Here is a 115343-nt window from a genome sequence, read left to right as displayed (position 1 = left end):
ACCCGCTCTGGCCTTCGACATGGGTTCTGTCGAGAATCAACGCATTGTTCGCAGGCAAATTACCGGCGGCAAACAGATTGACACCATGGAGCCCGCCAACGATCCTGCTGTCGCTGGCAAGGACCTTGCCGCCGAAACTCTGGACACCGATGCCATCAGGGTTTGTAGCCGTGACTGTGGTACCGGATTCCAGGCTCAATTGCGATTGCGCGCTGAGGCTTGTGCCAAACTGACCACCGATGATCTCGCTGTCGCTGACCCGTGCAGTGGAGCCGCCGAGGGCGGTCGCTATCAGACGCAGCCCCGTACGATCGCTGACGATTCGACTTTTATTGGTGATGGTTGCAGCACTGTTGGACAACTCGACGCCGTTGCTTGTACCCGAGGCAGTTGCCTTCGTGTCGTTGAGCACCAGTTTGGAACCCGCCTGCGCCCGAATCTCGTCCGTGGTGGCGCCATTGGCTGTCAGACTGGAGCCGTCACGCACCAGCCAACTGTCAACCGTCGTCGTGTCATCAATCGTCTTTGAGCTGCCGTTTTCGATCGTCGACAGTGCCAGCGCACCCGGACTGATCAACAGCATCGGCGCCAGAGTGGCAAGTTTGAGCGTCCGGGCGAGCAGTGAAACTGAGAATGAGTGGCTGACGTGCATAGTGTCGCTCCTGAGTCTGTCGGCTATAGGTAGAAACACCACCTATTGGCACCTCACAGATCGTGTTTCTGAAAGGCTGGCGATCCTAATCAACTTCCTACGACAGATATGTAGGACTAATCCTAACGAGCACAGAAACTCTCCCAGATAACTGTATGACCCAGTTCATAGACCTTGCTTGAATCAAAAGTCGGCACGGACAGCAAACATCCGTGTCGACCCTGAAAATGTAACTAAGGCATAATCGGACACTGGTCACTCGGACTATGAAACGCGGTGCGTGTGACTAATGCTTCGGAGGGGACATTCTCCGTACCGTCATTGAAGAAATACTGAATCTTGGCGCGTCCCCTGCGATCGGGATTTTCGTCATAAAGCGGTTGGATATAGGTGCTGTAAGGCTCGACCAGAAAATCGAAGCCCGTCAGGGGCGCATCAGCGCTACCCAATACAAATTCCTTTTCGAACTTCACACCGGGAATTGGATCGTCAGGTTGGGTAAGGTCGCTGCCTTTCATGGGAATGAACTCGAAGCTGATGGTTTCTCCACTCTCTATCAACCCTGTCAGATCGGGTATCCGGACCTTCAGCGCCCCATCAGACTCCAGCGCCGAACAGCCCGGATAACCTGTTGGATTGGGGATTTTCGGGAAGCTGGCGGGTGGCAGCTCAACCGCTATCGCATTGACGTTAACCTCGGTGGTTGCCGAATGCTGATCGTTTTCCACGCCTGGACGATGGACCTGATAATGCACAGGCACCGTTTGACCGTTGCCCCCCATTTTGATGTTATCCCAGGGAATTACGACTTCGTGATCGTCGCCTGGGGTATGGCTTGCAGCGTCAAAGATGACTTGAGCACTGTCGACAATCTGCCCATTCCAGAAAAAATCGACGACATCGCCATCCTTTGCCTTGTCATACCAAGTGAAAATGAATTTAGCGTTTTCGTCTTTGTCGGCCCTTGTCAGCTCATTTGTTCGGGTGTCATCGTGGTTCTTGACTTCCCCCTCCCCCAAGTCTGGATGGACGGGATCCGGCCAATCAATGGGAGGCCAGGGGTTCCACGGAATGGGCACCTCGAAGTTGACCGGAAAGCTTTTGGTTTCAGGGCCAAAGGGACGCCCCTTGCGCAAGATTTGATAACTGACTGCCGTCGATTTGATGCCGGTGGTGGTTTCTCCATATTCTCTGAGCAAGAGCTCGGCAGGCAACACCGGAACCTCCATAGTGGGCATATTGAGAAAGTCGAGATCTGGTTGCACGTCAGTAGCACCCCATGTCACCCGAACCTTGTCGCCGGCCTTCCAGTTATCGTACTTATCGAGCCATACACTTACGCCGGCCCGAACATGCTCATTCACCAGCGGTCCGGGATCGGCTTGTGGAACTTTCGGCGGATGTAAATTAGCGGGAAGTGGCCCGAAGGTCAGGCCGACGGTTTTGTGGACCGACACTGCACTGGGGTTTTGTGCCTTATCAATCAACACATAAAGAAACACACATTCCGCATCGCCGAAATTACGGATTTTGACGGCAGAAATCTGCACCTGCGTATCGGTAATACCTGGGGAAGGAACATCGTTTAAGAACACTAACGTGGCGTCTGTTGGATCTTCCGGAATCGCTGCAGCATCCACTAGATAAATCGCGATTTTATCGCTGCTTACCCAATCCAAATAACCAGGAATCGTAACGCTCAAGTTACCACCGACAGGAAGATTGACATCATCCAGGTAATCAGCGGCGAGTTTCAATGCGTCGGGCGGAAGGTGCTTGCGGGGTGGCAGTCGATCACAAATGACCTGAGTCACCGATGATTCGGTCTCGAAGTCCGTGTAATCGGTGATGATGTACTTCAGCCTGCACGTCGCATCGTCCGGCAGATGATTGGCGTTGATAAGCATGGGGTAAGGAAATGATTCCGGAAAAGGTCCTCCACCGGCCGGGACCGTGAACACGTGTTCCGCCACCTCGTCCCAACGTCCTGATCCATTGTCAAGATAAAGTGTGACTCTGTCGCTGGCCCCCGGTGGGGGCCGATTTGGCCACGCAGGGATACGCGGCGTCAGCCCGTTGTTCTCCACAAGTCTGGGCCCATGGAGAAGACCGCTCGCTTTGTCGGCATAGTCCTCATCCTTGATTTCTATCACCATATCGGCAAGCTTCGCGCGATACTCCGAACGCATTTTCAGGTATGCGCTATTCGCTTCTTGTGGCGTTTGTATGTCCTGTTTGATCGACATGCTCTAACCCTCCTGTCACGTCATTTGAGCCATAGGCGAGGCTACGGCCACTCCGTCGGTCGACAGCAAGGGCACTGCGGGCAAGTCCAATAAATTTTTGCGCGCAGCTGGCCTGACTGACCTTGCGCGCATTAAGCACTCATCAAGCAAAACGCGATACTGTCAAAGTTGATAGGTAGCCCCACATTTTTTTGCCGTTGGAGGGGTGAAAACCTCAGGCCCGCCGCTCTTCGAGCAAGTCCGTCGCACACAGCGCAATGCGCCGGCACGCATCCGCCAGCTTCGGCCGGTCCACCACCAGACCGATGCGAATATGCCCCGCCGCACTCGGCCCGAACGCTTCACCGGCCAGCACCGAAACGCCATAATCTTCCAGCAACCGCTCGGCGAAATGCTGGGCGCTCAGTCCGGTCTGGCGCACATCGACCATCACGAACATCCCGCCATCGGGGCGAATCGCCCGCAGGCCGGGGCAATGTTTCAGACTGGCGCACACCAGGTCGCGGCGCTGACGATATTCCTCGCGCATCAGCGCCACTTCCGGCAAGTCCTTATCGAGCGCCACTTGCGCGGCTTTCTGGACGAAATCCGGAATCCCGAACAGCATGCACAACGTCAGGTGCATCACGTGTTCGGCCAACGGTTTCGGACCGATCATCCAGCCCACCCGCCAGCCGCTCATGGCATGGGATTTGGACAAACTGTTGAGGGTCGCGGTGCGCTCGGCCATGCCCGGCAGGCTGGCCGGGCTGATGTGCTCGCCCTCATACAACAGATCGCTGTAGACCTCGTCGCTGATCAGCCAGAGGTCATGCCGAACGCACAGCGCCGCCAACGCCTGCCAGCTATTCAATGACAGGCTGGCACCGGAGGGATTGTTCGGGCTGTTGAGCAAAATGACGCGGGTTTTTGCGGTAATCAGCGCCGCGACATCCGCCGGTTCAACCCGAAAGCCATTCTCCGGACGCACCGCCACCGGCACCACGCTGGCGCCACAGGCACCGAACACGCCTTCATAGGTCACGTACATCGGTTCGGCGACGATCACTTCGTCGCCCGGATCGAGCAGGCATTGCGCAACCGAGTACACCGCGCACTGCGCGCCGGGCAGCACGATCACATGGTCGGCGTCCACCTCCTGACCGCTGCGCCGCTGATGACGGCTGGCGATGCTGCTGCGCAATGTGCGGGTGCCGCGTACATCCGAGTAATGGGTGTCGCCGGCCAGCAGGCTATCGATGGCGGCGTGAATGATCGGCAGCGGCGTGTCGAAATCCGGATCGCCGATCGACAGCAACAGCACGTCGACGCCCTGCTCGCGCAATTCCAGCGCTCGATCGTGAATCTTCCAGGCTGCCGCTCCGTCACCGGCGATTCGTTGGGTCAAGGCTGAGTAGCGCATGTACTTCTCCTAACGCGCGAGTTCCAGTTTCAACCCTATCTCAAATCACGAAACGCGCCACCATCGCGTTCAAATCAACCGCCAATCTCGACAGTTCGTGGGTGGCGGTGCTGGTCTGGTTGGCACCGGCGGCGGACTGGGTGGCCAGGTCGCGGATGTTCACCAGGTTGCGGTCGACTTCACGGGACACTTGAGCCTGTTCTTCCGAGGCGCTGGCGATTACCAGATTACGTTCGTTGATCAGTAGGATCGATTGGGTGATCTGCTCCAGGGCGATACCGGCAGCACGGGCCATTTCCAGGGTGCTTTGGGTGCGCTGATTGCTCTGTTGCATCGACGACACCGCTTCACCGGTGCCGTTCTGAATGCCAGCGACCATTTTCTCGATTTCCTGAGTCGATTGCGCGGTGCGATGCGCCAGCGCCCGGACTTCGTCCGCCACCACCGCAAAGCCACGTCCGGCCTCCCCGGCACGGGCCGCTTCGATCGCGGCGTTGAGGGCTAGCAGATTGGTCTGCTCGGCAATGGCGCGGATCACGTCCAGCACTTTGCCGATATCGCGGCCCTGAGCGGCCAGGCCCTCGATCATCAACGCGGTGTTTTGCACGTCGTGGGTCATGGTCTGGATCGCGTCGACGGTTTCCACCACCCGGTCACGCCCTTCGCGGGCGGCTTGGGTCGACTGGTTCGAGGCTTCGGACGTCGACACCGCGTTGCGCGCCACTTCTTCCACGGCGGCAGTCATTTCGTTGACGGCGGTGGCGGCCTGTTCGATTTCGTTGTTTTGCTGTTGCAAGCCGCGGGATGCTTCTTGGGTCACGGTGCTGAGTTCTTCCGTGGCCGCGCCCAGTTGCGTCGCGGAGCCGGCGATCTGTTCGATGGTTTTGCGCAGGTTGGCCTGCATGGCGGACAAGGCGCCGAGCAAACGGGCCGGTTCATCGTTGCCGTCGACTTCGATGACCCTGCTAAGATTGCCGCCGGCAATGGTTTCGGCCGCGAGTACCGCACGGTTCAGCGGCGTGAGGATGCTGCGGGTCAGCAGCCAGGCCAGCAGCACGGTCAGCAGCGAAGCGATCACCGCCACCGTCACGATGCCGATATAGGCTTCGCTGTAATGCTCGCCCGCTTTGGCCGACGCGGCTTTGGCGTCGGCGGCGTTGAGCGCCACCAGTTTGTTCAGTTGCTCGCCCATCTGATCCGTGCCTTCCTTGATCCGTGTGTTGATCAGGGTGCGCATCTCATCGAGTTTGTTCTGTCGCGACAGCTCCAGCATCTGGCTCTGGGCCTGCATGTAGTTGTCGAGGGTTGTCACGAAAGTTTTGTACAGCGCGGCTTCTTCAGGGCCGGCCGGCAAGGCGGCATAACCGGCTTGGGCGCTGCGTACCTTGTCGACGAGGACGCCAATGCGGGTCTGCGCTTCCTGTAGCGCCGCCGGGTCACGGTTGACCAGGACGCGGAACGAGAGAATCCGCAGCCGCAGGACGTTTTCCGTCACGTTGCCGAGAAACCCGATGCTGGGTAACTGCGTTGCTTCCATGTCAACCGAGGCTTGGCGGATGATCGTCATGCGGTTCACGGCAAACACACCCAGCACGATCACCAGCAAGGCAATGAAGGCGAAACCCAGGAAAGCTCGAGGCGCGATGTTCAGATTACGCAGTGACATAGGATGATCTCGGTAATTGAGGCGGCGAGCATCCTTGCGGTGATCACTGTCAAGCGCGGCGATGGCGCGCACCTTTCAGCTTGGCGCCACTGTTGTAATGGGTTTGTGTGCGCCTATACGTTGTATCGGCCGGGGTTGAGGTTTTTTGCAGGGGTTGGGGAAATATTTTTTCAGATCAACCCGTAGGAGCGGGCTTGCCCGCGAAAGCGGTGGCACGGTCAACATTGATGGTGCCTGACCCACCGCTTTCGCGGGCAAGCCCGCTCCTACAGGGTCAGGCCTTGCGGGCCGCCATCCGCCACACTCGCGCGATATCACGGGCGCGCTCGCACAACAAACGCGGCGCTTCGGCGCAGGCCTGCTCCAATGTCATCGGTCCGCTGGCCAAGGCAAAAGCCGCATCGATGCCGTGCTCATACAGCGCCTGATAGCCCTCGCCCAAGGTGCCAGCGATGACGATGACCGGCACGCCGTGCTGGCGTGCAATGCGCGCCACGCCAAACGGGGTTTTGCCACGTAACGTCTGCGCATCGAAACGACCTTCGCCAGTGATCACCAGATCGGCTCCCTTGAGCGCCTCGGCCAGTCCCACCAGTTCGGCGACCACGTCCACCCCGGCCAGGAACTGCGCGCCGAAAAACGCCTTGGCCGCGAACCCCAACCCCCCCGCCGCCCCGCTGCCCGGTTCGTCGCGCACGTCTTTGTCCAGTGCTTGCGCGCAGTGTTCGGCAAAGTGCCGGAGGGCGTGATCCAGTTGCTGCACTTGCTCGGGCGACGCCCCTTTCTGCGGGCCGAAAATCGCAGACGCGCCATGAGGGCCGCACAGCGGGTTATTGACGTCGGCGGCGATGTCGAAGCGCACTTCGGCCAGACGCGGATCGATACTGCCCAGATCGAGACGGGACAGTTGCGTAAGGGCCAGACCGCCCGGAGCCAGGGGTTGGTCCTGAGCATCCAGCAACTTCACACCCAAGGCCTGCATCGCCCCCGCACCGCCGTCGTTGGTGGCGCTGCCGCCAATCGCCAGGATCACCCGTTGCGCACCGGCATCGAGCGCGGCGCGGATCAATTCACCGGTGCCGAAGGTGCTGCTGATGCACGCATCGCGCAGGTTCGGCGGGACCAATTGCAGGCCACTGGCCTCGGCCATCTCGATGATTGCAGTGTGGCTCTGTGGCAACCAGCCCCACGCGGCATCGACCGTGGCGCCCAACGGCCCGCGAACGCGGGTACGGCGCAATTCGCCGTCGCATGCGGCCAGAATCGACTCGACCGTGCCTTCCCCGCCGTCAGCCATCGGGCACTTGAGCAAGTGTGCGTCCGGCCAGACTTCGGCCAGTCCGAGCGCGATGGCATCCGCCACGCCTTGGGCGCTGAGGCTGTCCTTGAACGAGTCGGGGGCGATGACGATTTTCATGCGAATTCTCCGTTTGTTATGGAGACCATGCTGCCAGCAGGCTCAAGCAATAACGCCGGTCCGCTGCACAAGCGGCACTGACGATTATTGTTCATTTCCACAAAACCCAGGATTGATAGCGATTGGGATGGCCTCTTCGCGGGCAAGCCTCGCTCCTACAGTGGGTGCGGCGCTCTTGTGGGAGCGAGGCTTGCCCGCGAAGGCGTCCTTACAATCACCACCTCTCTAATCGGTTTGCGGCAGAAGCTGAACACCCAGATACAGCGCCAACATCCCATCCAACCGCAACGGATCAACCCCACTCAACTCGGCAATCCGTTCCATGCGATAACGCAAACTGTTGCGATGAATCCCCAACGACTCGGCGCACGCCTGACTCTGGCCATCGTGTTCGCACCAACTACGCAGGGTCGCCAGCAGCTGGCCGTTGCCATCCTTGGCGATGACTTTGCGCAACGGCCGCAGCAGTTCATCCAGCGCATCATCGTTGCGGTGCCGCCAGAGCATCACCGGCAGCCGATAACGGTTCAGCGTCAGCAAACGCGAATGCGGCAACACATCACGCCCGTAGGCCAGCAAATCACCGACCCGGCGATAGCAGCGGCGCAGCCCCGACAATCCATCGGCCTGCCCGCCCACGGCAATGCGCAAAATATTCCAGCCGAGTCCATCGAGTTTCTCCAGCAGCCGCTCGTTTTCGATCGCAGGCGTCGCCGGTCGGCACCACAGCAACGAAGACTTGGCCGAGCTCACGCACCAACTGTCCGGATAACGCGACATCAACCAGGCGCTGAGCGCTTCGACGGTCTGGCCCGGGCCGTGTTCCATGCCCAACTCGAACAGATACGGCACCCGCGTCAATTGCGGTTTCAGTCCCAGTTGCTGCGCTTCATCCAGTAACCGCGGCGAATCCCCCGCCTCGCTGAGCAGCAGCGCCAGCAGATCATCGCAACGCTGGCGCCGCCATTGCTGCTCGGCCTGTTGATTGCGCTGGCCCACCAGCATCTCGGCGGTCATGCGCACCAGCTCGGCGTAGGTGCGCAATTGTTCAGGCTCACCGGTGATGCCCAACACCCCAATCAAACGCTGATCGAGCAACAGCGGCAGATTAATGCCCGGTTGCACGCCTTTGAGGTGAATCGCGGTTTGCGCGTCGATCTCGACCACGCGCCCGTTGGCCAGCACCAACTGCGCGCCTTCGTGGCGGGTGTTGATGCGCTCCGGTTCGCCGCTGCCGAGAATCAACCCCTGGCTGTCCATGACATTGACGTTGTACGGCAGGATGGCCATCGCCCGGTCGACGATGTCCTGGGCCAGGTCGTGATCGAGTTCGAACATAGCGCGGTTCCTTGAAAACGTGATGGAACGGGTTGTTCACCCGCACAGGCCTTGGTCGCAAACCCTGTGCTCAGGCACAAAGACAACCACCCAAGGGGTGGCCGAGACTCACTGGGCGATCAACGTTACCCTTGCGTCGCAAAAAAATCATAATAAAGAGAGAGCCCGCCATGTCACAGAGCGCCACAGCTACCCTGGCCACCGCTGACGACAAAAACGCCGTCTACAAACGCATTACTCTGCGTTTGATCCCCTTCATTTTCATCTGCTACCTGTTCAACTACCTCGACCGGGTGAACGTCGGGTTTGCCAAACTGCAGATGCTCGACGCATTGAAATTCAGCGAAACCGTGTACGGCCTCGGTGCCGGGATTTTCTTCATCGGCTACGTCTTGTGTGGCGTACCGAGCAACCTGGCCCTGACCCAATTCGGCCCGCGACGCTGGATCGCGCTGATGATGATCACCTGGGGCACGCTGTCGACCTGCCTGTTGTTCGTCACCACGCCGACCGAGTTCTACACATTGCGGCTGTTTACCGGTGCCGCCGAAGCAGGATTCTTTCCTGGTGTGGTTCTTTACCTCTCGCAGTGGTTCCCGACGTTTCGCCGTGGCCGCATCATGGCGCTGTTCATGTCGGCGATCCCGGTGTCCGGATTGCTCGGCAGCCCGTTTTCTGGCTGGATTCTCACTCACTTTGCCGCAGGCCAGGGCGGTCTCGCCGGCTGGCAATGGATGTTTCTGCTGCAAGGGATTCCGACCGTTATTCTTGGTGCCCTCGCCTACTTTTTGCTCAGCGACAATTACGCTAACGCGAAGTGGCTGACCCCTTACGAGCGTTCGGTACTTGAGGCCGATCACGCAGAAGACCTGGCCAGCAAACCTAGAACCACCACCGACTCCCTGCGGGCAGTGTTCAAGAACCCGGCGATCTGGGCCTTCGACCTGATTTATTTCTGCATTCAGAGCGGTGTCTACGCGATCAACTTCTGGCTGCCGTCGATCATCAAGAACCTGGGTTTCAGCGACAACCTGGTGATTGGTTGGCTCAGTGCGATTCCGTACCTGCTGGCGGCGGTGTTCATGTTGATGGTCGGTCGCTCGGCGGACCTGCGCAAAGAACGCCGCTGGCATTTGGTGGTGCCGATGCTGATGGGTGCGGCAGGTCTGTTGATCGCGGTGAACTTCGCCGCCAACCCGGCCATTGCCATCCTCGGCCTGACCATCGCCACCATGGGCGCCCTCATCGGCCTGCCGATGTTCTGGCCGGTGCCGACCGCCATGCTCAGCGCTGGCGCGGCCGCCGGCGGACTGGCGTTGATCAACTCCATGGGGCAGATGGCGGGTTTCCTTAGCCCGTACCTGGTGGGTTGGGTCAAGGACAGCACTGGATCGACCGATGCGGCGCTGTATCTGCTGGCGGGTGTGATTGTTTGTGGGAGTTTGCTGGCGTTGCGCATGACGCGGACGTTGCGGGTTTAACAGGGCTAGATGGATCGTACTGATCGTTCCCACGCTCTGCGTGGGAATGCCTCAAGGGACGCTCCGCGTTCCAGCTCTCGAAAGGGACGCGGAGCGTCCCGGGCTGCATTCCCACGCAGAGCGTGGGAACGATCACAGATAAACATTTTGCTGGGTTTGCGAGCAGGTTCTTTGGGTGGCTTGAGGTAATGATCGAGGGCGCGCTCCAACAGGAGTATTGAACTGATATTCAGATTGCTCCCGACTGCCGTTCTGGTATTTGATTAGGGCTTTCTGACCGGTAAAAGGATTTCGTCATGAGCTATCGCACGCTGGGTCATTCGGGTTTACAGGTGTCGACCCTTACATTGGGCACCATGATGTTCGGCGAACAGACCAGCACCGAAGATTCCCTGCGCATCATCGACAAGGCCTGGGATCAGGGCATCAACTTCATCGACACCGCGGACGTGTACACCAACGGCCGTTCCGAAGAGATCGTCGGCGAAGCGATTGCCGGCAACCGTCACGAATGGGTACTCGCCACCAAAGTCGGTTTCGGCCCGGTGGACGGTGTGCCGAACCGCAGCGGCCTGAGCCGCAAGCACCTGTTCAACGGGATCGAAGCCAGCCTGACGCGGTTGGGTACCGATTATCTGGACATCTATTACCTGCACCGCGAAGACCACAGCACGCCACTGGAAGTCACGGTATCGGCCATTGGCGATTTGATCCGCCAAGGCAAGATCCGCTATTGGGGCCTGTCGAACTACCGTGGCTGGCGCATCGCCGAAGTGATTCGTGTGGCCGACAAACTCGGTGTCGACAGGCCGATCATCAGCCAGCCGCTCTACAACATCGTGAACCGTCAGGCGGAAACCGAGCAGATCACTGCCGCGCAGAACTATGGCTTGGGCGTGGTGCCTTACAGTCCGCTGGCGCGTGGCGTGCTCAGCGGCAAGTACGCCCCGGACGTGACACCGGACGCCAACAGCCGCGCAGGCCGTCAGGACAAACGCATTCTGGAAACCGAATGGCGGGTTGAATCGCTGCGCATTGCCCAGCAGATTCAGCAATACACTCAGGACCGTGGCGTAGGCATCGTCGAGTTCGCGATTGCCTGGGTGCTGAACAATGGCGCTGTGACTTCGGCCATCGTCGGGCCGCGCACCGAAGAGCAGTGGGATGCGTATACCAAGGCGCAGACGGTGAAGATCACGGCGGAGGATGAAGCTTTTATCGATTCGCTGGTGACACCGGGGCATGCGTCGACACCGGGGTTCAATGATGTGAGCCATTTTGTACCGGGACGTAAACCGCGTACGGCTTGAGATCAATCGCGGGCAAGCCCAATACCAGTCAGTTAAGCGAAATTCCTGTAGGAGCGAGCTTGCTCGCGAAGACGGCAGTACAGTCAACATTGATGTCGCCACATATACCGCTTTCGCGAGCAAGCTCGCTCCTACAGAGTTCCTTGTCTTAATTGACTGGCATTGGGGCAAGCCCGCTTCCCCAGGTTTTGTGCCGTTCTGCCGACTGTTCTTTGGCCCAAATCTTGTGGGCTGGCTTGCCTGCGATAGCGATCCAACATTCACCACAATGTTGGAGATATTGATCACACGGCCAATATCCAGCACAAAAACCACGTATCCTGCGCGGTCCGTTTGACCATCAAACCGTGAGGGCAGTTTGTCTAAAGGTATCGCTCTATCGGTCACAGCCTCGGTGCTGTTTGCCGTCATGTATTACTACACCTCGTTGCTCTCACCCTTGAGCGGCGTGGAGATTTTCGGTTGGCGGATGCTGCTGACCGCGCCATGCATGACTGTGTTCATGGTGGTGTCCAGTGAGTGGAAGCGCGTGGCCGAGATTGTTCGGCGGCTGGCTGGCAAGCCGAAGCTGATTGTCGGGCTGATTGGCTCGGCAGTGCTGCTTGGCCTGCAACTCTGGTTGTTCATGTGGGCACCGCTCAACGGTTATAGCCTCGACGTGTCGCTGGGGTATTTCCTGCTGCCGCTGTCCATGGTCCTGACCGGACGAATCGTCTATGGCGAGCGTCTTTCCTACCTGCAAAAAATGGCCGTGTTCTTCGCCAGCCTCGGCGTGCTCAACGAGTTGTATCAGGTCGGCGGTTTTTCCTGGGCGACCTTGCTGGTGGTGGTCGGCTATCCGATCTATTTCATCCTGCGCAAGCGTCTGGCCACGGACAACCTTGGCGGGCTCTGGCTGGACATGGCGTTGATGCTGCCGGTGGCGTTCTGGTTCGTGCAGGGCGGTGAGCAGGGTTTTGGCCTCTTCGATCAGTACCCGGCATTGTCCTGGCTGATTCCGCTGCTCGGCGTGATCAGCGCTTCGGCGCTGGTGGTGTACATCATTGCCAGTCGTTTGTTGCCGTTCAGCCTGTTCGGGTTGTTGAGTTACGTCGAACCGGTACTGTTGCTCGGCGTTGCGCTGCTGTTGGGGGAAAGCATCAAGGCCGGCGAATGGCTAACCTATATTCCGATCTGGTTGGCGGTACTGGTGTTGGTGTTTGAAGGGTTCAAGCATCTGGTCCGGCAACGACGCCGGCCGATGTAATGGCCTATGTAATGGCCTATGTAATGGCCTATGTAATGGCCAAATGGCCTATGTAATGTAGGAGCGAGGCTTGCCCGCGAAGCTTTTAGCGCCTTCAAAGTCCCCTTCGCGGGCAAGCCTCGCTCCTACAATGGTTTTGCGTGATCCGAAATGGTTTTGCGTGATCCGAAAATGGTTTTGCATAATCCAAAAATGGTTTTGCGTGATCCAAAAAAAAGCCCGGTCAACATTGCTGCTGACCGGGCTTTTTTCACGCCTGAAACGGGTTAATCAGTGGAGAGCACACCACGACGAACCTGATCACGCTCGATGGATTCGAACAGCGCCTTGAAGTTGCCTTCGCCGAAACCATCGTCGCCTTTACGCTGGATGAATTCGAAGAACACCGGGCCCATCAGGGTTTCCGAGAAGATCTGCAACAGCAGACGCTTGTCACCCGCTTCGGACGAGCCGTCCAGCAAAATGCCCCGCGCTTGCAATTCGTTGACCGGCTCGCCGTGGTTCGGCAAACGGCCTTCGAGCATTTCGTAGTAAGTGTCCGGCGGCGGCGTCATGAAGCGCATGCCGATGCTTTTCAAGTGATCCCAGGTCTTGATCAGGTCATCGCTGAGGAAGGCCACGTGCTGGATGCCCTCGCCGTTGAACTGCATCAGGAACTCTTCGATCTGCCCGGCGCCCTTGGACGACTCTTCGTTCAGCGGGATGCGGATCATGCCGTCCGGCGCGGTCATGGCCTTGGAAGTCAGGCCGGTATATTCGCCCTTGATGTCGAAATAGCGGATTTCACGGAAGTTGAACAACTTCTCGTAGAAGTTGGCCCAGTAAGCCATGCGACCGCGATACACGTTGTGGGTCAGGTGATCGATGATCTTCAGGCCAGCCCCGACCGGGTTGCGATCAACGCCTTCGATGAACACGAAGTCGATGTCGTAGATCGAACTGCCTTCGCCAAAACGGTCGATCAGGTACAGCGGCGCGCCGCCGATGCCTTTGATCGCCGGCAGGTGCAGTTCCATCGGACCGGTTTCGATGTGGATCGGTTGAGCGCCGAGTTCCAGGGCACGCTTGTAGGCCTTTTGCGAATCCTTGACGCGGAACGCCATGCCGCATACCGACGGACCGTGCTCGGCCGCAAAGTACGACGCCACGCTGTTGGGTTCGTTGTTGAGGATCAGGTTGATTGCGCCCTGACGATACAGGTGCACGTCTTTGGAGCGATGGGTCGCGACCTTGGTGAAGCCCATGATCTTGAAGATCGGCTCGAGGGTGTTAGGGGTCGGCGATGCGAATTCGATGAACTCAAAGCCCATCAGGCCCATTGGGTTTTCGTATAAATCTGCCATTTTGGCGCCTCATCATTTCTTATCAATTAACGAATGTTAGTTGCTAGCAATGCTGAGACCGGCGGGTGGCGCGCAGGAGATGCCCCGCACGCTGCGGGCGAGGAAGTCACCGTAGATCAATTGAAACCCAAATATCTTCATTGTCGACCCAAGGCTCTTGCGGGCGAGGCTTCTGCTGCCAGAAGACGATTATTCTTATATGCGTAACCGGATTCTACACAGCGTAAATCAGTTGTCCATCCTTCTTATAAAATCCCCCTTTTCGCAGCCTGTGCAAGCGGTTTGTTGCACAGAAAAATCCCCAGCAGGATCAGCCCACCGCCCAGACACATCACCAGCGTCAATTGCTCGCCCAGCAACAACGCGCCAAACAGAACGGCGGTCAGCGGGTTCAGGGCGATGAACACACCCGAACGCGTCGCACCGATTTTGCGGATACCGTCGTAATAACCAATATAGGCCAATGCCGACCCCAGCACGCCCAGGTACATCAGACTCAACCATTGTTGCGTACCGAGTTCGGCGAGCGCCGCAACACTCAGCTCACCCCGCACGGCACTGGTCACCCAGAGCATCAGCGTGCCCAACAAAATCGAGTACGTCACCGTCTGCACTGGCCCCAGCGTCTGATTCAGGCCTTTGGAAAACAGCGAATAAATGCCCCAGCCGAGCACGCAACCGAAGATCAACAGATCGCCGATCCAGGCATCAGTACCACCGGCCAGCAATTGCGGATTGCGACTGACGATCACCATACCGGCGCCGGCAATGCAGATAGCGATACCGGCCACTTTCGCCCCACTCAGTCGCTCCTTGAACAGCAGCCACGATGCCAGGCCGATCACCGCCGGATTAAGCGCCACGATCAACGACGCCCGTGACGCGTTGATGTAATGCAGCCCGTAAAAGAAGCACAGGTTGTAGAAGAAAATCCCAAAAAAACCCAGCAGCGTCAGTTGCAGCCATTGCCGGGGGCTGGGACGCACCAAAGGCACCCGCGCCAGCAATAGAAACAGCAACAACGCCACACTCGCCAGCAAGAACCGCAGGCTCGCGGCCAATAACGGACTGAGGCTGTCGGCCAGAAATCGCCCGGCAACGAACGTTCCGCCCCAGATCATGGTGACCGCTGCCAGTTTCAGATAGACCGGTACATCTGAGGAATTCGCCAGGGTTTGTTCACACGCAGTCATAAGTCTCCACCATCAGAAATCGGGCACATGGCGTATCATTCGACTAATGCCCGATCATCGTAAAATGAGTAAACACTCATGACCCTGACTCAACTCGAGATTTTCTCGCTGGTAGCCGAACTGCGCGGCTTCACGGCGGCAGCCCATCGTCTGGAGATTTCCCAATCCGCGGTGTCTCACGCGCTCAAGTCGCTGGAACAGGAATTGGGCGTCGAACTGCTGCGCCGGCATCAGTCCCAGGTCGAGCTGAGTGACATCGGCCAGCAACTCTTACTGCGCGCGCGGGCGATGCTCGGGCTGGCCAACACGTTGCGCCAGGAAGCGGCCGATGCTCGCGGGATGAAACTTGGCACCCTGCGCATCGGCTCATTCGGCCCGACTTCATCGATCAAACTGCTGCCGAGGATCCTGCCGCATTACCGCGCCGCACACCCGGGCATCGAGGTTCATATCGACGAAGGTCCGGATCGCCAGGTAATCCAGTGGCTGGAAGAACGACGTATCGATATCGGCTTTGTGGTGTTGCCCCAGGAACGTTTCGACACTTTCAGGCTGATCGAAGACCAGATGGTCGCACTGCTGCCTGCCGATCATGCGCTGGCCGGTCGCGACAATTTGAGTTTGAGCGATTTGTGCCACGACCCTTTTGTGCTGACCGAAGCCGGGTCTTCGGAACTGGTGTCGCGCTTATTCAATGCGGCGCGATTGACGCCGAACATTCGTTATCGTTGCTCGCAGTTGCTCAGCACTTTGGACACCGTCGGTCGTGGTGATGCACTGACCGTTGTCGCCGAAAGCTCATTGCCTGACGACAACGACAACCGCTACGTGAAAAAACCGCTGGCACCATCGGTCAGCCGCCAGGTGGGTCTGGCAGTGCTCGATCAGCGTCAGTCATCACCTGCGACACTGGCCTTTATCAAACTGGCTTCGAGCCTGAATGATCATTGAACAGCACAAGTGCTGTCGACCAACTATCATGGCTGAACTCTTCTGGGAAGCGTGTCGCCTTGCCAGCCTTTAAGTGCCCTCTTTTATCGCGATGGATTTGCGAATGCCACTGAACGTCAAGAGTCGCCGCAAGCGTGGCACCCGGATCGCTGTGACTGTTCTGAGCGGGCTGCTTCCAATGTTGCTGGGGTTCGCCATTCTCTATCTGCAGGCTGAACGTGCGCTCAAGCAAAGTACTGAACTGACTGCCGAAGAAGCCATTCGCCAATTCGAACTGATGCTCGACAACACAGCCCAAGCGGCGCAGCAACTATTGCCGCTGGCTGGCCAAAACTGCAATGACGTTAAACTGGCCCTGCGCGAACAAGTCACCCGCCGTCCGTTCGTGCGCTCGACCAATCTTGTATGGGACAACAACCTCTATTGCAGTTCGTTGTTCGGCGACTATCAGGAAAAGATCAATCCCGGCGACTACACCCAAGGCACGCTATGGCTCATGAACGGTAATCCGGTCACGCCCAATACCGCGTTGTTGGTGTATCGGCTTAGCGAAGGAAACCAGGGCGCATTGACCACGCTGGACGGTTATCACCTGAGTAACGTGTTGCGCTTGATGGGTCACAAGACATTACTGTTGCTGCGAATTGGCCCAAATTGGCTGTCCGCCGATGGCAAAGTCCACGACGACGCCCTGCCCGTCTTGCCAGTGGCGCAAAACACACTGACGTCTGCGCGTTATGCCTTTATGGTGGCCGCCGGTTTCCCCGAAGGAGAGACCTGGCGTTACATGCGCAGTGAGTACCCGCCGCTGTTCAGTCTATTGATGTTTTTCGGTGTGGTGTCAGGCTCGATCGGGCATGTCCTGCAGAAGCGCTCGACATCGCCCAGCCGTGAAATGCAGCGTGCGCTGGAGGCAGGAGAGTTCATTCCTTACTTTCAGCCCGTGGTGCATGGCGACAATAAGCAGTGGTCCGGCGCCGAAGTATTGATGCGCTGGAAACATCCCAAGGAAGGCCTGGTACGCCCGGACCTGTTTATCCCGTTTGCCGAACATTCCGGTCTGATCGTGCCGATGACTCGTTCCTTGATGCGACAGACCTCCGCATTACTGGCACCCTTGTCGGCATCGTTCAAAGAGCCGTTTCACATAGGCATCAACATCACCGCCACTCATTGCCGGGATCTGGAGCTGGTTGAAGACTGCCGTGAATTCCTCAGCGCTTTCGCACCTGGCAGCATCAACCTGGTGCTGGAGCTGACCGAACGCGAACTCATCGAGCCTACAGCCATCACCCTGCAACTGTTCGAGCAACTTCACGGCTTGGGCGTGATGATCGCGATCGATGACTTCGGTACCGGTCACTCAAGCCTGGGTTATTTGCGTCAGTTCAATGTGGACTTCCTGAAAATCGACCAGAGTTTTGTGGCCATGATCGGCGTCGATGCCCTCTCCCGGCACATTCTGGACAGCATCATCGAGCTCTCGGGCAAACTGGATCTGGGTATCGTCGCCGAAGGCGTGGAAACCGTAGAACAAAGTGACTATCTGACGGCCCACGGCGTGAACTTTCTGCAAGGTTTTCTGTTTGGCCGGCCGATGCCCGGTGCAGAATTCATTAGAGCATTAAGTGATCATTAACTAACCGCTTCAAGCATCGACGCTATGACGGTGCGCACCAAATTGAATCAAAAGTCTACTCTTGTTACATGAAGAAAAAGTCAGGATTTACTCTGGGTCAATTAACTACTACAATTTTTCATGCCTGTGCAGAACTGGGCAGGTGAGTCATTATCACCGAGTCGCTTCAAGGCTCTTGGCTTATAGCTTTGTTTGCGGTTGGTATCAGCCAAACACACTATTGGAGTAAAGATATTGTCCAGACTCGCTGAATTCCGTGCAGCTGAAAAGGCCCTTCAAGAACAGCTCAAGCAATTGGAATCGCTGAAGAACGATGCCGGCCTCAAAAAAGAAATCGAATTCGAAGAAAAGCTCCAGGGGCTGATGAAAACCTATGGCAAGAGCTTGCGCGACATCATCGCCATCCTCAATCCGACCCCGGCAAAATCCGGTCTGCAGCACGCAGCAGCGCCTAAAACCCGCCGCGCTCGCGTGGTCAAGGTTTATCAGAACCCGCACACCGGTGAACTGATTGAAACCAAGGGCGGCAACCACCGCGGCCTGAAAGCCTGGAAGGAACAATACGGAGCCGCCACCGTTGATTCCTGGCTGCGTAGCTAAGCACTCACGGTCATAAAAAAGCCCTGCCAATGCAGGGCTTTTTTATGGACAGTATCTAAATGCAACGAGGGTCGTCGTTCAACTCGTTACATGTTGATCAACTTTAGGCTTAATCCCTTTGGCTATTTAAAAAATGCCGAACACGTAAAGCTTCGCGGGCAAGTCGGATCGCCGCACCGCTCGCGCCTACAGGGATCGCCACAAACCATAAACTAAAGTTTCAAGCTGTTTCGAGCAGCCTCTATGTCATCCTGACTTGCCTTATAAACCTCTGCCTGCCCCGCATAGGAAAGAACATAGGCCTTATCGGCATCCACTGCAGCGACCAATGTTTGAGACAGCACATGTCGACCGTTCTGTGTAATCGTGCAGGTAGTTTCCAGCGCCGATAGCCGGCTCAAGGTAGTCGGGTGAATTTTACTGCAAACGCTCTGATACCCACCCTGAAAAAAGTCCTTCTGCACCGACTTGCGCATTTCCAGCAACACACCTTCCAGATTCACCTGGTGACCGCTTTCCACTTGAGTCATGGTCAATTCCATCACCATCACCGGTGTACCATCCTGGGCGTTTTTTACTGCGCGTTGCCGGGAAACCTGAGGCTTGGCCTCGTCTTGCGGGATGGCCTCGACGGTCCATCCGTTTGGCCAGGTGATGACCGGAGGCTCTGCATAAGCGCAAGTAACACCTGAAAGCAGACACATCAAGACGAACATCAATTGACAGGATCGGATCATTGCAATGAATACTCACAGATTGAGCGGCAAAGTCTGAGCCTCACCCGGCTGTCAGGCAAGCCCGCGGTTTTGGTTTGGCGATGCCAGAGCCGTTGCGTATCATTGTGAGCATTCTTAGCTTGTTTTCCGGAGGGCCCATGAGCCTGCACGAACTCAACACCTTCCCCGGTGTGACCGCCCAACCCGACACCGCCACCCAGAAGTTCGTCTTCAACCACACCATGTTACGGGTCAAGGACATCACTCAGTCGCTGGACTTCTACACCCGCGTTCTGGGTTTTTCGCTGGTGGAAAAGCGCGATTTCCCGGAAGCCGAGTTCAGCCTGTATTTCCTGGCGCTGGTCGATAAAAACCAAATCCCGGCCGATGCCGCTGCTCGCACCGAGTGGATGAAATCGATCCCCGGCATTCTCGAACTGACCCACAACCACGGCACCGAGAACGCCGCGGATTTCGCCTATCATAATGGCAACACAGACCCACGCGGTTTCGGCCATATCTGCATTTCGGTGCCGGATATTCGCGCCGCGTGCGAGCGCTTCGAAGCGCTGGGCTGCGATTTCCAGAAACGCCTGAACGACGGTCGCATGAAGAGCCTGGCCTTCATCAAGGACCCGGATGGTTACTGGGTCGAGATCATTCAGCCGGCACCGATGTAAGCCCCACCGCAGAACTGATCGTTCCCACGCTCTGCGTGGGAATGCAGCCCGGGACGCTCCGCGTCCCATCAAGAGCCGAACGCGGAGCGTCCGTTGAGGCATTCCCACGCAGAGCGTGGGAACGATCAGTGCAGGACACAAAAAACCCATGATCGCTCATGGGGTTTTGTATTTTCAGCGTCAGCGTTTATGCAGGCGCCGAGGTGCGGATCAGGTGATCGAATGCGCTCAGGGAAGCCTTGGCGCCCTCGCCTACCGCAATCACGATCTGCTTGTACGGCACGGTAGTCACGTCACCGGCTGCAAACACGCCGGGCATCGACGTTTCACCGCGAGCATCGACGATGATCTCGCCGCGCGGCGACAGCTCGATGGTGCCTTTGAGCCAATCGGTGTTAGGCAACAGACCGATCTGCACGAAGATCCCTTCCAGCTCGACCGTGCGCAACACGTCCGACTGGCGATCCTTATAGCGCAGGCCATTGACCTTTTGGCCGTCGCCAGTCACTTCAGTGGTTTGCGCACTGGTGATCACGGTGACGTTCGGCAGGCTGTGCAACTTGCGCTGCAACACCGCATCGGCGCGCAGTTGTACGTCGAACTCCAGCAAGGTTACGTGGGACACGATACCGGCCAGGTCGATGGCCGCTTCGACGCCGGAGTTACCGCCACCAATCACCGCCACACGTTTGCCTTTGAACAGCGGACCGTCACAGTGCGGGCAATACGCCACGCCCTTGTTGCGGTATTGCTGCTCACCCGGAACGTTCATTTCACGCCACCGGGCACCGGTCGCCAAAATCACGGTCCTGGCTTTCAAGGAGGCGCCGCTGGCGAAGTGGATTTCGTGCAGTTCGCCATTTTTGCCCGGCACCAGCTTGTCGGCGCGTTGCAGGTTCATGATGTCCACGTCGTACTGCTTGACGTGTTCTTCCAGCGCCACGGCCAGTTTCGGCCCTTCGGTTTCCTGCACCGAGATGAAGTTCTCGATGGCCATGGTGTCGAGCACCTGACCACCAAAACGTTCCGCCGCCACACCGGTGCGAATGCCTTTACGAGCAGCGTAGATCGCCGCCGAAGCACCGGCCGGGCCACCACCTACGACCAATACATCGAAGGCTTCTTTGGCGCTGATTTTCTCGGCCTGACGCTCGATGCCACTGGTATCGATCTTGGCGAGGATCTCTTCCAGGCCCATGCGGCCCTGGCCGAAGTTGACGCCGTTCAGGTAAATGCTTGGCACGGCCATGATCTGACGCTCGTCGACTTCAGCCTGAAACAGCGCGCCGTCAATGGCGACGTGACGGATGCTCGGGTTCAGCACAGCCATCAGGTTCAGCGCCTGGACCACGTCCGGGCAGTTCTGGCAGGACAGCGAGAAGTACGTCTCGAAGTTGAACTCGCCTTTGAGCGAGCGGATTTGTTCGATCACTTCGATACTGGCTTTCGAGGGGTGGCCGCCCACTTGCAGCAGGGCCAGCACCAACGAAGTGAATTCATGGCCCATCGGGATACCGGCGAAACGCAGGCTGATATCGGCCCCTGGGCGGTTGATCGAGAACGATGGTTTGCGTGCATCATCACCGTTGTCGAGCAACGTAATCTGGGTGGAAAGACTGGCAACGTCTTTGAGTAATACGAGCATTTCCTGGGATTTCGCACCGTCGTCGAGGGAGGCAACGATCTCGATCGGCTGGGTGACCCGTTCCAGGTACGATTTCAACTGGGCTTTAAGATTGGCGTCCAACATACGGGCGATTTCCATGTATTTGATAAAAAGAAGTCGAAAAAAAACGCCCGAGCGAATCCCGCCCGGGCGTTTTTTAAGGGCGGTGCAGCTTACTTAGGAGGCGCGGAGTTCCGCCCTGATGAAGCGCGTCACAGACTTAGATCTTGCCGACCAGGTCCAGGGACGGAGCCAGAGTAGCCTCGCCTTCTTTCCACTTGGCTGGGCACACCTGGCCTGGGTGAGCAGCAACGTATTGAGCCGCCTTGATTTTGCGCAGCAGCTCGGAAGCGTCACGACCTACACCGCCATCGTTGAGTTCAACGATTTTAATCTGGCCTTCCGGGTTGATCACGAAGGTGCCACGGTCAGCCAGACCTGCTTCTTCGATCAGCACGTCGAAGTTGCGGGAGATGACATGAGTCGGATCGCCGATCATGGTGTACTGGATTTTGCCAATGGCTGGCGAAGTGTTGTGCCAGGCAGCATGGGCAAAGTGGGTATCGGTGGAAACGCTGTAGATCTCGACGCCCAATTTCTGAAACTCGGCGTAGTTGTCAGCCAGGTCTTCCAGTTCGGTCGGGCAGACGAAGGTGAAGTCGGCTGGGTAGAAGAATACGACAGACCACTTGCCTTTCAGGTCAGCGTCCGACACTTTTACGAAGTCGCCATTTTTAAAGGCGTCAGCTTTGAACGGTTTAACTTGGCTGTTGATGATAGGCATCGATGACTCTCCGTCAGGGGTTAAGAAGTTGATGGAGTGAATCCTACCCACCCGATTGCCGGTTGGCTCATTGGCAAATCTGATGCTGCTGATTGGTTTTCGCTATTAGCCGACAGTATTAATAGAAGAAAACGTGATCTACAGCGCCAATGGTTTTTCAGCGATTCGAGTCATCCCGATAAATGGGCTGGCTTCGACATAGCGCATGGCGGACTTCATATCCTTCCAGCCCACGTAACTCATCAACGACTTCAAATCCCATCCACTCTGATGGGCCCAGGTGGCAAAGCCACGACGTAAGGAGTGACTGGTGTAGTGCTCGGCCGGAATACCGGCGCGCTCCAGGGCCTGGCGCAACAACGGGATCACGCTGTTGGCGTGCAAGCCCTCCTCGCTCAAATGGCCCCAGCGGTCGATACCCCGGAACACTGGCCCGCGGACCAACGCCGCTTCTGTGATCCATTGGATATAGGCGTGAACCGGACACAAGCGCTGCAAGGCTGGCGTCTGATACGTTTGGCCGAGGTTCTCTCGATCGCTTTTGCTGCGTGGCAAATAGAGGGTTATGCCTGAGCCGGCGTGGGCCTGCACATGTTCAATCTGCACACGGCACAACTCATCGCTACGGAAACCGCGCCAGAAGCCCAGCAGGATCAACGCCATGTCGCGCCTGGCCCGCAGCAATCCCGGTTGATCGCCCTGCGTCTTGGCGGTTTGCGCTTCCTGCTCCAGCCAGGCAACGACTTGCTCCAGATGCTGAAGCTGCAGCGGCTCGGCCTGTTTTTCCTGGGCCGGGTGCAGCGCACGAATGCCCTTGAACACTTTGCGCACTACGGGCGCCTTGGTGGGATCGGCGAAACCCTGACTGTTGTGCCACTGCGCCAACGCGGACAAGCGCAACTTCAAGGTGTTGATCGACAGCACGCCCGCATGAGCCACGAGATAGCGCGCCACGCTATCGCCGGTCGCCGGCAAGAACCCGCCCCAACTGACTTCGAAATGCTCGATGGCCGCGCGATAGCTGCGACGGGTGTTATCGCGCGTGGCGGCTTGCAGGTAGCGATCCAGTTCAGTCATGGGCTCATTTCTCGAAAACGTACCGCTTTGGCGGACGAAACCCGGATTACAGCCCATCACGCGGGGTAATACCAGTATATCCCGCATGATTAAACATAGAATTTTAACTTTATTCGCATCATGGTACAGTGCATAAACTGGTGGTACGTACCACAGTATCAAATCGTAGGAGAACACATGGCACGTGGCGGCGTAAACAAGGCACTGGTGCAGGCGGCACGCTTGGCAATCCTCGCCCGGGGAGAACACCCGAGCATCGACGCAGTGCGGATCGAGATGGGCAATACCGGTTCAAAAACCACAATCCATCGCTATATGAAGGAGCTCGATGACGGCACCGAACCCGAGCAAGCACCTTCCGAACCGATTGATGATGAGCTAACTAGCTTGGTATCACGCCTGGCGCAACGCCTGAAAGAACAGGCGCAAGAGCCCATCGACCAGGCACGCGCACAGTTCGAGCAACAACGAAAAGACTTGGAAACCCAGCTGCACGAAGCTCGCGAGGCCAATACCGAATTGCAGCAGCAATACGAAATTCAAAGCCTGGCGCTGACCCAGGAATCGGCAGAACTGCACGACACCCGCTCCACGCTGCAAACCGAGCAAACACGCAACGCTGGACTGAACCAGGCGCTGGCAGATTTCGAATTACGCTTGCAGGACAAGGACGAGCAGATCCGCTCACTGGAAGAAAAGCACCTGCACGCCCGCGAAGCGCTGGAACACTACCGCAACGCCGTCAAAGACCAACGCGAGCAGGAACAGCGCCGCCACGAAGGTCAGGTGCAACAGATTCAGATGGAGTTGCGTCAGGCGCAGCAAAGCGCACTGGTTCGCCAGGATGAAATCACCCAACTGCATCGCGACAACGAGCGCTTACTGACAGAAAACCGTGGAACGCTGCGGGAGTTGAGCACGCTGCAAGAGCAACTCAAGCACACCAACAGCCGACAGGATCAGCTGCTGGAACAGATCAACCGTATCGACAGCGAACGCACCCTCCTCCAGGAACGCTTGCGCATTGCCTTATTGGAAAGCCAGTCGCTCAAGCAGACCATCGACGAGCAATCGCATACCAACAAAACACTGGAAGTAGAACTGATCAAGCTGCAGGCGAGGCTGGATGAAAGCGTGCGCCTGGCCGCTGTCGTTGCGACAGTGCCAGACGCATCAATGCCAGACGCATCAGCGCCGCAAAAGGACGATTAACCCGCAACCGGCGTACGCATGGTGACGAACTCTTCGGCGGCCGTCGGATGCACGCCGATGGTTTCGTCGAAATCGCGCTTGGTCGCGCCCGCCTTCAAGGCAATCGCCAATCCTTGCACGATCTCGCCGGCTTCCGGGCCGACCATGTGGCAGCCCAAGACCTTGTCGGTCTTGGCGTCCACCACCAGCTTCATCAAGGTGCGTTCCTGGCATTCGGTCAGGGTCAACTTCATCGGCCGGAAACGGCTTTCGAAGATCACCACATCGTGCCCGGCCTCTCGCGCCTCTTCTTCGGTCAGGCCGACAGTGCCGATATTCGGCAAGCTGAACACCGCGGTCGGGATCATCTTGTAATCCACCGGGCGATATTGCTCGGGCTTGAACAAACGCCGCGCCACGGCCATGCCTTCGGCCAGCGCGACCGGCGTGAGCTGTACCCGACCGATTACATCGCCAAGGGCCAGGATCGATGGCTCTGCGGTTTGATACTGCCCATCGACCTCGACAAAACCTTTCTTGTCGAGTTTGACGCCGGTGTTTTCCAGCCCCAGGTTGTCGAGCATCGGCCGCCGACCAGTGGCGTAGAACACGCAGTCCGCCTCCAGCACACGACCATCCTTGAGCGTGGCTTTCAGGCTGCCATCGGCTTGCTTATCGATGCGCTCGATGTCGGCATTGAACTGCAGGTCCATGCCGCGCTTGGTCAACTCTTCCTGCAAATGTTTGCGCACCGCACCGTCGAAGCCACGCAGGAACAGATCACCGCGATACAACAGCGTGGTCTCGGCACCCAACCCGTGGAAGATCCCGGCAAACTCCACCGCAATGTAACCACCACCGACCACCAGAACGCGCTTCGGCAACTCTTTAAGGAAGAACGCCTGGTTGGAACTGATCGCGTGCTCGTGCCCCGGAATCTCCGGGATCTGCGGCCAGCCACCGGTAGCAATCAGAATGTTTTTGGCGGTATAGCGTTCGCCATCGAACTCGACGGTATGCGGATCGACGATTTTCGCGTGGCCTTCATGCAAGGTCACGCCGCTATTGACCAGCAGATTGCGGTAAATGCCGTTCAGGCGATTGATCTCGCGATCCTTGTTGGCAATCAGCGTCGCCCAGTCGAACTTCGCCTCACCCGGGGTCCAGCCAAAACCTTGCGACTGCTCGAAGTCTTCAGCGAAGTGCGCGCCGTAGACCAGCAATTTTTTCGGCACACAGCCGACGTTCACACACGTACCGCCCAGATAACGGCTCTCAGCCACGGCGACTTTCGCGCCGAAACCGGCCGCAAACCGCGCAGCGCGCACACCGCCGGAACCGGCACCAATCACATATAGGTCAAAATCGTAGGCCATTTCTTTCTCCTTGGCAGGTGACCAGCATACCTGCGGGCGGCCGCTGAGCAAGCATTGCGCTGAAATGCTCGGGTCGTACGATGCGCGACCCCACCTTCGTTTTCGATCAACGCCCCTCTGCAGATTGCGTATTCGGCGTCCGCAGAGTGCGCCAAGCAATCAGAATCGCCATAAGTGCCAGGCCGAACGTCACCCACGAAACCAATCCGATTCCACCTTCGAATGCCCTTCCCGCTTGCGTCATCAATTCTCTCGCTTGATCACCCGACAAATCTGCCGCCACATGATGGGCGCCAGACAGCGTCTCACTCGCCAGCATCATCTGCACTTCGCTCAGAAACCCCGGAAGCTGCAATGCACCGCGATAGTAGGCGGTGACAAGACCGCCAAGCACTGTTGTCCCCAAAACTACGCCCACTTCATAGGCCGTTTCGCTAATGGCCGACGCAGCGCCCGCCTTTGCCGGTGGTGCGGCTGACAAAATCACTTCATTGGACACCGTCGCGATCGCGCCCACGCCAATGTTCAGCAAGGCAAAAGCCACCACTAGAACGGTCAGGCTACTGCCCATGCTGGCGACCAGCAAAAACGCCGCTCCAGCAAACGCCATCAAAATCGGTATCAGCATATGCACCTGTAACCGCTGTGCAACAGGCACGACCGCCATCCCCACTACAATCGCCATGATCTGACCCGGGACCAACGCGAGGCTAGCACTCAAGGGCGACATCTGAAGAACGATCTGCAGGAACTGAGTGGTAAAGAATACGAAGCCGACGAGAAACGCGAGGCTCATCAAATTGATTGCGACAGAGCCGCTAAAGGTGCCACTGCGGAACAGACTCAGCTCCATCAGCGGCACTGGCAGTCGTAACTGTCGACGCACAAACATCCGGCCCGCAACTGCGCCCACTGCAAATGTTGTCAGCGCCATCCAGTCGATACCACTACTGGCGCTGTGTTTGATGCCATAAACAATGGCACCAAGGGCTACCATCGATTGCAGGATGCTTATCGGATCCAACGGTCCTGAAGCATCTCGCTCGGATTCGGGCAACAACAGTGGCCCCAATACCAGCAGTGGCACCAACACGGGCACCGCCAACAGGAAAATCGATCCCCAACTGAAGAATTCCAGCAATACCCCACCCACCAAAGGACCGAGTGCCGAGCCGACCGTCAACGTCGTTGCCCAAATCGCGACTGCTAGCCTGCGTTCTTCTCGATCCTCGAATACCGAGCGTATCAACGCCAACGTTGAGGGCATCAGCATCGCACCGAAAACGCCCATACAAGCTCGCCCGGCAATCAGTTGCGTGGCGGTATCGGAATACGCGGTTAGCACCGACACAATGGCAAAACCCAAGGACCCGGCCAGCAACAACTTACGATGACCGATTCGATCTCCGAGACTACCCATCGACACCAGCAATCCCGCCAAGACCAGCGAATAAGCATCGATCATCCACAACTGCTGGCTAGCGCTCGGACGCAGGGCCTCGGCGATTTTTGGTAGCGCGAATCCAAGCACCGTATTATCAACTGTCACCAGCAACACAGGCAGCATCAGCACGCTTAGGCCTAACCAACGTTTTGATCTCGCTCCGCGGTGTGTCGCCTCACTTATTAATGCCATGGGTAAAACTCCTTACTGCACACAAAAAAATTCACGGGACATTTTTCAATGCTGCCGTGAATGTATTTGAAGTTCGCTGTAGGTCGTTTCTGAACTCGTCGTAATCCTGATCTGTACGATCAATCTCACCGACTCGATAGACATTTAAATATTGATCGGAAGAAAAGCCTTTTTTCCTCTCGTCCACACAAAAGCAAACGCCCCGAACAAGTCGGGGCGTTTGCTTGGGCCTTCACCAGTGTGTTTTCACACAGTCTGAAGGTGGCTTTTCAGTACTAGCAGCTCAGGCGCTATCAGTAAGCCTTGCCAGTCTTGTAGAAGTTCTCGAAGCAGAAGTTGGTCGCTTCAATGTAGCCTTCGGCGCCACCGCAGTCGAAACGCTTGCCTTTGAACTTGTAGGCCATGACGCAGCCGTTTTGTGCCTGCTTCATCAGGGCGTCGGTGATCTGGATTTCGCCGCCCTTGCCTGGTTCGGTCTGTTCGATCAGGTCGAAGATGTCCGGGGTCAGGATGTAACGGCCGATGATCGCCAGGTTCGACGGTGCATCTTCAGGCTTTGGCTTCTCGACCATGCTGTGAACGCGATAGATGTCGTCGCGAATCATCTCGCCGGCAATCACGCCGTACTTGTTGGTTTCTTGCGGGTCGACTTCCTGGATGGCCACGATCGAGCAGCGGAACTGCTTGTACAGCTTGACCATCTGCGTCAGTACGCCGTCGCCTTCGAGGTTAACGCACAAGTCGTCCGCCAGTACCACGGCGAAGGGTTCGTCACCGATCAACGGGCGGCCGGTCAGAATCGCGTGGCCCAGGCCTTTCATTTCGGTCTGGCGAGTGTAGGAGAACGAGCACTCGTCGAGCAGTTTACGGATGCCGACCAGGTATTTTTCCTTGTCGGTGCCCTTGATCTGGTTTTCCAGCTCGTAGCTGATGTCGAAGTGGTCTTCCAGGGCGCGCTTGCCACGACCGGTGACGATCGAGATTTCGGTCAACCCGGCGTCCAGTGCTTCTTCGACGCCGTACTGGATCAGTGGCTTGTTTACCACCGGCAGCATTTCTTTGGGCATGGCTTTAGTCGCTGGCAGGAAGCGAGTACCGTAACCGGCTGCTGGGAACAAGCATTTCTTGATCATATAAGTCCTTGAAAGGGCTGTGTGTACGAGTTTCGGCGCAGTCTAATCAGGCGGCGTGCACCTTACAATGCCCCGCACTGGCTAACCGATGCCATCATAGAGAAATAAACCGGCGGATAGTTCAATCGCCTTCCGGTTTGACGGATCAAACGGTCCCACTCTACGCCATGAGCGCCGTTTGCGTGCATTTGACGTATCATGGCCGCCTTGATCCCGCCAACGAGGCAGTTATATGTCGGCAGCACAAAACGCAAACGGTTATTCGGTCAGCCAAGACAAGAACGGTCAGTGGTGGATAGTCAATTACCACGGTGAACAGGTCGCCGGCCCATTGCCCAGCAAGGCGATGGCGGTGGAAGTGGCTGCGGTGTTCCAGGACGACCGCTCTGCCCCGGCCGCACCCCGCGAAGCAGCGCCAGCTCGGAGCCCCCGCCGCAAGAAATGACCAGGACCGGCCCCGGTAAATGCCGTTCGAGCATTGAACAGGGGCTCGGTGATGGGTTTATCTGTACCGAAATGGCCATTCGCTATACCCTCGCGCCAGCCCTTCCCTTCCCGATGACTGATTCCATGAAAACGATACTGGCGCTGTTTGCAGTTCTGGCCTTGGCGGGCTGTGCCTCGGCTGAAAAAACCTATCTGGACAATGGTGAACAGGGGCTGACCATCGATTGCTCCGGCGAGGCCAATTCCTGGGCCACCTGCTACGAAAAAGCCGATGCCTCTTGCGCCGGCACCGGCTATCGGATTGTCGGTACCGACGGCACACCGTCGCCCCAGGAAAGCGACAAGACTCTGGGCGTCGACGTCGGCAACTACAAAAATCGCAGCGTGGTGGTGGTTTGCAAGTAGGGCTCCCCCCTAGAAACGTGAGCTACGCAAAACCTATGGGAGCGAGGCTTGCCCGCGAAGAATACACCGCGGTTTTTCAGGTATTACGCGTCATCGTTCTTCGCGGGCAAGCCACGCTCCTACACCCTACATATGGATTTCGGCGAATTTGATCCCGAGCCCGCGCACGGTCTCGATCAAATCGTCGAGGCGGCTGAAGGACTCGACTTCATCGTTGTCATCCACCAGGAAAAAACTGCGCCCGGCGCTTTTTTTGAAAAACACGATCCACTCCCCCGGATTCGCCGGGTTCTGAATCACGTGGGTGGCAGAGATATGACCCTCTGCATGGCGCTCCCGCACCTGCTCTCGCTTCATGCTCGACTCCAGAAATGACAATGCCGTCAAAGCGCGACTTTGACGGCATCGATGCTGAGGGGCGGTAGTTTATCAGCCTGATATGCACGCGGTGGCGGCGTCGCGTACATCCCATGGGCGCAAGGGCATGTTGGAGATGCGTTCATGCAGCTTGATGCTGCTGCCACCGGAGCGGTCGTCGATGTCAAACACCGCTGCTGGCCCCGATGAGAGCTTCTGCGGCACGATAACCCGCACGCCTTCCTTGTGTGGTTCGATCTGCAGGGCTTGCCGGCTGTCGGCCAGCTTTTCGACCAGACACTGCGCGTATTCATGGGGCTTCTTGCCTGAAATCACGCTCATGGTGGGCAGTGACTCATTGATGTCCGAGACATTTGCACATCCACCCACTGTCAATACCAACGGCACGACCAGAACCCCCCACTTCATACAAAACCTCCGATAAAGACCCTCCGACAGCACAAATACTGTTTTTCTCCGAGACTCACTGCTTTTATCGCTCATAGAATTCCGAATAACTGTTTTTAATTGTCAAAGCGGACCCCGACAGCCGGATAATAACCTGTTCGGGCTGATAAACTGCGCCAATCGCCCATGCTATCGTTTTGATTTTGTAGAAAAAGCCCTTCTGGAGGCGCCTCATGAAATTTATCCACCAGCGCGAGCACCTCAACGAAGACGACATCGTCGTCATCCAGTGCTCGCAAATGTGCAACATCCGCTTGATGAACGACGCCAACTTCCGCAGCTTCAAGAATGGCGGCCGTCATACTTACCACGGCGGCGCATTCGACACCTTCCCGGCTCGGATCACTGCGCCGAGCACCGGTTTCTGGAACATCACCATCGACACGGTCAACCGCCGGCCGATCAGCGTGACCCGCAAACCGACCCTGACGCATTCGATCAAGATCATTCGCCGTTCCAGCTCGAAGCTGAGCTGATCGACGACCTCACACCAAGACAGGCAGATATGACCGTGGCCCAGACGACCAAGTACGTCATCAAATACAAACTCAACGGCGAGCGTCGCTTCGAATTCGCTCAGCTTGAAAACGGCACTGAAGAAGAAGCCAAAGCTGCACTGGACGTCATTCATGGGCAGACTGAAGACGTCATCAGCGAGATCAGCGTCAGCAAAGCGCTGTAATGCGATCTGGAGCGACAACATGGACGTCAGCTCCCCTTTTGAATTCGACCGCAAGCGCCGGAGTGTCCACTCCCCAAACGCTCACTAAACTGGCCGCCTCGACCTTTTGGTCAAGGAGTCAGAACCCTTGTTTACCGACCCAATTCGCAACGACTCCCTCGACTGGGCCCGGCTTGAGCAGCAACTCGACCAGGATGGCTGCGCAGTTATCAGCTCGCTTTTAAGCCCTGAGATCTGCGATGAAATCAGTGCCCTGTACGAGCGGCCCGAACCCTTTCGCTCGAAAGTGGTGATGGCTCGCCACGGTTTTGGCCGTGGCGAGTACAAATACTTCAGATACCCGTTACCGGATCCGGTGGCTCTGTTGCGTAGCGCGCTTTACCCTCGACTGGTTCCCATTGCCAATCGCTGGTACGAATCCATGGGCCTGCCGACCCGTTTCCCCGAATCGCACGAAGCGTTTTTGCAACGCTGTCATGCCGCCGGTCAGGAACGCCCGACACCTTTGTTGCTGCAATACGGCCCGCAGGATTACAACTGTTTGCACCAGGATCTGTACGGCGAACACGTCTTTGCGCTGCAAGTGGCGATTCTGCTGTCAGAACCGGGTGAAGATTTTACCGGCGGTGAGTTTGTGCTGACCGAACAACGTCCCCGGATGCAGTCGCGCCCGCAAGTCATCGGTCTGAAGAAAGGCGACGCGTTGATTTTTGCTGTGAATCAGCGCCCGGTAAAAGGCGTTCGCGGCTATTACCGAGTGACCATGCGTCACGGCGTGAGTCGCCTGCACAGTGGAAAACGGCATACCCTTGGAATCATCTTTCACGATGCGCTATGACCCCATGAGCCCGATCACCCTCGATATGTTTGCCGATGCCGAACCCGAGCAGCAACCCACACGCGAGCAAATCGGCGAACAATCCTGCGTTCTCAGAGGCTTCGCGCTGCGTTGGCTCGACCGGTTGCTGCCGACGCTGGAGGCGGTTCTGGCTGCAGCCCCTTTTCGGCAGATGGTCACACCCGGCGGCTTTACCATGTCGGTGGCGCTGAGCAGTTGCGGCACCTGGGGCTGGACCACCGACCGTAGCGGCTACAAATACACTCGCAACGATCCGCAGACCGGCCTGCCCTGGCCTGAAATGCCCGACGTGTTTTTCCAACTCGCACAAGCGGCGGCGCAAGAGGCAGGGTTTATCGATTTCGTGCCTGATTCCTGTCTGATCAACCGCTATATTCCCGGTGCCAGAATGTCGTTGCATCAGGACAAAAACGAAGGTTCCTACACCGCCCCCATCGTGTCGGTGTCCTTGGGGTTGCCGGCGACGTTTCTATTTGGTGGCTTCGAACGCAGCGCCAAAAGTCAGCGGGTGCCGTTGTTGCATGGCGATATCGTGGTCTGGGGCGGCGTGGATCGTTTGCGTTATCACGGCATATTGCCGATCAAGGAGGGTTTTCACTCTCAGCTGGGCGAACAACGGATCAACTTCACCTTTCGTACTGCTGGATGAAGCCGTCGAATTCGACCGCAAGACCCGGAGTGTGGCGCCCCTGCCGGGTAGTTAATCTGCATGAAACGGGTCAACGGACATGAAGCCATGACAACTCATTCGAAAAACATCGCCACCGAAAACGATCCTCGCTGGGCCGCTGTGGTCGCGCGCGATCCCCGCGCCGACGGGCAGTTTGTATATGCGGTGAAAACCACCGGCATCTACTGCCGTCCCAGCAGTCTGGCGCGCTTGCCGAAACCGCAGAATGTCGAGTTTTTCGACACGGCCGAGCAAGCTCAGATAGCTGGTTATCGCCCCAGTAAACGGGCCGCGAAAGATCAAAGCGCCGTCGCCGCAAAACACGCCACGACCGTAGCCGCTGCGTGTCGTCACATCGAATCCGCCGAGACCTTGCCGGCGCTGAATGAACTGGCGGATGCGGCCGGCCTGAGCAGCTTCCACTTCCATCGCGTATTCAAAGCCGTCACCGGCCTCACGCCCAAGGGCTACGCGACAGCCCATCGCTCGCGCAAGGTTCGCGAACGCCTGGCGGACGGCAGCACGGTCACTGACGCGGTGTATGACGCCGGCTTCAACTCCAACAGCCGTTTTTATGAGGCGGCGGATCAACTGCTGGGCATGAAGCCCGGCGACTACCGCGCGGCCGGGCAGAATAACGACATTCGTTTTGCCGTTGGCCAGTGTTCACTCGGGGCGATTCTGGTGGCGCAGAGTGAACGCGGCGTCTGCGCGATCCTGCTGGGGGACGACCCGCATCAATTGGTCTGTGATCTGCAGGACAAGTTTCGGCGCGCCAATCTGATTGGCGCCGATCATGAGTTCGAACAGTTGATCGCCAAAGTGGTGGGTTTTATCGAAGCCCCGGCCCTCGGCCTGGACTTGCCGCTGGATGTACGCGGCACGGCGTTTCAGGAGCGGGTGTGGCAAGCGCTGCGGGAGATTCCCGTCGGCAGCACCGCCAGTTATGCCGATATCGCCCAGCGCATCGGCGCACCGAAAGCCATGCGCGCCGTGGCCCAGGCCTGTGGCGCGAACAGCCTCGCGGTGGCGATCCCTTGCCACCGTGTGGTGCGCAGCGACGGCAATCTGTCGGGCTATCGCTGGGGCGTGGAGCGCAAGCGTCAGTTGCTGGAACGCGAGACCCGCTAATCAGCGATTCACATCCACCACCACCCGACCGCGCAACTGGCCGGCGAGCAGGCGCGACGCGGCATCGATGGCTTCACTCAAACCGATTTCGTGACTGATCAGCGGCAGCAAGGCGAAATCCAGATCCTTGGCCAGGCGATTCCAGGCCAGTATCCGCTTGGCTTTGGGTTGGGTCACGCTGTTGATGCCGGCCAGGGTCACACCGCGCAAAATGAACGGCGCAACGGAGGCCGGGAAGTCCATGCCTTGCGCCAGACCGCAAGCGGCAACGGTGCCGTTGGCCCGGGTGCTGGCGCACGCGTTGGCCAACGTGTGGCTGCCGACCGAGTCGATCACCGCCGCCCAACGCTCCTTGGCCAACGGTTTGCCCGGTTCGGACAACGTGGCGCGATCGATGATTTCGCTGGCACCCAATTGCTTGAGGTACTCGTGTTCGGAGGTGCGGCCGGTGGAGGCCACCACGCGATAGCCGAGTTTGCTCAGCAGCGCGATGGCGAAACTGCCTACGCCCCCGTTGGCGCCTGTCACCAGCACTTCGCCTTGTTCGGGATTCACGCCGTTGTGCTCCAGCGCCAGGATGCTCAGCATCGCCGTGTAGCCGGCCGTGCCGATGGCCATCGCTTGCGCGGCGGTGAATGCTTTGGGCAAGGGGATCAGCCAGTCGCCATTCAGGCGCGCTTTCTGCGCCAATCCGCCCCAGTGTCCTTCGCCCGCACCCCAGCCATTGAGCAGGACTTGATCGCCAACCTTGTAGTCCGGATGACCACTGACTTCGACAGAGCCTGCCAGATCGATGCCCGGCACCATCGGGAATTTGCGCACCACCGGGCTGCTACCGGTAATCGCCAGGCCATCCTTGAAGTTCAGTGTGCTGTATGCCACACGCACGGTCACATCGCCTTCAGGCAATTGATCGTCATTGATCTCTTGCAGGGTGGCCCGGTAACCGCTGTCGTCCTTGTCGATCAAAATGCCTTTGAACATCACTGCCTCCCGATGGTATCGCTCAGTTGTCGTGCTGTTGAAATAACACATGACAACACATCGCCGTAGCCGACTTTAAGCCGATCCTCAAACTCGACTGGCCTTGGGTCAGTCATTGCTGATACAAATTCGCTTCTACCGACGTCGGAGAACATCGCACATGAGTCAATGGCCAGACACCCGCATTCTTCACCTGCTCGGGATCGAACTGCCGATCATCCAGGCCCCCCTGGCTGGCGCGACGACGTCGGCCATGGTGATTGCGGTGAGCAACACTGGCGGCCTGGGCTCGATGCCTGCCGCTATGCTGAGCATCGAGCAGTTGCGCGAGGAACTTAAAACGATTCGCCAACACACCCAGCGCCCGTTCAACGTCAACTTCTTCTGCCATCAACCTCCACCGCCCGATGAGCAATGTGCCCGGGACTGGAAGAATCTGCTGGAACCGTATTACCGGGAATTGGAAGTCGATTTCGACGCGCCGACGCCGGTGTCCAATCGTGCACCGTTCGATAATGCGGCCTGCGAAGTGATCGAAGAGTTTCGTCCCGAAGTGGTGAGTTTTCACTTTGGCCTGCCGGAAAAGTCCCTGTTGGATCGGGTAAAAGCCACCGGGGCGAAAGTGCTTTGCTCGGCAACTACGGTCGAAGAAGCCGTCTGGCTGGAACAGCACGGCTGCGATGCGATTATCGCCATGGGTTACGAGGCTGGCGGCCACCGGGGGATGTTTCTCAGTGATGACTTGAGCAGCCAGGTGGGGACGTTTGCCCTGGTGCCTCAAATCGTCGACGCGGTGAACGTGCCGGTGATTGCGGCGGGCGGGATTGGCGATGCGCGAGGCGTTGCGGCAGCTTTTCTGCTGGGCGCCTCGGCGGTTCAGGTGGGTACGGCTTATTTGTTCACGCCGGAGGCCAAGGTCAGTGCTTCTCACCAAAAGGCGTTGCGTACGGCCAAGGAAAGCGAAACGGCGGTCACCAACATTTTCACCGGGCGCCCGGCACGCGGGATTCTCAATCGGGTGATGCGTGAACTGGGGCCAATGTGCGCCCAAGCGCCAGCCTTCCCCCTGGCCGGCGGTGCGTTGATGCCATTGCGGGCCAAAGGGGAAGCGGATTTCAGCAACCTTTGGGCGGGTCAGGCGTTTACGTTGGGCGTTGAAATGACCTCGGCAGAGCTGACCCGGCGTTTGGCGGATGAGGCGTTGGCCAAACTGACTCACTAGACACAAAACCTGTGGGAGCGGGCTTGCTCGCGAAGGCGGTGTGTCAGGCGACATCAATGTTGACTGTGCCGTCGTCTTCGCGAGCAAGCCCGCTCCCACAGGTTCCGCACTTAGCGGCATTCAGTGCCAAACCTGCGCTCTGCATCCGGCAAGTTCCGTTTACAGGCGATTCGCTATATATTCTGCTATATAGCGCCTCATCTCGCCTGCCACGGAGCCGTTTCATGATCATTCGTGCCTCACGTATTGCCCCCGCGTGCCTGTTCACCGTGTTTGCTTGCGGGTCCGCCCAGGCGGATGAAGTCCAGGTCGCCGTTGCCGCCAACTTCACAGCGCCGATCCAGGCCATCGCGGCCGATTTCGAGAGAGAAACCGGGCACAAACTGGTCACCTCCTTTGGCGCAACCGGCCAGTTCTACACCCAAATCAAGAACGGCGCGCCGTTCGAAGTGTTCATCTCGGCAGACGACACCACTCCGAAAAAACTCGAAACCGAAGGCGACACGGTCAAAGGCTCGCGCTTCACTTACGCCATCGGCACCCTGGCACTGTGGTCGGCCAAGGAAGGTTACGTCGACGCCGAGGGCAAGGTGCTAAGCGACAATCAGTATCAGCACCTGTCCATCGCCAACCCGAAATCTGCCCCCTATGGCCTGGCTGCCACCCAAGTGCTGGCCAGGCAGGGCCTGACCGACAAGGTCAAAGGCAAGATCGTTGAAGGCCAGAACATCACCCAGGCCTACCAATTCGTCTCCACTGGTAATGCCGAACTCGGTTTTGTGGCCTTGTCGCAGATCTACAAAGACGGCAAAGTCACCAGCGGTTCGGCCTGGATCGTTCCGGCCGACATGCACGACCCGATCAAACAAGACGCGGTGATCCTCAACAAGGGCAAGGACAACCCGGCCGCCAAGGCGCTGGTTGACTACCTCAAAGGTCCGAAAGCCGCCGTCGTCATCAAATCCTACGGTTACCAACTCTAAATGACGCTATCGAGTGCCGATTATTCCGCCATCTGGCTGACCCTCAAACTGGCGTCCCTGACGACCGTGATCCTGTTGATCATCGGCACTCCGATTGCATTTTGGCTGTCGCGCACACAGTCCTGGCTGCGCGGCCCGATCGGGGCGATCGTCGCCCTGCCCCTGGTGCTGCCGCCCACGGTGATTGGCTTTTACTTATTGCTGGCGCTCGGCCCAAACGGGTGGGTCGGCCAGCTCACCCAATCGCTGGGTCTCGGCACCCTCACCTTCAGTTTTGCGGGGTTGGTGATCGGCTCGGTGCTGTACTCGATGCCGTTCGTGGTCCAGCCGCTGCAGAATGCTTTTTCCGCCATCGGCACTCGCCCATTGGAAGTGGCTGCCACCTTGCGCGCCAATCCCTGGGACACGTTTTTCAGCGTGATTGTGCCGCTGGCCCGCCCCGGTTTCATCACCGCAGCCATTCTCGGTTTCGCCCACACCGTCGGCGAGTTCGGGGTGGTGCTGATGATTGGCGGCAACATTCCCGACAAGACCCGCGTGGTCTCGGTGCAGATCTATGATCATGTCGAAGCCATGGAATACGCTCAGGCTCATTGGCTGGCCGGGGCGATGCTGGTGTTCTCCTTTGCGGTATTGCTGGCGCTCTACTCCCGCCGTAAAACCAAAGCGGCCTGGAGCTGATCGATGATTCATACGCGCTTGAAACTGAATTATTCGGGATTCGCCCTGGATGTCGATCTGCAACTGCCCGGCCGTGGAGTGACGGCGCTTTACGGCCATTCCGGTTCTGGCAAAACCACGTGCCTGCGCTGCATCGCCGGTCTGGAACAGGCCGAGCAGGGTTTTATTCAGGTCAACGATGAAATCTGGCAAGACAGCGACAAGCGGATTTTTGTCCCGCCGCATAAACGCGCCTTGGGTTACGTCTTCCAGGAAGCCAGCCTGTTCCCGCATTTGTCGGTGCGGGCCAATCTTGAGTTCGGCTTCAGGCGCATCCCTCGTCAACAGCGCCGGGTCGACATGGTCCATGCCACCGAGTTGCTGGGGATTGGCCATTTGCTGGACCGTGATCCGCAGAATCTTTCGGGCGGCGAACGTCAACGGATCGGCATTGCTCGCGCCCTGCTCACCAGCCCGAAACTGTTGCTGATGGACGAACCGCTGGCGGCGCTCGATAGCCAGCGTAAAAACGAAATTCTGCCTTACCTGCAACGGCTGCACGATGAGCTGGACATTCCCGTGCTGTACGTCAGCCATTCTCAGGATGAAGTCGCGCGGCTCGCCGACCACCTCGTCCTGCTCAGCAACGGCAAGGCTTTGGCCAGCGGCGCCATCGGCGAAACCCTGGCTCGGCTCGATCTGCCGCTGGCGCTGGGCGATGACGCCGGCGTGGTGATCGAAGGACACGTCAGCGCCTACGATGCCGATTATCAATTGTTGACCCTGCAACTGCCCAACACGGACCTGAGCATTCGGGTCGCCCATTCGCTGATGGCCGAAGGTCAGGCATTGCGCTGCAAGGTCCAGGCGCGGGATATCAGCCTGAGCCTGCAAGGCGCGGAGCAAAGCAGCATTCTCAATCGCCTGCCGGTCACGGTGATCAGTGAAATCGGCGCCGATAACGCCGCTCACGTACTGATCCGCCTGAACGCGGCTGGCACGCCGCTGTTGGCGCGCATCACCCGCTATTCCCGGGATCAATTGGGCGTGCACCCCGGCCAGCAACTCTGGGCGCAAATCAAAGCGGTGGCGGTGCTGGCCTGAAATCTGTCGGCACTTTCTAGGCATTCTCCAGGCATTCTTCAGGCACCCCGGCAACGGTGCGCGGTCAATGGCTTAACGCCTCATGATTCGCCGCCCGGGATTGTCCGCCATGCCAGATACCGCATTGCCCGATGTTCTGCCGCCCGACCTGCATTACGTCGATGACAGCCAACCCGGCATTGTCCGCAAGATCCTGCGTGGCCAGTTTTGCTATTTCGACCCGACGGGTCAGCGCGTTACCGATCCGGATGAAATCAAACGCATCAACGCACTTGCGGTGCCGCCCGCCTACACCGACGTGTGGATTTGCCCCGACCCGCGCGGCCACTTGCAAGCCACTGGCCGCGACGCTCGCGGCCGCAAGCAATACCGTTATCACCCGCGCTGGCGAGAAGTGCGCGATGCCGATAAATACTCGCGCTTGCGAGACTTCGGCCTGGTCCTGCCGAAACTGCGCAAACAGCTGGAAGCGCTGCTGGCCGCGCCCGGCTTCAGCCGCGACAAGGTCATGGCCACAGTGATTACCTTGCTCGATGCGACGCTGATCCGGGTCGGCAACACTCAGTACGCCCGGGACAATCGCTCCTATGGCCTGACGACCCTGCGCAGCCATCACGTCGAGGTCAACGGCAGCGCGATTCTGTTCCAGTTTCGTGGCAAGAGCGGCATCGAGCACCAGATCACCATAAAAGACCGGCGCCTGGCGCGGATCATCAAGCGGTGCCTGGAAATCCCCGGGCAAAATCTCTTTCAGTATCTGGACGAAAACGGCGAGCGGCACACCATCAGTTCCTCCGACGTCAACGCTTACTTGCAGACGTTGACCGGCGCCGATTTTACCGCCAAGGACTACCGCACCTGGGCCGGCAGTGCGTTGGCGTTGGCGGTGTTGCGTGAGTTGCAGTGGGAATCGGAAGCCGATGCGAAGCGGCATGTGGTGGAAATGGTCAAGAGCGTCGCCCGGCAGTTGGGCAACACGCCAGCGATTTGCCGCAAGTGCTACATCCACCCGGCGGTCGTCGATGGATTTATGCAGGGTGCATTGGCCCAATTGCCTCGATCGAGGAGACGCAAGAGGCTCAGGGCCGAAGAAGTCGCGCTGGCTGTGCTTCTGGAAGCTTATCGAGACGACTGAAACATCGTGAGAAGTCGTCTTGAGTATGTTTAACCGACGAACTGACCTGCCTGTTTTTTGCATGATCGCAAGGGGCTTCTATGCTTGATCTGAACACGAATAGCTTCGGTGCCGCCATGGAAGACATTTTCGTCGTGAAACGCTGCAACAAGATCATCGTTCATGGCCGCCGGGCCGGAGAAGCCGATCATTCACCACCCGACGCCGCTGTCTGGTATCGCATCGCCGATACTCGCACTCGCGGCTTCATCGGTGACGGCTTCGATCTTGAAGAGGACGCCGTGCGCGAATGTCGGCGGCTTAACGCGGTCAGTTCACCGAAGTCCCGGCACGCCTGAAGCCGACCTGTTTTATTTCCGGGTCTATACTTAAAGGAGCTGAAGGATCAGCGACCCATCGGCAGAAAGCTCGCTCCCCCGCGGGCTTTTTGTTGCCCTTTACCCGATTTCTTTGAACGGAGGTGTATGTCATGTCCGAGAAAGAGTCCATCACCACCCTGCTCACCCTGCTTGACTCCCGTCAGGCGCGCCTTGCCGCCGCGTGCAAGGAAATCGCCGATTGGGTTGATAATCAAGGGGGGCATCCGACAGCCCTCAGGATTCGCGATCGTCTGAACGACATCGAGAAAGACACGCCGCAGATTCGCAGCGCGCTGTCTTCACTCAAACCTGTAGAGCCGCCGCTGCCTCGGTTCAGATGAGTCGACCACGGTATTCAAACCAGGGACAGAGCCCGAGTCAGGACGCCTGAACGGTGACATCATCGTCACCGGGTTTATCTGTCTGCGCTACACACCCACCCGGCCAGGTTTGCCGGGCTTTTTTTTTGTTTGTTCCCTTCCCCATTTCACACCGCCTTCACAACTCCTCCTCTACAGTGCACCCACTCCTTTCAAGAAATCCCCCTGGCCCGCCCGCATGCGGGCCTTTTTTTTGCCTGTTGTATACCGAACGAACGCTCACGCCCGCCTGTCGAACAATTACACGCAAGAAGGAGATGCCCCATGGTCACTCACTTCAAAGTCGGCGGGCACCTGGCCTGCGGGCACAAAGGCAGCAACCTCACTTCAAGCCGCATATTGACCCGCGTGAAATGCAGAAGCTGCCGCAACACCGATGCGTTCAAAGAAGCACGCAAAGCCGAACGCAACGCTGCACGTCGGGCCGCACGTAAGTCTAAAGCCGCCCATACCGTCACTGACTGGCGCGCAGCCTGGACCCAGCGGCTGATCGAAATGCCCGGATTGCAAAGACTCCCGCGTGGCTTTACCGGCCAGCCATTCGTGTAGCTGACTCCCGGATCCCTGCATGGGGTGCTGAAGGAGAGGAAATACCGATGAACAATAGACTGCTGCTTCTGATCGTCTGCCTGTGCCCTACGTGGGCGATGGCGCAAGGGTGCGACGTCAAAACCCGATCCCAAAGCCCGTCGGTTCCGGTGATCGAAACACACTCCTGCTATGAATACGAAGGCATGCCCGTGGACTCTATTGATTGGTCCTGCAGCAATGAGAGTAAGGAAATGCTGACCAGCACCAAGAAAAAAGTCGAACAGTGCGCCGATCGCTATCGGGCCACTTGCCTGGGCACGTTGACGCCAGAGGCGCTGGCTAACCCTCAGTCCATTAGCAAGGACAAGACCAGCAATCCACTGAACATCCCCGACAATGCCCAGGTCATCACGTATTACTACAGCGTCGAGAACCTGCCGCAGGCCAAGATCGATTGCGAAACCGGTGGTGGGAAATGGACGGAGAAGTAGTGAATGGTTGTGCAACGAGTTCTGTCTATCCACCTACCTTGGTCAAAAATAGTGGATCAGAAACAAACAAGGGTTTGCATTAGCTTTCGCTAGCAAACCCTTGATTTTGAATGGTGCCGAAGCCGGGGTCGAACATACCGCCTAATGGCCGCTATTTTACTGGATTTATCCATTATCAATCTCAGTATGTATACCTAAACGTATACCTAAAACGGGAAGTACCCTTATCTTCTCCGCCTCCAGCAAGGAACCTATCATGCCGACGCCCTCCCCCCGTTTTACTGTCGCAGGTTGACGCTTGTGGTCATCATTACTCTCCCCGTTTTGGGATGGAAGAGATGGAAAAATAGTTTGGGCGTGCGGGGCGCCGATACTGCGAACGCTAATACTTTTGACGCAGCACCTCCTGCATTCCCCCAAATTCGCCCAAGACGGCGATTTCCTAAAAAACTACGAATTAATGATTGAAACGGGCAGAGAACGGTCCTTCGGGCGAGGACTCCAGACTTTTGACCTCCCCCTACCCAATGGCTTTATCGAGCAGCACCAACTGCCCCAGTTGTGTTGCCCGATGGCGAGTTACGGATAAACAACCAATTAGGCACGCCCTTCCGTATGCGACCCTGCGCCGGGTCTCGAATTACCCGCTAGGGGCGATTCACGGCGATAGGTTAATTATCCGGGTAGGCTTTTCTTTGTGAAGCCAGGTGGTCCGCAATGATTGGCGTTGAGTGGGCCCGCGACCACCCCGATCACGTTACTTGGCTTTAGGCCGCCCCACTAGAGATCTCCACTAGAACGTGGCCCATCAGCGGGGATGCAGGCTCATGGGCGCTTTATGCATCATAGCGCCCCCTAAACCAAATAACCTGCCGCTCTCTCAGTCATGCTGAGGCGACGAAATGGTTTCATTCTGAGGTGGGCCGGCTGATTGGGCCGCCTCAGCTCTTGCCACCGGTACAGTTTCCGCAGCACTTTCAAGAACTCCCATCATTGGAGCAGAGACGTTGCCTAAGGCTGTGACCATCTGTTCGTAGTGCGTGTCATCAACCTCCTTCATCCAAGTGAAAATGTCGCCAATGACGTTGTGACTCTCTCCGACCAGATTTTCAAGCGAATCTTCACCGATCTCAATAACGGCGTTATGAGAATATTTGTTGATGAATCGGTAGATTTTTTCCTTTGTCTGAGGCGTGGTGATCGTGCATCCATTAAGGCCCTGTTGAAATAAGCCAGCCATGTCGCCTTTGTATACCGGGTACTTGAAACTGAAAAAAGACTCCAGAATCTTGCGCGCGAGGTTCGCAGTCAAGAATGCTTCATCACGGTCAACTTGTGCTTGCTCTCGATAGCTATAAAGACGACTGAAAATGTAATGGTATTCTGAGCTGTAGTCGTGCAGGCTCTTAGGCGCATTCTTCAAGGCAGACTTTCTAGGGCTTTCAGTGCTGGCTTCGATTACGTAGAAGAAGCAGTTTGCTGGCCTTGGAGGTCTTCTGTTTCTGCGATTTGTATTGGTGCCATCGAGCCAGTCTCTGATGAGTTTAAAGAAATTAAAGTTGTGAGTTAGTACAAAGAGCTGTAGCGCCGGGGTGCAGTGATACCTCAAATATGAATAGGCGTGGAACAGGTGATTGGAGTCAAAGCTAGATATGGGATCGTCTACTGCTATGATAAGTTTCGCAATGTCATTATCACCCTCTGAAAGCTTAGTTATGAAGTAGACGAATGCGATAGCTGTTTTTTCTCCTTCGCTCAAGTCTCTTGCGTGGCGCTGCTCGGCACCTCGAATTATTTCATAGCCAAGCATTTTGGGGTTGAAGCGAAGACACAGGTCGGTTCTACCTAAGAAGTTGTGAAGGTGCTTATTGAATTCATCAGCGCCAAGCACTTCATTTGACAGGGCAGCCTCAAGCTCTTGAATCTCTTTTTGACGGGCACTGGTATGATCCTGGAGCATACTAACTTGTTTGGAGATAGTGTCGCGCTTTTGGATTTTTGCGAAATAACCGAAATCTTTTACTTCCATTGCTGCGTAATGAAGCTCGATTTTTCTCTTAATAGCGCCGGTTTCGTTAGTGAAGTCTTCGGTCTTTCTATTATGGCGCGCAATCGTACTGTTCATCTGGGCTAAAACTGAGTTGAAGCCTTCGCATGCCTCGGCATCAATAGCAGGGGCCGTGAAGTCGGTACTAAATTGATCCGAAATTTTCTGCTGTAGCAACTCCTGCCATCGTGCTATCCCTCCGTTTATGCATGCTGCATGCAAGGAAAGCTTGGCTCCAGCGGTGGTGAATTCCGCCCGCATCTCCTCGTACAACTGCTCCTCTTGACCAATGTCGCCAATGTCGAGAACTTGCTGATTAAGCCATTGCTCAGCGCTGACGAGGCGGCTTTGGAATTGACGGTACTCGTCGCTGAAATGGGCATTGATTTCGTTAATTCGAGCTTGGTTCAGTGCCGCACCGCAAAATTCACAGCTTTCGGATTTGTGTCCGTTATGGATGGCAAGACCTGCCTGTACCCAGGATTGTATGTCAGGGTTCTCTTTAAGTCTCGTCAGCACAATGCTCGTGGCGGTTTGCTTCAGAAGAGATTCTAGGCGTGATTGGGCATCTTTAAGTTTCGTTGCGTCCAATTTATTAGTGATGCTAGAAACCTGCGATTTCGATACAGGCTTTGCGGCGACTACCAGCGCTACTAATTCATCATTTTGTAGTATAGATGATTGGTCTCGAACGGCTTCCGTATTAGATAGGATAAAATTCTCTAACTTGGTACGGTTGTAGTTAAGGTAATGACTGTCTTCTGTGCCGATGATCTGTAGGCTGGACTTGGTTCGTTTCGCGCTATCTGTTAAAAACTTCTGTAAGTCCGTAGTAGCTTTTGCTGTCTCCGAATTGGCCTTTTCGGCAGCCTTTAAATCAATCTCTTGTTGCGCCTTGAGCTTTTCAAGCTGTTTTCGATCATCGATTTTTTCTTTAGCGACCAGCAGTATGCTTTTGACAGAGTTGTCCCAGTCGATATTTTCTTTGATGAAGCCAGCGTTGAATGTGCGCACGATGGCGCTCGATTGTAAAATGTTCTTCTCTGTAATTATTGTGTTCTCATCCAATACTACAGAAAATTCACACTTTGGTTCGGTGCATGCTTGAAGGTTGCGACGTTTCTCTAAGGACTCGAAGACTTTAGAGAGAGTCGATTTTCCGCTGCCGTTCCAGCCGTAAATCAAATTAAATTTTCCAAATTCCTGCGTTGCCTCTCCATTGAAGTCCCTGAATATCCCAAAATTCTTTAGTTTTTTTATTTTCGTAATCATGGTTAGCGGTCCTTTCGCCGAACGTTGCTGAGTCAATGAAAAGCGTGTGGCATTGAGCCAGCTTAGAAATCGGCGCTGAATTTCGCAATGACGTGATTTGCTGCTTTGAGTAACTTGTTGATTGCCGTGACAAAATAGTTTGGGTTGTTGAGTTGACGACTAAAAAGCGCTCAGAAAAATGAGCTGAATAAGGGGGTAGCAGCGACCGGAGCTAGGCGTTAAACCGGGTCAGAGTGCACCTCCGACCAACCCAAAGCAGACTGCATGGCAGGCAATTTTTGGCGACTATTGTCTGCCGCCGTAGTTGACTGGCTAATTCAGAGATCAGCACGATCACCGTATTAGCGGCTGTGCGGCTCTTATCGCTCGCCCGGGATGATTTTTTCTGCCAGGACTTTCTTCGGAGATTTTCGCTGACTCATGTGAATGCCCCCCAGTTCAAGGCGCCTCTTATCAGATGGTAGTAATGCAAGGATTTACCCAGAAACGCCACCGCTGCGGGTACAGTCAGGACTGGGATGAAGTTCATGAATATCGAGACTCGTGGCGCACCTAGGTGAGCTATAGCGGTCATCCAAGCAATAGGTGCGATCACTGAATCGGCTATAGCCGCTTAGAGAAGGACTACACTCAAGCCCTTGGCGGCGCTCAGCATCGACGGTGACTAATCACGTCGGACCACAACTTCAGCGGCACCTCACCACTGGCGGCTTATGAAACTCGTACTCTCCCGCAAAGGTTTCGACTCCTCCGCCGGCGGAGTCCCTAGCCCGCTACTGGAAGGGCGACCAATCTCGCTCCCCATCCCCACACGTATGCCGACGCCCATCACCTTCGGCGACCTGACCGAACCGATCCCGACACTTATCGAACAGCTCACCCGAGGCCGATACACGAGAGCAACTCCTTGCCACCTCGATCCAGATCTTGATCCCCGCGTGCGCCCTCGCGCGCCTGGATGGCGCGGTGCGCTCGGTCAGCTTGCCGCAGCTCAAAGTCATCTCGCCGGGCAAGGTGTCGGCATCGGCGATTTGTTCCTCTTCTGGGGTCTGTTCCGGCCGGTGACGCAAATCCAAGGCCGCTGGTCATACGAGGGGCAACGCGAACATCGCGTATTTGGGTGGCTGCAAATCGGGGAGGTCTTCTCTCTGGGTGTCGATGGAACGCACGCGGCTGAGTGCTACCCTTGGCTCGAAGAACACCCGCACACCAGGGCCGGCTGGAAGGAAAACAACACGCTGTACATTGCTGCCGACCGTCTGATGCTGGACGGTGGCATAGCCCAGCGGCCGGGCTTCGGACTGTTCAAGACGGGCTTTCGACTGACCGAGAGTCATGCGCCGCGTCCGTCCATTTGGTCGGTACCTGACTGGTTGAACTTAGCACGCGGCGGAGTCGGCCTGACCTATCACCCGTCGCAGCGCTGGTCGTCGTCCGGGACTCTGGAGGCCGCTGCACGTGGTCAGGAATTCGTCGCAGACATCACGAATCGTGCCGATGCGCTCGCGTGGCTCGATCAGCTCTTTGCGCAGGAGGCATGTCGATGCGAGTCCACACGTATGTGATCGCCACGGACGCGGGCTCCGCGCCAAACTACGATCCGCCGGCCGTTACGCTGGCTGTCTGTAAGCCGCGCATCCGCAAGAAGGCAAAGGTCGGCGAGATCGTGCTCGCATTTGCAGGTTCGGAAATAAATCCCACCTCCCGCCACAGCGTTTGTCTGGGCCGGCATCGTCTCTGAGGTACTGACCTTCACCGAATACTGGAGCGACCGCCGTTTCGCCTCAAAGAAACCTGGCCGTACCGACGTACCGGACAATTTCTATAAGCCTACCGGTAACGGCGGCTTCGCTTGGCAATCCAATCCCGTTCACGGGCCTGAGGCCCAAGTTCGCGACACCGGCGGGCTGAACGTCCTCGTGTTCGATCACGCTTGGTGCTTCGGTGCCTTCGGTCCCCTTCTACCAGAGGATTTTGGTCTGCGTATGATCAACATCCGACGCGGGGAGAGGGTTGCCGATCTCACCGACTCCGTATGGCATCGCCTCGGAACGTGGCTGAATGCCCAGCCGCAAATCTCCATTGAGGTTGCCAGTAACCGCAAGTCGTGTCGCGGTTACACGGCCTGCGCGCTGCCGGTCTCACCGCCCCCCCCAACACGACGGCGATGCTGAAAGGCGGCAGCATCTACAGGGAGTTTTCATTTGAGCTAAAGGGCAGTAACCGGCCAAAAGAAGCGTAAAATCCTACCTCTCCCATCGACAAAGGGATGAATGAACTCACACTCATAATGGAGCACTCAGTTAGCGATCAGTGAATGCACATCGCTGCTAACTAACCATTGCATCAGATCGTCCATCAGTTGAGCCGGCCGGCGGGCCGTTGGTGCCATTCGCGGGGGGGCACGGTTAAAGGCGATTCGTAATGGCTTATCCGCTCACCTCCAATGGGGCTTTGGAGGTTTCATGTTTCAGAGGGATACCGGCAGCGCCTGCATCCAGCAAGCAATCATTATCCAAATCAAAGGGTAATACCCACAAACTCATCTCATCACCGTAATGGAAAACCGGTAGCGCCTTTTGCAACCCTGACCAATACGGATAAATCAGTACCAGCTTCGGCACGCCTGTGCCTTTTCGATATTTATGGCCATAGGCGAAAAGCTGATAGAAATCACTCTGACTGAGGTCGTAGTTCTTCTCACGCCTGCGTATATCAACTCGTTTCCACTTGGCGTCCAGAATCCAGCGTTGCCCGGGCGTATCGATGAGCAAGTCCGGCTTCAAGCAGAACATTCGAGCATTGTCGTGGCCGCACAGATACTGGCTGGCCGACTGCGGCTTTAACTCGGCAATTGGCTGCAACTGGTCTCGCAGCCAGTTCTCAACATAACGCTCAAACAGTTTTTCCATAGGGAATAACAGGCTCATCCCCCGCCATCCGCCACTCACGGCAATCGGCATCTGCTGATTAAGGATCAGCTCGCACCAAGGTTTGATTGCTTGGTAATAAGCCATCAAGCGATCACGACTCCAGGCACGTAAGTCCTGCGTCACCTGCCGGCTTGCAGGCACCTCTGCCAGTATGGTGCGCAGCTCACTGGCCAATCGCCAATTGGCGGCGTCCTCAGTGCTCTTTGCCACATGCTCCAACGCGAGTTTAAGCAAGCGGTTTTCCGCCCGGTCCGGCAGGAACACATCGTGACGAACCTGGAAGTGATGCTGCCGTCCCGGCGGCTGGCGAATCTGTGCCACCACATTGAGCTGCCCACGCAGAAAGCGCTGATCCTCTTCGACGCGCTGATAGTCGAAGCGAATGCCGCGCTTTACCAGAAGATCTAGCTCCCCCAGGAACTGTCCCATAACCCATTCCGTCAGTGGGGCATCGAATAGCTCCAGACCTGCCACCGAAACCTGACGCGGTTTCAGCGACAAAGCCGCTTGAATCAACTTACGCAGCAGGTCACGACTCTTGGCCTTGCAGCCATCCTGTTCAAAATGTTTGGGCAATACCTCCAATTTTGTTCCACAAGGCGTTTCAATTACACCTACATAGCTATCCCATTTGAGCGAACGTCGACCTTCGATCTGCAGCAAGGTTGCGCCACCCTGACTAAAGCTTGCGCTCAGCTCGCATAGCCAGTCGAAGGCAGTTTCAGATATCTGCGCACAGTCGAGATCACCAGGCGCAACCGCAGCTGTCGTGAGCCTGGCGTACTCACGAACTGTGACGTAAGCATTCAAACCTCCAACTCCTCAAGCGACTCGACAGAAACCTCGGCGTCGGCCTTGCACGCAATCACGCCGGCATAAGCAGAGACTCGACTAAACGCCAGCTCGTTAATACGCCAGACTTGATCCTGTGCAGGTACTTTCCCACCAAATAATGAGTTGAGATCCTGTTTCTGACGAAGCACAAAGCAGTCGGCTAAAGGTTTACGATGATCATTGAATACCCACTGGATGCGCTGCCAATCTTCAAAGAAATACTCCTGCAGTAGCGGAAGCACCTGATTGCGGAAAATCAGCTCCAACTGCGCCAGGCTGGAGGTTTTCAGCAACGGCATAAAGTAGGCGTGTCCCAAACAATGCTCGCGATCCAACAGCACTTCAATGCGCTGGTTCATCACCCGTAACAGTTGGCCAATATCCACGCCCGCCACAGACACACCGTCCAGAAGCTGCGGCTGTGGCAGCATCTCCTTGAAGGTAAATCGACGTCGCAGAGCGATATCCAGGCCAGCCAGTGATCGGTCGGCGGTGTTCATCGTGCCGATCAGGTAGACATTCTTTGGCACGCTGAAAGGCTTTTTCGAGTACGGGAGTTTCAGGCTCAGCGCCTCGTCTGCCCCCTCGCGTTTAGAAGGTTCGATCAGGGTGATCAGCTCACCGAAAATACGCGAGACGTTACCCCTGTTGATCTCATCGATGATGAGCACATAAGGCTCGTCCGTAGTGGCTGTCGCCACCGTCGGCTCAGCCGGCTGCACTCCCTGCTGCTGCAGATAGGAAAGCAAATCTGCCCAGGTGAAGCGATTCATGGCATAGACAGTTTTCAGCGTAAACTGCCGGCCATCGTTGAGCGGTAGGATGGACAGATTGATATCGCGATATAGCCAGCGCACCGAGCGCACATGCTGGTAATTAGCGATCATACCGGCAGGCACCTGCTCCTCGTAGCGATATTCACTGGTCACCACACCAATCGAACCGACCTGCTCAGCCGAATGGATACACAGCAAAATGTCCCCTACCGCCATCTGCTCGGCAAAGTAATTGAGCGTGCCCTTATCGCCAGCACCCAAGCCCTGGTAATACGGGCTCTGTTCGTAGTCCTCACGCATATCGCCGGTCTTACCCCAACCAATGCGTGCTTCGCCATTAGCCAGGCAGTAGCTTTTGCTGGGTGAAGCGCCAGTACCGTCAATGGAAATCTTCCAGATCGCCGGGTTGGCGAGCACACCCAGGTCAGTAGCCGCCCGCGTCCGCGCGTCATCACAAATGCGCTTAAATACGCCCGCTTCAATCGGGTATTTCAACTGTCCAGTTTCCGCGTCTGAATCGGCCCGAATACCTTCTACAAAATCTTCATAACTGAAGCTCTGGTGAAAGGTCACAAAGCGCACACGGTCGGCGGTAACGAATCGATCGAACTCCCTCTTCAAGCGCTCGCGTGTATCGGGGTCATTGCCACTGTTATGTACCATAAATTCAGGGGTTAGAATGGCCAGCGCCTGGTTGATGGTGGCGTAGGTTTTCCCGGTGCCGGGTGGGCCAAAAAGAATTTGGTTAAGGGCTGGCTCAATCGCCAGATTAGGCGTCGTCACGTTAAGCTCTTCTTGCTCGGCTTGGCCATAGTCACTGGGCACTAATCCTGTTCCATTCAGAGTCAATTGCTTCCCCTTTAGTACGTTGTCTGCCGAGTCAAACCACGTGCACATATCCGCCAGCGTGGGGCAGCGATTCGAGTCAATTTCCCAGGTTTGCTTTTTGGCTTCCATAAGTGCTCGGTGGTCGGCTATCCCACGCAATGAGCAACAAATCTTCCCGCCGTACCAATACAGTGTGAATACAGGTTTACCTTTCAGGCTGTCCTGCTCCCGAACACCAATACGGATATCTGCAGGGTTGATGTTCACCGTCCAGTGGTCGGCCTGTGGGTATCGTTGACGAAAACACTTCAATAGCGTCCAAACCCACACCTGTTCCTCAGATGTGCCTTTATTTAATAACTGCAACACCCGTTGATCGGCATAGCCGTCAATCGCGCCTTGTTGAAGCTGTCGCTGGTACTCCAGCCACTGCTTTAACCCACTCTGCACGTTGTTACTGTTGCTGGAACCAATTTGAGCGTGCTCACCACCCGGGCCGTATTCGCGGTTCAGATCTTCCAGTTCCTGGAGATCGGTGATCAGTAGTACATCGCTTCCCAAATGCCTAGTAATCGTATTAACGCCAGACAGATAATTGTTGGCGGTATTAAGCGCCTTCCCCATACTGACCAACCATTCTTTAAACAGTTTTCCTTGCACATCGCTCACGGGGCTTTCTCCAGCATTGTTTCAGCTCCGGCAGACGTAGCTGGCCGGAGATTCGGCGGGGTAAGAGGGGCGCGCGGAGTCGGGTTAGGGTTCTTTTAGTCCCCCATAACGACGGCCGCTATTGGCCGTTTTTGCCTGTCGTGAAGGACGGCAACCGACCCATAGCTGCCTGCGCAGCAATCCGTCGATGGGGGATCAAGACAATTACCCGCTTGCTGCCCCCCTATGGGATACCGTTGTCTAGTGGGCTATTCCCAAGTAAATGTCCGGCATAATAAAAATTTACTGGCTAATTAACTTAGATTGAGCCCTTGCGAGCGGATTCCTTTTTGTCAAAGAAATACTGCACCCGCTCAAAGGAGTTGCTGCACATGCTCACTGCTTCGTCCCAGTTATAGTACTCAGATCTTATGTTTGAATCACGCCAAACAGAGGTGAGGTAGTCTCTAAATTTTCCAGCCCTTGAAAAGCGGACCGCTAGTTCGGCGCTTCTCAGTGCTGTAGACATGTCCTGCTTAACGACCCGATCAAATATGGGTGTATCAAACAACATGGCTTCTAAGTAAGCAAAGTCTGCTGACCAGTAATGAATATGATAGATTCCGGTTGCGGTCGCTCTAAATGATGTTGGCATTTCGCCTATCAATCCTGTAACGTCCTCTTCAAAAGTAATGCGTTCGGAAGCTTCAATTAGCCTCTTGTTTGTCAGCGCACGAAGTTTTAGTTCAATTTGTGATACTGAAAACCCAAGCCCTTGGACTTTATCGAATATGACGGATGTAGCTACAAAGCCTTCTGTGTTTTTGAGAGTGTCAGCGCTGTTGAGCAATGATACTAGTATCGATGAAAGAAAGTGCTCTCTAGGATCGGCCTCGGCAACATCGAAAAGATTGAAGGCAATGGATCGATTTGGGTAATAGTTTATGTACTCCCCATAAATAATGGTTTTTACGAAATCGTGCACAGGTATTTTATACTTCTCCCCTGCAATCATCTCCTTAATAATTCTTTCGGAGTCTGCATTGGCACTGCCTATGTAATTTACAACTAATTCAACAGCCGTACGAACATTTCCGTTAGAAATATTATCAAGAAGCGTGATTAGTTCGTCAGTTTTATCTAGTGTATATAGGATGGCTTCTAGGAAGCTAGCTAATGAACTCATTCCTAATCTTGAGCTTCCAAGCTGGCCAATCGGAGTTTTTCCGCTTGCCATGCTTAATGCAAACCCAAGTCTTTTTTCAAGGACCAAGTCTATCCGCGGAGGTGATATTGTAAATGCTTTGGTTGGATAAGCGGCTAATGCGCCAGATCTTTTTGATTGATAAAATGTATGAGGTCTAACTGTAATAAATACAACGGCGCCCCAGCTTGACGCAATTTCTTCAGAAATAACAAAAGCTTCCTGCTGTACAGCCAAAGTTCGTTGGTCAGCATTATCAATAGCTATTACAACCTGTTTGTGTCGAGCTTTGGATATATGTTCAATGGATCTTTTTAAATGTTCAGGCTTGTTTTTTACTTTTTCCTTTAGGTGCTCTACCAATGCTTTTCTGTATGCCGGTGGATCAGTTTCCTCAAGGTCTCCGTCCAGTCCTCTTCGAAAACGTGCGACTTCGGCATGGTAGACGCCAAATATAAAGCTTGAGGCGTAAAGATCGACTTCGTGAAGGCCGAGCAGTTGACGCTCCGTTTCATCTATCACGAACTCTTTAATATTGTCGTAGAAGCTGGCTTGTCTACCTAGGTCGATATATATAAACAGTGCGTTTTCGAACTCTTCTTTAGCGGAAACGTAGATTAAGTTCTTTATGAAAGATGTCTTTCCTACACCTACGTCCCCAATTAAAACAATAGGGCGCTTGCTTGTGGTAAGGGCCAGTATTTCGTCCGAAAGCTTTGTTGTTTTTTTTCTATCGCCTTTCACAGGCTGCAAAGTAGGATTTGATTCTTCTGGAGAAAATAAAGCCGCATACCTATAACTGAGAATTTTTTTACTCAGCAAGGAATATTGAGAAAGCGCTCCAGCTTCGCAATAACATTTCTCATAGAAAGTTTTTTCGACGGATTCCTCTCCGAGGACATCCTCGAGAATAAGGTCTGAGATGATCTTTAAGCTGGCTTGAAAGTCACTTCTTTCTTTTAAATCGGGATATATTGGAAGCGATGTACTCAACTTGTTTGGTATACTGCTGCTGCCGCCAGAATTAAGGTACGTCATCAGCCTATTTTCTTTGATGGCTGTCTTGCTTAATAGGCTGTGTATTATATGAAAATCTTTTACTAACTGTTCCAAACTAGAAACAACAAAGCACTTTCCATCTAGTGGCTCAACACCATCTTGTCGGCTGCCAACAAATGCGATTAGTTGATGTCCGTTCGTGATAGCTGCATACGTCACCCCCCTATTAGAACAATATTCTTGAACTTGCCTTAGTGCTTCTTCGTTGTTTTTTGAAAGTTTATTTATTTGTTTTAAACTATGAACGTGTTTATGGTTACCCGCGGGCAGCTCGAAATGTTTAGATTGTCTTTTAGCTTCGTAAATCATTTTTCGAGGGGAGCCCAGTTCATAATCCGTGTAGTCTGGACCATTAGGGTTTTCGACTTTTATTTCCGAGTGATCCCACCCCAAACATTCCTTTAAGAAAATATCTATCAAATCGAAGCGGGTTTGTGCTTCGTTACGATCGTGAGGGTACTCGCTTGCAAGCTTTAATAGGTTTTGTGCTGCTTCATAGCCAGAGTCATAATCCATCACAACCTCATCTAATATTTGTACTTTAAAATTGAATTGCTAATTTGGCCGAGCTTACTGAAGATGAATAAGGGCCAGCCGTAAACCTAATTAGAAAAACCGTATAAGAAGGCTGACTCCTCAGGGTGTCTCCACGAATCTGGTGCTGATACATCGCTACATATTACGACTACGCTGACTTCGCTCAATTTTCAGGTCTCTGATTTTTGCCGAGAAATCGAATGTTCATTGACCGATGGATTCGGATTGAAGCACATTGCCACCACCAATGAAATGGGTGCTGCAGATATTTAAAGCGCTATACAAAGCGCAGCCGTGTACCTATGGCGCTCACGTGGCAACGGTGTGTGGGGGGGAACCATCGGATATTGCATCCACCTCCAAATGGCATCTGAACTGCCCTGATTGACAGGAATTCCACGCGCCAAGCCTAAAACCGTAATGGTGGCTCATTCCCGACCAAAAACAGGATGCGAAATCTTCTAAATTGAGCGATTGCCCTAGAAGCATTTGACTGGCTGCTTTTGGCCGATTCTGTTGAAAAAGCCGGCTTCGATTTACACCGCAGAAAAGTACGCGTCTGAGATTTAAATCTGTACGTTGCGCACGAGATTCGGTGGCTCAGATTTTACGTAGCAGCCTGCAAAATTGGCGTTTTCAGCACTCAATGCATGGGCAGTCAGCCAAGGTCGACTGTTTTCAACAGAATCGGCCGATGTCTGTCTGTCGCCACCTTCAGCTTTGGGTCGGATGATCGGCTCCCGATAGACGCGTTCCAGAGCAGCCAAGACCACCTTGCTGATCAGAACAAATGCGTACCTGCTGGTAGCGGATGCCAGCCACCTTTGTTCAGCCGCTTCTCCACTAGAGCCTTATACTCCTGCGGCTCAGGCGCGTCCTTGCGCTGATGACGGCGCTGATTGCACCGCTGGCAGGCGGCAGCAATATTGGACTGGGTATCTCTTCCGCCATCTTGCCTGGCGACTAGATGCTCGGCTGTGCACTTGAAGTGCCTAGCCTGCCGAAGGGAAAGGCCATGGCGGCGGGCGAAGGCCTCAGGAGTGTCGCGCCACATTTGGAAGCCGCAGTAATAGCAGCGGCCTCCTTGGCTATCGAACGCAGCGAAACGATGTTTGATAACTGATTTATGGGCCATGGCGGCCTCCTGTATGAAAAAGGAAGTCCGCTGCGCCTAAAGGCAAGAAACGGTACCAGTCGACTCACTCGAACCGGCCCAACATCGCCCCCTTAAGGGAACGACAAGAGCAAATCTACGCCAAATCAAAAGCAGTGATCAAGTAGTCTGGAGGCAACCCGAACTGGTCAAGTATTCCCGGACACCCATGCAGGCGAAATCATCACCAATCAACTGCGTAAAAAAATAAAGCCCGGTAGTTGTCCGGGCTCAGCACTACATGACCTGCGCGCCAGGCCACAGCATTCGGGCTTCAACCAAGGCTTCGGTATGAGTCATCGGCTCGCCGATCATTGTGAAGGGGCTGTACCCAGTCACGTGCACTGTCCAGTGACTGCGGCGGGCTTCACCATCGTTGGCCACAACTTCGACCATCAGCTCCAAACGGTGCAACTTGATATAGAGGCGCTCCTCCTGTGTCAGCCTGCTGGATGGTGAGACGCTTAAGCGGTTGCCCACCACCTCGGCACTGAACCCACGATCATGGAGATAGTCGATAACTCCCATCAGAAGGCCTCCGCGTCGGATTCATCGAAGGCCATGTCCGGCGAAGTACTGGTGGTGTCGGGGGATAGTTGCCGACCCGAAGTCCTGCAAGTCCCAATGTCCTGCTCGAGGTGATCGTCTGGCAGGACATCAGGACTTGCAGGACATTGCTTCGATAACTTTCTCCCGATGCCCCACTTCACCGTCCCCCCAGATTTACCCAAGGGTTTGCACTCGATGCCTATCTGCCGAAGAGCTGGAGCGGCACGTCGCAGGGCGTCCCCTAGCCCCTTCGCGGAACGCGGCCACGAATCGCAGCCGGTTGGACGGTACTGGTCCAGGGTACGCAGAATCTCCTTTACCGGGGCGGTCACTCCGTGCGGACGCGCCTCGACCAGTTCCACTACGGCGGCAGCTACCGGGCTAGCGTCAATGGTGCGAGCCAGACTTTCCTGCCGACTGGAAATGAACTCCTGCAGGAAATCCTCGGGCTCATGTCCCGCTGCGGCGGCGACAGCCATACCGAGGCGAGCGAATTCAACCAGCCGCGGACGCTCGTCAGCGGGGATGTGCATCTGCGGCGCTAACTCCAACGCCTTGGCGAAAATATCCAGCAGCGCCCCCAGCAAACACGGACGCTCGGCTTCGTACTCCCGCCAAAGGTCTGTCACTTCCAGCCGCTCGCTGATAACGGGCGTCTCGATAGTGATCGTTCTGTCCACTAGATCTTGCGCCGTGACTGCCGCAGATATTCCATTCAGCACGACGGGGCGCTTCACGCTGATAACACTTTCCTCGGCATCCGAGTACAGCTTGCGCTTGGCAAAGCCGCCTCCGGTTGCCAATACACACATGGCATCCTGAGTTGCTGCGGGCAAGTGCGAGACGTTCTCCAAGCTCACTACCGCACACATACGAGCAGAAATGAATAGGTCCTCCGCCGACTTCGGTGCGCTGCGTAATGGGCAGGAATTCGGATCAATAAGCTGGCGCAGCGCTGTTTGTGTCGTGCTCTTGGCGCTGCCCTGCTCGCCCAGCAGCTCCAGCACTGGATAAGGTGTATCAGGACGCAGGCATTCGATCAGCCAAGCCAGGGCCAGCAGACGGGAGCCGCGCGGGATGTTCGCCACGTGCCAAAGTTGCTCGATCGATCCACCTGGAACTGGAGCCGGAATCGGCTGCATGGATTCAGGCCGAACGAACATGGCCTCGGGTGACTCGACGATCTCCCACTTACCCGGCCGGATGCGAACCGCTCGGCTACTGCCTGGTCCAGCCAGGTCGAGAAAATAATCACCAGCGGCACCAGCAGTGCGCCGGTGTACCTCCTGACAGTCTCCATGGAATCGACCGAGGCCGGCCAGGGTGCTCAGCGCCTCCCGGACCGATTGTTCTCGGGGCGCTTTTCCGCTGTCGGAGTAAAAACCGGCGACCAGTGCATCTCGGAACTGGCGCGTGTCTAGATTACGCACCTCGCCCGTAGCGCGATCCCGGGCGAAGACGTCCTTGTTCTCATCGTGGAACAACTCAAAGCGTTGCTCCACGAACTTGACCAGCAGAGAAGCCTGGCTCTGTTTTTCGTCAGCATCATCACCGGGCTCGAAGTGTTCCTCGACTGGCTGCTGATCGTCGCCTTCGAACTGGTGATTGTCGGGAGCGTCCGCCATTTGCAGGAGTTGCTCGACGGTGCCGCCCGCGTCCAGCCAGTCGGATACGTCGCCCTTCGGCAACAGACCTGGAAGGCTGAGCACGCGAACTTCTGCCTCGGCCTGACTCAGTGCCCGACAAACCTTGTCGGCGTGTTGACGTCCCGGCTCGTCGTTATCCGCCAGAATCACTACGTGGCGGCGCGCGAAATGTTTGTTGAGCGCATTAGGCCACTTGCCAGCGCCGCCGGCGTTGCAGGTTGCGACCAACCCCAGTGACTCCAGGCGCAACACATCCTTCTCGCCCTCCACGACAAACACTGGCGTATCCCACGGCGCGTCCAGCAATTGCGGCAGACGGTAGGGAACCTGACGCACGCCCTTCACTGACCACATCCAGCCGCCTTTTCCGTCCGGGCAGCGCTGGCGAAAGGCCTTTGGTTCGTAGCGGACAACTTGAAACAGATCGTTGCCGTCTTCGTCTGTGTAGTCATACCAAGCCGACATGCGACGGCTGGCCGGTAGGACATCAGGACTTCCAGGACATGGTGCCGGCCGATTTTCTTTTAAGCCGTGCTGCTCAAGCCAGCCCATTTGCTCGGCCCAACTTGTGATGCCGGTTTCCTTGGCAATCAAATGCAATACGCCACCACCGCTTCCGTCTTCGTGCGAGTGCCATACCCCCTTTTCCAGATCGACGGATAAAGAGCCATGCGCTCCGAACCGAAGCTCGCTCGGCTTGCTCATTGCGGCATTTGGCTCGCCAAGAAGGTACCGGGCTACTGGCCCAATCATGGATTTCAGCCAAGCCGATCCCGCCGGCGCATGGGCGCCGTTTTGACTTTTCATGGGTTACACCCCGCGCTGCTTGGCTTTGCGCCAGGACCAATTAGAAGGAGACGGGAAGAAATCAACGTGCAGGGCGGCCATTACGCGAAGCTTCCAGGAAGCTGTAAGCGATGATGAATGGCTCATACTGCGTCTCTCGCTTCAATCTTGGTCCGTAACCAAGCCTCCACCTCAGCCAAGACGTAATAAGCCGCGGCTTGTCGGCTTTCGTTGGCCTTAATTGGCTTCGGGAACGTCGGGTCTTTCTTGCGGAGTTTGTCTAGGCCAGAGCGGGACAGGTCCAGCCATAGACAGAGCGCTGGCTGACGGATGAGAGCTTTCGGGGGAATTGTTGCTGGCTGCATTTGAGTGACTCCGTATCGGGTACAGAGTCATTTTTGTTGAACCCCCGATTGCTGTCGCAGTGCTCAAAAGAGATTAGTTAGAGGCTTATTTCCCCCCTTTTTGCACGTCGGATCAATTTTTCATATTCGACAATGTCCGCTGGCACCTCGACTCCTGCAGCAACGAGAAGCTCTCGGGCGAGCTCTGCTGCTTTGCGTTTGGTCATCTTCGCTAAGGAAGACTGCCGTAGCTTGTCCGCGGTATCAGCCAACAAATCATCTCGCGGATACTTCGGCTTCACGCCACGAATAGTTGGAGCCGCCTCCAACTTCTGCTCGGTAATGTCCAACACATCGGACACCATGGCGGCCTTCGCCATAAGGTCAGAAAGCAAGCCACCGCTGAAAAAGCACCCATGGCTTCGCCAGCAGGCGTCGTTGATGTAACCCTCGGCGAAAGGAGGGAGATTGTTTAGCCCCCGTAACGTTTCCTGAAGATGCAGTTGCACCTGCCGCACATGGCGAAGTTCTTCGTGGCGCGCGGGGCCTTTTTCCGTTTCGCGGATGACCGCTCTGTAGGACCCAAGCCTTTCCTTGAACCATTCCTGAAGATCGCCGTCGTGATGTCCGGCCAAGTCAGCGATAATTGCCCGCGCAGCATCAGACAGGCTTTCATCGACCAAATCACCTGTACCCCATTCGGGTTGATTGTCGAATACTGGAAGTGCCTTTGATCGCTTGCCCTTTTTTATTGCCATGCTTGTAGCCCCCTCTCCACGCTCACCACATCAGTGTTCCGGTGTGCAAAATCATAGGGCGTGATGTGCTTTTCCCGGTTGGCGTCCAGGTAGTCAGCCCACCACGTCATCATCCGTCGGCGCTCTTCCAAGTGCTCAGCCTTGTGGATGTAGGCCGCGCGCACGCCGTTGCGCTCTTGGTGGCTCATTTGCCGCTCAACCGCGTCACGCGACCATAGGCCGGACTCGACCAACGCGGAACAGGCCATAGTGCGGAAACCGTGCCCGCAAACCTCTATCTTGGTGTCGTACCCCATACGGCGCAGTGACTTGTTTACGGTGTTCTCCGACATTGGCCTCCAGTGGTAGTGATCGCCCGGCAACACCAGATCAAAACGCCCGCTTAGCCGGCGTATCTGCTGTAGCACTTCAAGCGTCTGGCGTGACAACGGGACAAGGTGCGGAGTCCCCATCTTGGCTCCTCGGTGCGACCTCTTGACGCCCTCGATTGGTGCCCGTTCACCGGGAATCGTCCACATGCTCCGGGTAAAGTCGAACTCAGACCAGCGGGCAAAGCGCAGCTCACTAGAACGAATGAACACCAGTAGAGCGAGGCTCACAGCAAGACAGGTAAGCGGTCGTCCGGTGTCAGCCTCGCAGCGTTGCAACAACTCCGGCAACCGCTCAAGGGGCAAGGCCGGGCGGTGTTTGGTCTTGCGGGTGGCAGTCCCCCCCACCAGATCAAGCGCCGGGTTGTATTCAATGAAATCGCGCTGAACGGCGATTCGCATGATTCCGGCGATGCGCTGGCGCAGTCGCCCAACCACATCAAGCGCGCCGCGCTTCTCTACCGCCTTCAGACAGGCCAGCAGGTCGCTGGTTTTCAGGTCGGATACGGGACGTTTGCCCAGCATGGGGAAAAGATCGACCTCGATCTCTTTCAGCACCCTGACCGCGTGATCCTTCGACCATTTGCCGGCCATGCTGGCATGCCATTCCAGGGCCAGCGCCTCAAAGGTGTTCCCCGCCTCATTGGCCGCCTCGATCTTTGCTTGCTTAGCACTCTCGATGGGGTCTTGGCCATGCGCCAGCAACTCGAGTGCATCGGCTCGACGCGCGCGGGCGGCTTTCAGAGTGAGAGCCGGGTAGTTGCCGAACGTGACCAGACCGGGCTTACCGCTTGGCTTTTTATATTTGAAGCGCCAGACCTTGGTGCCGGTAGCCCTTACAAGCAAAAAAAGCCCTTGCCCGTCGAACAGGGTGTAGTTCTTTGCGCGGGGTTTGGCGGCCTCGCATTTGGGGTCAGTAAGAGGGGTTACGGTGCGCGCCATAGGTATACGCCTCGATATCGAACCGATATATACCTAAACGTATACCTAAATCGTGGGGCTGTACAGGAACATACGGGGATATTCAGACACAAAAAAACCGGCTATAAGGCCGGTTTCTCTAGGTTTCAGGTGTTTACGGGGACATCTGAAATCATACTATTGGTGCCCGAAGCCGGAATCGAACCGGCACGCCCTTACGAGCGGGGGATTTTAAGTCCCATGCGTCTACCAGTTTCGCCATTCGGGCGGTAGCGCGGTAAAGCAGTCTGAAGACTGGCCAATAACGATCTGGCAGTTCTGACGCTTGTGCAACAGAGGGGGAAATATATACATCCCGCCCCGGTGAAGCAAGTTCGCAAAGATCCTTTTCAAGACTAAATCTTGCAGGACTGCGAAAATAAAAAAGCTCCGTAGATCATGGATCTACGGAGCTCGTTTAAAGTGGAGGCCGAGGTCGGAATCGAACCGGCGTAGGTGGATTTGCAATCCACTGCATAACCATTTTGCTACTCGGCCTCAAACATCTGATGTCAGTAGCACAACATCAAACGTGTAAACTCGTATCTGGAAACAAGATTCTAATCTAGCTTCCAACCCCTTGAAATCTAAGGGGTTTTCGTGTTCCCTAAGCAGGAATGGACGCAATTCTGGACTGGTTCGAAAGGCATGTCAAGAACTGGAGGAAAATAATTCCGACGTCCTCAATGCCCGCGAATGTAATGCTCCAACTGCCGAATCAAATCAGCCTGCTCGACGATGGCCTCCTTGACCAGATCGCCGATCGACAACAGCCCGATCAGCTCGCCGCCCTCCACCACCGGCAAATGGCGCAAATGACTGTCGGTCATGACCGCCATGCAACGCTCGATACTCTGCTGACTGTCGGCGGTCACCACCGGCGCGCTCATGATCTCGCGCACTGGCGTACCGACCGAAGAGCGGCCCTGCAGAACCACCTTGCGCGCATAGTCACGCTCGCTGATGACGCCGACCACCTGCCCGTCTTCGATGACGGGCAACGCGCCGACGTTCTTCTCGGCCATCATTTTCAGGGCGTCGAGGACCATCTGATCCGGTGCGATGCTGTGCACCTGCTGGTTTTGCACGACTTTGAGTTTCAGCAACTGTGCGGCTGTCTTCATCAACGTTCTCCGATACGGTTCAGGGCGGCAGTCAAGCCGCCGCGACTTCCACGATGCCGGCGTTCAGGCGCACCGGCCAGACCCGCAAGCGCTGCTCCGGGTACTCCAGGCAACTGCCGTCTTCGAGACGGAAATGCTGCTTGTAGATCGGCGAAGCCACCACCAGATCGCCCTTGAGGCTGCCGATCAATCCGCGGCCGATGACGTTCGCGCCGGATTGTGGATCATGGTTGTCGATCGCGAAGAGGGTGCGACCCTCGGCCTGCGGCAGGTAGAACAGCGCCACCTGGGCGCCGTCGAGCCAGACGACAACGCCGGAGTTGCTGACCAGATCCTGCTGGCTGCACACCGCTTGCCAAGCCTGAGCATTGGCCGCGGTTGCAAGGGTATCGACACGCTGGGTAGTGGACTGGCTCATCAGGCATTCTCCTCGGTGACAGGGATAAGGTTGAGTTCGGCGGCCATGATCGGCCGGCGTTGACCGCGTTCCTGAACAAAATGGATGTCCGGGTCCGGGCGCTGATCGTTGACGAAGGTACGGAAGCGCTTGAGTTTTTCCGGGTCTTTGAGGGCGTTGGCCCATTCGCATTCGTAGCGGTTGACCACCAGTTGCATCTGCGATTCAAGTTCCGCGCCAAGTCCCAGGCTGTCTTTGATGATCACGTCCTTGAGGTAATCCAGGCCACCCTCCAGGCTTTCGCGCCAGACCGAAGTGCGCTGCAGCTTGTCGGCGGTGCGGATGTAGAACATCAGGAAGCGGTCGATGTAACGGATCAGGGTTTCATCGTCGAGGTCGGTGGCGAACAGCTCGGCGTGGCGTGGGCGCATGCCGCCGTTACCGGCCACGTAGAGGTTCCAGCCGTTCTCGGTGGCGATCACGCCCACGTCCTTGCTTTGCGCCTCGGCACATTCACGGGTGCAGCCGGAGACCGCGAACTTGAGCTTGTGCGGCGAGCGCAGGCCTTTGTAGCGGTCCTCGAGGGTCAGGGCCATTTTCACGCTGTCCTGCACGCCGTAACGGCACCAGGTGCTGCCGACGCAAGACTTCACCGTGCGGGTCGATTTGCCATAGGCGTGCCCGGTTTCGAACCCCGCCTCGATCAGCTCGGACCAGATGTCCGGCAACTGATGCAACTGCGCGCCGAACAAGTCGATGCGCTGGCCGCCGGTGATTTTGGTGTAGAGGTCGTATTTCTTCGCCACCACGCCGATCGCGATCAGCTTGTCGGCGGTGATCTCGCCCCCGGCGATGCGCGGCACCACCGAATAGGTGCCGTTTTTCTGCATGTTGGCCATGAAGGTGTCGTTGGTGTCCTGCAACGGCACCAGCGAGGCGTCCATGATCGGCTGGTTCCAGCACGAGGCGAGAATCGAACCCACCGCCGGTTTGCACACGTCGCAACCGGTGTGGCCACGGCCGTGCTTGGCCAGCAGTTCTTCGAAGGTGATCACCCCTTCTACCCGCACCAGCGCATAAAGCTCCTGACGGGTGTAGGCGAAGTGTTCGCACAGGCTCTTGTCGACACTGACGCCACGGGCAATCAATTCATGTTCGAACACTTGCTTGAGCAGCCCGGCGCAACCGCCGCAACCGGTGCAAGCCTTGGTCTGTGACTTGAGCAGGCCCAAGTCGGTGCAGCCACCGTCGATGGCCGAGCAGATCGAGCCCTTGGTGACGTTATGGCACGAGCACACGGTCGCCGACTCGGGCAACGCGCCCGGGCCCAGGGTTGGCGCGCCGGCGGACGAAGGCAGGATCAAGCTGGCCGGTTCCGACGGCAAGGCAATGCCGTTCTGCATGTATTGCAGCAGGGTGTCGTAATAGCTGTTGTCGCCGACCAGCACCGCGCCGAGCACGCGCTTGCTGTCAGCATCCACCACCAGGCGGCGATAGCTCGCGGTTGCCTCATCGATGAACTGGTAGCTGCGCGCACCCGGCGTCTGGGCGTGAGCATCGCCGATGGAGCCAACATCGACGCCGAGCAGTTTGAGCTTGGTCGACATGTCGGCGCCCTGGAACGGCTCCGCCACTTGATTGCACAGCAGCGACGCGACGCCACGGGCCATCTGATAACCGGGAGCGACCAGACCGAAGAGGCTGCCATTCCAGGCGGCGCACTCGCCGATGGCATAGATGTTCGGATCGCTGGTCAGGTACTGATCGTCGATCACCACGCCGCCACGCGGACCGATGTCCAGCGCACATTGGCGGCCCAGCGCATCTTGCGCACGGATGCCGGCGGAGAACACGATCAGGTCGGCTTCGAGGAATTCTTCATTGGCAAAATTCATCCGGTAGCGGTACTGCTCGCCGGCACTGATCGACTGCGTGCCACGGGACAAGTGCACACCCACGCCGAGCCGCTCGATCTGCGCCTTCAGCGCCAGGCCACCCTGCTCGTCCAGTTGCACTGGCATCAGGCGCGGGGCAAATTCCACCACATGCGCTTCCAGGCCCAGGCTTTTCAGGGCGTTGGCGGCTTCCAGACCGAGCAGACCACCGCCGACCACCACGCCACGCCGGGCATTGGCCGCTGCGGCACGAATGGCGTCGAGGTCTTCAAGGGTGCGATAGACCAGGCGCGAGTCACCTTCAGCACCTTCAATAGGCGGCACAAAGGGATAAGACCCGGTGGCCAGAACCAGTTTGTCGTACGAGACGCAACCTTGGGATGTGATCACCTGACGGCGGTTGCGGTCGATTTCCAGTACCGGTACGCCCAGATGCAGGGTAACGCCCGGTGTCTGGTACAGAGAGGCTTCGCCCAGGGCCAGCGACTCGGCATCGCGACCGCCGAAATACTCGGACAGATGCACACGGTCATAGGCACGCATCGGCTCTTCGCTGAAAACGTGCAGCCGATAGTGGTCGAGGGCGCCGCGCTCGATGAGCTGCTCGACACAATGGTGGCCGACCATGCCATTGCCGATCACGATCAGCGTTTGCAGTTTGTTCAACGCGGCAACATTGGAATTCATAGTAAGCACCCAGCCAAAGCCAATCACGGTTAAAAAAGCAAAAAAAAACGCCTGAAACCTCTCGGTTTCAGGCGTCTTTGCCTGTTCTTCGCGGTGTTCGACCTGGCGTCTTCGCCTGATCCACCGATGTTGCCCACGACCTGCTCGGCCGGTCGATCTTCGTTGATCGAGTGGGCTGCCCATCTTTTTCAGGATGGCTGAAGGGATGAATGCAGTCTTTGTGCCAGTCGGTGGGTGGACACTTCATCCTGTTTGTAAAACTGATGACTGAACAGTCGGGAACCAGGCTGGAGACTGCGAAATAGGCGAGTTTTACAGGGGTTAGACGGTGTTTCAGAAACCGTTGCGCGGATCAGCTACGGGCACTCACAGATGGCAAACACTCAGTGCACCGCTCGATGCACGTGCACGTTTTTATGGCATCGCGCTTTATAAAAGTGCATATGGCGGTCAATACCGCTCACGACAAATGCCAGGCAATTAAGCCGCGGAACCCTGTAGGAGCGAGCTTGCTCGCGAAGCGGTATGTCAGGCGACATCAATGTTGACTGTACTGCCCTCTTCGCGAGCAAGCTCGCTCCTACAGGGGATTTGCTTAATTGACTGGCATCGGGGGCAAGCTCCCTTCGCCACAGGTTCTCGGTGCTTGCTTTGGCTGTATCCCTACATGAGTCATTTGTACTTTCATCTATCCTGAGGCCGCGACCTTTTGGCGCATGCCGGTTGGCCATCGATTGAGCGCCACAGGGCAACAGTTTGTTAACATCCCTGCGCTTTTTTTCATCGATTGATCAGCACTGTAGATTCCCGGTCGCTACACAGGATGCTTTTTTCCATGAGTACGTTGTATACCCGTCGCACGGTCCTGCGCGGCATGAGCCTGCTGAGCCTTGGCCTGCTCGCCGGCTGCGATGACAGCAGCAAGCTGTCGTTCAAGTACGGCAAGGACCTCAGCGACAAGATCATGGGGCGTACCTTCAAGCTCAAGGACGCGCAGGGCGAGTATCGGATGCTCGGCAGCTACCGTGGCCTGATGCCGATGATCTTCTTCGGTTTCACCCAGTGCCCGGCGGTCTGCCCGACGACGCTGGCCCGTGCGGCGCAGGCGAAAAAACTGATGGGCCGCGATGGTGAGCGCCTGCAAGTGATCTTCATCACCCTGGACCCCGAGCGCGATACGCCGCAAATGCTCGATGCTTACGTGAAGACGTTCGATCCGAGTTTCGAGGCGCTGTACGGCACGCTGGAAGAAACCGCCGCCACCGCCAAGGAGTTCGGCGTGTTCTATGAAAAGGTCCCGAGCGGCTCGACCTATACCCTCTCTCATACCGCGACCAGCTTCGTTTTCGACTCCCGAGGCACTTTGCGCCTGGGGCTGTCCGCGTCCCTTACCGCTCAAGAGTGTGCAGAAGACCTGCTCACCGTCATGGAGGTCTGTTGATGACTTCGTTTAAACAGCTGGTCTTGGCCCTTTCCCTGATTGGTGCGGCCTGGCAAGTATCCGCTCAAACCCAGGTGAACGACGCCTGGGTTCGTGCAACGGTAGCCGGTCAGCATTCGACCGGTGCCTTCATGACCCTGCAGGCCGACAGCGACAGCAAACTGCTCAGTGTGCAGTCGCCGGTAGCGAACATCGTGCAAGTTCACCAATCCAGCATGAACAACGATGTGATGAGCATGAGCCAGGTCGAATCCGTCGCGCTGCCGGCCGGCAAACCGGTGAGCTTCGATCCCCATGGCTACCACATCATGTTGATGGACCTGACGGCCCAGGTTAAGGAAGGCGATAAAGTGCCCCTGATCCTGACCGTGGAAAACGCCAAAGGCGAAAAGGAGACGATCAAGATTGACGCCGAGGCGCGGGCGCTCGGCATGCAGGATCACAGCAAGATGCATTGAGAGCTTTGCTGAGGATTTGTCAGCAACACTTCGTAAATTACGAATTGTCGGTGAAGAATAATCGATTTTTCTTCACCCTAGTCTCCCCGCTAGCATGAACCCGTCGGCTCCAGAACAAGACCCCGCAGGGAGAGCGACATGCAGCCCATGAACATCGGCGAACTCTGGATGTGGGTCGCCTTCATCTTCTTCATCATCGCCATGCTGGCCATGGATCTGTTTGTCTTTGGCGGGCGCAAGGCGCATAGGGTATCGGTGCGCGAAGCGTCGTGCTGGGTGATTGCCTGGTGCGCGCTGGCGCTGGCCTTCGCGGGATTGCTCTGGTGGTACTTGAATGGCGAATTCGGGCGCGAGATCGCCCAGCGCAAAACGCTGGAATTTCTCACGGGCTATTTGATTGAGCAGTCGCTGTCGATCGACAACATGTTCGTCTTCGTGATGATTTTCGGCTACTTCGCCGTGCCGCCGGAGTTGCAGCGCCGGATGTTGTTATATGGCGTGCTCGGGGCAATCGTGATGCGTGCGGCGATGATTTTCGCCGGCGTGTGGCTGGTGTCGCAGTTCGCATGGCTGCTGTATGCGTTCGGTGTGTTCCTGATCATCACCGGGTTCAAGATGCTGGCATTCGCCCATCAGCGGCCTGACCTCGATAAAAACCCCTTATTGCGTTGGATGCACGGTCATCTGCGTGTCACCGACGGGTTTCATGGCGAGCGTTTTTTTGTGGTGCAAGACGGTCGGTACTGGGCGACGCCGATGTTTCTGGTGCTGGTGCTGATCGAGACCAGTGACTTGATGTTTGCGGTCGACAGCATCCCGGCGATCTTCGCCGTCACCACCGATCCGTACATTGTGTTCACATCAAACATCTTCGCGATCATGGGCCTGCGGGCGCTGTATTTCCTGCTGGCCGACATGGCTGATCGTTTCCACCTGCTCAAATACGGCTTGGCGATCGTGCTGGTGTTCATCGGCGCCAAGATGACGCTGATGCCGTGGTTTCACATGCCGGTTGAATGGTCGCTGACCGTTGTCGGCGGGATCATTCTGACGTCAGTGCTGTTGAGCCTGATCATGAGTCGGAAAAAAACGTCTGAGAAAGATCGAATGCGATCCCTGTAGGAGCTGCGATGCGGCGTTCCGACTTGCCAGCGAAAACGGCCTCACGTCAGGCAGTGCCCATGAAATCGCCTTCGCCGGCAAGCCGGGCTTCTACGGGTTCGACGACATTAATAACATCCTGCCCATCTGCTGCGGGTGGTACAGGGTAGTCATCGACTGGTAACCTGCGCCCTGCTCTTTCAATGACGACGGTGACGCATTTGATCAGCAGTACCCCATCACTTGCCCGCGATATCGATGGCAAAGCCATTTCAGCCAAGGTCCTCGACGAGGTCCGGGAAGAGGTTCTGGCCCTGGCCGGCCAGCAGATCTATCCCGCCTTGGCGGTCGTGTTAGTCGGTGACGACCCGGCCAGCCACGTGTATGTGCGCAATAAACTGCTGCGCGCCAAGGAAGTCGGCATCCGCTCCCTTGAATACCGCCTGCCGGAAACCGCCAACCAGGCCCAGGTTCTGGAACTGATTGCGCAACTCAACGCCGACGCCACGGTGAACGGCATCCTGGTGCAACTGCCCTTGCCGAACGCTATCGATGAACAGGCGGTGATCCATGCCATCGACCCAATCAAGGACGTGGACGGTTTTCATCGGGAAAACGTCGGTGGGCTGGTGCAAGGCATGGAGGTACTGACCCCCTGCACGCCCAGCGGCTGCATGCGTCTGCTGCACGAGACCTGCGGTGATGACTTGAGCGGCTTGCACGCGGTAGTCATCGGCCGCTCGAACATTGTCGGCAAACCGATGGCGACCTTGCTATTGCAGGCCGACTGCTCGGTCAGCGTGGTGCACTCGCGCAGCGTCGATGCCTCGGCGTTGTGCCGGTTGGCGGATATCGTGGTCGCTGCAGTGGGTCGACCGGGGTTGATCGACGCCAGTTGGCTCAAGCCCGGCGCAGTGGTGATCGATGTCGGCATCAACCGCATCGCCGACGAGTCCGGCGAACGTCTGGTAGGCGATGTCGACTACGCCAGCGCCCGCACCGTCGCCCGTGCGATCACACCGGTTCCCGGTGGCGTCGGGCCGATGACTATTGCCTATCTGCTGAAAAACACCCTGATCGCCAGCCAGTTGCAACGCGCCGCCCAGGCCCGCGGGCAGCAGCCTGTGGACGACTTGGCGTTGAATTGAGCACAACGCACACGGCCCACTTCAAGGTGGGCCATGTCGGTAATGCCAGTCAGGCGCGGAACCTGTGGGAGCGGGCTTGCTCGCGAAAGCGGTGTATCAGGCCACATCAATGTTGTGTGTGCCGCCCTCTTCGCGAGCAAGCCCGCTCCCACAGGGATTGTGCTTAACCACGATCAAGCGTCGAAGACGTAGTTACTTCCCGGCGTGCAGCACCTGCGGTTGCGGCATCGCCGAAGAGTGGTGATTAAGGATCTTCCACTGACCGCCAACCTGCTCATAGACGAAGGTATAGCGCGCCTGCACCTGGCGGGTTTTGCCATCGGCCTCGGTCAGGAAAAAGGTGTAGACGCCGCTGTCCATGGCCACGTTAGCGCCCAATGGACGGATCTCACGGAAGTTGATCTGGCCCACCGGCTTGAGCGCCATGAAGTGATCGAAGTAGTCCTTGATCTGAGCCGGCGTGGTGCGCACCTTATTGGAAACCGTCGGCTGCAGCACGGCGTTCGGCGCGTACAGGTCGACCACGCTCTGAACATTGCCGCTCTTCAACGCACTATTCCATTGATCGAACAGTGCGGCGATTTCGCGATCCTTTACGTTAGCTGGCTGTTCGGCCACGCTGCTGTAAACGTAAGGCACTGCTTCCAACGCCTGGGCCAACGGGGCGGTGAGGGCGAAAAACAGGGCGATGGCCGAGGTCTTGAATTTCATTGCGATACTCCAATGGTGGTCGATGGGCACACTGTGCCGGTCGGAACGCCACCCGCCATCGGCCAACCGGAGTCATTTGCCTATGCCATTCGGCAGATGGCGCCCTGCCCTGTTAACAAGGTCTAATAACGCCCCTGCCCGAACGGGCGTGCCTGCGCCGGAACCCGTCCCATGCAAAACCCTGATCATGACCCCGGTAGCGCCCTGGCCATTCGCACCCAATATCGGCAGTCGCAAAGTCGCGCGGCGCGGCTGCGGTTGCTGGTGGATACCGGCCAGGAATTGACGCAACTGCCCCCGGAGGCAATGCGTCAACGCGTGCTGCAACGAGCTTGTGCCTTCCTGGCGATGGACCATGCGCTATTGCTGGAATGGAACGTGGATGCGCAAGTCAGGACCACCGCCAGTCACGGTAGCCGTGATCGTTTACACAGCCTCGAACGCCTCGCCGATACCGCGATGCGCACTGCGCAATGGCAGGAGCAGCCGAACGCGGTCCTGCCCAATGTGCTGCGTGTGCCTTTGCGCGGTGGCGATGGCGCTGCCTTCGGTGCGTTGGTGCTGGCCAACAGCGTCAGCATCAGTGCACCGGACACCGAGGACCTCGAATCCCTGCAATTGCTCGCCACCCTGCTGGCCGCGCACCTGGAAAACCAGCGGTTGCTGGATGCCTTGGTTGCGCGTGAACGCACCATGTCCGATCTGGTGCATCGGCTGTTCAGGGCACAGGAAGACGAACGCAAACGCATGGCCTACGACCTGCACGACGGCCTGGCGCAAACCCTCGCCGGGCTGCATCAGCGCCTGCAAGGTTTTGCCGGTCGCTGCCCGCCACTGCCGGACGAACTCGGCGCGGACTTACAAACGATTCTTGCGTTAGCCCAGCATTGTGTCGGTGAAGGCCGACAACTGATCAGTGGCCTGCGTCCGACCGTGCTCGATGATTTTGGCTTGCTGAAGGCGGTCGACAAAGAAGCGGATCGCCTGCGCGACGCCGGAATCAAAGTGAACTGGACTGCGCGTTGCGAAGCACGCTTGCCCAGCCAGGTGGAGATCGCCCTGTTCCGGATTGCCCAGGAAGGCATCAACAACATTCTCAAGCATGCGCAGGCCAGTCACGTCGTCCTGGCGCTGGAATTGCTCGAAGGGCAAGCCTCGCTACGAGTGGACGATAATGGCAAAGGCTTTGCCATGGAACAACGGCTCGACACCTGCGGCACCCGGCATTTGGGGCTTGCTGCGATGCGAGAACGCGCGAGCCTGCTGGGCGGTGATTTCTCCTGCGTCAGCCATGCGCATGGCGGAACGCAACTGCGCGCCACTGTGCCCGCCGACCTCAATGGAACAGTTCAATGACTGAAGTTTTACGTCTGGTTCTGGCGGACGATCATGAGGTCACCCGAACCGGTTTCGTCGCGCTGCTGGCGGGTCATCCACAGTTCGAAGTGGTTGGCCAGGCCCGCGATGGCCAGGAAGCGGTGGACGTGTGCGAGCGCCTGCTGCCCGACATCGTCATCCTCGACATTCGCATGCCCGTGCTCAACGGGCTGGGTGCGGCGCGAATTCTGCAGCAGCGCCTGCCGGCCCTGAAAGTGGTGATCTTCACCATGGACGACAGCCCGGATCACCTGGAAGCGGCGATGAATGCCGGCGCCGTGGGCTACCTGCTCAAAGACGCCAGCCGCGATGAAGTGATCAATGCCCTGCAACGCGTCGCCGCGGGCGAGGAAGCCCTCAATAGCACGGTCAGCGCCCGTCTGCTGCGGCGCATGACCGAGCGCAACGCCAGTGGTGCCGCGCCTGCCGAAACCCTGACCGCCCGGGAACGCCAAGTCCTCGGGCTTGTAGCCGGCGGTTGCAGCAATCGTGAAATCGGCGAAGAACTCGGCATCACCACGGGCACAGCCAAGGCCCATGTGGAACGGGTTATCGGTAAACTCGGCGCCGCCGACCGAACCCAGGCCGCTGTCCGTGGCATCGCCTTGGGGCTGGTGAGCCAGTCATGAACGTTTCAAACGCTCGCCGTTGGGCCGATCTGCCGTTACGTGGCAAAGCCCTCGTGGTGATTTCCCTGCCGCTGGTGATTCTGTTGCTCTCGCTGGTGCTGATCTACACCACCGAACGCCAGACGGCACGCGCGGAAGAGGACGTGCGCCGTGTGCTGCTGGTGCAAGGCGATATTCAGGCCGTGCACACCTTGCTCGCCGAGGCCGCCGCCAGCGTCCGCGGTTATCTGCTGACCCGCCGCGAAGACTTCCTGCCGGGGTATCGGAAAGCCAAACCCTTGATCGAATCGGCCCTGCGCCGGCTCGACAGCAACGTTCGCGATGAGCGGGTGCGCAAACATCTGGAGGCGATCACGCCGCTGATCGACACCAAGGTCCAGGGCCTGGTTGAACTGCTCGATGATCGCAGCGCCACACCCGAGTCGATCACCACCATCCTGATCAACAACAAGTACATCCTCGACGAATTGCGCGAACGCATCAGCGCCATGCGCACGCTTGAAGACACGCTGCTGGCCGAGCGTACCGCGGCTGCCGCTTCCACTCGACAACGCTTGTTGTTCTCCACCCTGCTGGCCGCGGCTTGCGGGCTGTTTGGCGCCATTGTGGCGGTGCTGTTCCTGTCCAAGGGCATCGTCGCCCGGGTCAAACAGGTCCAGGGCAACGCACAACGGCTGGCACTCGGTCAGCCGTTGTTGCCGCAACCGCCAGAGAAGGATGAGATTGGTCAGTTGGGCACACGCCTGGTCGAGGCCGGGTTGTTGCTGGCCGAACGTGAACGGGCCTTGCGCGACAACGAAGAACGCTTGCGGCTGATCATCGATGGGGTGAAGGACTACGGTATTTTCGCCCTCGATACACAGGGCTTCGTCACCAGTTGGAATGCGGGCGCCGAACGGATCAAGGGTTACACCGAGCAAGAAATCGTCGGCCAGCATTTCTCGGTGTTTTATCTGTCGCAAGAGTGCCCGCAGCATCCAGAGATGGCGCTACGCGAGGCCACTCGCGATGGTCATTACATGGAAGAGGCCTGGCGTTGTCGCAAGGATGGCAGCCGCTTCTGGGCCAGCGTGGTGATTACTGCGCAATATGACAACAGTGGCGCCCTGCGCGGGTTCTCCAAGATCACCCGCGACATCACCGACCGCCGTGCCGCCGAGATCGCGCTGAGTACCGCACGCGAAGAAGCCGAACGCGCCAGCCGTGCCAAAAGCGAATTCCTGTCACGCATGAGCCACGAACTGCGCACCCCGCTCAACTCCATTCTCGGCTTCGCACAATTACTGGACATGGACTCGCCCAAGGGGCAGCGGGCACAGATCGGTCATATTCTGCGGGCCGGACAACACCTGCTGACCCTGATCAACGAAGTGCTGGACATCGCCAAGATCGAAGCCGGGCGCCTGCCACTGAATGTCGAAGCGGTGCCCCTGGCGGTGGTGCTGCAAGAAGCCCTGACGCTGGTGTCCCCCATGGCTTGCGACGCGGGCATTCAGCTGGTTGAACTGCCGATGCTGGCCGCCGACAGCGGGATCGTCGCCGATCGGCAACGCTTGGTTCAGGTGCTGCTGAATCTGTTGTCCAACGCGATCAAATACAACCGGCCCCAGGGTCAGGTGCACATCGAGGTCAATGTTCATCAACAGCGAATTGCCGTGTCGGTCTGCGATACCGGCAAGGGCATTGCGGCCGATCGACTGGATCAACTGTTCAAGCCGTTCGAGCGCCTGGAGACCGATCCGAACGTGGAAGGCACCGGCCTGGGCCTGGCCTTGAGCAAGAGTCTGCTGGAAATGATGAATGGCAGCCTGACCGTCCGAAGCCAGCCCGGCGCAGGCTCCAGTTTCACCCTGGAGCTGCCCTTCGAGCGCCTGCAGCCAGCCGCCGAGCCACCTGTTGCACGAATCAGCCACCCAACGGTCACCGCCGCCCTCACCGTTCCCGATTACCAGGGCAAAGTGCTGTGCATCGAAGACAATCTCTCGAGCCTGGCCCTGATCGAAACCCTGCTGCAACGGCGACCGCACATCCAATTGCTCTCAAGCATGCAGGGGCAGATGGGCCTGGACCTGGCCCGTCAACATGCACCGCAGCTGATTTTGCTGGATGTGGCGCTGCCGGACGTAGATGGCTTCAATGTTCTGCAACGCCTGCGCCAATCTTCCATCACCCGTGCCATTCCAGTGCTGATGATCACCGCCGATGCCAGCGACCTCACTCATCTGGCCTTGCTGGAAGCGGGCGCGACCGCCGTGCTGACCAAGCCGATTAACATTCCTTCATTCCTCGCCCATCTTGACCAGCATCTACCGGAGCCCGCGTGAACACCGACCTGCGTATTCTGATCATCGACGACCAACGGCCCAACCTCGACTTGATGGAGCAATTGCTTGTCCGCGAAGGGCTGACCAACGTACTGAGTAGCACTCAGCCGCTGCGAACCCTGGACCTGTTCAACAGCTTCGAGCCTGACCTGGTGATTCTCGACCTGCACATGCCGGAGTTCGATGGCTTTGCCGTACTGGAACAACTCAACCGGCGCATCCCGGCCGGCGAATACCTGCCAATCCTCGTGCTCACCGCCGACGCCACCCGCGATACTCGGCTGCGCGCGCTGGCGCTGGGCGCCAAAGACTTCATCAGCAAGCCACTGGACGCTCTGGAAACCATGCTGCGCGTCTGGAACCTGCTTGAAACCCGCGCACTTTACAAAGCTTTGCGCACCTTGGTCCCGGCAGATCAGATCGAGTTGCTGCGCCAGTTAAAGCCGCACCCAGTTAGCTGACTGAAGGGGCGGAATCACTGACGCTTTGCTACTGAATGTCAGGTCACGGGGCTGGCTCGGTATTTTGGCGACCGGTTGCAGAAAGCCCAGCAAGGCCTGCTGGGTGTCATTCCAGGCCGTCGGGTGTTCCATATCAAGGAAGTGCCCGGCGTTTTTGATGGTCTGAAACTGAGCCTGACGGGAATGCGCTGCAAAAAGACGGGCGTCTTCCGCCGAGGTGTACTCGTCCCGTTCGCCGTTGATAAACAGCACTGGAACTTCGATGGCATCGGCACAGGAAACGTAGCAGTGAGTGTCTTGGGTCAGCACCTCATTGACGTGAAAATGCATCTGCCGGTATTCGTGTTCGTCCAGGCTGCTGACATGGCGTTCATTGAAACGCTTGAACAGCGACGGCAAGTGCTTGCCGATGGTGCTGTTGATCAAGCGCCCGACATTTCGCCGGTCGCACGCGTGGAGAAAATGCCGGCCGCTCTCGAGATAATCGCGCATCGGCGTGTTGATTCGCGCGGCGAATGAACTGATGACCGCCTTTTCGATTCGCTGCGGCCGCTGCGCCAGTGCCAATAAGGTCGCCGCCCCGCCCCAGGAAAAGGACAGCACATGCTGCGCGCGAAAGTGCTCGATCAACTCCAGCAATATCGCGGCCTCGTCTTCCTTGCGGATCGGTTGGTCATGCTGGTTGTGTTGTTTCGATTGACCGGCGTAGGGCTGATCGTAGAGGACCACATTGAAGCGTGGCCGCAGGTAACGCACCGTTTGAGCAAAGGATGCCGTCGTTGCCAGTGAGCCGTTGACCAGAATAATGGTCTTGTCAGCGGTGGCGTTGAGATAATGCTCGGTATAAACCTTGTACTTCTTACCAATCTCGACGATCGCAGTTTTCAGCATCATGTCATTCTCTTCCTTGAACAAATTGGACCAGGCGCACAGCGTGGTTGACTCTCCGGCTTCCTTCGACTCGCCTGACAGCACGAGCCAGCGACAACGGTACAAGGGCGCTAAGATGAATACCATGACTAACAAGTCACAACCAGACCAACGGTTCACAGTTAAGCAGGGATTCTTCCATCTGCAAGCCCGCAGGCTTGAAAGTGGCGATCCTGACGCTTCGCCGACACGCCCTGCGGTTGTTTCATTGCCCGCCCCACCCCTCATGCCAAACGAGGAGTTGAAAAATGTCGCTGACGCTTTACTACCATCCGCTGGCGTCGTTCTGCCACAAAGTACTCATCGCGCTCTACGAAAACGGGACCGAATTCGAGAGAAGGATCATCGATCTCGCGGACGCTGCCGACAGCGCAGAACTTCAGGCATTGTGGCCAATCGGAAAGTTCCCGATTCTTCGCGACCATGCTCAACAATCTGATCTGCCCGAATCCAGCATCATCATCGAGTACCTGGATCGACGGTATCCCGGCACGCACAGGCTCGTTCCAGACGATTGGGAGATCGCGCTGGAAGTCCGGTTATGGGATCGGTTTTTCGACCATTATGTACAAGTGCCGATGCAACGGATTGTCAGCGATCGGCTACACGCGACCAACGGTGATCTGACCAGAGAGCGATCCACCCTGGAGACGGCGTACGGCATGCTCGAGCACCGCATGGCATCCAGAATCTGGGTGGCCAGCCCGGACTTCAGCATGGCCGATTGCGCCGCTGCCCCGGCACTTTTCTATGCCCGCACACTTGTACCGTTCCCTGACGACCACCCACACTTGAACGCCTATTTCGACAGATTGGTACAGAGGCCGTCATTTCAGCGGGTAATCGACGAAGCCAAACCGTGGTTCTCGTTCTATCCGTTTGCGCAGGCCATTGAGCAACGGTTTCGCCAGGGGCCGGACAACGCATGACTGCATGCAGGTTCCCGGTGTAGGAGCTGGCTTGCCAGCGAAGACGGCCTCACATCATGCAGCGCCGAGGAAATCGCCTTCGCCGGCAAGCCGGGCTCCTACAGGGTTCGCGGCGTTCACAAAATTGTAGGAGCTGGCTTGCCAGCGAAGGTGACCTCACGTCATGCAGCGCCGAGGAAATCGCCTTCGCCGGCAAGCCGGGCTCCTACAGGGTTCGCGGCGTTCACAAAATTGTAGGAGCTGGCTTGCCAGCGAAGGCGACCTCACGTCATGCAGTGCCGAGGAAATCGCCTTCGCCGGCAAGCCGGGCTCCTACAGGGTTCGCGGCGTTCACAAAATTGTAGGAGCTGGCGTGCCAGCGAAGACAACCTCACATCATGCAGCGCCGATGAAATCGCCTTCGCCGGCAAGCCGGGCTCCTACAGGGTTCGCGGCGTTCACAAAATTGTAGGAGTTGGCTTGCCAGCGAAAGCGGCCTCACATCCTGCAGCGCCGATGAAATCGCCTTCGCCGGCAAGCCGGGCTCCTACAGGGTTCGCGGCGTTCACAAAATTGTAGGAGCTGGCTTGCCAGCGAAAGCGGCCTCACATCCTGCAGCGCCAATGAAATCGCCTTCGCCGGCAAGCCGGGCTCCTACAGGGTTCGCGGCGTTCACGCGTCGCGCTGATACTTTCATTTCTCGATCGCTGCGACGATATCCTCTTGTATGATGCCCCGCTTCAACAGTGGGCCGCGAACAGTCGTCGAGGAATTTTCATGCATATGCTTTACCGGACCTCCCCCAAGGGAGTGGCCGCCCCGCGGTTCGCGCTCAATCCCCTGAACCTGAGTCTGGGCCTACTGCTGTCCAGCGCCGTGCCTTCGGCCTGGGCCGCCGCGACCGAACTACCGGCGGTGACTGTCACCGGTGAAGACACCTCCGGTTATCACGCCGAAAGCGCTTCAGTCGGTGGTTTCGAAGCGGCGCCTTTGCTTGATACGCCGGCCTCGATTTCGGTAGTCAATGAAGCCTTGATCAAGGATCAGCAGGCGCGCCTGCTCAGCGAAGTACTGCGCAACGACGCTTCGGTGGGTGAAAGCTATGCGCCGGTCGGCTACTACGAAAACTTCGTCGTGCGCGGTTTCTCCCTCAATTCCGCCAGCAGCTACAAAATCAACGGCCGCACCATCACCGGCGAGCAGAATGTCGGGCTGGAGAACAAACAGCAGGTGGAGTTGCTCAAGGGCCTTTCCGGTCTGCAAAGCGGTGTCAGCGAGCCTGGCGGGCTGGTCAACTACGTGACCAAGCGGCCTGCCGATGTGCGTTCGGTCACCGTCTCCACCGACGATCGCGGCAGCGGTTACCTGGCCACCGATGTCGGTGGCTGGTTCGGCAGCGAACAGCAGTTCGGCCTGCGCGCCAACCTGGCCCACGAAGACATCCATTCCTACGTCGAACACACCAATGGCCAGCGCGATTTTGCCTCGCTGGCCTTCGACTGGAACATCAGCCCTGATGCGCTGCTGCAACTGGATGCCGAGTACCAGACCAAGGAACAGCGCTCAGCACCGGGTTATCAATTGCTCGGCGGTTCCAGCCTGCCGCACCACGCCTCGCCGAAAAAGCTCCTGGCTCACCAGAGCGGTTCGAAGCCAGTCACCACCGATGCGCTGAACCTCAACGGCAACTTCGAATACCGCTTCAGCGACCAATGGAAAGGCAACCTCAGCGCTTCGCGCAGCCGGGTGGTGATCGATGACTACAGCTCGTTCGCCTGGGGCTGCTACGGCTCTGCCAGTTGCGCCAGCGCGGCGGTGCCGAACTACTTCAGCCCCGAGGGCAACTACGACATTTACGATTTCCGCAGCCCAGACGATACCCGCCGCAACGACGAAGTGCAGGCTGCCCTCAGCGGCCGCTTCGAAACCGGCAGCCTGGGCCACGAATTGAGCGTCGGGACCAGCGCGTTCCGCCGCGTAGTGGACAAACGCGATGCCATCAACCAGATGATCGGCAGCGCCAACATCAACAGCGAACCGGCTGATTTTGCCCGCTACGAAGGCCCGCTCAACGACTCCTACCGACGCCTGGACAGCCGTCAGTACGGGCTGTTCTTCAATGACCGGATCAGCTTCAACGAGCAATGGCAGGCAGTGCTCGGCGGACGCGAAGTGCGCCTGGATGAAGAGACCTTCGACAGCCAGGGCGACACCACCCGGCACACGCAACGCTATGAGTTCCTGCCCCAGGCCGCGCTGATCTATAAGCCGGTGCAAAACCTGTCGCTGTACACCCGCTACAGCAAGGGCCTGTCCTTGGGCGGCGAAGCGGCGTGGTTCACCACCAATGCCTATGAAATTCTCGCGCCCACCGTATCGCGACAAATCGAGGCCGGTATCAAGTACGACTGGCAGCGCATCAGCCTGGCTGCGGCGCTGTTCCAGATTCGTCAGGATTATCAGTACTCGCGACCGAATGACGACGGCACGTTCACGTTCACCCAACAGGGAGAGCAGAAAAACACCGGGCTGGAGCTCTCGGCCAATGGCTGGGCCAGTCAGCGCCTGCAGATTAGCGCCAGTGTCGCGGCGATCCGCGCGCGCGTCACCGACAGCGGCACGCCAGCTTATGAGGGCCACCAGGCAATCAACGTACCGACCCTGCGCGCCAACCTCTACGGCGACTATGCCCTGCCCTGGTTCGACGGCCTGGCGCTACTCGGCGGAGTGCAATACAGCGGCAGCAAGTACGCCAACCGCCAGGGCGAAGTGCAGACTGGCGCCTATGCCATCTTCAACATCGGCAGCCGCTACAGCACTCGCATCGACGGTTACGACACCGTGTTCCGGCTGACCGTGGACAACCTGTTCGATAAACGCTACTGGCGTGACGCCGGTGAATACATGGGCGATGGCTACGTGTTCCAGGGCGCGCCACTGACTGCGCGACTGAGTGCCTCGATCAACTTCTGATCGTGCGCTCCGACCGTTTCAGTTGAGGAGCCCAGACCCTAGCGTCGGGCCAACTCATGCCGGATGCATTGCTCGTAATACGTTTGCTTGATACCAGCAGGCTTGAGACGCGAGGGACTGTTATAGGTTTGTTCGGTAATTCCCATGGCCGTCATGCGCATCCACGGCCGGGGGAATTTTCGCGATTGAAGTTTCTTGCGTGCCCCGTAAAGCGTGAATCCGGAAAGCTTCGACGCTTGCGCGTCTGCGGCGATGTCCGAGCCCCAACTGCAGACGAAACGACTGTTCTTGCTCAGGTCCTTGGCCTGAGCCTCAAACGAGACCGCCGCCAGGACCAACGTTGCAGCCATCCATACCAAAGTCCGCATATCGCCAATGCCTAACCTTTTGAAAAGAAAGCGAGTTTGACAACGAAGCGGAGATCGGGGGGCCAGCAGTTTGCCTCATTTCCATGAGGTTTTTCTGGGCTCTCCATGAGCCTGATAGGTCCATTGTGAAATGTGCGAAAACTTTTTTGAGTTTTAAGTGAGCGTTGCAGTCTCTAGTTGAGAGCGTCGTGGTTATCGACAGGCCATTGACGGCAAACGCGCGGTCAGGCGGTGGAGGCTATCGAATGTCAGAACTTGAGCATGTCATTCAACCCTTTAATGCCAGGTTAGTGATGATCGGCTCTGGCTCTATCGGAAAAGGCGTACTCCCGCTGCTGTTGCGCCATCTTGAGCTTGAACCGCAGCGACTGTTGATCCTCAGTCCCGATGAAGATGGTCGTTTAATCGCGAAGGAATTCGGCGTCACCCACAAAGCCGAGCAACTGGACCGGAGCAATTACGAGGCGGTGCTGGACCCTCTTTTGAGCGCTGGCGATTTCCTGCTCAACCTCTCGGTAGGGGTATCGAGCCTGTCCCTGATTCAGTTCGCCCAGCGTAAAGGCGTGCTGTATCTGGACACCTGTATCGAGCCGTGGGAAGGCGGTTACACCGACCCCGACAAATCCCTGTCCGAACGATCCAACTATGCATTGAGGGAAGCGGCACTTCAGCTTCGGGGTGAAAGCGCGCAAGGTCTGTCCACCGCCATTTTGACTCACGGTGCCAATCCGGGGCTGGTGTCCCACTTGGTCAAACAGGCACTGGTCGACCTCGCTGAGGATTTGGGTGACACAACGCCCCTGCCCGCGACTCGCGAAGAATGGGCGCAACTGGCCAGCCGACTGAACATCCGCTGCATCCACATTGCCGAGCGCGATTCGCAGTATTCATCGCAACACAAAATCGCCGATGAGTTCGTCAACACTTGGTCAGTGGACGGTTTCATCAGTGAAGGCAGCCAACCGGCGGAACTGGGTTGGGGCAGCCATGAGAAAGTGCTTCCCGAGGATGGCTATTACCACGCCTTCGGATGCCAGGCCGGGATCTATCTGCAACGCCCCGGTGCCTCCATGCGGGTTCGCACCTGGACACCCTCGACGGGGCCAACCCATGGGCTGCTCGTGACTCACAACGAAGCGCTGTCGATTGCCGATTACCTGACGCTTGGCCAGGGTCGGCAACCGATTTATCGGCCGACCGTCCACTACGCTTATCGGCCCTGTGACGATGCCCTGCTATCGATGTATGAACTCGCTGAGCGCAACTGGAAACCCCAGAGCGGCCAGCGTTTGCTTGATGACGAAATTCTTGGCGGCAATGACGAACTCGGCGTGCTGCTGATGGGGCATGCCAGGAACAGCTATTGGTATGGCTCGCGCTTATCGATCCAGCAAGCCCGGGCACTGTGCCCCCATAACAGCGCCACCAGCCTGCAAGTGACGGCGGGAGTGCTGGCCGGTGTGATCTGGGCTATTCGCAATCCTCAACGCGGCATCGTCGAACCGGATGAATTGCCCTTCAGGGAGATTCTGCAGATCTGCATGCCCTACCTGGGCAATGTAGAAGGCATTTATTCCGACTGGACGCCCCTTGCCGGACGTCACTCACTGATGCCCGAGCAGACCGATGAATCCGATCCGTGGCAATTCGTGAACGTCAGGATTACTTGAAGGCCTGACGCGTATTCCACACCAGGCAACGGCTCAAATACCGGCACCGTTCTGAAATGAGTCGCCCGAAGCGGACTCTCTTTGCCACGCCCGGTGCAGGAGATCGATGACTTCTTCGTCGGATGTCTGAGAAAAGTCCATATACCAATGGCCGATCGAAACCATCCAATCGGGGATCAGCGGGCAAATCAGCTCGTCCACTTCGTCGCGTAGCGCCTCTGCCGTCTCTATAGGTGCCACCGGCACGGCAACGACGATGCGAGACGGCGCTTGCAGGCGCACAGCCTGTATCGCGGCCATCATCGTGGCACCTGTCGCCAGGCCATCATCGATCAAGATCACCACCTGATCCTTGAGCGCCACAGGTGCGCGCGATGCACGGTATACCCGCTCGCGACGCAACAATTCCTGCGTTTCCTTTGCTACCACGCGATCAAGCGTGCGTTGATCGATACCATTCCCCCGCAACGCATCGTCATTGACGATTTGTATGCCGCCACTGGCAATCGCGCCCATGGCGAACTCCTGATGAGATGGCACCCCCAGTTTGCGCACCAGCATCAGGTCCAGGCGAACCTCCAGGGCCGTGGCCACTTCATAGGCAACCGGAACACCGCCACGGGGTAAGGCGAGAACGATGACATCGGCTCTTTTTGCGTATTTAAGCAATGGCTCCACCAGGCTTCGGCCGGCATCAACCCGGTCATGCAAGATGGTTTGCAATGAAGGACTAGCCATTTGAAAACCTCCCTGGGGCGGGAGCCCCAAAAACGGGCGTTCGTTTGCCAGCAGCCCGCCCTTAGACCGCCAGAATGCTGCAAGGCACCTGATACAGAATATGTTCGGTTGTGCTGCCAAGCAGCCGCTCCAGGCCACGGTATTGAGCTCTGCCCATCACGATCACATCCATTTGATGCTCGTGGGCGAACTCACTCAGCACCGCGACAGGATGCCCCATGATGAAATGCCGACACTCAGAGGGCACACCGAACCGAGCGGCCAGTTTTAGAAAGGACTTTTCCAGGTCAGCGCGCAATTCCCTGGTCAGCTCCGCGAGCGTCAGACCGCCGCCCATATCCGCCAGAAACGCGGCCGAAATGTCACACGCGTACAGCAGATGCAACTCGGCATTGCACTGCAGCGCCAGGCCGGAAGCCTGCAGGATGATCCGGTCATTGAGTTCGTTGTTCGAAGGCTCGGTGTCTGATACATCAACCGCGGCTACCACTTTCTGCGGCAAGGCGTGACCTTCGCCGCCCACCAGATATACCGGGACCGGACAATGGCGCAACAAACGCCAATCCAGTGGCGTGAAGAACGCGCGCTTGAGCACGGGTTCATGCTGCACTTGCTTGATCAACAGATCGGGCTGCATTTGCGTGACATGGTCAAGGATGTCCTGACGCATGTTATCGGCCCATGCGACTTCGGTTGTCACCTCGATCCCCCGGCCTTGCATCTTTATCGCTTGTTCGTCGAGCCAGTCGCTGTGCTCCTGCAGGTAGGTCGCCCGGGCCATTTTGCGGTCGCCTTCTTCGAGCAGCGACAGAATGTCCAACGAGGGAATCAGGCCGGCAATGTGCAAGCTCGCCCCGCTGGCCTTGGCCAGGGCAGCGCCATGGTTTATCGCAGGCGAATGGCGTAGCAGCGGGTTGATGATCAGTAATAACCGTTGATACTGGCTCATGAGCTGACTCCACACAGGTTGATCCTCGACGCCGGTTCGAGAATCCAGTATCAGGCCCAGACTCCCCTAAGGTCTTTTGGGCCTTGATTTATATCAATGCCTTGAATGAGGTATTGAAGGGGGCCACTTGAAAAGAATAGTTCACAACGGTGCTATGCATCTCGTGCCGGACTCACCCGCGCTGGCCGTACGCCTGAAAATCGGCGATCTGCTGCCACATCGCGATCGGGTTGGAATACATGGGGAAATGCCCGCACTGCACCCTGTGGGAGCGGGCTTGCCCGCGAAGGCGGAGTATCAAGCAACATTAATGTCGTCTGAACCTCCCTCATCGCGGCATGGGTATCTAAACATCTATTGAACTACAGAGATTCATTGCCGGTGCTTGGTGCTTGGTGTTGGGAGTACATATCCATTTCTGCGGTAACGGCCGCTTTGGGTTCCGCCCTGACGGCGGGTCACTTTCGAAAAGCGCGAAAGTAACCAAAGCGCTTTTGCCCCGCCATTCGGTGCCTCGCCTAGGCTCGGCATGCCCTCCCTCCGGCATTGCTCCGGGGGCCCGCCGCGATCGGCCATCCCTGGCCGTGCGCGGCTACCGCGGCATCCCTGCCGCGGTGCCCCCTGCGCAATACCTGCGTTCGGCCTCTGGGAAAGGGGCAAGCAGATCAGGATCAAAAGCCAAAGCAACGGCAACGGCAAGATCAACAGCTTCGCGAGCAAGCCCGCTCCCACAGTTGGACGGGGTACATTCGGGGAAGATCCGTCGGCTGACAGGCCGCCATCGCAGCGATGCGGCGACCCGACAAGCCAGCTCCCCAAAAAAATCAGCGCACATCCGCTCCGCTGTTCACCACTCAACAGGCCGAGCGTTAGCTCGCCTGCAGCTGTTGATCTCGATGCACCGTCCCCTCGAGAGGCCGAGTGGAGGTTCTGCGCAGTGGGCAACCCGGCATGGATGCCGGGTTAGCCGCGCACGGCCAGGGATGGCCGATCGCGGCGGCCCACGGAGCAGGACCGGAGCGAGGGCATGCCGAGCCTTAGCGAGGCACCGAACGACAGGGGCAAAGAGCCCTTGGTTACTTGGGGCTTTTCCAAGTGACCCGCCGTAAGGGCGGAACCCTAGGTGGCCGTGACCGCAGAAACGGATATATACCCCATCAAAATCGGGAAGATGTGTAGATACCCATGCTCATCGCGGGCAAGCCCGCTCCCACAGGTTCCGTGGTTGGCTGACTGGTATTGGGTAATCGCCAGGTTTGGTTTGTGACTCGGGAATTCATCACCCAGTCCCAAGAACAAACAACTCCAACATGGCCAAACAGCATGCATCCGCAAAGATTGCCCCTGCACAACGAGTTGCACGCGCGCCCTTCTCTGTATTTCGACGAGCCCGCCCACGTTTTTCATCTGGCGTTTCTGGCCAATGACGGGCAATGCGACACCCTACTGAGTCGCTGCTGCCCCGGCCCCGTCGACCCCGATGCGGCACAGGGCATTACCGAGTTGGAGGGTCATGCCTTGAAGTGGGAACGGCACGCGGAGTTCCTGACGCTAACGCTGGTGGTGCCCTCCTCCAGTCACGAGCCATGCTGGAGCCCGCCCCCCAAAGCCTTGATGGAGCGGCTCGAGCCCTTCATGCTGCATGTGATCAACGCGGTGCAGATTGTGGTCCGCACCGACGCGTCCTTTTCCGGCGACCTGTCAGTTTATGGATTCAAAGACCCTTGCGGCTCTTGCATCGGCGGTGGCGATGCGACGGTCTGGAGCGATTTTCGCTTGAGCGCCGACGGCACCAACCGTTTCCTGTTCGTTAACAAGCGCCTGAATGCGTATCGCCAGGGACGGATGATCCGCCGCCTGCTCGAAATCGAAACCTACCGAATGATGGCTTCGCTTTCACTGACCACCGCAAAAGCTTTGAGCACTCAGCTCAATGTCTTCGACAAGACCTTGGTAAACCTCTCGGAACGTAATGCCGGCCCCGATACCGGCAATGCCAAAGCGTTGCTGACCGACATCGCCAACTTGTCTGCGCAAGTGGTGAGCAGCAGCGCTAAAACCCGACACCGCTTCAGCGCCACCCAAGCGTATGCACAGCTGGTTTTCGAACGCCTGGGCGAACTGCGCGAAAGCCATGTGGGTGATTGCCAGCGACTGGGTATCTTCATCGAAAGACGCTTCAAACCCACCGTCAGATACTGCACGGTCACCGAACAACGCCTGGAGCAACTGGCCGAAAGCGTGGCCAACCTCGGGGACTTGTTGCAGGCCCGTGTCCAGGTGGAAATGGAAGAGCAGAACTCGGAAATTCTGAAGAGCCTGAACGCCCGCGCCGATACTCAAATCAAAATCCAGCGTGCCGTCGAAGGCTTGTCGATTATCGCCATCACCTATTATTTGTTGAGCCTGTTCAAGCTGTTCTACTCGGGATTGCATGTCATGGGCGCGGATATTTCCGCGAGAGACGCCATGCTGGCCATGACCCCGCTCGCGCTCTGCGTTCTGCTGTTCATTTTGATCAGAATCAGGAAAGCCAAAGAACATTGACCTAACGTAAGCATGACCGCCGCCCCGCTCCACCCGCTACATGGGCAGAACGGGGCAGTGCGATCAGAACGTCACACTGGCGCTGAGGCGTGCCGTGCGCGGCTCGCCTACATTGACCGCCAGTTGGCTGCCGGTGGAGGACGGGTAGTACTGTTTGTCGAACAGGTTGTCGACGTTGAATTGCAGCGAAGTCTTGTACCCGAACAGCGGCGATTCCCAGCGCACGAAGGCATCGGCCACGGTGTAGCTGCTCAGCCAGAAATCGTTGGCGTTGTTGGCGGCGCGCTCGCCGACGTAACGTGCACCGGCACCGGCGTGCCAGGCCCCGAACTCCGTGGGGACGTTCAGGTGATGCGTGAGGTACAGGCTCGCGGTGTGCTTCGGCGCATTGGCGAGGCGATGACCTTCGTCATCCGGATCGTCGAGGATTTCCGTGTGGGTGTAAGCGTAGGTGCCGATCAGGTCCCAGCGCTCGGCCACACGCCCGGTGATGTCCAGTTCCACGCCCTGTGAGCCGACCTTGCCCGCCGCCTCCGAGAGGTTGATGCCACCGACCGTCTGGCTAGTCACGACGTTTTTCTTGACGATGTCGAACAGTGCCAGGTTGATGTTCAGCCCCGGCAGCGGGTCGTACTTGGCGCCGACCTCATAGCTGCGGCCTTCCTCTGGATCGAAGGTGTGGCCGGCATCGTCGACATCGGTATTGGGCTTGAACGAACGACTGTAGTTGCCGTACAGCGACAAGGTCTCGGTGGCTTTGTAGACCAGGCCCAAAAACGGCACGAAGGCATCGCCGTTATCGTCACGGTTGACCTTGTAGCTGCTGCCGCGCCCCTGATCGCCGTACTGATCGTAATGCTGCTGACGACCGCCGAGGACCAGGATCCAGCGATCGTCGAGGTGCCAGTTATCCTTGAAGTACACGGAGCTGGAGGTCAGTTGGTTGCTCAGGTCGCTGTCTTTAGCGCTGACAAGGCTGGGCTCAGCCAGTCGACCATAAACCGGCGACGTGATGTCGAAGCCTGACCGCGCGGCATTACGGTAGGTTTTGCCACGGAATTGGTCAGACACTTCAGTGTCCGCACCGACCAGCAAATCGTGGCGCTGGCCGAACAGTTCCTGCTGACCGATGAAATCCCAGCTGGCGTAGCGGGTTTCGTCGTCATAGTGAGCGCCGTTGGCGGCACGTCGCAGATTGTTGCCAGTCAACGAACTCGGCTGGGCAATCGAGAGGCTGTAGCGGTCGTTGTTCCAGCCGTAGGTGACGCGGGTTGTCCAATCGTCACTCAGCTGATATTCGAAACGCGCATTGACCGTTTCACGGATGCCGACACTTTTCGCCCACTTTTCGTCGAGGCGCTTGTCGTAGTCGATGTCCGCCGGATGGCCGTTGGTGAACACGGTGCCGCGGTCGAAGGGATTGGAGTATTCGTTGTACTCGTAGCTCAGCGTCAAGCTGGCACGGTCGCCGGTCCAGGTCAGCGACGGTGCGACCAACGTGCTCTCATTCACGCCGTAGTTGCGCCAGTAATCTTCATGGCCGCGTTCAGCAATCAGGCGGTAGGCCAGGCCTGTATCGCCCAGCGGCCCGGTGGTATCCACCGCCAGGGTGCCGCCGCCTTCGCTATAGGCCGAGCCGCTCAGGGTGGTGCTCTGGGTGTACTCAGGCTTCTTGCTGATCACGTTGATCAATCCGCCGGGCTCCAGCGCGCCGTACAGCATCGAAGCAGGCCCTTTGAGCACTTCAATACGATCTGTCGTGGCGCTGAAGTTGCGCCCCAGATTGGAACGCACGCCATCGCGCAGGATCGAGCCGTCATCGTTGGTGCCGAAACCGCGCTTGACCAGCGAGTCTCGCGAGCCGCCCAAGGTATTGCCCTGACTGACGCCGCTGACAAACTTCATCGCGTCGTCCAGCGAGCGCACCTGATAGTCGGCCAGGGTTTGCCGGGTGACCACATTGATCGATTGCGCCTCTTCCTTGATCGGCACATTACTTTTACTCGCCGTGCTGGCTTGGGAGGTGGTGTAGCTCGTGTCTTGGCTGACGCGGCTCGCCTGAATATCCGTGGTCGGCAGTTCGATGGGTTCCTGTGCCCATAATGGACCGGCAAACATGACGCAGGACAGGGTTGGCAACGCGTTTTTCATGAAGACTTTGCGGCGGGCAAAGGGATGGGGATGGCTCAAAACGTTGCACTCAATGAGTTAGTAGTAATGATTCTCATTGTATGATGCAAGATATTTCCAGTAAATACCCTATTAACTAACGAGTTATTAATCACCAGCGCGTCGAAGTAGCCCTCCTTCAGCCCCAGAGCCAACAGTCGCTCACAGCACACCACCCAATGACTGATGTCACTGGTGAAACGCAGTCGCGGCAGTTGGCGGATCAGTTCCAGGGTCACCCAAGGGCTGTATAGGGAACGGGCGCGATGCGTCTCGAAACTGCAGAACACCCCATGCCTGGCGGCCAGTTCCATGGCTTGGCCGAAGAACTCGACCTGCAATGCCTGCGGCCAGCGGTCGTTGCCTGCCAGCAGATTGACGAAACGCGGGGTCAGCTCCGTGGCCCAGCCCAGCTTGCGATCAATGTCGGCCAAGTGTCGGGCAGGTGTGGCGTTCTGGTCGGGCAATACATCGTAAGCACTGAACAGTGTGCAGATGTAAGGAACCCGATTGCTGCGCAGGAAAGCGCCGAACTCGACACGCTCATCGGCCTGCAGTGGCAGGCGTGCTTCGATGCCATCGAAACCGGCGGCGAGCAATTCATCCAGGGCCTGTGCCTTGCTGGCGGGATTGGGCTGGTGGCGGTACTGGGCAGTCGAAAGGGGGGCTGCGGGCTGCTGCTTTGATGGCGTCAGTCCCGTGGGGCAGATCCTAAGACCATGCCGGCAAACGATTGAATAGGCTGCAGCAATTAGTTAGTTCAGAAATTCATGAACTAACCATGCCAACCTTTCTTGTGTTGCGTGAGGGGCGATGCGGCTGATGGGCACGAACCAGAACAGAGCACTGTGGTTCAACCATTCCCGCGACTGGTTGATCGGCTGTTCTGCCTTCGCTGCCCTATAGCCATCGAATGCAATCCCCCCTTTTACCGCATGGACGACAGGCCGACCCTTGGTCAAGCGCGAAGGCTGGCAAACAACTTGCCGTCGGGATCTTGGCTGAAGGCTGCCGCCACTCAGGTTCGCAAGGGTCAGGAGAACAGTGATCCGCAACAACTCGTCCCTTCACCGTAGATTCGCTACTATGTTCGTCCCGTTCTCCTTATCTGCGGATTTCTTCATTCTGGAGCCCGAATGCCTAGTCAAAAGGACATCGCCGCCGAAAGCGGCGCACCGATGATTCCTGAACAGCGCCGTGAATTGATGCTGCGCCAGTTGCGCAAATATCAAGTGCTGAGCGTTCATCAATTGATGGAAATGTTCGACTGTTCGCACATGACCATCCGCCGCGACATCGCGCTGCTTGAACAGGAAGGCCGTGCTTATTCGGTCACCGGTGGCGTGCGAATCGCCAGCCAGCTCCACAGCGAGCCCAGCCATCAGATCAAGGCGGTGGTCGAGCTGCCGCAGAAGCAGGCGATGGCCAAGCTGGCCGCGCGGCTACTGCATGCCGATATGACGATTTATCTGGACGCGGGAACGAGCACGCTGGAGATCGTGCCGCACATCAAGGCGCTGTCGGGCATGACCGTGGTGACCAACGATTTCGGGATTGTCCAGGCGCTGATCGATGCGCCCCATGTCACGGTGATTCACACCGGCGGGCAATTGGATCATTCCAATCAATCGTGCGTGGGTGGACTGGCGGTGGCCACCTTGCGTCAGGTCGTCACCGATGTCGCCTTCATCTCCACCAGTTCCTGGGATTTACGTCGCGGCCTTACCACGCCTTCGGCGTTGAAGGTGGAGGTCAAGCAAGTCGCGATGCAATCGGCCGCACAAGTGGTGCTGGTGGCCAGCAGTTCGAAGTACGGCACGTTCAGCATGTACAGGATTGCCGGGCTCGAACAGTTCGACATCATTCTCAGCGACGATGCGCTGACCCCTGCCGCGGCCGATAGCATCCGCAAGCAGGGTGTAGAACTGCTGTTGCCTTCCGATAGCAACGTGTAGGGCGTTAGCGCGCCTTCCAGTCACGCAACCACTGCAAGCCGGCCGAGGTGTTACCACGGGGCCGATATTCACACCCTACCCAGCCGTCATAACCCAACTGGTCGATCAACTCGAACAGATAGGGATAGTTGACTTCTCCCAGGTCCGGTTCGTGTCGATCCGGTACGCCAGCGATCTGGATATGGCCGATGCCGTCGAAATCCCGACGCAGTTTAGTGGCCAGGTCCCCTTCGACGATCTGACAGTGGTAGCAGTCGAACTGAACCTTCAGGTTACTGGCGCCCACTTCCTTGCAGATGGCCTGGGCCTGATCTTGGCGGTTGAGAAAAAAGCCCGGCATGTCCCGTGTATTGATCGGTTCCAGCAGCACCGTGATGCCGGCCTTGGCGGCCTGCGCGGTGGCGTAAGCCAGGTTCTCCAGGTACACGCCGTGATGGCGTGGGCGATCGCTTTCCGACGATAGCAAGCCGGCCATCACATGGATGCGTGAGTTGCCCAGCACCGTGGCGTATTCCAACGCGCGATCGAAACCGCTACGAAATTCACTTTCCCGCCCCGGCAACGACACCGTGCCCCGCTCCCCCGCCGCCCAATCACCGGGCGGTGCGTTGAACAGGGCCTGCACCAGGCCGTTGTCGCTCAAGCGCTGTTTGAGTTCCTGCGCGTTGTAGTCGTAGGGAAACAGGTATTCCACGGCTTCGAAACCATCGGCGGCAGCGGCGGCGAAGCGATCCAGAAATTCATGTTCCGGATAGAGCATGCTGAGGTTGGCAGCAAAACGAGGCATGGTAACTCCTATCTATATGTTTTTTTGTAGGAGCCAGGCTTGCCGGCGAAGGCGTCCTTAAGATCGCCTTCGCCGGCAAGCCTGGCTCCTACAGATCGGCATTACGGTAAGTCGTGTTTCTACAAGTGCAGTGCGTTAGACAAACGGCCAGATCAACAAGGTAATACCGAAACCCAAAGTGCCGAGCAAGGTGGTCAGCACCGTCCAGGTGCGCAAGCCGTCGGCCACGTTCAGCCCGGACAATTTGGTGAAGATCCAGTAACCGGCATCGTTGATGTGGGACATGGCCAACCCGCCACCGCCCATGGCCAGGCACAACAGCGCCATGTGGTTCGCGGTGAGATCGAGGGTAGCGATCAGCGGACTGATGATGCCGGCGGTGGTCACCAGCGCCACCGTGGTCGAGCCCTGAACCGCACGCAACAGCATGGTCAGCAGAAAGCCCAACGCGAGCACCGGCAGACCAGTGGTGCGCAACATATCGGAGACTACGGCGCCGATGCCGGTATCCACCAACACCTTGCCGAACACACCGCCGGCACCGGCAATCAGGATCACCATGGCCACGCCAGGCAAGGCCGAGCCGATCACGTCAGACACCTGAGTACGACTCCAGCCCCGACGCGAACCCAACAACCAGGCACACAGCAAGGTATCGATCAACAGCGCCACCAGCGGCGCACCGAGTACGGTCATGATGCCGCGCAGAATCGAGTCGGCAGGCAGCAACGAGGTGGACAGTGTTCCCAGCAGGATCAGAATAATCGGCAATACAATAAGGCCGACGATCAGACCAAAACCCGGTGGTGGCGCCGGCGGCAACTTCGAGACAATGCTGCTGGTGGCTTCCTCCAGGCCCATGTGAGACGCAGCCACAGCCGCTCGCTCAGGGCTTTTATCGTTGCCATTGGACCAGGCGGCCAGGTCCTCGTTGGTGACATGCGGGCCATAGACTTCGGCACGAATATCGTCGGTCATCGGGTACACCCGACGGGTCATGCGCCCGGCCACGCGGTAGCCGACATAGCAAAGGAACGCCGTCAGCGGCAGACCGAACATCAGCACGCGACCGAGGTCGGCACCCAACTGGCTGGCAGCGGCTACCGCACCCGGGTGCGGCGGCAGGAAGGCATGTACGGTCAGCAATGCAGCGCACATCGGCAGCGCGAACACCAGCAGCGGCTTACGCGCACTGCGAGCAACACCATAGGCCAGCGGCATCAGGATGATCACGCCGACCTCGAAGAACACCGGCACCCCGACCATGAACCCGGCAATCGTCAGCGCCAACGGCGTGCGGCGGTTGCCGAACCGGGTAATCAGCGTCTTGGCGAGCGCCTCGGCACCGCCGGAGAGTTCGATGATCCGCCCGATCATCGCGCCCAGGGCAATGATGATCGCGATATGGCCCAGCGTCTTGCCCATGCCGCCTTCGATGGTGGCAACCAGATCGGCCGGTTTCACCCCGGCCACCAGCGCCACCAGAATGCTCACCAGCATCAAGGCCACGAAGGGTTGGAACTTGTACTTGAGCACCAGAAACAACAACAGAGCGATCCCTAGCCCCGCGGTAACCATCAGGATTAACGGGCTCATTTCAGAAGCCCTCCACGCTGGATGAACGAAAGGGGTCTTCTAAAAATGCCGCAGTGAAGATGAGTCATGCCTGGATGTCCTCTTGTTATTGTATTTTTCAGGCAAGCCGGGGTCGTTGGGAGTCGCTGTGCGTCTCCCTGACAAGGCCTGCGTTGTCGATCTGTCGTGTTAAAAAATCAGAGCACTACCAGTGTGCGCCGAAGGTCTCTCGCAGCTCGTCCAGCGCTGCCTGATCGAGCGGTTCAGGCTTGGGATGGCTCATCAGCCACAGCCGCGCGGTTTCCTCGAGTTCTTCCAGGGCGTAGCTGGCCCTGGAGACGGAACTCTCCCAGACCACCGGCCCCAGCCGTTCGAGCATCACGCCGCGAACGCTGTTAGCCAGTTGCGCGACCTGTTCGGCCACCTTCGGCGAGCCGGGACGCTGATAGCCAATCAACGGGATATGCCCGACTTTCATCACCTGATACGGCGTCAGTGGCGGCAGAATGTCGTCCGGTTGCCAGACACCCGCCAGCGTCAACGCCACCAGATGGGTGGAATGGGTATGCACCACGCCACCGACGCTCGGGTTGCGGTCATAGACTTGGCGATGCAAGGCCAGGGTCTTCGAAGGCTTGTCACCGGAGACCCATTCGCCGGCCAGATTGACCTTGGCGATAGTCGCCGGGTCCAGGCGGCCGAGGCAGACATCGGTCGGTGTGATCAGCCAACCGTCATCCAGACGCGCGCTGATATTGCCGGCGCTGCCGACGGTGTAACCGCGCTCATAAAGGCTGCGACCGACCTGGCAGATTTCTTCGCGCAAGGCGTTTTCGTCACTCATTGAGCACCCCCGGCCAGTTGCTTCAAGGCTTTGTCGAAGAAATCCCGAGCACCGAAGTTGCCCGATTTGAGCGCCAGGGCCAGAGGCTCATCCGTGCTGCTAACCGTTGCCGGCACGCCCGGATCTATCTGCGCGCCGATCTGCAACAGTTGCACACCCAGCGCCTGAACCACAGCGCCCGAGGTTTCACCGCCGGCAATCACGAAGCGTCGTATACCGCTCTGACGCAAACCTTGGGCAATTTCGCCAAACGCGTTTTCCACCAGACTGCCGGCCTGTTCGACGCCGAGCTGCTGTTGCACCGCCTTAACCTCGTCCGGTGCGCTGGTGGCGTAGATCAATACGGTTTGCTCATTGCCCTTGGCGAAGGCCAGGGCCTGGGCAACCACCGGTTCACCGGCCGCCAGGGCCAACGGATCAATCCGCAGCGCCGGCCGACCGGCTTCGAGCCACGCCGCGACTTGGCCATTGGTGGCGATCGAAGCGCTACCGGCCAACACCACTTCACCGCCGGACACCGCCGGGAGTTTCGAGGCATCGAGGTCACGCAATTTGCCGGCGCGACGGAAGTTTTCCGGCAAGCCCAGGGCCAGCCCCGAACCACCGGTCAGCAATGGCAAATCGGCGCAGGCGGTGCCGAGTGTGTACAGATCCCGGTCCGACAAGGCATCGGCAATCGCCATGCCGACACCTTCAGCCCGCAGTTCTGCGATTCGCTCACGCACCTGTTCGGGCCCTTGGGCAATGGTGTCGTAGCGCAACAGGCCGACGTTCAGGCCCGTCTGCGATTGCAGCACCCGAACCAGGTTGGCGTCGGTCATCGGCGTCAGCGGGTGATGCTGCATGCCCGACTCGCTGAGCAGTTGATCCTGCACAAACAAATGGCCGCGAAAGATCGTCCGGCCATTTTCCGGAAATGCCGGGCACGCCAGGGTGAAATCGCTGCCCAGCGCCGCCAGCAGCGCTTCGCTGACCTGGCCGATATTGCCGGCCGCGGTGGAGTCGAACGTCGAGCAATACTTGAAGAAAATCTGCTCGCAGCCTTGCTCACGTAACCAGGCCAACGCGGCGAGGGACTGTTCGACCGCTTCGGCGACCGGAATGGTGCGCGACTTCAGCGCGATGACAATCGCATCGGCATCAAGCCCCGCCGCCACTTCGCTGCCGGGAATGCCGATGCTTTGCACGGTGCGCATTCCGCCGCGCACCAGCATGTTGGCAAGGTCAGTGGCACCGGTGAAATCGTCGGCGATGCAGCCCAGCAATGGGCGTGCAGTGGTTGTGTTCATTGGGTGTTCCTCAAACCGATTCAGTCTTGGCAGTCGGCAGTTCAATGCCGGGGAAAATCTTGATCACCGCCGAGTCGTCCTCACGACCGAAACCGGCACTGGAAGCCTGCATGAACATCTGGTGGGCGGTGGCCGACAGCGGCAGCGGGAATTTGCTGGCGCGGGCTGTATCCAGCACCAGGCCCAAGTCCTTGACGAAAATATCCACCGCGGACAATGGCGTGTAATCGGCCTTGAGAATGTGCGGCACGCGGTTTTCGAACATCCATGAATTGCCGGCGCTGTGGGTGATCACTTCGTAAAGTGCATCGGCATCGACCCCTTCACGCAGGCCCAGCGCCATGGCTTCGGCAGACGCAGCGATGTGCACCCCGGCGAGCAGCTGGTTGATGATCTTGACCTTGGAGCCCAGGCCATGGCTGTCACCCAGGCGATAGACTTTGCCGGCCATACCCGCCAGGACTGCTTCGGCCTTGGCATAAGCGTCGGCCGGGCCAGACGTCATCATGGTCATCTCACCGGCAGCCGCCTTGGCCGCGCCACCGGAAATCGGGGCATCCAGGTACAGCAAACCTTGCGCGGTCAGGCGCTGACCCAGGTCGACGGCGTAGGTCGGGGCCACGGTGGCGCAACCGATCACCAGACTGCCAGGGCGCAACGCAGCCACGGCGCCGCCCTCGCCAAACAATACGGTTTCGGTCTGCTCGGCGTTCACCACCACGGTAATGATCACATCGCACGTAGCGGCCATCTGCGCGGGCGAAGAACACGCCACGCCGCCCTCGCCGGCAAACTGTTCTGCCACCGCGGCACGCACATCGCAGGCATGCACATTAAAGCCGCTGCGCAACAGTGAGCGGGCAATGCCCAGGCCCATCGCGCCCAGACCGACAACACCGACATTCTTGTTATTCATGGGGTACTCCCGAGATAGCTGTTTATGAGAAAGCGGCGGCCTATTCCACGCCGGCAAGGCGTAGGCGGCGAGCCGCGTTGTAGATATGGGCACGGGCGGCATGCCCGGCGGCGAGCGGATCGCGCAGCCGAATGGCCGCCACGATCGCTTGGTGTTCTTCATGAACCTGACGGGAGAAGTCCGCCCTGCCCGCCTCGTTGGTGCGAGTGATGCGGGTCGCGGCCTCCAGGTACTGACTGACGAATTCCAGGGTCTTGAGAAAGTAGGGATTGCCCGTGGCTTGAGCGATGGCACGGTGAAAAGCCACATCGGCGCGAACACCGTCCTGCCCCTCATCCACCTCTTCATCGATGTGTGCCAGCGCCTCGTCAATCTGCACCAGATCGGCTTCGCTGCGATTGAGCGCCGCCTCGCAGGCAATTTCCGCCTCGATGGCACGGCGCAGCGCCAACAGGTGAAACACGCTGCCGGGCAGATTGGTTTCGGCGTAATCGATACGCAGCGGGCGGATGTTGGCATTGGCGGTGACGAAGATGCCGCGCCCTTGTTGGGGCTGCAGCACGCCTTCGTTCTTGAGACGGGAAATGGCTTCACGGACCACGGTGCGACTGACACCGAAGGCTTCCGAGAGCATCGCTTCACTGGGCAGTTTGCTGCCGGTGGCGAACACACCGCTCTCAATCTTGTCCAGCAGCTGCTGAGCGACGCTGTCACTCAGCACGTGAGTCGGGACCTTGTCGAACATCGTAGCCATCCTGTTTTTGTCTTGTTATCAGGTTGTCATACAGGTTGAGCAGATAATCCCCCAATGAACGGATTATGTGAAGTCTTTTTTTAGAATAACATTTTTTAACATGTCGATAAATTTACCAAAGCCTGCTCAGGTCGACATCAGTGACGTGCTGGTGCAAGCGTTGCTGCAGGATCACTGGATTTGGTGCCAGGCAGGATTCCGCCCGGTGCCCGGGCTGAAGAATTGCTCTTCGACAGCCTTGGTAAATCTTATCGACCAAAAAAAATGGACCTCTTTTCAGAGATCCATTTTTCTAATGCGTGGAGCGGGTACTGATGAAGCAGGTATCAGAACCAGGTTTCCATCTGTATGCCGTACTGCCATACACCGCCGGCATTGAAGTCCGACTTGCCGAAGTTGTCTGTGGAACTGTATTCGTCCAGGTCCGAAGACCAGTCCATGAGGCTTGCGAACACTCGCAATTCGGGGCGTGTGAGCAGGTCTCCAACGTCGGGTTTGAATGTTGGGGCAATCGTGAATTTCCAGAAGTTACCGTCGACCGCATTGCGTTGCAGGTAGCCCTTGGGGTCGAGGTCCATGGTTTGCCAGCTCATTTCGTAGGCCATCTCGAAATTGCTGTTGATTTCATTGGCCAACCGCACGTTCAGGGTCATCCAGCGGTAATCGTCACCCTTGACGTATCTGTCCTTGCTTTGCTCGGCCAGCAAGCTGGGGCCAATGCGCCAGCCCGGTGCAATGGGTGTCTCGCCGTAAAGCGCCAGACGCAGCGCGCGGGCTTCGTCGATCAGTTCGCCATCCGAACCGATATTCTTGACCTCTGCCCCCAGACCTTGCCCGTAGAGCAGCGCCGTTTTGAAGAAGCCTTCTCTGCCGAAAAAGTCTTTCTGGTGATTGGCCAGCATGCTGTGCAAGCCGGAATCCGCAGGCGTCAGGCCCGCTTCATTGGTGCGGGTGGCAAAGTCGTTTTTCTTCGAGCCAATGCCATTGAACATCCACTGCCACTGACCATCATCGAAGAACTGGTTGGAGGTCAGGATGTAGCTTTCCACATCGGCATTGACGCCGCCCTCACTGAAATCCCCGTAGTTACGGCCGATCAAGGAGTAATGGGAGCGCCAATCCTTGTTCATCTGCACATCGTAGATTCCGCCCCCGGTGCCGGCCAGAAAGATGACGTCCGAGTCCAGCCAGTGGATATCGAAATTGTTCCTATCGAATCGCTTGCCTGCCCACAGGGTGGAATTTTCGAACACTGAATTGCCCTTGAAGGCGGCGAGATGATCAAGTTCGGTAAATACCTGGCGTACGTTCAGGTTGCTCTCGTCGGCCGTCCAGTCATTGGAGCTTTCCACTCCATCGGCGATGGACACCGTGAATTTGGAACGGGTACCGTTCTGCGCCAGGATTTCTTTCGACAGGTCTATGCGCATGTAGGTGTCGTCTTCATTACCCAGTCGCCCGACTGCCCCGCCGACTGAACCGGCAGGGGTGGTGTAAGGCCCGCCACGACCACCACCCAGCCCATCGTTGATCAGCAATCCGGAACGGGCGTAGCCCTTGAAGCTGAAGCCGTCTGTGAGGTGTCCGCTGCTGTCCTGCTTTTCCATGCTTTGCTGACGGGCTTCGAGTTTTGCCACTCGAGAGTCCAAAGCAGGCGTCGAAATGGCGGCAGCAGTAGACGCAGCGGGCTGCAAGGCGGGAGTTGCAAGTTTGAGCTGTTGCAATTCCCTGGCAAGTGCCTGGGTTTGCTGTTCGGCTGCGGCTGCGCGTTTTTCCGCGGCGCTGGCACGGGCTTCAAACGCGGCCATGCGCTCTTCCAGAGTAGCGGCCTGAGTGGTCGCCGCCGAGGTGCTGAGCACGCCTGCGAGTAGCCAGCTTGATGCTTTCTGCATGGGGATTTCCTGTTTTGTTTTTATTGTTTTGTTCCAGAGGACGAGCCTTTTTTTCGTGATTCGCGGATTGCCAAAATCGACAAAAAAAAGGATGCCTCATCGCAAATACGCTGATACATTGACAATGTTAACGTTAACTTTTCTAAAAACAAAAATAAAGAGGGCTTTATGAAACAACTGAAATCTGTCCTTCCAGCAGCACTGCTCGCCCTTTGTGCCGGGCTTCCATCCCTCTCGAACGCAGCCGATTTAACGATCTCGTGCGGTGCGGTGGGGGCGGAATTACAACTCTGCAAAGAAGCCGTCGAGGCGTGGTCGAAACAGACCGGCAACAACGTCGAGGTGGTTTCTACGCCTAATTCGGCGACCGAAAGGTTGTCGTTCTACCAACAGATCCTCAGTGCGCAGTCCAGCGACATCGACATCATTCAAATCGACATGGTGTGGCCGGGGATGCTGGCCAAACACCTGCTGGATCTACGCGAGGTGCTTCCTGCCAACCCGACCCAGGGCTACTTCCAGGCACAGGTGGATAACGCCACGGTGAACGGACGACTGGTGACGATGCCGTGGTTCACCGACTCGGGCCTGCTGTATTACCGCAAGGACTTGCTCGAGAAGTACAACCAGCAGGTTCCCCAGACGTGGGAGGAAATGACCGCCACCGCCAGGACTATTCAACAAGCCGAGCGCGCTGCCGGGAATCCCAATGCGTGGGGTTACATCTTTCAAGGGCGCGCCTACGAGGGCCTGACGTGTAATGCGCTGGAGTGGATCAGCAGCCAACCGCAAGGTGGGCTGGTCAATTCCCAAGGCGACATCGTGGTCAACAGCCAGGCCTCGAAAACGGCATTGACCCTGGCGAAAAGCTGGGTGGGAGACATCTCCCCGAGGGGCGTACTCAATTACACCGAGGAAGAAGGCCGTGGTGTTTTCCAGTCGGGAAATGCGCTGTTCATGCGTAACTGGCCTTATGTCTGGGCCTTGGTGCAAAGCCAGGACAGTGCCGTAAAAGACAAGGTCGGGGTCGCTCCCCTGCCCCGCGGCGGCGAGACCGGCAGCCATGCCTCCACCCTCGGTGGCTGGGGCCTGGCGGTATCGCGTTACAGCGCCCACCCAAAACTTGCCGCAGAACTGGTGAGCTACCTGACCCGTGCCCAAGAGCAAAAACATCGTGCCCTGATAGGCGCCTATAACCCGGTGATCGAGTCGCTGTATCAAGACCCCGAATTGCTCGCGGCCATGCCTTATTACGCTCAGCTGCACAGCATTCTCAACGATGGGGTGATGCGCCCCGCCTCCATCACTGCTGATCGCTATCCACGCGTTTCCAATGCGTTCTTCGATCGAGTGCATGGCGTGTTGGCGGGCGAGTTGCCTGTCGATCAGGCGCTGGCCGAACTGGAAAGCGAACTTACGCGCATCAAACGTCGGAACTGGTAAGCCACAAGGAAGAAAATCACCATGTCTGTCTCTATTACTGCCCCCGCTGACGAGCTCTTGCTCACCCGGGAAACGCCCGTACAACGTCGCCGGGTACGCGCGGCCTGGCTGTTTCTGACGCCGATGTTGCTGTGTCTGGCGCTGGTGGCGGCCTGGCCGCTACTGCGTACATTCTGGTTCAGCCTGACCGACGCCAACCTGGCGGACACCGGCGGCGGAACCTTCATTGGCCTGAGCAATTATCTGTTCCACAACGGTTCCACCTGGTCGGGCATCCTGGTCGATCCTCAATGGTGGAACGCGGTGCGCAACACCTTGCATTTCACCGTGGTGTCGGTGGGACTGGAAGTCGTACTGGGACTGTTGGTGGCGTTGCTGCTCAACATCAAGTTCACCGGCCGTTCCCTCGTGCGTGCGATGATTCTGATTCCGTGGGCGATTCCGACCATTGTCTCGGCAAAGATCTGGTCATGGATGCTTAACGACCAGTTCGGCATCATCAATCACATGATGCTGAGCCTCGGCCTGATTGACGCGCCCCTGGCCTGGACGGCCGATGCGGACCTGTCGATGTGGGCGGTGATCCTCGTCGACGTCTGGAAGACCGTGCCGTTTGTCACGCTGCTGATGCTGGCGGCCTTGCAGATGTTGCCGAGCGATTGCTACGAAGCCGCGAGGGTCGATGGCATTCATCCGCTGAAGGTGTTCTGGCGCGTCACGCTTCCCCTGCTGATGCCCGCACTGCTGGTGGCGGCGATCTTCCGCATCCTCGACTCGTTGCGGGTGTTCGACGTGATTTATGTGCTGACCTCAAATTCGTCGAGCACCATGAGCATGTCGGTCTATGCCCGCCAGCACCTGGTGGAGTTCCAGGACGTCGGTTACGGCAGCGCGGCTTCGACGCTGTTGTTCTTGGTCGTTGCGGTGATCGCCATGCTTTATCTCTACCTCGGACGCCGTCAACTGGAGGTCCGGTCATGAGCCCGCGCCTATTGAAAAAAACGCTGTTGCGCCTCGGGTTCTGGTGCCTGATCGGGATATTGCTGCTGTATGCGGTCTTCCCTTTCTACTACGCCATCGTGACTTCGCTGAAGCCGTCCAGCGCCTTGTTCGAGGTGAGCTACTGGATTGAAAACCCCGACTTCTCCAATTACGCGGCGGTGCTCAACCAAGCCTCATTCCTGCGGGCTATCGGTAATTCACTGGTGGTCGCGCTTAGTGTGGTGACACTGGCGCTGTTCCTCAGCCTGACCGCCGCCTATGCCTTGGGCCGGGTGAAGTTTCGAGGGCGTGGCACGGTCTTGATGATGGTCCTTGGCGTGTCAATGTTTCCTCAGGTCGCGGTGCTGTCGGGGCTGTTCGAGGTGATCCGCGCCTTGGGTCTGTACAACACGTCTTGGGCATTGATTCTGAGCTACACGATTTTCACCCTGCCCTTCACGGTCTGGGTACTGACTACGTTCATGGGCCAACTGCCCCATGAACTAGAAGAAGCGGCAATCATGGATGGCGCTTCACCCTGGGTCACGTTGACCCGGGTGCTGTTGCCGCTGCTTTGGCCCGCGCTGGTCACCACTGGCTTATTGGCCTTCATCGCCGCGTGGAACGAGTTCCTGTTTGCCCTGACCTTCACCCTCACCGATACGCAACGCACGGTGCCGGTCGCCATCGCCTTGATTTCCGGCGGCAGCCCCCATGAGTTGCCTTGGGGGTTGTTGATGGCCGCCTCGGTGGTGGTCACCGTCCCACTGGTGATTCTGGTGCTGATCTTCCAGCGCCGAATCGTTTCCGGTCTCACTGCCGGCGCGTTAAAGGGTTGATGCCCAACAAAGACAAGGAACAGCATCGTGATCAAATTGAAACTGGACAACGTGAACAAACAATTGGGCGGCGCGCGGATTCTTCGCGACGTCAGCCTGGAAATCGCGGCGGGTGAATTCGTGGTGTTCGTCGGCCCTTCGGGCTGCGGAAAATCGACCCTGCTACGACTGATCGCCGGACTGGACTCGATCTGCGGCGGCGACCTGCTGATCGACGGGCGTCGGGTCAACGACCTGGAGCCACGCGAGCGTGGCGTCGGCATGGTGTTTCAGTCATATGCGCTGTACCCGCACATGAGCGTCTACGACAACATCAGCTTTGGTCTCAAACTGGCCAAGACTGAAAAGACCAGCCTGCGCGAGCGCGTGCTGAAAACGGCGCAAATCCTGCAATTGGACAAACTGCTGCAACGCAAGCCAAAGGAACTGTCCGGCGGGCAGCGTCAGCGTGTGGCCATGGGCAGAGCCATGGCGCGGGAACCGGACATTTTGTTGTTCGATGAGCCGCTGTCCAACCTGGATGCATCCTTGCGCGTGCAGATGCGCAACGAAATCGCCCGGCTGCATGATCGACTCGGCTCGACCATGATCTACGTCACCCACGATCAGGTTGAAGCAATGACCCTGGCCGACAAAATTGTCGTGCTCAATGGCGGTCGCGTCGAACAGGTCGGCTCACCGCGCGAACTCTATGAGCGCCCGGCCAGCCGTTTTGTCGCCGGTTTTCTCGGTTCGCCCAGAATGAATTTTCTGCCGGCGCGCCTACAGGCACCCGGCGAAACCAGCCTGGTCGATACCCTCGTATGGGGCGTCACGCCCCTGCCCTTCGACAGCTCCAACCTGGCGGCAGGCACGCTGTTGAGCCTGGGGATTCGCCCGGAGCACGTGTCGCTCAAGGCGGCAGAGGGAACCGCCGGCGTCGTCGTGACCGCAGTCGAATACCTGGGCAGCGAAACCTATGTGCACCTCGAGACAGGTCAGGATGAACCAATGATTTGCCGTTGTGAGGTCAACGCCGGATGGCAAGCGGGCGATCGGGTCGAGCTGCAGTTGGACATCGACAACCTGCACCTGTTCGACGTCGCCGGCACGGCCTTGAAGCGCCACCCACACGCGATTGAAATCCTGCCCAATGGCGTTCCTCTGCGCTCGGCACGAGCAGGCGCCCTATGACTGTGTCTTTGAATTCCATGAATGTTCCAATGTCCGCAGCCCTTGAGATTGCGCAACATGCGCTGAGTGATGGCCTGTCTCGCGTCATCCACGATTATCGACCCGATTATCATCTTGCCCCCCCGGTGGGCTGGATGAACGACCCCAACGGGGTGGTGTACTTTCGTGGCGAATACCATGTGTTCTATCAGTACCATCCCTTCGACGCGAAATGGGGGCCGATGTATTGGGGACATGCCAAGAGTGCCGATCTGGTCCATTGGCAGCATCTGCCCATCGCCCTGGCGCCCGGCGATGACTTCGACCGTGACGGTTGTTTTTCCGGCAGCGCGGTGGTGTGTGGCGATACCCTGGCACTGATCTACACCGGGCACACCTGGCTGGGGGAAGTGGGTGATGAACGCTCGATCCGCCAAGTCCAGTGCCTGGCCACCAGCAGCGACGGCATCCGGTTCGTCAAGCATGGCGCCGTCATCGACACCGCGCCGCAAGACACGATCATGCACTTTCGTGACCCCAAGGTGTGGCAGGAGGATGACTATTGGTACCTGATTGCCGGCGCGCGTCTGGGTGATAAGCCGCTACTGCCGCTATACCGTTCCACGGATCTGCACACCTGGGAGTTCCTCGATTATGTGTCCAGCGGCAGCGAGGGCGATGGCTATATGTGGGAGTGCCCGGATCTGTTCCGACTGAACGGGCGCGATGTCCTGCTGTACTCCCCCCAGGGCATGCAACCCGAGGGTTACGAACGGCTCAACAAGTACCAGACCGGTTATCGAGTCGGCCGACTCGACAGCGAATGGCACTTCACCGGCGGGCCCTTTATCGAGCTGGATAACGGCCACGATTTCTATGCCGCGCAAACGCTACTGGCCGCCGACGGTCGGCGCCTTGTGTGGGCGTGGCTCGACATGTGGGAAAGCCCGATGCCGAGCCAGGCCCATCACTGGTGCGGCATGCTCGGGTTGCCGCGCGAACTTGAACTGTGCGCCGATCGCCTTTGCGTGTATCCGGCACGGGAGCTCACCGCACTGCGCAAGGCGCCATTGCCGGGCACGTCCTGGTGGGATGGATCGGGAGCCCGATGGGTGCGGGAAGTGAATGGCGACAGGCTCGAAATCCATGTGCATCTGGATTTGCTCGGCTGCACCGACGGCCATCTCGGAATCGCCTTGCGTTGCAGCGACGATGGCCAGGAAGAAACCCTGCTCTATTATGATGCATCGCTGCAGCGTCTGGTGCTTGACCGCAACCGCTCGGGTGCACAAGTCACCGGTCAGCGCAGTGTGGCGATAGACCCGACACAAGAGCGACTGGAACTGCGCGTGTTTCTCGATCGCTCGTCCATCGAGGTGTTTGACGAGAACGGGCGCTTCAGCCTCAGCAGTCGTTTCTATCCGGGGCCCGACAGTCTGGGCGTGAAGCTGTTTGCCAGCGGAAGTGGCGGGCGTGTCTCGATTCCCAAGGCATGGCCTCTCGGCTCTGGATGGCTATGAGCAGCGTCATTCAAGTCGCGAAAAGTCTGGACCCTGTGTCATGATTCTGCGTCAACCTGACCGGTCTCACCTCGCATGACTTCAGTGAAAGACGTTGCACAGCTGGCCGGCGTGTCCCTGATGACGGTTTCTCGAGCGCTCAATAATCCGGAAAAACTGAGCCCCGAAACCCTTCAGCGGGTGCGTCGCGCCATTGATGAACTGCAATTCGTACCGAGCTTGTCGGCGCGCAAGATGCGTGGCGACAATCTCCAGTCGCGAACCATCGGCGTGTTTGCACTGGACACCGCGACCACACCGTTCGCGGTCGAACTGCTGCTGTCCATCGAACAGACCGCGCAGCAAGCGGGCTGGAATGTCTTTATCCTCAACCTGTTGAGCAACCCGCCCACCGACCAGAACATCGACCTGATGTTGTCGCACCGTCCAGATGGGTTGATCTTCAGCGCCATGGGGTTTCGCCAGGTGAGCATTCCCGAGCGTTTGAAGAGCAAACCGCTGGTACTCGCCAATTGCCTGGCCGATGACAGTCATCTGGTCAGCTATGTGCCGGACGACGAATCGGGACAGTATCGCGCCGTTCATCATGCGTTGAGCCAAGGCTATCGACGCCCTCTGTGCATCAATCTGCCCAAACAGAGTCTGGCCTGGGGCCTGCGACAAAAAGGCCTGCAGCGTGCCTGTCAGGCATTCGGCCTGGTGCCTGACGCACTCCTGCAATATGACCTTTCCGATCATGATGCCTATGGTGAAACCGCAGCCATCCTCGACCGGCACATCATCGAGGGTCGTCCCCAGTTCGATGTTCTGATCTGTGGCAACGACCGCATTGCCTTTTGTGCCTATCAGCTGTTGTTGGGCCGTGGCCTGAAAATTCCCGACGATGTCGCCGTGCTCGGCTTCGACAACATGATCGGCATCGCCGAACTGTTCATCCCGCCGCTGACCACGGTGCAATTGCCGTACTACGAGATCGGTCGCAATGCTGCCCTGCACCTGATCGAGGCCCTCGAGGTATCGGGCGCCCAGCCCGTTGATTGTCCATTGGTGGTCAGGGCGTCGTTATGAGGGATTGACGTCAACGTGCGCCCTCCTCTCAGATCCAGCGCGGATCAATCTCCCCGGTCCAGGCTAGTAACGCCGCCAACAGAAAGAAACTGCCGCAGGCCGATTCGACCTTCTGCTCCACCGCCGCCGAGGTGCGATAGCAATGGCCGGTAAAGCGCCCATGCTCGAAGTCGGTGCTGCGCACGATCGCCGCCAATAACTGGCCCGCCTGTTGCCGCAGCACCTCAGCCTCGACGGCATCCATCGCCTGTCCTTGCAGGGCCAATGCGACCATCGCCGCGGCGCACGGGTCGCTCAGTCCCATGGGCTGATCCAGGCGATTGACCGGGACGCACACGCCTCGACTGCGCAGCCAGTACTGGCTTGCCCTTTCAGCGTCGCTGCTGAACGGCGCACCGTATAAGCGGGCGCCCGTCCCCAGGCCGAGCATGGCCCAGGCCTGACCCCGAGACCAATTACCCGGGACATCGCCGGCCTGCCATTGCCCTTGGTCAAAACGTGCGTGGCTGCTCCAGGTACCGTCCGCGCCAGCGCAGGCACGGAAGGAGGTTTGCAACTGTTGGCGGCCCAGTCCCAGCAGTCGTGGTTCGGCATTCAGGGCAAACAGTTGCAGGGTCGCGGCCAGCGGATCGATGCTCAAACAGCTGTCACCCTGTTCACCGCCGCCCATTTCGCGACCGAGGGGGATGCAGCCCAGCACCGGATCGAACGCCCGGACCAGGCGTTGCATCGCCTGCTCCGTCAGTTCCTCGGCCTGGGGATCGGCCAGCAGGCGTGCGCCCAACCCGGCGCCGTACCAGAAAATCAGGCTGCGATGATGGGTATCGCTGTCGAGCTTGTCCCGCAGCCGCTCGGCGATGCGCAACGCCTGTTGCAGATCCGCCCGGCGCCCGCTGCAATGGGCTTTCAACCACCACAGGCCGGCCCAGAATCCGCCCAGCCAGGAACCGCCCGCAGACACTTTCCACAGCGTATTGTTTCCCGTGCAATACAGGGGAAAGCCCTGGCCACATGTGGCGTCGATCTGCTCCAGTCGAGTGAAGATGGCGTTGATGGCGCGCCGAACTTCAGCGGTCTCAAGGGGCCGATGCGGGATCTCGAAGGCACTCATTTGACCACCCTCAAGGACGACTCGACCGCCACACCCGCAGTGCTTCTGTGGCGTAGTCTGACCCGCGTCAACAACAGGCTCAGCAGGCAGCCCACCAGCAACACCCCGATCAGCGCCAGCCAGGCATAAGCAAACCCCCGCGACCCGTTCTGCACCATCCCGAACAACGGTGGCCCCAGAGCAAAACCACCAAAGAACCCCACCGACAGCAAACCCGCAGCCGGCGCCGGGCTGCCGAAGCCCGGATCGCGCAGCACCATGCTCATGGCAATGGCATTGGTCGCGACCGCGGTCAGCCCCATGCCCAGAGCGCCGGCCCACAACGGCCAATGACTGCCCGGCGTGGCCAGGGAAGTCAGCCACAAAGCCAGGCTCGACAGCAGCAATAACACCAGCAGCAGCCAGGACTCATCGGGCATGCGCGCGCCCAAAGGTGTAAGGAAGATCCGCGCAACAATGCCCATCACGCCGAAGCCCGCAATCAAGCCGCCGATCAATGCCGCAGGCATTCCCTGTCCTGCGGCGAACACCCCGAGAAAGGTCACGAACGACGAAAGCACGATGCCGACGCACAACTGCACGCTCATCAGCAGCGCCAGTCGCCCGTTGGGCCGGGCAACGGCAAGGCTCAGCGGTTTACCCTTGTGCTCCCGAGGGGCTACCCGCGGCCCCAGAAACACCAAGAACAAGGCCGGCACCAACAAACTCGCCAAGGCCATGCGCCAGCCGAAAACCACTGCCAGGGTCGGCAGCAACAAGCCTGCAAACAACGCCGAGACCTGTACGCCGGATTGTTTCAAGCCGACCACCGCCGCCTTATGCCGGGGTTCGACGCGCTCGGCGATCAACAAATTGGTCACCGGATTAGCCAGTGCCTGGGCAATCCCGCACGCTGCCAGGGCCAACACCACGCCGACAAATCCCGGCAGGCTGGCCAGCAATCCATAGGCGCCCACCGTGCTCCAGAACAACATCGCCATGGCCCGCCGGGTGCCCAACCAATTGACCAGCGGCCCGGCCCACAACGACAACAGCGCGGCAAAACCGAAGGCGCTGGTGATCAGCCAGCCCAACCAATGGGTCGGCACTCCAAGGTCGGTGACAATCAATGGGCCGAGGGTGCCGACGGCGTAAAAGATCAGCATCGGCAAGGCCATGGCGGCGGTCAGCACCACCCGCAACCACCAGCCCTGCGGAGCGTTGTGCTCAGTCATTGACCTGTTCCCTGTACCTGCGATGGCCAGTCGAAATCCAGTCCTTCGTCGCCGCAACTGTCCAGCAGCTGTCGCCCCACCGAGCTGATCAGAGCATCGTCGGTGCCATCGAGAATGTGTGTGGTCCGTGCAGTGCGGTAAATCCCTGACAGGGGTGACAGTTCGCTCAAACCCTCGGCGCCCATGATCTGGATCGCCGAATCCACTGCCTCGCTCAACGCCTGGGACGCGGCGACCTTGGCGATGTTGACCTCGATGCTGTTGGCCACCCCGGCATCGTGTTTACCAGCGGCGTCCTGCAGCAGCGCCCGGGCGCTGGCGATGGCTTGATAGACCTTGAATACCCGCTGGCGCACCAGCTGTTTATCCGCCAGCCGCGCCTGTTGGCCACGGGCCGAATGGATACGCGCGCACATCAGGTCGAAACAGCGCTGGGCCAGGCCCAGCCAGTGCACCGAGCGCAATATCCGCCCCAGCCCCAGGCGCTCCTGCATCAGCGCCAGTCCTTGCCCCGGTTGTCCCAACACATGGCTGGGCGGAACCCGCACCTGATCGAAGGACAGCTCGCCCTGCCCGGAAAATCGTCCGAGGATCGACAACGGTCGCTCGACCCGAAAACCCGGCACATCACTGGGCACCAGCAACATCGACAGCCCGTTTTCCAGCGGGCCGGAGTTGGTGCGGGCAATCACCGTGACCAGGGCCGCGCGCTCGGCCCGGCAGATGAACCACTTGCGCCCGTTCAACAACCACTGGCCGTCAACGAACTCGGCGTGGCTGCTCAGGGTCGCCGGGATCGAGCCGATGCTGTCGGGCTCGGACATGCCGTAACTGGAGACCAGCGTCCCCGCCGCCAAAGGTTCGAGAAAGCGCTGGCGAATGTCCTCGCTGGCATGCCGGGTGAGCATGTGCAGATCCAGGGTGGCATCGTCACCGAAGATCGCCGGGGCGTACTCGGAACGCCCCTCCTGCTCGGCCACCGCCAGGTAGTCACGCAGGCTGGCGATACGCCCGCCGAGGGCCTGCGGGTAAAAGCTGCCCCAGAGCCCGGCGGCCCGCGCCTCGGCGCAGAGTTCGGCCATATGCCGGGCGGCCTGCCGGGGCTCGCCCGCCAGCTCACTTTCCAGTGGAATGATGCGTTCATCGACAAAACGCCGCACCGCTCGGGCCAGTTCCTCGCTGTCCCGGATGTCGGTCAATGGCTGCGCTCTCAACATGCGATGCCCGCCCCGCACTCGAGAAACGCCACTTCGGCGGCCAGGGATTTTTTGTCGATCTTGCCTGCCGGGGTCAGCGGCAGTTGGCGGTAGAAACGCAGGTACTCCGGCAGTTTGTTGACCTCCAGGCCCTGCTCCCGCAGGTAGTCGGTCAGCTCGCTCAAGGAGAAGCGCGGCGCGCCGTCGCGCAGCGTCACGCAAATGCACACCCGCTGGCCGAGGTCCGGATCCGGCACCGCTACGCAAGCGACGCTGACCACATCGGGGTGGCCGGTGGCCAGGGTTTCGATCTGCACCGGGCTGATATTGGCACCGCCACGGATGATGATGTCCTTCTTGCGCCCGGCCAGAATCAGGTAGCCATCGGCATCGATATAACCCAGGTCGCCGGTGTTGACCCAGCCTTCGGCATCGCGATATTGCGCGTCGAGTTCCGGAGCGTTGACATATTGCATCGGGCTCAGCGGGCCGCGGGCCTTGATTTCGCCGACGCTGCCTTGTGGCAATTCAATGCCTTGCTCGTCGCAAATCTTGATCGCGCACACCGCCGGGTTCGGCCGGCCGACGCTGTAAAACACCACGTCCTGGGCATCGTCCAGCGTGTTGTGACAGTTCACCCCGTCCGCCGAACCATAGAGGCTGATAAAACCGCAACCGAACGCCTCGACACAGCGGCGCACGGTCACTTCATCAATCAGCGAACCACCGCAGATTAGCCCCACCAGGCTGGATTTGTCGACCTGTTCCAGGCGGGCGTCGGCGGCGATGCGCTGGAGCATGGTCGGCACCCCGAGAATGTGGGTCGGACGCAGTTGCTCGATGGCCTCGATCGCCGCCCCGACGTCGAACTGCGGCAGCACGGCAATCGAACCGCCGAGCCAGGACAGGCTGCCAAACGTGGCGGTGGAACCGAAGGACGATCCCAACGGCACCAGATACAGCCCGCGGAAGGTCTCGCCTTCGGGGTGGACGCGCTGCAGGAAACGCCCGCGCCCGCCCACCAGGGCGTTGTGGGAATAGGCCACCAGCTTGGGCTCGGATTCGGTGCCGGAAGACACCAGCAAGCGCACCGGCGAGTTGGGGCAAACCTCGGGCAATTGCGCTTGGGTCAACGGCTCGGCCTGGAGCATGTCTTGCAGTCTCAGCCAGCCGCTCCGGACCTCACCTTCAACGATCAGCACCCGCAACGACAACAGGCTCGGTCGAAGGGCCTCGATGACCTGGCACAAATCGATGCCGGCATACTCCGCTGGAACGATCACCGCCCGCGCATCGCAACGACGCACCAGGGCCTGGATATCCAGGCTGCCGCGTCCCGGTGGAAACGGCGCGACCACCGCCCCCAAGGCTGCGGCGGCGAGGTCAATGGCGCAACTGCGCCAACTGTTGGTCAGTTGATACGCGACCACATCGCCGGCGACGATGCCAGCGGCGCGCAGGCTCGCGGCCATGCGCAGCGCGGCATCATGCAACTCGCCATAGCTGAGTGTGCCTTCGGGTGAGAGCACCGCCGGTTTCTGCGGAGCACGTTGCGCGTGTTTGCGAAACAGTTGGTAGACCGAACGGTTGGGGTAGGTGCCGTCGCGTTCCCAGACACTGCGAACGTCAGCGGGGACCAGATCAATAATGCCTGCGTTATTCATCGAAAACTCCAGTGAGCGTTGACCGAGGTATAGGTATTCACGCTTAAACACGTCTTCAATCGCCTGTCTTGAGCCAGCTGTGACAGGTCTTCTACGGCCACGACGGCCGGAATAGCGGCGTCGCCCAGCACCTGTTGCCAGGTAGCGGCGGACTGCGACGCCAAGGCCTCGCGAATCAGCCCATCACGCCTCTCGAGGTCGCTGTGCAGATCGCTGTGCAGATCGCAGGCGAGGATATTTTCCAGTTGCTGGAACTGGACCGGGGTCTGGCAGTCGATGGCCAACAGACCGGCCAGCGTTGGGTACACGCCCTTGAACACACTGCTGTCGGCGGTATCCGTCCCTTGCAGTGACTGCACGCATAACAGGTTGGCGGCGCCGAGCAGCGAACTGTCGACGCGTACGCCCTGCCCGCTGAGGGCGCGGTGCAGCAAGGCGGCGCTGACCCCTTGAGCCGCGACCACACCGCCCAGCACATCCAGCACGGTGAACAGCGAACCACCCGGCGTCGCCGAGGCCAGGCCAATCTGTTCCCCAACGCCGGACCAGGCCTGGACCACGAAGTCGGTGCCCGGCAAGGATTCGCCCGCACGGTCATGGCCCCAACCACCGGCGTAGGCGTACACCAGCGCCGGATTGACCCGCATCAGGTCGGCACGGTCCAGTGCCAGTTCGGCGGCCTTGCCCGGCGCCCAGTTGTGCAGGAACACGTCGGCGTCCCTGACGCGCTCGTACAGCTCTTCGCGGCCGGCGGCGGATTTGATGTCCAGCTCACGGACCTGTTTGTGCCGATTGAGGGCGTCAAAGCGCACCGACACCCCATCGACGCAAGGCGGCATGCCGCGCAACGGATCGCCGCCGGGCAGTTCGATGCGAATCACCTCGGCCCCCAGCAGCGCCAACAGATGTCCGGCCAGCGGACCCTGGATTCGTCGGCACGACTCGATCACCGTCAGGCCGCTCAAGGGCAGTGCTTGCCCATTCAAGTCAGGCAGCGCTTTGCCGCCCGCGCTGACAGCGTCAAAGGCCCACGGGCCCTGCTCCAACTGAGCGGGCAGATCGCGGTCAGCCCGGCGCTCGGCGAGGCTGCGCACCGGGCACAGCGCAACGCCGCTCAAGTCGCACAGGGCGCTGATCCGGGCGATGGACAAGCGCGCCAGGGTTTGACGGAACACCGCCGGCATCGGCGCAACAGCTTTGGCATAGCGCAGCAGGAAGGCCTTCCAGCCCTGACCGGCCTGTTCGCCGTCGATGCCCACCGCCGCCCAAAAGCGCCGCCAGGGTTCGGCATCCAGGGTTTCCAGTTCGAAATGCACGCCATCGGCCGACACAAAGGGCGGACGATTCTTCGCGCAAGTCGCCCCCGGCAACAGCCGCTCGGCCTCGGCGCCTGCGGTCGCTCCCGCCAGATACTGGGCAATGCCCAACACCCCGGCGGCGCCCATGGAGGTGGTCACTGCGCTGAAATCGCCACCGCGCAACTGCCCCAGCGCGGCGGCAAACACACCTTGCAGGGCCAGGCTCGCGCTGAGGGTCGAGACATAATCCACGCCAAGGCCTTGGGCCTTGCCGCTGGCCCGGCCATGCACCGACATCAGCCCGCAGGCCGCCTGTACGGTGTGCTCGGTGACACCGGCACAGCTGCCGTCGGGCCAACCTTGAATCAGCCCGTTGAGCGGTTTCAGATCGGGATGGTGCAGGGTAAAGCTCAACCCCCGCTGTAGCGGATCATCGGTGATGGTCTGCGGGTTCAGGCCCAGCGTCGTCGCCTGGTAGCGCAGTGACGCTGCCAGCGGCGCGAAGCCGACAGGTGAAGAGGCAAAGGAGCCGCTGAGACTACATCCATGTAAAAGACGGGACATAAAACATTCGCCAGAGTGGTTGCATAACGCTGCGCGGACGGCCTCGGGTGAGGTACGCCGCGCAGGCCCGGAGCCATCAGCTGCAATCAGCCACCGGCCACTGCCGGCAGAATGGTGATGGCGTCACCGGCCTTGAGGGAGGTGGCCAGGTTGTCGGCAAAACGGATGTCGTCATCGTTGACGTAGATGTTCACGAAACGATGTACCTGACCGTCGCCAATCAAACGTTCCTTAACGCCCGGGTACTCCCGTTCCATCTGTTCGATCACTTCAAGAACCGTACTTCCCTGAACTTCGACGCGCTTCTGATCTTGAGTAAATGAGCGCAACAAAGTTGGCACCATGACGGAAATCGACATGCAGAACTCCCTGAGCCTTAACAAGGCTTTTGTATTTAATTAATTGATGAATGTTTAATGTCGCGCCGGCATCAAGTTTCAACGAACGACATGAATACTTTCTTCGGTAACTTTGCGATTGACGATTCGAAAACTGCGCACCGCCACATCAATATCCGGCAAAGTTGAAACAATCACGTAGTGCACCGACGCATCACCGGCGTACTGCACATCTTCAGCACTGGGGTAGGCCGCGCTGGCGGTATGGGAGTGATAGATCACCCGGCATTCCTCGTCCCGCTCATCCAGTTCACGCCAGACTGCCAGTTGCTGTTTTGGCGCAAAGCTGAAAAAGGTCGGCGAGCGCGCCGCATTGTCCATGGCGATCAGCCGTTCGGCGGTCCTGGCGCCAGCGGGTGCGGCGATGATGCCGCAGGTTTCCAGCGGATGATCCCGCCGCGCCTGTTCCAGCATGGCCTCCAGCAGTCCGGCACGAATTCTCAACATGCTCGCCCCCCGCTGACGTTCAATAACTCGGCAACGTCGGCTCGACGTCCCGTACCCAGGCCAGTACGCCGCCGTCGAGGTTGCGCACATTGCTGAAGCCCAATTGCTGCAATTCCAGCAACACCGCTTTGGAGCGCAACCCGGATTTGCAGTGCAGAACCAGGTTGGCGTGCTTGCCGAATCGGGTCTCGATCAACGCGGCGGTGTTCGGCCCCTTGGGTATGTGCTGGGCACCCTGAATGCGCACGATGTCCCACTCGGTGCGCTCGCGCACATCGATCAGCAGCACATCTTGATTGCCTTCGCGCAGGGCTTGCAGCTCCCGGGCACTGATGGACGGAATGTCCGAAGGCTGCACGCCGTGGGGCGCGGTCAGGCCGCAGAACACTTGATAATCGCTCAGGGCGGTGATCGGCTGGCGGCCGGGAGCGCGGCGCAGCGGCATTTGTCGGTAGGACATTTCCAGAGCGTCGTAGACCATCAGGCGCCCCAGCAGGCTTTCGCCGATGCCGGTGATGAGTTTGACCGCCTCGGTGGCCATGATCGCTCCGATAGAGGCGCAGAGAATGCCCAATACCCCGCCCTCGGAGCAGGAGGGTGCCAACTCCGGGGGTGGCGGCTCCGGGTACAGGTCGCGGTAATTGAGACCGACGTCGCCGGGAGCATTTTCCCAGAACACCGAGGCCTGGCCCTCGAAGCGGAAGATCGAACCCCAGACGTAGGGCTTGTTGGCCAGCACGCAGGCGTCGTTGACCAGATAGCGAGTAGCGAAGTTGTCGGTGCCGTCGAGGATCAGGTCGTACTGGCTGAACAACTGCACCGCGGTGTCCGGTTCCAGACGCTGGTCATAGAGGTTGACCTGCACATGGGGGTTCAGATCCTTGATCGCCGCGGCGGCGCTTTCAACTTTCAATTGACCGACGGTGGCCACCCGATGAATGACCTGGCGTTGCAGGTTGGACTCGTCCACCCGGTCGAAATCGATGATCCCCAGCGTGCCGATGCCAGCTGCCGCCAGATACAACAAGGCCGGTGAACCCAGACCGCCCGCACCGATAACCAGTACTTTACTGCTCTTCAAGCGACGCTGGCCTTCAAGACCGACATCGGGAATTAACAAGTGTCGGCTGTAACGGGTTATTTCTTCATTACTTAGGATTGCAACGGGTTCTACAAGAGCAGGAAGTTTCATGGCGAATACCTGTTACTGAATGCAACCGATTCTCAAGCAGCCACTTCAATTAATCAATTCGACGGGTCTGGATTTTCATATTCAGAACACACGTTTTTGTATGAATTTAAACAATCGTCGATTGCATGTGACAAATAGATGAAAGCCCTCTTTCGAGGGCTTTCATGGGCCGCTGATACCGTCAGGCGAGGAAGGTCGACATGTCCTTGCACACGGCACTGAAGGCCTCGACGAAATGCCGCGCCTCAGCATCGCTGAGCACCAGCGGTGGCTGGATGCGCATCACCCGGTTGTTGTTGGCGGTGACGAAAGTCAACACCCCATGCTCCCTCGACAGTTTGCTGACGAAGCGCAGCACGAACATCTCCTCGAAGTTTTTCTCCACCTCGCTGATGGCTTCCTCGATATGCCGCTTGGCCTTGCCCGACAGCATGCGATAGGTGCCCGCCGCGTTCCCCGGAATACGGCTGGCGAACTCACGCACGAACGCCTCGACCCCACCGTGAAAGCTGTATTCGAACTCGATGGCGATCATCAGCCCGATGCCTCGCACCTCGCGGATGAACGGGTAAGCGCTGACCGCCTCGCGCAGCGCTTCCTTGAGTTGCCCGCCGACCCGCGCGGCATTGCCGGCCAGATCTTCATCGGCGATCACGTCCAGGGTCGCGAGGGCCGAGGCCGAGGCGAAATTGCCGCCGCCGAAGGTTGAAGTATGCAGGGCGAAGGTATCGATGCTGCCGTAAGCGCGGTCCCACAGCGCCGCGCTGGACAGGGTCGCGCCAATGGGCACGGCGCCTCCGGAGAGGGACTTGGACAGCACCAGGATATCCGGCACCACCGCCTCCCACTCGCAGGCGAAGAGCTTGCCGGTACGCCCGAGACCGGTCTGGATCTCGTCGAGAATCAACAGGCAGTCATGGGCGCTGCACAGCTCGCGGACCTGTTTCAGGTAACCGGCGGGCGGCAGTATCACCCCGCCCTCGCCCTGGATTGGCTCGAGGATAAAAGCACCGATATCACCCTGGCTCAAGGCTGCCTCCAGCGCTGCCAGATCGCCGAAGGGAATTGAATCGCAGCGCGACAACAGCGGCTTGAACGGGTCGCGATGTTTGTCGCGGCCAGTCACCGACAGCGCGCCCAACGTCTTGCCGTGATAGCCGTTGTCGCAATACAGCACCCGAGGGCGCTGCATGGCGGCGATGGCCAGTTTCAACGCGGCCTCGATCGCCTCGGTACCTGAGTTGCTGAAGAACACCCGCTCCAGGTTGCCCGGCGCCAACTCGCTGAGACGCTGCGCCAGCAGGCTGGTTTGCAGCGGCACCGAGACGTACTGGACGAAAGTCGGGTGCTGCTGTTGCAAGTACGCTTGCAGCGCCTGGTTGATCCGCGGGTGGTTGTGTCCGGTATTCAGGCAGCCATAACCGGCGACGAAATCCAGGTAGCGGCCACCGTCCAGATCGGTCAACCAGCAGCCGCTGCCGTGGGTGAACACCCGCTCGATATGGTTGAACTGATAGAACTCACGCAACACCGGATTGATGTGCTCGCCAAAACAACGCAGGACTTCGGCACGCAATGCTAGCGGCTGGTCGACGGACGGGGTTGCCATGGCTCGTCGATGGAAACGGCGCAAGGCCTGGAAGTCTTCCTCGCGCAGGCGCTCGCCATAGGACGCCATTGGCGATGGAGAGAAACCGTGCAACTCGGCGATCCGGCCGATCTCCAGTACCCGCTCCTCGGGCAGTTCGCGGCCGATGGAAAACGCCTCGGCACGCCCTTCCAGGGCCAGCACCAAGGTTTCCGCCAGGCAGCCGTTGAGGAATTTCTTCGGTGCCAGGCCCAGGGTCTCGGTGCCGAAACGCAGGGCTTCACTGGCCGAAACCAGACCACCGTCGATGATCAGGATGTCTTTGCGATCATGCTGAA

The 115343-nt window shown here is 58.2% G+C and carries 101 protein-coding genes, 2 tRNA genes and 3 pseudogenes (2 of these 106 cut by a window edge); 47 read left to right on the top strand and 59 right to left on the bottom strand.

The annotated features are described in order from the left end of the window. The 6 genes from MEB48_RS00745 to MEB48_RS00720 form a co-directional block, all read right to left on the bottom strand. On the bottom strand, positions 1–652 hold the 5' end (the start) of the coding sequence (locus MEB48_RS00745; RefSeq protein WP_237880943.1) for an autotransporter outer membrane beta-barrel domain-containing protein. Its footprint begins 1565 nt before the window's first position; only the first 652 of its 2217 coding nucleotides appear in the window; the start codon lies at positions 650–652; its stop codon lies beyond the left edge, outside the window. A 233-nt stretch (positions 653–885) separates the two neighbouring features. Beyond that, positions 886–2898, bottom strand: coding sequence for a hypothetical protein (locus tag MEB48_RS00740; RefSeq protein WP_237880941.1), 2013 nt, complete (start codon positions 2896–2898; stop codon positions 886–888). A gap of 214 nt (positions 2899–3112) precedes the next feature. Next, positions 3113–4300: a pyridoxal phosphate-dependent aminotransferase gene (locus MEB48_RS00735; protein ID WP_237880939.1), complete on the bottom strand. Its 1188-nt coding sequence runs from the start codon at positions 4298–4300 to the stop codon at positions 3113–3115. A 40-nt stretch (positions 4301–4340) separates the two neighbouring features. Beyond that, positions 4341–5966 carry a methyl-accepting chemotaxis protein gene (locus MEB48_RS00730; protein WP_237880937.1) on the bottom strand — a complete coding sequence of 542 codons (1626 nt, stop codon included), beginning with the start codon at positions 5964–5966 and terminating at the stop codon, positions 4341–4343. A 274-nt stretch (positions 5967–6240) separates the two neighbouring features. After that, positions 6241–7383, bottom strand: a complete 1143-nt coding sequence (locus MEB48_RS00725; protein WP_237880935.1) for a glycerate kinase — start codon at positions 7381–7383, stop codon at positions 6241–6243. 225 nt (positions 7384–7608) lie between these two features. Continuing rightward, positions 7609–8721 (bottom strand): sugar diacid recognition domain-containing protein, encoded by a 1113-nt coding sequence (locus MEB48_RS00720; protein WP_237880933.1) that lies wholly within the window; start codon positions 8719–8721, stop codon positions 7609–7611. A 170-nt stretch (positions 8722–8891) separates the two neighbouring features. Here MEB48_RS00720 and MEB48_RS00715 point away from each other — a divergent pair, with 170 nt between their 5' ends. From MEB48_RS00715 to rarD, 3 genes are all read left to right on the top strand, one after another. Continuing rightward, positions 8892–10202: an MFS transporter gene (locus tag MEB48_RS00715; RefSeq protein WP_237880932.1), complete on the top strand. Its 1311-nt coding sequence runs from the start codon at positions 8892–8894 to the stop codon at positions 10200–10202. Between the two features lie 296 nt (positions 10203–10498). After that, positions 10499–11512, top strand: coding sequence for an aldo/keto reductase (locus MEB48_RS00710; RefSeq protein WP_237880930.1), 1014 nt, complete (start codon positions 10499–10501; stop codon positions 11510–11512). 358 nt (positions 11513–11870) lie between these two features. Beyond that, positions 11871–12758, top strand: coding sequence for an EamA family transporter RarD (gene rarD / locus MEB48_RS00705; RefSeq protein ID WP_237880928.1), 888 nt, complete (start codon positions 11871–11873; stop codon positions 12756–12758). A gap of 266 nt (positions 12759–13024) precedes the next feature. Here rarD and hppD read toward each other — a convergent pair whose 3' ends face one another. Together hppD and MEB48_RS00695 are read right to left on the bottom strand one after the other, a co-directional pair. Then, positions 13025–14101 carry a 4-hydroxyphenylpyruvate dioxygenase gene (hppD, locus tag MEB48_RS00700; RefSeq protein WP_237880927.1) on the bottom strand — a complete coding sequence of 359 codons (1077 nt, stop codon included), beginning with the start codon at positions 14099–14101 and terminating at the stop codon, positions 13025–13027. 245 nt (positions 14102–14346) lie between these two features. Further along, positions 14347–15294 (bottom strand): DMT family transporter, encoded by a 948-nt coding sequence (locus MEB48_RS00695; RefSeq protein WP_237880925.1) that lies wholly within the window; start codon positions 15292–15294, stop codon positions 14347–14349. A gap of 78 nt (positions 15295–15372) precedes the next feature. Between MEB48_RS00695 and MEB48_RS00690 the strand changes: the two genes are divergently transcribed. The 3 genes from MEB48_RS00690 (at position 15373) to MEB48_RS00680 (ending at position 18484) form a co-directional block, all read left to right on the top strand. Continuing rightward, the gene (locus tag MEB48_RS00690) at positions 15373–16245 is read left to right on the top strand and encodes a LysR family transcriptional regulator (RefSeq protein ID WP_237880923.1); all 873 of its coding nucleotides are present in this window, start codon (positions 15373–15375) and stop codon (positions 16243–16245) included. A gap of 103 nt (positions 16246–16348) precedes the next feature. Next, a complete protein-coding gene (locus tag MEB48_RS00685) occupies positions 16349–17884 on the top strand; it encodes an EAL domain-containing protein (protein ID WP_237880921.1) in 1536 nt (511 codons plus the stop codon). Positions 17885–18118: 234 nt separating this feature from the next. Next, complete coding sequence (locus MEB48_RS00680; protein WP_237880919.1) at positions 18119–18484, top strand: histone-like nucleoid-structuring protein, MvaT/MvaU family; 366 nt, start codon at positions 18119–18121, stop codon at positions 18482–18484. 212 nt (positions 18485–18696) lie between these two features. Here MEB48_RS00680 and MEB48_RS00675 read toward each other — a convergent pair whose 3' ends face one another. After that, positions 18697–19221, bottom strand: a complete 525-nt coding sequence (locus MEB48_RS00675) for a DUF4946 domain-containing protein (RefSeq protein WP_237880917.1) — start codon at positions 19219–19221, stop codon at positions 18697–18699. A gap of 137 nt (positions 19222–19358) precedes the next feature. Here MEB48_RS00675 and gloA point away from each other — a divergent pair, with 137 nt between their 5' ends. Next, a complete protein-coding gene (gloA, locus tag MEB48_RS00670; protein WP_237880915.1) occupies positions 19359–19880 on the top strand; it encodes a lactoylglutathione lyase in 522 nt (173 codons plus the stop codon). A 187-nt stretch (positions 19881–20067) separates the two neighbouring features. Here gloA and ahpF read toward each other — a convergent pair whose 3' ends face one another. The 3 genes from ahpF to MEB48_RS00655 form a co-directional block, all read right to left on the bottom strand. Beyond that, positions 20068–21630, bottom strand: a complete 1563-nt coding sequence (ahpF, locus tag MEB48_RS00665; protein WP_237880913.1) for an alkyl hydroperoxide reductase subunit F — start codon at positions 21628–21630, stop codon at positions 20068–20070. Between the two features lie 136 nt (positions 21631–21766). Further along, positions 21767–22330: an alkyl hydroperoxide reductase subunit C gene (gene ahpC, locus MEB48_RS00660; RefSeq protein ID WP_237880911.1), complete on the bottom strand. Its 564-nt coding sequence runs from the start codon at positions 22328–22330 to the stop codon at positions 21767–21769. A gap of 138 nt (positions 22331–22468) precedes the next feature. Next, positions 22469–23407, bottom strand: coding sequence for a site-specific integrase (locus MEB48_RS00655; protein WP_237880909.1), 939 nt, complete (start codon positions 23405–23407; stop codon positions 22469–22471). Between the two features lie 177 nt (positions 23408–23584). Here MEB48_RS00655 and MEB48_RS00650 point away from each other — a divergent pair, with 177 nt between their 5' ends. Continuing rightward, on the top strand, positions 23585–24619 hold the full coding sequence (locus MEB48_RS00650; protein WP_237880907.1) for a DNA-binding protein: 1035 nt from the start codon (positions 23585–23587) through the stop codon (positions 24617–24619). Here MEB48_RS00650 and gorA read toward each other — a convergent pair. The 3 genes from gorA to galU form a co-directional block, all read right to left on the bottom strand. Beyond that, positions 24616–25974, bottom strand: coding sequence for a glutathione-disulfide reductase (gene gorA / locus MEB48_RS00645; RefSeq protein WP_237880904.1), 1359 nt, complete (start codon positions 25972–25974; stop codon positions 24616–24618). The genes MEB48_RS00650 and gorA overlap by 4 nt on opposite strands. Before the next feature lie 106 nt (positions 25975–26080). Continuing rightward, on the bottom strand, positions 26081–27610 hold the full coding sequence (locus MEB48_RS00640; RefSeq protein ID WP_237880902.1) for an MFS transporter: 1530 nt from the start codon (positions 27608–27610) through the stop codon (positions 26081–26083). 293 nt (positions 27611–27903) lie between these two features. Further along, positions 27904–28743 carry a UTP--glucose-1-phosphate uridylyltransferase GalU gene (gene galU, locus MEB48_RS00635; protein WP_102702148.1) on the bottom strand — a complete coding sequence of 280 codons (840 nt, stop codon included), beginning with the start codon at positions 28741–28743 and terminating at the stop codon, positions 27904–27906. A gap of 232 nt (positions 28744–28975) precedes the next feature. Between galU and MEB48_RS00630 the strand changes: the two genes are divergently transcribed. Both MEB48_RS00630 and MEB48_RS00625 read left to right on the top strand, forming a co-directional pair. Beyond that, positions 28976–29188 (top strand): hypothetical protein, encoded by a 213-nt coding sequence (locus tag MEB48_RS00630; protein ID WP_237880900.1) that lies wholly within the window; start codon positions 28976–28978, stop codon positions 29186–29188. Positions 29189–29313: 125 nt separating this feature from the next. Beyond that, on the top strand, positions 29314–29595 hold the full coding sequence (locus MEB48_RS00625; protein ID WP_095053888.1) for a hypothetical protein: 282 nt from the start codon (positions 29314–29316) through the stop codon (positions 29593–29595). 126 nt (positions 29596–29721) lie between these two features. On the opposite strand, the gene MEB48_RS00620 is transcribed toward MEB48_RS00625, so the two are convergent. Together MEB48_RS00620 and MEB48_RS00615 are read right to left on the bottom strand one after the other, a co-directional pair. Next, on the bottom strand, positions 29722–29952 hold the full coding sequence (locus tag MEB48_RS00620; protein WP_007935641.1) for a hypothetical protein: 231 nt from the start codon (positions 29950–29952) through the stop codon (positions 29722–29724). Positions 29953–30024: 72 nt separating this feature from the next. Beyond that, entirely contained in the window at positions 30025–30381 is a 357-nt protein-coding gene (locus MEB48_RS00615; RefSeq protein ID WP_237880898.1) for a hypothetical protein, read from the bottom strand. A 212-nt stretch (positions 30382–30593) separates the two neighbouring features. On the opposite strand from MEB48_RS00615, the gene MEB48_RS00610 reads away from it, so the two are divergent. The 5 genes from MEB48_RS00610 to ada all read left to right on the top strand — a co-directional run bounded on the left by MEB48_RS00610 (position 30594) and on the right by ada (position 33762). After that, on the top strand, positions 30594–30896 hold the full coding sequence (locus MEB48_RS00610) for a DUF1883 domain-containing protein (protein WP_007900033.1): 303 nt from the start codon (positions 30594–30596) through the stop codon (positions 30894–30896). A 29-nt stretch (positions 30897–30925) separates the two neighbouring features. Then, the gene (locus MEB48_RS00605) at positions 30926–31102 is read left to right on the top strand and encodes a hypothetical protein (RefSeq protein ID WP_008012850.1); all 177 of its coding nucleotides are present in this window, start codon (positions 30926–30928) and stop codon (positions 31100–31102) included. Between the two features lie 127 nt (positions 31103–31229). Beyond that, complete coding sequence (locus MEB48_RS00600; protein ID WP_237880897.1) at positions 31230–31940, top strand: 2OG-Fe(II) oxygenase; 711 nt, start codon at positions 31230–31232, stop codon at positions 31938–31940. Continuing rightward, positions 31930–32610 carry a DNA oxidative demethylase AlkB gene (gene alkB / locus MEB48_RS00595; protein ID WP_237880895.1) on the top strand — a complete coding sequence of 227 codons (681 nt, stop codon included), beginning with the start codon at positions 31930–31932 and terminating at the stop codon, positions 32608–32610. Before MEB48_RS00600 ends, alkB begins: the two co-directional genes overlap by 11 nt. 87 nt (positions 32611–32697) lie before the next feature. Continuing rightward, positions 32698–33762, top strand: a complete 1065-nt coding sequence (gene ada / locus MEB48_RS00590) for a bifunctional DNA-binding transcriptional regulator/O6-methylguanine-DNA methyltransferase Ada (protein WP_237880893.1) — start codon at positions 32698–32700, stop codon at positions 33760–33762. Here the strand turns inward: ada and acuI are convergent, their stop codons facing one another. Beyond that, complete coding sequence (acuI, locus tag MEB48_RS00585; RefSeq protein ID WP_237880891.1) at positions 33763–34746, bottom strand: acrylyl-CoA reductase (NADPH); 984 nt, start codon at positions 34744–34746, stop codon at positions 33763–33765. It abuts the gene before it with no gap. A 160-nt stretch (positions 34747–34906) separates the two neighbouring features. On the opposite strand from acuI, the gene MEB48_RS00580 reads away from it, so the two are divergent. The 9 genes from MEB48_RS00580 (at position 34907) to MEB48_RS00540 (ending at position 41611) form a co-directional block, all read left to right on the top strand. Next, entirely contained in the window at positions 34907–35968 is a 1062-nt protein-coding gene (locus MEB48_RS00580; RefSeq protein ID WP_237880888.1) for an NAD(P)H-dependent flavin oxidoreductase, read from the top strand. A 224-nt stretch (positions 35969–36192) separates the two neighbouring features. Further along, positions 36193–36951: a molybdate ABC transporter substrate-binding protein gene (modA, locus tag MEB48_RS00575; RefSeq protein ID WP_237880886.1), complete on the top strand. Its 759-nt coding sequence runs from the start codon at positions 36193–36195 to the stop codon at positions 36949–36951. Then, on the top strand, positions 36952–37632 hold the full coding sequence (modB, locus tag MEB48_RS00570; RefSeq protein WP_237880884.1) for a molybdate ABC transporter permease subunit: 681 nt from the start codon (positions 36952–36954) through the stop codon (positions 37630–37632). Positions 37633–37635: 3 nt separating this feature from the next. Next, on the top strand, positions 37636–38715 hold the full coding sequence (modC, locus tag MEB48_RS00565; protein ID WP_237880882.1) for a molybdenum ABC transporter ATP-binding protein: 1080 nt from the start codon (positions 37636–37638) through the stop codon (positions 38713–38715). A 109-nt stretch (positions 38716–38824) separates the two neighbouring features. Further along, the gene (locus tag MEB48_RS00560; RefSeq protein WP_237880880.1) at positions 38825–39850 is read left to right on the top strand and encodes a DNA topoisomerase IB; all 1026 of its coding nucleotides are present in this window, start codon (positions 38825–38827) and stop codon (positions 39848–39850) included. 80 nt (positions 39851–39930) lie between these two features. Beyond that, complete coding sequence (locus MEB48_RS00555) at positions 39931–40188, top strand: hypothetical protein (RefSeq protein WP_237880878.1); 258 nt, start codon at positions 39931–39933, stop codon at positions 40186–40188. Between the two features lie 131 nt (positions 40189–40319). Further along, positions 40320–40550, top strand: a complete 231-nt coding sequence (locus tag MEB48_RS00550) for a hypothetical protein (protein ID WP_008012835.1) — start codon at positions 40320–40322, stop codon at positions 40548–40550. Positions 40551–40853: 303 nt separating this feature from the next. Beyond that, positions 40854–41138, top strand: a complete 285-nt coding sequence (locus MEB48_RS00545) for a hypothetical protein (protein ID WP_237880877.1) — start codon at positions 40854–40856, stop codon at positions 41136–41138. A gap of 47 nt (positions 41139–41185) precedes the next feature. Beyond that, entirely contained in the window at positions 41186–41611 is a 426-nt protein-coding gene (locus tag MEB48_RS00540; protein ID WP_237880875.1) for a hypothetical protein, read from the top strand. A gap of 880 nt (positions 41612–42491) precedes the next feature. On the opposite strand, the gene MEB48_RS00535 is transcribed toward MEB48_RS00540, so the two are convergent. Further along, complete coding sequence (locus tag MEB48_RS00535) at positions 42492–44930, bottom strand: AAA family ATPase (RefSeq protein ID WP_237880873.1); 2439 nt, start codon at positions 44928–44930, stop codon at positions 42492–42494. Between the two features lie 418 nt (positions 44931–45348). After that, positions 45349–45537 carry an EamA family transporter gene (locus MEB48_RS29290; RefSeq protein WP_442969047.1) on the bottom strand — a complete coding sequence of 63 codons (189 nt, stop codon included), beginning with the start codon at positions 45535–45537 and terminating at the stop codon, positions 45349–45351. Positions 45538–45643: 106 nt separating this feature from the next. Between MEB48_RS29290 and MEB48_RS00530 the strand changes: the two genes are divergently transcribed. From MEB48_RS00530 to MEB48_RS29280, 3 genes are read left to right on the top strand one after another with little or no spacing between them, the layout of a single operon-like run. Continuing rightward, on the top strand, positions 45644–46495 hold the full coding sequence (locus tag MEB48_RS00530; protein WP_237880870.1) for a hypothetical protein: 852 nt from the start codon (positions 45644–45646) through the stop codon (positions 46493–46495). Then, positions 46468–46671 (top strand): hypothetical protein, encoded by a 204-nt coding sequence (locus MEB48_RS29285; RefSeq protein ID WP_442969039.1) that lies wholly within the window; start codon positions 46468–46470, stop codon positions 46669–46671. The genes MEB48_RS00530 and MEB48_RS29285 overlap by 28 nt, the downstream gene beginning before the upstream one ends. Then, positions 46625–47104, top strand: coding sequence for a hypothetical protein (locus tag MEB48_RS29280; RefSeq protein WP_442969046.1), 480 nt, complete (start codon positions 46625–46627; stop codon positions 47102–47104). Before MEB48_RS29285 ends, MEB48_RS29280 begins: the two co-directional genes overlap by 47 nt. A gap of 35 nt (positions 47105–47139) precedes the next feature. Here the strand turns inward: MEB48_RS29280 and MEB48_RS29180 are convergent, their stop codons facing one another. The 15 genes from MEB48_RS29180 to nirB form a co-directional block, all read right to left on the bottom strand. Next, entirely contained in the window at positions 47140–47229 is a 90-nt protein-coding gene (locus MEB48_RS29180) for a Fic family protein (protein ID WP_330932679.1), read from the bottom strand. Positions 47230–47359: 130 nt separating this feature from the next. Further along, complete coding sequence (locus MEB48_RS00520; RefSeq protein WP_237880869.1) at positions 47360–48673, bottom strand: McrC family protein; 1314 nt, start codon at positions 48671–48673, stop codon at positions 47360–47362. Next, positions 48670–50970, bottom strand: a complete 2301-nt coding sequence (locus tag MEB48_RS00515; protein ID WP_237880867.1) for an AAA family ATPase — start codon at positions 50968–50970, stop codon at positions 48670–48672. The genes MEB48_RS00520 and MEB48_RS00515 overlap by 4 nt, the downstream gene beginning before the upstream one ends. Positions 50971–51268: 298 nt before the next feature. Further along, complete coding sequence (locus MEB48_RS00510; RefSeq protein ID WP_237880865.1) at positions 51269–53728, bottom strand: hypothetical protein; 2460 nt, start codon at positions 53726–53728, stop codon at positions 51269–51271. Between the two features lie 802 nt (positions 53729–54530). After that, positions 54531–54884, bottom strand: a complete 354-nt coding sequence (locus MEB48_RS00505) for an HNH endonuclease (protein ID WP_237880863.1) — start codon at positions 54882–54884, stop codon at positions 54531–54533. A 255-nt stretch (positions 54885–55139) separates the two neighbouring features. Beyond that, positions 55140–55430 carry a hypothetical protein gene (locus MEB48_RS00500; RefSeq protein WP_230139146.1) on the bottom strand — a complete coding sequence of 97 codons (291 nt, stop codon included), beginning with the start codon at positions 55428–55430 and terminating at the stop codon, positions 55140–55142. Then, on the bottom strand, positions 55430–57904 hold the full coding sequence (locus tag MEB48_RS00495; RefSeq protein WP_237880861.1) for a toprim domain-containing protein: 2475 nt from the start codon (positions 57902–57904) through the stop codon (positions 55430–55432). The genes MEB48_RS00500 and MEB48_RS00495 overlap by 1 nt, the downstream gene beginning before the upstream one ends. Before the next feature lie 122 nt (positions 57905–58026). Beyond that, a complete protein-coding gene (locus tag MEB48_RS00490) occupies positions 58027–58248 on the bottom strand; it encodes a helix-turn-helix transcriptional regulator (protein WP_063321337.1) in 222 nt (73 codons plus the stop codon). Positions 58249–58325: 77 nt separating this feature from the next. Further along, the gene (locus MEB48_RS00485; RefSeq protein ID WP_237880859.1) at positions 58326–58985 is read right to left on the bottom strand and encodes a hypothetical protein; all 660 of its coding nucleotides are present in this window, start codon (positions 58983–58985) and stop codon (positions 58326–58328) included. Next, positions 58976–60295, bottom strand: a complete 1320-nt coding sequence (locus MEB48_RS00480) for a tyrosine-type recombinase/integrase (RefSeq protein WP_237880857.1) — start codon at positions 60293–60295, stop codon at positions 58976–58978. Before MEB48_RS00480 ends, MEB48_RS00485 begins: the two co-directional genes overlap by 10 nt. Before the next feature lie 160 nt (positions 60296–60455). Then, a tRNA-Leu gene (locus MEB48_RS00475) sits at positions 60456–60542 on the bottom strand. Positions 60543–60737: 195 nt separating this feature from the next. Beyond that, positions 60738–60811 (bottom strand) — tRNA-Cys (locus MEB48_RS00470). 185 nt (positions 60812–60996) lie between these two features. After that, entirely contained in the window at positions 60997–61437 is a 441-nt protein-coding gene (locus MEB48_RS00465; protein WP_237880855.1) for a CBS domain-containing protein, read from the bottom strand. A gap of 31 nt (positions 61438–61468) precedes the next feature. Then, positions 61469–61855 carry a nitrite reductase small subunit NirD gene (nirD, locus tag MEB48_RS00460; protein WP_237880853.1) on the bottom strand — a complete coding sequence of 129 codons (387 nt, stop codon included), beginning with the start codon at positions 61853–61855 and terminating at the stop codon, positions 61469–61471. Continuing rightward, positions 61855–64416: a nitrite reductase large subunit NirB gene (nirB, locus tag MEB48_RS00455; protein ID WP_237880851.1), complete on the bottom strand. Its 2562-nt coding sequence runs from the start codon at positions 64414–64416 to the stop codon at positions 61855–61857. Before nirB ends, nirD begins: the two co-directional genes overlap by 1 nt. An 835-nt stretch (positions 64417–65251) precedes the next feature. On the opposite strand from nirB, the gene MEB48_RS00450 reads away from it, so the two are divergent. The 4 genes from MEB48_RS00450 to MEB48_RS00435 all read left to right on the top strand — a co-directional run bounded on the left by MEB48_RS00450 (position 65252) and on the right by MEB48_RS00435 (position 68564). Continuing rightward, positions 65252–65857, top strand: a complete 606-nt coding sequence (locus MEB48_RS00450; protein ID WP_237880849.1) for an SCO family protein — start codon at positions 65252–65254, stop codon at positions 65855–65857. Next, the gene (locus MEB48_RS00445) at positions 65857–66315 is read left to right on the top strand and encodes a copper chaperone PCu(A)C (RefSeq protein ID WP_237880847.1); all 459 of its coding nucleotides are present in this window, start codon (positions 65857–65859) and stop codon (positions 66313–66315) included. The genes MEB48_RS00450 and MEB48_RS00445 overlap by 1 nt, the downstream gene beginning before the upstream one ends. A gap of 138 nt (positions 66316–66453) precedes the next feature. Then, positions 66454–67437: a TerC family protein gene (locus MEB48_RS00440; protein ID WP_330932678.1), complete on the top strand. Its 984-nt coding sequence runs from the start codon at positions 66454–66456 to the stop codon at positions 67435–67437. 182 nt (positions 67438–67619) lie between these two features. Further along, entirely contained in the window at positions 67620–68564 is a 945-nt protein-coding gene (locus MEB48_RS00435) for a bifunctional 5,10-methylenetetrahydrofolate dehydrogenase/5,10-methenyltetrahydrofolate cyclohydrolase (protein ID WP_237880845.1), read from the top strand. Positions 68565–68756: 192 nt separating this feature from the next. Here MEB48_RS00435 and MEB48_RS00430 read toward each other — a convergent pair whose 3' ends face one another. Then, the gene (locus MEB48_RS00430) at positions 68757–69275 is read right to left on the bottom strand and encodes an SgcJ/EcaC family oxidoreductase (protein ID WP_237880843.1); all 519 of its coding nucleotides are present in this window, start codon (positions 69273–69275) and stop codon (positions 68757–68759) included. Positions 69276–69446: 171 nt separating this feature from the next. On the opposite strand from MEB48_RS00430, the gene MEB48_RS00425 reads away from it, so the two are divergent. Genes MEB48_RS00425 through MEB48_RS00410 form a run of 4 tightly spaced genes read left to right on the top strand, consistent with a single transcriptional unit; the run spans position 69447 to position 74066 of the window. Further along, complete coding sequence (locus tag MEB48_RS00425) at positions 69447–70631, top strand: sensor histidine kinase (RefSeq protein ID WP_237880841.1); 1185 nt, start codon at positions 69447–69449, stop codon at positions 70629–70631. After that, positions 70628–71281: a response regulator gene (locus MEB48_RS00420; protein ID WP_237880839.1), complete on the top strand. Its 654-nt coding sequence runs from the start codon at positions 70628–70630 to the stop codon at positions 71279–71281. Before MEB48_RS00425 ends, MEB48_RS00420 begins: the two co-directional genes overlap by 4 nt. Beyond that, a complete protein-coding gene (locus MEB48_RS00415; RefSeq protein WP_237880837.1) occupies positions 71278–73605 on the top strand; it encodes an ATP-binding protein in 2328 nt (775 codons plus the stop codon). The genes MEB48_RS00420 and MEB48_RS00415 overlap by 4 nt, the downstream gene beginning before the upstream one ends. After that, positions 73602–74066, top strand: a complete 465-nt coding sequence (locus tag MEB48_RS00410) for a response regulator (protein ID WP_030128799.1) — start codon at positions 73602–73604, stop codon at positions 74064–74066. Before MEB48_RS00415 ends, MEB48_RS00410 begins: the two co-directional genes overlap by 4 nt. On the opposite strand, the gene MEB48_RS00405 is transcribed toward MEB48_RS00410, so the two are convergent. Then, positions 74043–74960 carry an alpha/beta fold hydrolase gene (locus MEB48_RS00405; RefSeq protein ID WP_095053710.1) on the bottom strand — a complete coding sequence of 306 codons (918 nt, stop codon included), beginning with the start codon at positions 74958–74960 and terminating at the stop codon, positions 74043–74045. The two genes, MEB48_RS00410 and MEB48_RS00405, sit on opposite strands and share 24 nt — an antisense overlap. Positions 74961–75244: 284 nt before the next feature. Between MEB48_RS00405 and MEB48_RS00400 the strand changes: the two genes are divergently transcribed. Together MEB48_RS00400 and MEB48_RS00395 are read left to right on the top strand one after the other, a co-directional pair. Then, positions 75245–75925 carry a glutathione S-transferase family protein gene (locus MEB48_RS00400; RefSeq protein ID WP_237880835.1) on the top strand — a complete coding sequence of 227 codons (681 nt, stop codon included), beginning with the start codon at positions 75245–75247 and terminating at the stop codon, positions 75923–75925. Between the two features lie 756 nt (positions 75926–76681). After that, positions 76682–78877, top strand: a complete 2196-nt coding sequence (locus MEB48_RS00395; protein WP_237880833.1) for a TonB-dependent siderophore receptor — start codon at positions 76682–76684, stop codon at positions 78875–78877. A gap of 38 nt (positions 78878–78915) precedes the next feature. Here MEB48_RS00395 and MEB48_RS00390 read toward each other — a convergent pair whose 3' ends face one another. Further along, positions 78916–79245: a hypothetical protein gene (locus tag MEB48_RS00390; protein WP_237880831.1), complete on the bottom strand. Its 330-nt coding sequence runs from the start codon at positions 79243–79245 to the stop codon at positions 78916–78918. A 245-nt stretch (positions 79246–79490) separates the two neighbouring features. On the opposite strand from MEB48_RS00390, the gene MEB48_RS00385 reads away from it, so the two are divergent. After that, the gene (locus MEB48_RS00385; RefSeq protein ID WP_237880829.1) at positions 79491–80915 is read left to right on the top strand and encodes a homospermidine synthase; all 1425 of its coding nucleotides are present in this window, start codon (positions 79491–79493) and stop codon (positions 80913–80915) included. Positions 80916–80948: 33 nt separating this feature from the next. On the opposite strand, the gene MEB48_RS00380 is transcribed toward MEB48_RS00385, so the two are convergent. The 3 genes and pseudogenes from MEB48_RS00380 to MEB48_RS00370 form a co-directional block, all read right to left on the bottom strand. Continuing rightward, the gene (locus tag MEB48_RS00380; protein WP_237880827.1) at positions 80949–81653 is read right to left on the bottom strand and encodes a phosphoribosyltransferase; all 705 of its coding nucleotides are present in this window, start codon (positions 81651–81653) and stop codon (positions 80949–80951) included. Between the two features lie 61 nt (positions 81654–81714). After that, complete coding sequence (locus MEB48_RS00375) at positions 81715–82602, bottom strand: universal stress protein (protein ID WP_237880826.1); 888 nt, start codon at positions 82600–82602, stop codon at positions 81715–81717. A gap of 172 nt (positions 82603–82774) precedes the next feature. Continuing rightward, positions 82775–82861: pseudogene (locus MEB48_RS00370) on the bottom strand (alpha/beta fold hydrolase); the annotation flags it as partial. Between the two features lie 1064 nt (positions 82862–83925). Between MEB48_RS00370 and MEB48_RS00365 the strand changes: the two are divergent. Beyond that, the gene (locus MEB48_RS00365) at positions 83926–85149 is read left to right on the top strand and encodes a DUF3422 domain-containing protein (RefSeq protein ID WP_237880824.1); all 1224 of its coding nucleotides are present in this window, start codon (positions 83926–83928) and stop codon (positions 85147–85149) included. A gap of 63 nt (positions 85150–85212) precedes the next feature. On the opposite strand, the gene MEB48_RS00360 is transcribed toward MEB48_RS00365, so the two are convergent. Then, entirely contained in the window at positions 85213–87300 is a 2088-nt protein-coding gene (locus MEB48_RS00360; protein ID WP_237881307.1) for a TonB-dependent siderophore receptor, read from the bottom strand. Between the two features lie 170 nt (positions 87301–87470). Further along, a pseudogene (locus MEB48_RS00355) lies at positions 87471–87926 on the bottom strand (sugar phosphate isomerase/epimerase family protein); the annotation flags it as partial. Positions 87927–88454: 528 nt separating this feature from the next. On the opposite strand from MEB48_RS00355, the gene MEB48_RS00350 reads away from it, so the two are divergent. Then, the gene (locus tag MEB48_RS00350; RefSeq protein WP_237880823.1) at positions 88455–89273 is read left to right on the top strand and encodes a DeoR/GlpR family DNA-binding transcription regulator; all 819 of its coding nucleotides are present in this window, start codon (positions 88455–88457) and stop codon (positions 89271–89273) included. Between the two features lie 4 nt (positions 89274–89277). On the opposite strand, the gene otnI is transcribed toward MEB48_RS00350, so the two are convergent. From otnI to MEB48_RS00320, 6 genes are all read right to left on the bottom strand, one after another. Then, entirely contained in the window at positions 89278–90060 is a 783-nt protein-coding gene (gene otnI / locus MEB48_RS00345) for a 2-oxo-tetronate isomerase (protein WP_237880821.1), read from the bottom strand. A gap of 135 nt (positions 90061–90195) precedes the next feature. Beyond that, positions 90196–91656 (bottom strand): GntT/GntP/DsdX family permease, encoded by a 1461-nt coding sequence (locus tag MEB48_RS00340; RefSeq protein WP_237880819.1) that lies wholly within the window; start codon positions 91654–91656, stop codon positions 90196–90198. Positions 91657–91840: 184 nt separating this feature from the next. Then, a complete protein-coding gene (gene otnC / locus MEB48_RS00335; protein WP_237880817.1) occupies positions 91841–92479 on the bottom strand; it encodes a 3-oxo-tetronate 4-phosphate decarboxylase in 639 nt (212 codons plus the stop codon). Next, entirely contained in the window at positions 92476–93768 is a 1293-nt protein-coding gene (gene otnK / locus MEB48_RS00330; protein WP_237880815.1) for a 3-oxo-tetronate kinase, read from the bottom strand. Before otnK ends, otnC begins: the two co-directional genes overlap by 4 nt. A 10-nt stretch (positions 93769–93778) precedes the next feature. Next, positions 93779–94786, bottom strand: coding sequence for an L-threonate dehydrogenase (ltnD, locus tag MEB48_RS00325; protein ID WP_442969038.1), 1008 nt, complete (start codon positions 94784–94786; stop codon positions 93779–93781). Then, on the bottom strand, positions 94725–95429 hold the full coding sequence (locus MEB48_RS00320) for a FadR/GntR family transcriptional regulator (protein ID WP_237880811.1): 705 nt from the start codon (positions 95427–95429) through the stop codon (positions 94725–94727). Before MEB48_RS00320 ends, ltnD begins: the two co-directional genes overlap by 62 nt. A gap of 136 nt (positions 95430–95565) precedes the next feature. Here MEB48_RS00320 and MEB48_RS00315 point away from each other — a divergent pair. Continuing rightward, positions 95566–95684 (top strand): annotated as a pseudogene (locus MEB48_RS00315) (LysR family transcriptional regulator); the annotation flags it as partial. 80 nt (positions 95685–95764) lie between these two features. Here MEB48_RS00315 and MEB48_RS00310 read toward each other — a convergent pair. Next, positions 95765–97330, bottom strand: coding sequence for a carbohydrate porin (locus MEB48_RS00310; protein ID WP_237880809.1), 1566 nt, complete (start codon positions 97328–97330; stop codon positions 95765–95767). 168 nt (positions 97331–97498) lie between these two features. Here MEB48_RS00310 and MEB48_RS00305 point away from each other — a divergent pair, with 168 nt between their 5' ends. The 6 genes from MEB48_RS00305 (at position 97499) to MEB48_RS00280 (ending at position 104333) form a co-directional block, all read left to right on the top strand. Then, the gene (locus MEB48_RS00305; RefSeq protein WP_237880807.1) at positions 97499–98773 is read left to right on the top strand and encodes an ABC transporter substrate-binding protein; all 1275 of its coding nucleotides are present in this window, start codon (positions 97499–97501) and stop codon (positions 98771–98773) included. A gap of 21 nt (positions 98774–98794) precedes the next feature. Beyond that, entirely contained in the window at positions 98795–99754 is a 960-nt protein-coding gene (locus MEB48_RS00300; RefSeq protein ID WP_237880805.1) for a carbohydrate ABC transporter permease, read from the top strand. Further along, positions 99751–100593: a carbohydrate ABC transporter permease gene (locus tag MEB48_RS00295; RefSeq protein WP_237880803.1), complete on the top strand. Its 843-nt coding sequence runs from the start codon at positions 99751–99753 to the stop codon at positions 100591–100593. Before MEB48_RS00300 ends, MEB48_RS00295 begins: the two co-directional genes overlap by 4 nt. Positions 100594–100620: 27 nt before the next feature. Next, positions 100621–101766, top strand: coding sequence for an ABC transporter ATP-binding protein (locus tag MEB48_RS00290; RefSeq protein WP_237880801.1), 1146 nt, complete (start codon positions 100621–100623; stop codon positions 101764–101766). Continuing rightward, complete coding sequence (locus tag MEB48_RS00285) at positions 101763–103265, top strand: glycoside hydrolase family 32 protein (protein ID WP_237880798.1); 1503 nt, start codon at positions 101763–101765, stop codon at positions 103263–103265. Before MEB48_RS00290 ends, MEB48_RS00285 begins: the two co-directional genes overlap by 4 nt. Before the next feature lie 75 nt (positions 103266–103340). After that, positions 103341–104333: a LacI family DNA-binding transcriptional regulator gene (locus MEB48_RS00280; protein ID WP_237880795.1), complete on the top strand. Its 993-nt coding sequence runs from the start codon at positions 103341–103343 to the stop codon at positions 104331–104333. Between the two features lie 28 nt (positions 104334–104361). On the opposite strand, the gene MEB48_RS00275 is transcribed toward MEB48_RS00280, so the two are convergent. The 9 genes from MEB48_RS00275 to MEB48_RS00235 form a co-directional block, all read right to left on the bottom strand. Further along, positions 104362–105444, bottom strand: coding sequence for a glucuronyl hydrolase (locus MEB48_RS00275; RefSeq protein WP_237880793.1), 1083 nt, complete (start codon positions 105442–105444; stop codon positions 104362–104364). Next, positions 105441–106658 (bottom strand): MFS transporter, encoded by a 1218-nt coding sequence (locus MEB48_RS00270; protein ID WP_237880792.1) that lies wholly within the window; start codon positions 106656–106658, stop codon positions 105441–105443. The genes MEB48_RS00275 and MEB48_RS00270 overlap by 4 nt, the downstream gene beginning before the upstream one ends. Next, positions 106655–107875 (bottom strand): acyl-CoA dehydrogenase family protein, encoded by a 1221-nt coding sequence (locus tag MEB48_RS00265; protein WP_237880790.1) that lies wholly within the window; start codon positions 107873–107875, stop codon positions 106655–106657. Before MEB48_RS00265 ends, MEB48_RS00270 begins: the two co-directional genes overlap by 4 nt. Then, complete coding sequence (locus MEB48_RS00260; protein ID WP_237880788.1) at positions 107869–109518, bottom strand: class I adenylate-forming enzyme family protein; 1650 nt, start codon at positions 109516–109518, stop codon at positions 107869–107871. Before MEB48_RS00260 ends, MEB48_RS00265 begins: the two co-directional genes overlap by 7 nt. Further along, positions 109515–111380: a CoA transferase gene (locus MEB48_RS00255; protein WP_237880786.1), complete on the bottom strand. Its 1866-nt coding sequence runs from the start codon at positions 111378–111380 to the stop codon at positions 109515–109517. The genes MEB48_RS00260 and MEB48_RS00255 overlap by 4 nt, the downstream gene beginning before the upstream one ends. Before the next feature lie 86 nt (positions 111381–111466). Continuing rightward, positions 111467–111739 (bottom strand): MoaD family protein, encoded by a 273-nt coding sequence (locus MEB48_RS00250; protein WP_237880784.1) that lies wholly within the window; start codon positions 111737–111739, stop codon positions 111467–111469. Positions 111740–111817: 78 nt separating this feature from the next. After that, positions 111818–112225 carry a Mov34/MPN/PAD-1 family protein gene (locus MEB48_RS00245; protein WP_030128829.1) on the bottom strand — a complete coding sequence of 136 codons (408 nt, stop codon included), beginning with the start codon at positions 112223–112225 and terminating at the stop codon, positions 111818–111820. A 19-nt stretch (positions 112226–112244) separates the two neighbouring features. Beyond that, complete coding sequence (gene moeB / locus MEB48_RS00240; protein ID WP_237880782.1) at positions 112245–113417, bottom strand: molybdopterin-synthase adenylyltransferase MoeB; 1173 nt, start codon at positions 113415–113417, stop codon at positions 112245–112247. A gap of 181 nt (positions 113418–113598) precedes the next feature. After that, a protein-coding gene (locus MEB48_RS00235) for an aminotransferase class III-fold pyridoxal phosphate-dependent enzyme (RefSeq protein WP_237880780.1) crosses the window boundary here: on the bottom strand, positions 113599–115343 show its 3' portion. The gene runs 766 nt beyond the window's last position; the window shows 1745 of its 2511 coding nt (coding positions 767–2511); its start codon lies off the right edge, out of view; the stop codon is at positions 113599–113601.

The sequence above is a fragment of the Pseudomonas sp. PGPR40 genome, from assembly GCF_022014505.1.
Lineage (GTDB): Bacteria > Pseudomonadota > Gammaproteobacteria > Pseudomonadales > Pseudomonadaceae > Aquipseudomonas.
The sequence above is the reverse complement of the archived record's forward strand: the minus strand, read 5'-3'. Positions and strand labels throughout refer to the sequence as shown.

What these genes read in the sequence shown, in the direction of transcription:
- MEB48_RS00740 (WP_237880941.1), bottom strand. Translation starts at nt 2,898, where the DNA reads ATGTCGATCAAACAGGACATACAAACGCCACAAGAAGCGAATAGCGCA.
- MEB48_RS00735 (WP_237880939.1), bottom strand. Translation starts at nt 4,300, where the DNA reads ATGCGCTACTCAGCCTTGACCCAACGAATCGCCGGTGACGGAGCGGCA.
- MEB48_RS00730 (WP_237880937.1), bottom strand. Translation starts at nt 5,966, where the DNA reads ATGTCACTGCGTAATCTGAACATCGCGCCTCGAGCTTTCCTGGGTTTC.
- MEB48_RS00725 (WP_237880935.1), bottom strand. Translation starts at nt 7,383, where the DNA reads ATGAAAATCGTCATCGCCCCCGACTCGTTCAAGGACAGCCTCAGCGCC.
- MEB48_RS00720 (WP_237880933.1), bottom strand. Translation starts at nt 8,721, where the DNA reads ATGTTCGAACTCGATCACGACCTGGCCCAGGACATCGTCGACCGGGCG.
- MEB48_RS00715 (WP_237880932.1), top strand. Translation starts at nt 8,892, where the DNA reads ATGTCACAGAGCGCCACAGCTACCCTGGCCACCGCTGACGACAAAAAC.
- MEB48_RS00710 (WP_237880930.1), top strand. Translation starts at nt 10,499, where the DNA reads ATGAGCTATCGCACGCTGGGTCATTCGGGTTTACAGGTGTCGACCCTT.
- hppD (WP_237880927.1), bottom strand. Translation starts at nt 14,101, where the DNA reads ATGGCAGATTTATACGAAAACCCAATGGGCCTGATGGGCTTTGAGTTC.
- MEB48_RS00695 (WP_237880925.1), bottom strand. Translation starts at nt 15,294, where the DNA reads ATGACTGCGTGTGAACAAACCCTGGCGAATTCCTCAGATGTACCGGTC.
- MEB48_RS00690 (WP_237880923.1), top strand. Translation starts at nt 15,373, where the DNA reads ATGACCCTGACTCAACTCGAGATTTTCTCGCTGGTAGCCGAACTGCGC.
- MEB48_RS00685 (WP_237880921.1), top strand. Translation starts at nt 16,349, where the DNA reads ATGCCACTGAACGTCAAGAGTCGCCGCAAGCGTGGCACCCGGATCGCT.
- MEB48_RS00675 (WP_237880917.1), bottom strand. Translation starts at nt 19,221, where the DNA reads ATGATCCGATCCTGTCAATTGATGTTCGTCTTGATGTGTCTGCTTTCA.
- gloA (WP_237880915.1), top strand. Translation starts at nt 19,359, where the DNA reads ATGAGCCTGCACGAACTCAACACCTTCCCCGGTGTGACCGCCCAACCC.
- ahpF (WP_237880913.1), bottom strand. Translation starts at nt 21,630, where the DNA reads ATGTTGGACGCCAATCTTAAAGCCCAGTTGAAATCGTACCTGGAACGG.
- ahpC (WP_237880911.1), bottom strand. Translation starts at nt 22,330, where the DNA reads ATGCCTATCATCAACAGCCAAGTTAAACCGTTCAAAGCTGACGCCTTT.
- MEB48_RS00655 (WP_237880909.1), bottom strand. Translation starts at nt 23,407, where the DNA reads ATGACTGAACTGGATCGCTACCTGCAAGCCGCCACGCGCGATAACACC.
- MEB48_RS00650 (WP_237880907.1), top strand. Translation starts at nt 23,585, where the DNA reads ATGGCACGTGGCGGCGTAAACAAGGCACTGGTGCAGGCGGCACGCTTG.
- gorA (WP_237880904.1), bottom strand. Translation starts at nt 25,974, where the DNA reads ATGGCCTACGATTTTGACCTATATGTGATTGGTGCCGGTTCCGGCGGT.
- MEB48_RS00640 (WP_237880902.1), bottom strand. Translation starts at nt 27,610, where the DNA reads ATGGCATTAATAAGTGAGGCGACACACCGCGGAGCGAGATCAAAACGT.
- galU (WP_102702148.1), bottom strand. Translation starts at nt 28,743, where the DNA reads ATGATCAAGAAATGCTTGTTCCCAGCAGCCGGTTACGGTACTCGCTTC.
- MEB48_RS00630 (WP_237880900.1), top strand. Translation starts at nt 28,976, where the DNA reads ATGTCGGCAGCACAAAACGCAAACGGTTATTCGGTCAGCCAAGACAAG.
- MEB48_RS00625 (WP_095053888.1), top strand. Translation starts at nt 29,314, where the DNA reads ATGAAAACGATACTGGCGCTGTTTGCAGTTCTGGCCTTGGCGGGCTGT.
- MEB48_RS00620 (WP_007935641.1), bottom strand. Translation starts at nt 29,952, where the DNA reads ATGAAGCGAGAGCAGGTGCGGGAGCGCCATGCAGAGGGTCATATCTCT.
- MEB48_RS00615 (WP_237880898.1), bottom strand. Translation starts at nt 30,381, where the DNA reads ATGAAGTGGGGGGTTCTGGTCGTGCCGTTGGTATTGACAGTGGGTGGA.
- MEB48_RS00610 (WP_007900033.1), top strand. Translation starts at nt 30,594, where the DNA reads ATGAAATTTATCCACCAGCGCGAGCACCTCAACGAAGACGACATCGTC.
- MEB48_RS00605 (WP_008012850.1), top strand. Translation starts at nt 30,926, where the DNA reads ATGACCGTGGCCCAGACGACCAAGTACGTCATCAAATACAAACTCAAC.
- alkB (WP_237880895.1), top strand. Translation starts at nt 31,930, where the DNA reads ATGCGCTATGACCCCATGAGCCCGATCACCCTCGATATGTTTGCCGAT.
- ada (WP_237880893.1), top strand. Translation starts at nt 32,698, where the DNA reads ATGACAACTCATTCGAAAAACATCGCCACCGAAAACGATCCTCGCTGG.
- acuI (WP_237880891.1), bottom strand. Translation starts at nt 34,746, where the DNA reads ATGTTCAAAGGCATTTTGATCGACAAGGACGACAGCGGTTACCGGGCC.
- MEB48_RS00580 (WP_237880888.1), top strand. Translation starts at nt 34,907, where the DNA reads ATGAGTCAATGGCCAGACACCCGCATTCTTCACCTGCTCGGGATCGAA.
- modA (WP_237880886.1), top strand. Translation starts at nt 36,193, where the DNA reads ATGATCATTCGTGCCTCACGTATTGCCCCCGCGTGCCTGTTCACCGTG.
- modB (WP_237880884.1), top strand. Translation starts at nt 36,952, where the DNA reads ATGACGCTATCGAGTGCCGATTATTCCGCCATCTGGCTGACCCTCAAA.
- modC (WP_237880882.1), top strand. Translation starts at nt 37,636, where the DNA reads ATGATTCATACGCGCTTGAAACTGAATTATTCGGGATTCGCCCTGGAT.
- MEB48_RS00560 (WP_237880880.1), top strand. Translation starts at nt 38,825, where the DNA reads ATGCCAGATACCGCATTGCCCGATGTTCTGCCGCCCGACCTGCATTAC.
- MEB48_RS00555 (WP_237880878.1), top strand. Translation starts at nt 39,931, where the DNA reads ATGCTTGATCTGAACACGAATAGCTTCGGTGCCGCCATGGAAGACATT.
- MEB48_RS00550 (WP_008012835.1), top strand. Translation starts at nt 40,320, where the DNA reads ATGTCCGAGAAAGAGTCCATCACCACCCTGCTCACCCTGCTTGACTCC.
- MEB48_RS00545 (WP_237880877.1), top strand. Translation starts at nt 40,854, where the DNA reads ATGGTCACTCACTTCAAAGTCGGCGGGCACCTGGCCTGCGGGCACAAA.
- MEB48_RS00540 (WP_237880875.1), top strand. Translation starts at nt 41,186, where the DNA reads ATGAACAATAGACTGCTGCTTCTGATCGTCTGCCTGTGCCCTACGTGG.
- MEB48_RS00535 (WP_237880873.1), bottom strand. Translation starts at nt 44,930, where the DNA reads ATGATTACGAAAATAAAAAAACTAAAGAATTTTGGGATATTCAGGGAC.
- MEB48_RS00530 (WP_237880870.1), top strand. Translation starts at nt 45,644, where the DNA reads ATGAAACTCGTACTCTCCCGCAAAGGTTTCGACTCCTCCGCCGGCGGA.
- MEB48_RS29285 (WP_442969039.1), top strand. Translation starts at nt 46,468, where the DNA reads ATGTCGATGCGAGTCCACACGTATGTGATCGCCACGGACGCGGGCTCC.
- MEB48_RS00510 (WP_237880865.1), bottom strand. Translation starts at nt 53,728, where the DNA reads ATGGATTATGACTCTGGCTATGAAGCAGCACAAAACCTATTAAAGCTT.
- MEB48_RS00505 (WP_237880863.1), bottom strand. Translation starts at nt 54,884, where the DNA reads ATGGCCCATAAATCAGTTATCAAACATCGTTTCGCTGCGTTCGATAGC.
- MEB48_RS00500 (WP_230139146.1), bottom strand. Translation starts at nt 55,430, where the DNA reads ATGGGAGTTATCGACTATCTCCATGATCGTGGGTTCAGTGCCGAGGTG.
- MEB48_RS00495 (WP_237880861.1), bottom strand. Translation starts at nt 57,904, where the DNA reads ATGAAAAGTCAAAACGGCGCCCATGCGCCGGCGGGATCGGCTTGGCTG.
- MEB48_RS00490 (WP_063321337.1), bottom strand. Translation starts at nt 58,248, where the DNA reads ATGCAGCCAGCAACAATTCCCCCGAAAGCTCTCATCCGTCAGCCAGCG.
- MEB48_RS00485 (WP_237880859.1), bottom strand. Translation starts at nt 58,985, where the DNA reads ATGGCAATAAAAAAGGGCAAGCGATCAAAGGCACTTCCAGTATTCGAC.
- MEB48_RS00480 (WP_237880857.1), bottom strand. Translation starts at nt 60,295, where the DNA reads ATGGCGCGCACCGTAACCCCTCTTACTGACCCCAAATGCGAGGCCGCC.
- MEB48_RS00465 (WP_237880855.1), bottom strand. Translation starts at nt 61,437, where the DNA reads ATGAAGACAGCCGCACAGTTGCTGAAACTCAAAGTCGTGCAAAACCAG.
- nirD (WP_237880853.1), bottom strand. Translation starts at nt 61,855, where the DNA reads ATGAGCCAGTCCACTACCCAGCGTGTCGATACCCTTGCAACCGCGGCC.
- nirB (WP_237880851.1), bottom strand. Translation starts at nt 64,416, where the DNA reads ATGAATTCCAATGTTGCCGCGTTGAACAAACTGCAAACGCTGATCGTG.
- MEB48_RS00450 (WP_237880849.1), top strand. Translation starts at nt 65,252, where the DNA reads ATGAGTACGTTGTATACCCGTCGCACGGTCCTGCGCGGCATGAGCCTG.
- MEB48_RS00445 (WP_237880847.1), top strand. Translation starts at nt 65,857, where the DNA reads ATGACTTCGTTTAAACAGCTGGTCTTGGCCCTTTCCCTGATTGGTGCG.
- MEB48_RS00440 (WP_330932678.1), top strand. Translation starts at nt 66,454, where the DNA reads ATGCAGCCCATGAACATCGGCGAACTCTGGATGTGGGTCGCCTTCATC.
- MEB48_RS00435 (WP_237880845.1), top strand. Translation starts at nt 67,620, where the DNA reads ATGACGACGGTGACGCATTTGATCAGCAGTACCCCATCACTTGCCCGC.
- MEB48_RS00430 (WP_237880843.1), bottom strand. Translation starts at nt 69,275, where the DNA reads ATGAAATTCAAGACCTCGGCCATCGCCCTGTTTTTCGCCCTCACCGCC.
- MEB48_RS00425 (WP_237880841.1), top strand. Translation starts at nt 69,447, where the DNA reads ATGCAAAACCCTGATCATGACCCCGGTAGCGCCCTGGCCATTCGCACC.
- MEB48_RS00420 (WP_237880839.1), top strand. Translation starts at nt 70,628, where the DNA reads ATGACTGAAGTTTTACGTCTGGTTCTGGCGGACGATCATGAGGTCACC.
- MEB48_RS00415 (WP_237880837.1), top strand. Translation starts at nt 71,278, where the DNA reads ATGAACGTTTCAAACGCTCGCCGTTGGGCCGATCTGCCGTTACGTGGC.
- MEB48_RS00405 (WP_095053710.1), bottom strand. Translation starts at nt 74,960, where the DNA reads ATGATGCTGAAAACTGCGATCGTCGAGATTGGTAAGAAGTACAAGGTT.
- MEB48_RS00400 (WP_237880835.1), top strand. Translation starts at nt 75,245, where the DNA reads ATGTCGCTGACGCTTTACTACCATCCGCTGGCGTCGTTCTGCCACAAA.
- MEB48_RS00395 (WP_237880833.1), top strand. Translation starts at nt 76,682, where the DNA reads ATGCATATGCTTTACCGGACCTCCCCCAAGGGAGTGGCCGCCCCGCGG.
- MEB48_RS00390 (WP_237880831.1), bottom strand. Translation starts at nt 79,245, where the DNA reads ATGCGGACTTTGGTATGGATGGCTGCAACGTTGGTCCTGGCGGCGGTC.
- MEB48_RS00385 (WP_237880829.1), top strand. Translation starts at nt 79,491, where the DNA reads ATGTCAGAACTTGAGCATGTCATTCAACCCTTTAATGCCAGGTTAGTG.
- MEB48_RS00380 (WP_237880827.1), bottom strand. Translation starts at nt 81,653, where the DNA reads ATGGCTAGTCCTTCATTGCAAACCATCTTGCATGACCGGGTTGATGCC.
- MEB48_RS00375 (WP_237880826.1), bottom strand. Translation starts at nt 82,602, where the DNA reads ATGAGCCAGTATCAACGGTTATTACTGATCATCAACCCGCTGCTACGC.
- MEB48_RS00365 (WP_237880824.1), top strand. Translation starts at nt 83,926, where the DNA reads ATGCATCCGCAAAGATTGCCCCTGCACAACGAGTTGCACGCGCGCCCT.
- MEB48_RS00360 (WP_237881307.1), bottom strand. Translation starts at nt 87,300, where the DNA reads ATGAAAAACGCGTTGCCAACCCTGTCCTGCGTCATGTTTGCCGGTCCA.
- MEB48_RS00350 (WP_237880823.1), top strand. Translation starts at nt 88,455, where the DNA reads ATGCCTAGTCAAAAGGACATCGCCGCCGAAAGCGGCGCACCGATGATT.
- otnI (WP_237880821.1), bottom strand. Translation starts at nt 90,060, where the DNA reads ATGCCTCGTTTTGCTGCCAACCTCAGCATGCTCTATCCGGAACATGAA.
- MEB48_RS00340 (WP_237880819.1), bottom strand. Translation starts at nt 91,656, where the DNA reads ATGAGCCCGTTAATCCTGATGGTTACCGCGGGGCTAGGGATCGCTCTG.
- otnC (WP_237880817.1), bottom strand. Translation starts at nt 92,479, where the DNA reads ATGAGTGACGAAAACGCCTTGCGCGAAGAAATCTGCCAGGTCGGTCGC.
- otnK (WP_237880815.1), bottom strand. Translation starts at nt 93,768, where the DNA reads ATGAACACAACCACTGCACGCCCATTGCTGGGCTGCATCGCCGACGAT.
- ltnD (WP_442969038.1), bottom strand. Translation starts at nt 94,786, where the DNA reads ATGCCGCCCGTGCCCATATCTACAACGCGGCTCGCCGCCTACGCCTTG.
- MEB48_RS00320 (WP_237880811.1), bottom strand. Translation starts at nt 95,429, where the DNA reads ATGTTCGACAAGGTCCCGACTCACGTGCTGAGTGACAGCGTCGCTCAG.
- MEB48_RS00310 (WP_237880809.1), bottom strand. Translation starts at nt 97,330, where the DNA reads ATGCAGAAAGCATCAAGCTGGCTACTCGCAGGCGTGCTCAGCACCTCG.
- MEB48_RS00305 (WP_237880807.1), top strand. Translation starts at nt 97,499, where the DNA reads ATGAAACAACTGAAATCTGTCCTTCCAGCAGCACTGCTCGCCCTTTGT.
- MEB48_RS00300 (WP_237880805.1), top strand. Translation starts at nt 98,795, where the DNA reads ATGTCTGTCTCTATTACTGCCCCCGCTGACGAGCTCTTGCTCACCCGG.
- MEB48_RS00295 (WP_237880803.1), top strand. Translation starts at nt 99,751, where the DNA reads ATGAGCCCGCGCCTATTGAAAAAAACGCTGTTGCGCCTCGGGTTCTGG.
- MEB48_RS00285 (WP_237880798.1), top strand. Translation starts at nt 101,763, where the DNA reads ATGACTGTGTCTTTGAATTCCATGAATGTTCCAATGTCCGCAGCCCTT.
- MEB48_RS00280 (WP_237880795.1), top strand. Translation starts at nt 103,341, where the DNA reads ATGACTTCAGTGAAAGACGTTGCACAGCTGGCCGGCGTGTCCCTGATG.
- MEB48_RS00275 (WP_237880793.1), bottom strand. Translation starts at nt 105,444, where the DNA reads ATGAGTGCCTTCGAGATCCCGCATCGGCCCCTTGAGACCGCTGAAGTT.
- MEB48_RS00270 (WP_237880792.1), bottom strand. Translation starts at nt 106,658, where the DNA reads ATGACTGAGCACAACGCTCCGCAGGGCTGGTGGTTGCGGGTGGTGCTG.
- MEB48_RS00265 (WP_237880790.1), bottom strand. Translation starts at nt 107,875, where the DNA reads ATGTTGAGAGCGCAGCCATTGACCGACATCCGGGACAGCGAGGAACTG.
- MEB48_RS00260 (WP_237880788.1), bottom strand. Translation starts at nt 109,518, where the DNA reads ATGAATAACGCAGGCATTATTGATCTGGTCCCCGCTGACGTTCGCAGT.
- MEB48_RS00255 (WP_237880786.1), bottom strand. Translation starts at nt 111,380, where the DNA reads ATGTCCCGTCTTTTACATGGATGTAGTCTCAGCGGCTCCTTTGCCTCT.
- MEB48_RS00250 (WP_237880784.1), bottom strand. Translation starts at nt 111,739, where the DNA reads ATGTCGATTTCCGTCATGGTGCCAACTTTGTTGCGCTCATTTACTCAA.
- MEB48_RS00245 (WP_030128829.1), bottom strand. Translation starts at nt 112,225, where the DNA reads ATGTTGAGAATTCGTGCCGGACTGCTGGAGGCCATGCTGGAACAGGCG.
- moeB (WP_237880782.1), bottom strand. Translation starts at nt 113,417, where the DNA reads ATGAAACTTCCTGCTCTTGTAGAACCCGTTGCAATCCTAAGTAATGAA.